Origin of the sequence: Rossellomorea pakistanensis (genome assembly GCF_016908495.1) — a bacterium.
Classification (GTDB): Bacteria; Bacillota; Bacilli; order Bacillales; family Bacillaceae_B; genus Rossellomorea; species Rossellomorea pakistanensis.
The window spans coordinates 1-115,343 of record NZ_JAFBDZ010000005.1; the positions used below are offsets into that span (position 1 = coordinate 1).

The following is a 115,343-nucleotide window of genomic DNA, read 5'->3' on the forward strand; positions in this document are numbered from 1 at the left end:
GTCACACCCGTTCCCATGCCGAACACGGAAGTTAAGCTCTTCAGCGCCAATGGTAGTTGGGGGATTCCCCCTGTGAGAGTAGGACATCGCCAGGCCAATAAGAAAAAGAGTAGCCCGAAAAGGTTACTCTTTTTTTGTATTTTGAAAATATAAACCCGCAAGGGTGTTCAAAGTGTTTTGCAGGAGCAGCAGCCCCATCTAAGGCAGAGCGAGGGTTTCGAGGAGCGAGGAGGTCGAGGACGCGAACGAAAGAAGACCGGAGTGGGGTAACCCCACGAGGATCTGAAAGAGAGAAGCGGACGAAGAGATCCGAAGCTCATCGGAAGCCGCAGCCAGCGCCAATGGTAGTTGGGGGGCCCCTGTGAGAGTAGGACATCGCCAGGCAAATTGGAAAAGAGTAGCCCGAAAAAGTTACTCTTTTTTGTGATTTAAATGAATCCATAGAGTAGCTCCATTCTACGGAGAGTACGCGAGCGAAAGAAGACCTGTGTGGAGTAACTAGATAAAATCTGAAAATATTACGTAAAAATGAACGGTTTTTATCGAAAAGTCCTTATTTTCAATCTGTTTTACGGATTGAAAAGGGGGGGTTTTTAAAAATGTGCCCAGATGATTAATTATTGACTGTGAGTTTGAGTAGTGAAGACAGTTTATTTTCAACTTTCCCCCTTCTATCGATTCCTCGACATAAAGCGACATAATATGCCTAGATAAAAGGCAGAATTTCGAACTAAAGAAAATGCTGCGATATTCTTAACCACTCATTCATATGTGTTAAAGTTAAAAATCAAAATATAATATTAAAAAACCTGGTGAAATTCCTAAGTAGTTCCGATAACGTGGAGAAAATCCAAATTCACAGGTAAAATACCATATGAATTATCAACATGATAACAATGTAGTAAGCACACAAAAAAGCTTGAGGCAAAATTAAAAAGCTCAAGCTTTTTAATTTGCATTCTTTTAATATTTATTTAAAATTCCACCTTCGCCAATTTTTTTGCCAAGTATGCAAAAGTATGAGGTTCACCGCAAAGCCTCTCTACACGTTGATCCCAAGAGTATAACTGATTTGGTCTAATAAACTTTTTAATGAGTTCTTGAAATAAATCTGTTTTTTTATAGAGGCTTGTTACTGCGAACTTCTCCCGAATCATGTCTCGAATAGCATAAGCATAATTATAATCTTGGAAAAATGCTGGGTTTTCAATGTAAAACATCTCACTTGCAGGGTGGAACGTTTCTCCATCGCACCCAAATACTCGAGGATAGTACTCATTTGCGATTTCTTGAAATGAACGCTCTGGATTTTTATATAATTCAAATTCCACTATGCTGTAATAATAATTCATTTTTAACATTTTTATATCTGTTAAATGATTGATTTCTCTAATTTGAGAATAAACATCATCTTGAATGTCAAAGTTATTTTTCAGGAATTCTCGGTCTGTTATTATTGTTTGAAATAACTCTGCAATTGCTTCGGCTGCTATGCTTGAATAGAAACGATAAAGCTCTGGATATTGATAAGAACTGAAATGACCATCAAGTACATGCCCCATCTCATGAATACCCGATAAAAACACCGAATATGAATCTCGTTTATTCACTACTAATCGAAGATCGTTAGGGTTGATATTTATGCAGAAGCCGCCATAAGGTATTTCTAAACTCTCAATCCTTACAGGTAGTTGGTCAGTAGGAAATCCTATACTATTAACTATATCGTTTAACACCTCTTTCAACCGATTGGCTGTAAATGCATTGCTTTGAATAGTATTAAAATGAAACGTTGAAAAATATTGATCATAAAGATGTATCTTTTCCCAACCAAACTTTTCTACTATTCTATTATCCCAATAGTCTGAGGTTTCTTCTGTTTGTTCTAGTAATTTTTCCATTTCTTTAATGTATGTATTCATGTTAATTTCCTTGAGACTACATCTAAAATGATAGTAGTTACTATAACCTTGATTTTTGGCTAATTTGTTTCTTTTTTGGATTAGCTTTCGAAATAAATCTTCATTTTCTTTACCGATTTTCTTTGATTCTAATAAAAGCTGCTTCCGAAGCACTCTGTCTGGATTTTCCATAATATTGGAATGAACAGTCCCAAGATTAAATTCTTTTCCGTTTAATGTAAATTTGCTATCCATTAAATTTGATTGTAATCTTTGCTGTATCTTTACAACCTCTGGATGACTATCTAGTTCTTCTTGTTTCATTTTAAATAAGAATACATCTAGTCGCCTTTTCCAAACTTTATTGTTGATAAGAGTATTTCTCCATGATAATAATGTTTCAATAAGTTCTTCGTCTGTCATTAACATATGTTTAATCTTTGTAATTTCATCGATTCTACTAGATTGTTTGTTTCCTGTATACATCTCATAGTACAAACGCTCTTCTTCTTGATAAAGGAGATCGAGCTTCTCAATTTCCTCGTTATATGCTTTTTTCCAATCTTGCATATCTGTTATTATTTTTAATCGGTCAAAGTTAAGCAGAATTCATCATCTCATTTCTAGTTTTCGCTTAAAGTCAATTCATTTTTTGATAATCGATTCGATATCATGATGTCAATAAGTTAGACGGTTAAAAAATGCTAAGTTTCAATTATTTGTTTATTCCATTAACCTGTCTCGTTAGTTGAATTGAATAATATTCAAAATCTTTAATTATATTTTACAATAAAATGATACTCATCCTTGATTTTTCTTAAAATTGCGAGAATTGATACAACAAAAGACAAGGGAATTAGTACACAAATTCACACGATGACTATAATTTCTCTGTAAAAATATTGACGTACCAACGAAAAAAAGCATACCAATTACTGTGCTAATTGGTACGCTAATTCATATGCTAACTACTATGTTTCTCCACGAAGACGGAACTACTTAGGAAATTCCCCAAGCTTTTTTATTATTACTCCTCCACAAGACTCTCAATATTAACAATGGTCCTTTCCTCAAGGGGACCTCTTAGATGGACAGTCGCTGTTTTTCCGTCTTCGTTTAGTTGATCAATCCATACAGAACTGTTGTTATATTTGACTTCGATGTCAGCTGATGAAGATAGGATTTGTTTTACACGATTTACGTTCACTGATGTTCACTCCTAATATTTAGTCGGTTTAGTTTATCTAAATAAAGGAAAGATTATTCTTGATTAAAATTTTCCCTTTACCTTCAAATAATTACCTGTGAATTTTTAGAAAGAATTATGTTGTTTACTGGTTCGCAAATTAAGGATTTTCTAGTAAAATAAATACTTAATTTGAGCATGATATTATTAGGTATAGAGGGGGAACAAGCTTTTGTTAGAAAACAGCTATATGATGGTCGCTATTATTCTCATAATCAATATTGTTTATGTTTCCTTTTTTACGATTAGAATGATTCTGACTTTGAAAGGGTATCGATATGTTGCCGCATTTGTCAGTATGATTGAAGTGGTGATTTATGTGGTGGGGTTAGGGCTTGTTTTAGATAATCTAAATGAAATTCAGAATTTAGTGGCCTATGCTGTTGGTTACGGTCTTGGTGTTATTGCTGGGATGAAAATTGAAGAGAAGCTTGCTCTTGGTTATATAACGGTTAATGTGATTACAAAGGAATATGATCGCAATTTGCCTCATGAGTTAAGATCAAAGGGATATGGAGTAACAAATTGGGCTGCTAACGGCCTTGAAGGGGATCGGATGGCGATGCAGATCCTGACTCCGAGAAAATATGAAATGAAGCTATATCAAACGATTAAGGAACTAGATCCTAAGGCGTTTATGATTGCCTATGAGCCTAAGGCCATTCATGGAGGTTTCTGGGTAAAGTCAGTGCGAAAAATGCGTAAAGGGAAGTTGAAGGTTAATGAGCAAAAAGAAGATGTTTGAAGTAGGAGAAAATGAAACGATTGAAGGATGTTTGGAAAGAATGAATGATGAAGGATTTAGGCCTGTTAGAAGAATGGAAAAACCAGTGTTTAAAGAAGAAAAGGTAAAAGGTAAATCGGAAATTGTCCCTGCAGGACAGAAAATTGTCTTCGAGGGGAAGAAAACGGATTAAAATACGAACAATAATTTTCTGACATTTATTGAATGTTCGATTTTTCGTTGACGTTTCCGCAGACGCTTGTTAAGATAAAGGTAACAAGGATACACCCTCATATAATCTTGGGAATATGGCCCATAAGTTTCTACCCTGTCACCAACAAATGGCAGGACTATGAGGGAAAGTAGCGGACTGTGGAGATAAGGGCAGAGTCTCTCTATAAAGAGGCTGACACGCCTTGAAAACGATCCCCAGCCTAACTGCTTTCTCTTAGGAGAGACAGTTTGGCTGGGGGTTTTTTTATTCGACAAAATTCGGGTGGTGCCAGGCACCATAGTTTGGGGGATTAGCTGTGATTGGTGTGATTATGGGAAGTACGTCAGATTGGGATACGATGAAGTTAGCATGTGAGGTGCTTGAGGAGTTAGAAGTGCCATATGAGAAGAAGGTTGTGTCTGCACATCGTACACCTGATTATATGTTTACTTATGCTGAGTCTGCTCGTGAACGAGGGATAAAAGTCATTATTGCAGGAGCAGGGGGAGCAGCTCATTTACCAGGAATGGTCGCTGCGAAGACAACGTTACCAGTTATTGGAGTTCCCGTTAAATCGAAAACGCTTAATGGCATTGATTCACTTTACTCTATCGTGCAAATGCCAGGAGGAGTTCCGGTTGCTACAGTGGCGATTGGAAACGCTGGTGCAACAAATGCAGGATTACTGGCAGCTCAAATTCTTTCCATTGAAAATGGAGAATTGGCAGAGCGTTTGGAACAAAGAAGGGAAGCACTTAAACAAAAAGTATTAGAAAGCAGTGATGACCTTGACTAAAACAATCTATCCAGGACAAATGATCGGAATCATTGGCGGAGGACAATTAGGTAGAATGATGGCCCTTTCTGCTAAAGAGGCAGGGTTTCGAATCGGAGTATTAGATCCGACTCCTAATTCTCCATGTGGACAAGTAGCAGACTATGAAATTACTGCGGATTACGATAATTATGATGCACTTGAACGCTTAGCAGATAAATGTGATGTGATTACATTCGAGTTTGAAAATATAGATTATGAAGCACTTAAATGGCTTACAAAAAAAGCTTATGTTCCACAAGGGGCTGAGCTGATAAGAATTACTCAGAATCGAATTACAGAGAAGGAAGCACTTGTGTATGCGGGTGTTTCTGTGGCACCTTATGCAGTAATCAACGACAAACAAGATATCTATGATAATATAGAAAAGCTTGGTTTCCCTGCTGTATTAAAGACGGCAAGAGGAGGATATGACGGTAAAGGTCAAATCGTTTTGAAAAGCAGGGAGGATATCAATCGTACTGAACCCCTTTTACAAAACGGTCCCTGCGTATTGGAAAAGTGGATGAACTTTGACAAAGAAATATCGGTGGTTATTACAAGAAATCCAAGTGGCGAAATGACCTATTTTCCTGTCGGCGAAAATATTCATCGAGACAATATTCTTCATCAAACGATTGTCCCGGCTAGAATAAGTGAGGAAGTAAAGGAAAAAGCTATTCATATAGCCCAGAGAGTCTCCGAAACACTGGATTTAGTCGGGACATTGGCGATTGAAATGTTTCTCGACTATGACGGCGAAGTTTTTGTGAATGAGCTTGCCCCACGTCCGCATAATTCAGGTCATTATTCGATTGAAGCTTGTGAAACCTCACAATTTGCACAGCATATCCGTGCCGTTTGTAATTGGCCGTTGAAAAGTACAAACCTTAATAAACCAGCTGTTATGGTCAATTTATTGGGAGAGCATCTCGAAGAATTAAAGAAGCAAATCCCTACACGTCCAGATTGGTCGATTCATCTATATGGCAAAGAAGCTCCGAAAGAAAAAAGAAAGATGGGGCATGTAACCATTCTAACAGAGGATATCGAACAAACACTTTCTGAAGTGAATGAAGCAGGGATTTGGAATGCTCAAGAAAAGATCGGAGGAAACGTAAAATGATTGAACGTTATACACGCCCGGAAATGGGAGCAATATGGACAGAAGAAAATCGCTTTCAAGCATGGCTTGAAGTAGAGATTTTAGCTTGCGAAGCCTGGGCGGAGCTTGGGGATATTCCAAAAGAAGATGTGGCTAAAATTAGAGAAAAGGCAAGCTTTGATGTGAACCGCATTTTAGAAATCGAACAAGATACACGCCACGATGTCGTTGCTTTTACGCGTGCAGTCTCTGAAACTTTAGGGGAAGAAAGAAAATGGGTACACTATGGCCTAACTTCTACAGATGTAGTCGATACAGCGCTGTCTTACCTGTTAAAGCAAGCGAATTCCATTATCTTAAAAGACTTAGAGAATTTCATTGACATCTTAAAAGAAAAAGCGAAAGCCCATAAGCATACGGTGATGATGGGTAGAACGCATGGGGTCCATGCAGAACCAACAACTTTTGGTCTTAAGCTTGCCCTTTGGTATGAAGAAATGAAGCGTAATCTTGAAAGATTCAAACAAGCTTCAAAGGGAGTCGAGTTCGGGAAGATTTCAGGAGCTGTTGGAACCTATGCAAATATCGATCCATTTGTTGAAAGCTATGTGTGTGAAAAGCTGGGCATCCAGCCGGCACCTGTATCAACACAAACCCTGCAAAGAGATCGTCATGCACACTACATGGGTACGCTTGCATTAATTGCAACATCGATTGAAAAAATGTCCGTTGAAATCCGCGGGTTACAAAAAAGTGAGACGCGTGAAGTTGAGGAATTCTTCGCTAAGGGTCAAAAAGGATCATCGGCAATGCCGCATAAGCGTAATCCGATCGGCTCTGAGAATATGACAGGGATGGCAAGAGTCATCCGCGGTTATATGATGACTGCTTATGAGAATGTACCTCTATGGCATGAGCGAGATATCTCTCATTCTTCTGCAGAAAGAGTGATCTTACCAGACGCAACGATCGCTTTGAACTACATGTTAAATCGCTTTAGCAACATTGTGAAAAACTTAACGGTCTTCCCAGAGAATATGAAGAGAAACATGGATGCTTCATTAGGGTTAATTTACTCTCAACGTGTTCTTCTTGCGCTGATCGATAAAGGGATGACACGTGAAGAAGCATATGACACGGTCCAGCCGAAAGCGATGGAAGCATGGGAGAAACAGGTTCCATTTCGTCCATTGATTGAAGCGGAAGAAGTGATTTCTTCTAAGCTTTCTCCAGCTGAAATTGATGACTGCTTTGATTACAATCACCACCTTAAGCATGTAGATACGATCTTTGACCGTTGCGGTCTAAATGATTAATCACCTTAATTAGGTTGTTTTCGCATAGATTTTTGCTTTTCGAACAAGAATAGAAACCCGTAGTGAATAAGGTTTCGGGGCATCTTTTCGTTAATGCAATTAGTGTTTCACTGATATTGTATGATTTAAGATGTTTATCATTGATCAAAAGCAACAAAGTTACGAAAAGAGCCTTTAATTAAATAGGGAATGGCCATCAAGCCTTCCCTTTTTTCATCTCATTATAGACAGAAGATTGCTAATTATTAAAACTTGGAGGTCTTTTTCATGGAAAAAAGAGGTCTACTTTATGAGGGGAAAGCGAAGAAGATTTTCTCTACAACAGATGAGTTTACAGTTTGGATAGAATATAAAGATTCCGCAACCGCCTTCAACGGAGAGAAGAAAGAAACGATTGAAGGAAAAGGAAGATTAAATAACCTGATTACAAGCTTACTCTTCACTTCTTTAAAAGAAAAAGGGATCGAAAGTCATTTTATTAAACAAGTTTCAGATTATGAGCAACTGGTCAAACGTGTAGAAATTATTCCTCTAGAAGTCGTTGTCCGAAACATTGCGGCTGGAAGTTTAGCCAAAAGAATTGGATGGGAAGAAGGAACGCCTTTAAAGAGTCCGATTGTCGAGTTTTACTACAAAGACGATGATCTTGGTGACCCGCTTCTAACAGTCGATCATATTGAACAATTAGAGCTTGCGAGTGTAGAAGAATTGAAAACTCTAAAGGAAATGGGCTTAAAGGTAAATACCATTTTACAAGAATTATTCAATGAAGTTGGCATACAGTTAGTCGATTTTAAGCTTGAGTTCGGGAAGGACGTTGATGGGAAGATCTTGCTTGCTGATGAGATCTCACCAGACACCTGTCGCTTATGGGATAAAGAGACAGGACAAAAGCTTGATAAGGATGTTTTCAGACGAGACTTAGGTAGTTTAACAGATGTATATTCTATTATTCTTACAAAATTAGGAGGACCCCAGCATGTATAAAGTTAAAGTTTATATCACATTAAGAGAGAGTGTACTAGATCCACAAGGAAAAGCGGTAAAACAATCATTAAACAGCATGAATTTTCCAGAGGTTGAAGATGTGCGTATCGGAAAATACATGGAGCTTATGATTGCTCCAACAGATAAAAGTGTTGAGGAAACAGTGAAAGAAATGTGCCACCGCTTACTAGCAAATCCAGTAATTGAAGATTACACTTACGAAATAGAGGAGAGTGTCACAAAATGAAATTCGCTGTAATCGTATTTCCAGGATCAAACTGTGATATTGATATGTACCATGCGATTAAGGATGAACTGGGTGAAGAAGTTGAATACGTTTGGCACGATGCTGATAATCTAGAAGAGTTTGATGGAATTCTTCTACCAGGCGGATTCTCATATGGAGATTATTTGAGATCAGGAGCGATTGCTCAATTTTCTAACGTGATGTCAGAGGTTGTTAAAGCAGCAGAACAAGGAAAGCCAGTACTTGGAGTTTGTAACGGATTTCAGATTTTACTAGAAGTAGGTTTACTTCCAGGTGCAATGAGAAGAAACGAGTCATTGTCCTTTATATGTGAAACAGTGCCTCTAAAGGTTGAGAACAATAAAACATTGTTTACGAGTCAATATGAAAAAGATGAAGTCATTCAAATCCCTATCGCTCACGGTGAAGGAAACTACTACTGTGACGAAGAAACATTAAAAGGTTTACAAGAGAACGGTCAAATCGTCTTCACTTATAGTGGGAAAAACCCTAACGGAAGTGTAAGCGATATTGCAGGAATCATGAATACTAAAGGAAATGTACTTGGAATGATGCCTCACCCTGAGCGTGCAATGGAAGATTTACTCGGTAGTTCAGATGGGAAAAAATTATTCCAGTCGATTGTGAAGAATTGGAGGGAATCACATGTCGTTAATGCTTGAACCAAATACAACTCAGATCAAAGAAGAGAAATTGTATCAGCAAATGGGATTGACGGATGAAGAATTTGCGACGGTTGAAAAAATTCTTGGAAGAACTCCGAACTATACAGAAACAGGATTATTTTCTGTAATGTGGTCAGAACACTGCAGTTATAAAAACTCTAAGCCGGTTCTGAAAAAGTTCCCGATTACAGGTGAGAAGGTTCTGCAAGGACCAGGTGAAGGTGCAGGAATTGTCGATATCGGCGATGAGCAAGCAGTAGTATTCAAAATTGAAAGTCATAATCACCCATCTGCTATCGAGCCTTACCAAGGTGCAGCGACAGGTGTTGGAGGCATTATCAGAGATGTATTCTCGATGGGAGCAAGACCGATTGCACTCCTTAACTCATTACGTTTTGGAGAGCTAGAGACTGAACGCGTAAAGTATCTATTTAAAGAAGTAGTAGCAGGGATTGCTGGCTATGGGAACTGTATCGGAATTCCAACAGTCGGAGGCGAAGTCCAGTTTGATGCTTCTTATGAAGGAAATCCACTAGTAAATGCTATGTGTGTCGGACTTATTGATCACAAGGATATTAAGAAAGGTCAAGCACATGGCGTTGGAAATACTGTAATGTATGTAGGAGCGAAAACGGGTCGTGATGGCATTCACGGAGCGACTTTTGCATCGGAAGAGCTTGGAGAAGATTCAGATGAGAAGCGCCCAGCAGTTCAGGTTGGAGATCCGTTTATGGAGAAGCTGCTAATCGAAGCGTGTCTTGAACTTATTCAATCAGATGCTCTTGTAGGAATTCAAGATATGGGGGCAGCAGGACTTACAAGTTCTTCAGCTGAAATGGCAAGTAAAGCCGGTTCAGGAATTGAAATGAATCTTGATCTAGTACCGCAGCGTGAAATAGGAATGACGGCATATGAAATGATGCTGTCTGAATCACAAGAAAGAATGCTGATTGTCGTTAAGAAAGGCAGAGAGCAAGAAATTGTTGATTTATTCTCTAAATACGATCTTGATGCTGTAGCGATTGGACATGTAACAGATGATAAAAACCTTCGCCTTCTTCATAACGGTGAAGTAGTGGCAGATGTACCAGTTGATTCACTTGCTGAAGATGCTCCTGTTTATCATAAGCCATCTAGAGAGCCTGAATACTTTAAGAAGTTCCAACAAACGGAAATTAATCTTCCTGAAGTGAAGGATTATAAAGAAACTCTCTTACGTTTACTTCAACAACCAACGATTGCAAGTAAAGAGTGGGTTTATCGACAGTATGATCATCAGGTTCGCACAAGTACAGTTGTATCACCTGGATCAGATGCGGCGGTTGTTCGTGTCAGAGGTACAAGAAAAGCATTGGCGATGACAACAGATTGTAACTCACGTTATTTATATTTAGATCCTGAAGTTGGCGGACGCATCGCCGTTGCAGAAGCGGCAAGAAACATCGTTTGTTCGGGTGCACAGCCACTTGCGATTACAGATTGCTTAAACTTCGGTAATCCTGAAAAACCAGAAATCTTCTGGCAAATTGAAAAAGCGGTAGACGGTATGAGTGATGCTTGTCGTCAACTATCAACACCAGTTATTGGGGGAAATGTTTCGTTGTATAACGAATCAAAAGGAACAGCGGTTTACCCTACACCTGTTGTTGGAATGGTTGGGTTGATTGAAGACTTAGACCATATTACAACACAAGCCTTCAAAGCTGCAGGCGATCTCATCTATGTCATTGGTGAATCCAAAGGGGAATTCGGTGGAAGTGAGCTTCAAAAAATGTTAATGGGAGACATTTTTGGAACATCTCCAAGTATAGATTTAACAGTCGAGTTAGACAGACAGAAATCATTATTAACAGCGATTCAAAAAGGACTTGTAGCTTCTGCTCATGATTTAGCAGAAGGAGGATTAACTGTAGCACTTGCTGAGTCCACTTTTGGAACAAAAGAGCTTGGAGCGGCTGTACAGCTATCAGGTGAAAACTTGGTGGCAGAAATGTTCGATGAAACACAATCACGCTTTATTGTCTCTGTAAAACCAGAGAATAAAGAAAGCTTTGAAGCGATCATGCAGGATGCACGTCATATTGGTTATGTAACTTCAGATTCTAAGCTGACGATAACAGATCAAAACGAAGAAGTTCTTTTAACAACAGATACGAATCAACTAGAATCAGCGTGGAAAGGAGCTATCCCATGCTTGCTGAAATCAAAGGCTTAAACGAAGAGTGTGGAGTTTTTGGAATATGGGGACATCCAGATGCTGCACAAATTACGTATTATGGTCTTCACAGTTTGCAGCATAGAGGTCAAGAAGGAACGGGTATTGTTGTAACAGATGGGGATAACTTAAAGGGATTAAAGGGAGAAGGTCTAGTAACGGAGGTTTTTCAAGAAGGGTCATTGGATCCTTTACAGGGGAATGGCGCTATTGGTCATGTACGGTATGCAACAGCTGGAGGCGGAGGGTATGACAATGTTCAGCCTCTCCTCTTCCACTCTCAAAGTGGGGGTCTTGCACTTGCCCATAACGGGAATTTAGTCAATGCGAACGCGTTAAAGCACCAGCTTGAACAACAAGGAAGCATCTTTCAAACTAGTTCAGATACAGAGGTTCTTGCCCATCTTATTAAACGAAGTGGTTATACTTCATTCAAGGATCGAGTGAAGAATGCACTGACAATGTTAAAAGGGGCCTATGCCTTTTTAATCATGACTGAGACGGAAATGATGATTGCCCTAGATCCTAATGGGCTTAGACCACTTTCTATCGGAAAGCTTGGAGACGCCTATTGCGTGGCTTCTGAAACATGTGCGTTTGATATTATCGGAGCGGAATTTGTTCGTGATGTTGAGCCGGGTGAATTGATCATGATCTCTGATGAAGGATTAAAGTCTGAACGCTTTACGGTGTCTAGCGGATGTTCCATGTGCACAATGGAATATGTCTATTTCTCTCGTCCAGACAGCAACATCCAAGGCATCAATGTTCATTCTGCGAGAAAAAGAATGGGTGTTCAGCTTGCAAAAGAAGCTCCAATTGAAGCGGATGTCGTAACAGGTGTACCAGATTCAAGTATTTCTAGTGCGATTGGGTATGCAGAGGCTTCTGGTATTCCATATGAGCTCGGATTAATTAAAAACCGTTATGTGGGACGTACGTTTATTCAACCTTCTCAAGAACTAAGAGAACAAGGGGTTAAAATGAAGCTCTCACCTGTAAGAGGTGTAGTGGAAGGTAAACGAGTTGTGATGGTAGATGATTCGATTGTGAGAGGAACAACGAGTAGACGTATCGTATCCATGCTAAAAGCGGCGGGGGCGAAAGAGGTTCATGTTTGTATCAGTTCACCTCCTATTAAGAACCCATGCTTTTATGGAATCGACACGTCAACACATGAAGAGCTTATCGCTTCTTCCCACTCAGTAGAAGAGATGAGAGAAATCATCGGGGCGGACTCCTTGACCTTTTTAAGTGTAGAAGGAACTCTTGAAGCTGTTGGACGCAAAGATCCATCGGAAAACCGCGGACAGTGTTTAGCATGCTTTACAGGGAAATATCCGACAGAGATTTATCCAGATACGTTACATCCTTATGAAAAAGAGCTCGTACGTTAAGGGGGATTTACAATGGCAAATGCCTATCGTCAAGCAGGCGTTGATATAGAAGCGGGATATGAATCCGTCAATAGAATGAAGAAGCATGTCGAACGAACAGGTCGCCTTGGGGTGCTTGGTCCATTTGGCAGCTTTGGGGGAATGTTTGATTTATCGGCTTTGAACCTTAAAGAACCAGTTCTTGTTTCTGGGACAGATGGTGTTGGAACAAAGCTAAAGCTTGCCTTTATGATGGATCAGCATGATTCAATCGGAATTGATTGTGTTGCAATGTGTGTCAATGACATCGTGGCACAGGGAGCCGAGCCCCTTTATTTCCTTGATTATATCGCATGTGGAAAAGCTGTTCCTGAGAAAATGGAAAGCATTGTGAAGGGAATTGCGGATGGCTGTGTCGATTCTGGCTGCAGTTTAATTGGCGGAGAAACAGCAGAAATGCCTGGAATGTATGATGAAGAAGAGTATGACCTTGCTGGATTTGTTGTTGGTGCGGTTGAAAAGAAGGATATCATTACAGGAGACAAAATTACTGCAGGAAATAAGTTAATTGGGCTCCCTTCTAGTGGTATACACAGTAATGGTTACTCTTTAGTAAGAAAAGTATTTTTTGAAAAGAATGATTTTGAATTAGATTCTGTTTTACCAGAAGTTGGTACTACTGTTGGAGAAGCTTTACTTACTCCAACAAGAATCTATGTGAAGCAAGTATTGTCTGTGTTAAAAAAGCACTCCATAAATGGAATGGCCCATATTACAGGTGGAGGTTTTATTGAGAACATTCCAAGAATGCTCCCTGAAGGGCTTGGTGCAAAGATTTCGCTTGGAAGCTGGCCGGTTTTACCAATCTTTCATGTTCTTCAGCAAAAGGGTGAAATTCCTTGGGAGGAAATGTTTAACATTTTCAATAACGGAATTGGAATGGTCTTAGCCGTCAACGAAAACGAGGCAGACGCTATTATAGGACTTTTAAAAGAATTGGGAGAAGAAGCCTATATCATTGGTGACGTTATAAATGAAGAGGGAGTACATTTTGAAGGCAGTCTTTAGAAAGGGACGGAGGAAAATATGAAACGAATAGCCATTTTTTCATCTGGAAGCGGAAGTAACTTTCAAGCCCTTATCGATGCTACTCAAAAAGGTAGTCTTCAAGCGACTGTTGAGCTTCTTGTCTGTGATCAGCCTGATGCGTTTGTTATTCAGAGAGCACAAGCGGCAGGAATCCCTACTTTTGTTTTTCGGGCTAAGGATTACAACTCCAAAATGGAATTTGAGACAGAGATCATCGCTCAACTAGAGAAAAGGGGAATAGAGTTTATCGTCTTAGCTGGATATATGAGACTGATCGGTCCTACTTTACTACAGCCATTCTCAAAAAGAATCGTGAATATTCACCCCTCTCTTCTCCCTGCTTTTCCTGGTAAGGATGCCATTGGTCAAGCCTTGGAATACGGTGTGAGAATAACAGGTGTAACCGTTCACTATGTCGATGAGGGAATGGACACAGGTCCAATTATTGCTCAGGCTCCAGTAGAGGTTTACCCAAATGAAACAAAGCAATCACTTCAAGAGAAAATTCATGTGGTGGAGCATCAGCTTTATGCAGAAACATTAAACCACCTCTTTATAACAGAATTCTAGTTTAGGAGGAAGACGGAATGAAAAAGAGAGCTCTCATCAGTGTATCAGACAAAAGTGGTGTAGTTGAATTTGCACGAGCGCTAGAAGAAATCGGATATGAAATCCTATCCACTGGTGGAACGAAAAACGTTCTCCATGAAAACGGAATTAACGTCATTGGCGTAGACGATATTACAGGATTTCCAGAGATTTTAGAAGGAAGAGTCAAAACCCTGCACCCTTCCATTCATGGCGGACTACTTGCCAAACATGATAATGAGGCCCATAAGGCTCAATTAGAGGAACAAAATATTACTCCTATCGATCTCGTTTGTGTCAATTTATATCCGTTCCAACAGACGATTGCTAAGCCGAATGTTACGGTAGAAGAAGCGATCGAGAATATTGATATCGGCGGACCGACAATGCTTCGTGCGGCTGCAAAAAATCATCAATATGTAACAGTGGTTGTCGATGCATTAGATTATGACGGTGTCTTAACTCAGTTAAAAGAAGCTGGAGAAGTTTCCATAGAGAATCGTCGTAAATTAGCGGCTAAGGTTTTCCGTCATACAGCTGCATACGATGCCCATATTGCTGAATATGTAACAGAAGTATCTGGTGAAGAAGAACCGGAAAGAATGACGTTCACTTATGAGTTAAAACAAACATTGCGCTATGGTGAAAACCCTCATCAAAAAGCGGCCTTCTATCGTCAGCCTCTTGGCTCTGAGTTTTCCATAAGCATGGCGCGTCAGCTTCATGGAAAAGAATTATCGTACAACAATATCAATGATGCCAATGCAGCATTACAAATTGTAAAGGAATTCTCTGAACCCGCTGCTGTTGCTGTGAAGCATATGAATCCATGTGGTGTTGGTGTCGGTGAAACGATTGAAGCTGCTTTTCAAAAAGCTTATGAAGCAGATTCTACTTCCATCTTTGGCGGGATTGTTGCCCTAAACCGAGTGGTTGATAAAGAAACGGCAAACATGCTTCATGAAATCTTTTTAGAAATTATTATTGCTCCTGCTTTTACAGAAGAAGCACTGGAGATCTTAACGAGTAAAAAGAATATCCGTTTATTAACGATTCCTTTTGAATCGGCAAAGAAAACAGAGAAGAAGCTTACAAGTGTTGAAGGTGGACTTCTTGTTCAAGAAGATGACGTGTTCACACTTGATAATGCGGATGTTCGTGTCGCAACAAAACGCGAACCAACGGAAGAAGAATGGGCGGCCATGAAGCTTGGCTGGAAAGTGGTTAAGCACGTGAAGTCCAATGCTATTGTGTTAACAAATAAAGAAATGACGATTGGTGTAGGTGCTGGGCAAATGAATCGTGTCGGAGCGGCGAAGATTGCCTTGGAGCAGGCTGGTGAAAAAGCAGTAGGATCTGCCATGGCTTCTGACGCATTCTTCCCTATGGATGATACCGTAGAAGCAGCGGCAAAGGCTGGAGTAACCGCAATTATTCAACCAGGTGGCTCAATCCGTGATGAAGATTCCATTAAAAAAGCGGATGAGTATGGAATTACTATGGTTCTTACAGGTGTAAGACATTTTAAACATTAATAATAAGGGCTGTCTCATGATGTGGGATGGCCTTATTTTATAGGAGTGATAAGATGAAAGTTTTAGTAATCGGACGTGGCGGAAGAGAACATGCGATCTGTCATTCTTTGAAGGAAGCTCAAAGTGTTGAAAAGGTGTACTGTGCACCAGGGAATGCCGGTATTGCTATGGATGCTGAACTCGTTGCAATCTCTGAAACGCAAATTGAGGAGTTAATTTCGTTTGCTAAAAAGGAGAAGATTGATTTAACGGTGGTTGGTCCTGAACAGCCATTATTAGATGGAATCGTTAATGCATTTGAAGCGGAAGGGCTCGTGATCTTTGGTCCGAGAAAAGAAGCGGCCATCATTGAGGGAAGTAAATCGTTTGCAAAAGAATTAATGAAGAAATATCACATTCCGACGGCTAATTATGATACATTTACGGAGTTTTCTAAAGCGAAGGAATATATCGAAAAAATAGGAGCGCCTATAGTCATTAAAGCGGATGGGCTTGCGGCTGGAAAAGGAGTGGTCGTTGCCACTACTGCCCAGGAAGCGATCAATGCAGCTGAAGACATGCTTTTAGACAAAAAATTTGGTGATGCATCCACAAAAGTGGTCATTGAAGAATTTTTAGAGGGAGAAGAGTTCTCTTTAATGGCGTTTGTTCATGGGGAGACCGTTTACCCAATGGTTATTGCCCAAGATCATAAACGAGCTTTTGACGGGGATAAAGGCCCTAATACAGGTGGAATGGGAGCGTATTCTCCAGTACCGCATATTTCCAATGAAGTCATTAAGCAAGCAGTAGCAGAAATTTTAAAGCCTACAGCTAAAGCAATGGTAGAAGAAGATCGTTCGTTTACTGGTGTCCTTTATGCTGGATTAATTTTAACAAATAAAGGACCGAAAGTAATTGAATTCAATGCCAGGTTTGGCGACCCTGAGACACAAGTGGTATTACCTAGACTGAAAACGGACATAGGAAGAATCTTTTGGAATATCGCAAGAGGTGAAGAATGTGCCCTTGAATGGCATGATGATCATGTTATTGGGATAGTCCTTGCAGCGGAAGGATATCCAGAAGCTTACGCTAAAAATATTGCGATTAAAGGTCTTGAGAAGCTTGATGATTCTTCTTTAGTTTATCATGCTGGGACAGTGGAAAAAGAGGGGCAGCTCTTATCCAATGGCGGTAGAGTCCTATTAGTTGCTGCTAGAAAGCAAAACTTATTAGAGGCGCAAACAGAAGTATATAATGAATTGGATAAACTTTCGGTGGAAGGACTCTTTTTTAGAAAAGATATAGGAAAAAGAGCTATCGAACACGCCTCTTCTTAGACTTTCTAAAATAGACATAGGCAATGGCAATGATACCTCCTATGAGAGAAAGTAAAACATAGGACATATCTGTAATGTATTCCCAAAACATATTTTTATCAACTCCTAGTTATTGAAAATGGGGACTGTCCCAAAAAAGGGCTTGTTTTTGGGACAGCCTTATTAAATTTAGGATGGGTTGTAAGGAAGGTCTCCCTGATCATTGGATTGATTTTTATTGTGGTCCGGAAGACTTTGATCGATCATATTCTCGATGTTTTCCATATGTTGTTCATCACTTGTGGAGATATCAGGTTTTTTTACTGTTTTATTTGTGAAATCATTGGACGTGTTGCTGCCATTATTTTGTTTTTTCCCCTTAAACATCGTCCCTAAATTGAGCATATTTTTTAAGTCTGGAGAAGAACCCTGCCCTTTTTCAAATAATTCCGTAATAGGGCAATACTTTAAGATTCCTTCACCTACTTTCATAGCTCCAACCAAAGCCATCAGTAAGTAAGAATCTCTCCATGGTTTTCTTACCAATTTAGCTGTCGACCACGAAAGGACTGTCAACCCTATTGTAATGCGGATTAACGCATTGATTATTCCAATATTAGATGTACCTTTCATCGTGTTTCCTCCTTACAAAAAATTTACATAATGTTTGTAAAACTTTAATGCGCTAAATAGTAAAATATGTTAACATAGATAAACAATAAAAAAACATATTTTTTCTAGAGGAGTGTCCGTATTGGAACAACGCTATCGCTGGAAAAACAAACAGTTACGCGAACACGTAGAAGTATTAAACGGCAAATTATCACCTACGATGGTGTTAAAAAACGCAAACTATTTACATTCCATTTTTAAAAAATGGGTGACCGGACATATTTGGATTTACGAGGATCGCATTGTCTATGTGGGTGAAAAGCTTCCAAAGTCTTTAGGTTCTTGTGAAATCGTCGACTGTAGTGACTACTATTTGGTTCCAGGTTATATTGAACCCCACGTCCACCCGTTTCAGCTTTATAATCCCCATTCGTTTGCAGAATATGCATCTCAAACAGGAACAACAACATTTATCAATGATAACCTGATGTTGTTTTTAGAATTAAGAAAAAAGAAAGCGTTTTCTTTATTGGAAAGCTTAAGAAAATTGCCTGTTACGATGTACTGGTGGACACGGTTTGATTCGCAGACAGAGATGCAAGATGAGGAAGTAACGTTTTCCCATGGGGAAGTAAAGTCATGGCTTGAGCACGATGCTGTCGTACAAGGCGGAGAACTTACAGCATGGCCAAAATTGCTCGAGGGTGACGATATGCTGCTTCATTGGATTCAGGAAGCAAAGCGTTTGAATAAGGTCATTGAAGGGCATCTTCCTGGTGCATCTGAAAAAACACTAGCAAAACTGAATCTACTCGGAATTGATGGAGACCACGAGGCCATGACGGGTGAGGATGTCTACAAGAGACTTTTACAAGGGTTGACAACGACATTGAGACATTCGTCGATCCGTCCTGACTTGCCGCAATTGATTAAAGGAATTCAGGAGCAGGGAATCGATCAATTTGATTTAATGATGTACACGACGGATGGATCGACACCAGAGTTTTATGAAGAGGGTGTACTGGACCGGCTGATATCAATAGCGATCGAAGAGGGAATACCATTAATTGATGCTTATCTAATGGCAAGTTATAATGTAGCACGTTACTATAACATGACGGATTTGCATGGAGTCATTGCTACTGGACGTATTGCAAACATTAACTTTTTAAGGGAAAAGGACCAACCTACACCGGTTTCCGTTATTTCAAAAGGGAAATGGTTAAAGAAAGAAGAAGCCGCGACAGCGTTTCCTGCTCAACCTGATTGGAGTAAGTTTGGAATGCCTTCATTAGATTTGAAATGGGACCTTACAATGGACGATCTTCAGTTCTCCATGCCTTTTGGGATTGAAATGGTCAATGATGTGATTACAAAGCCTTACTCTGTGAATATAGATGCTTCAGGTGATGAGTTACAGGAAGGATATGACGAGAATTTCTTAATGCTTGCGGATAAGCATGGGAAGTGGAGAATCAGTACGATGTTGAAGGGGGTTTCAACAGAAGTACAAGGTTTTGCGTCATCTTTTTCAAATACTGGCGATATAATTGTGATAGGAAAGAGTAAACAAGAAATGCTGCACGCGTTTAACCGAATGAAAGAACTTGGAGGAGGAATTGTTCTTAGTGAGAACGAGCAAGTCCTTCATGAAATCGAACTTCCTGTCGCAGGTCTTATGTCCAATAAAGATATGAAGGCTGTTATTCAAGAAGAAAAACAATTGAAAAAATTACTTTTCGAAAGAGGATATCAATTTAATGATCCTATCTATACGTTATTATTTTTACAGTCGACCCATTTACCGTATATACGGATTACTCAGCAAGGAATGTATGACGTAATGAAGAAAACGGTACTCTTTCCGTCAATAATGCGTTAAAATGGTAAAGTGAAGAAGGGATTCTTAAATAGGGGTGTTTGGATTACATGTTAAAAAAAGCTGTGATGCTTTCTCTAGTTGCTTTTACCTTGATAGGCTGCGGAAAAGAAGAAAAAGCGGAACCAACGAAAGATGTAACAGCACCGGTTACTGAAGAGGAAAAAGAAAATGAAGTGGAAAATGCACATCCATTCCCTTTAACTGGAATGGAAGCGGAAGAAGCGGCAACATCACGTTCTGTGGCTGTTGTGGTCAATAACCATCCTAAGGCACGACCACAGTCTGGGCTTCATAAAGCTGATATTGTTTATGAATTATTAGCTGAAGGCGATGTCACAAGGTTCTTAGCTATCTTTCAAAGTGAAATGCCCAAAATGGTAGGACCCGTACGTAGTGCACGCGATTATTATGTTGATCTTGCCAAAGGATATAACAGCTTGTTTATTGCCCATGGCTATAGTCCTGAAGCCAAAGAAATGTTAACGTCCGGAACCATCGATCATCTAAATGGAATGCAATACGATGGAACACTATTTAAACGAGCTGATTTCCGAAAACCGCCACATAATTCCTATATTAGTTCAGATGCGATAGTAAAAGGCGCTGATAAGAATGGTTATGATATGGACACACCGCCAGCATCATTGACCTTTAGTGAAGATGGGCGATCAATGGATGGCGAGGAAGTGTCGTCTATAATGGTATCCTATGACAATAATCCATCATTCAATGTTATTTATGAGTATAATAAAGATAAGGACAAATACGAACGATTTTCAGCCGATAAAAAAACCGTCGATTATGACTCAAAGACACCCGTAAAGTTAGATAATGTTTTGATCATAGAAACACCTCACAAGGTAATTGATAACTCAGGGAGAAGAGAAATTGATTTACTGTCAGGTGGAAACGCCTATTTATTACAAAAGGGCAAGCTTATAGAAGTCGAATGGAAAAATGACGATGGAAAGCTGCTTCCATATTTAGACGGTGAACAGGTACCGCTTGTACCTGGGAAAACATGGATTAATATCATTCCGAGCAACCCTGGTTTAGAAGGTTCAATATCAAAGGAAATTCAATAATAGATCTGATTTAAAAAGGAGTAGACATTATGCAAATTGATAAACTGAGAGGGAAAGAGCTGGATCAGCTATTTAAAGCGGTCTTGTCTTTAAAAGACTTAGAAGAATGCTATCGATTCTTCGATGATTTATGTACCATCAATGAAATTCAATCATTAGCTCAACGTTTAGAAGTTGCTCGTATGCTTCAAGAAGGGAAAACCTATCATAAAATTGAAACAGAAACAGGTGCAAGTACTGCAACGATTTCCAGAGTAAAACGCTGCCTGAACTACGGAAATGACACCTATCAACTAGTACTAGATCGAGTGGATCAAAAAAAGGCAGAAAACAAATAACCCACTAACCAACCGCGTCCCTAACGCGGTTTTTCTTATGCACCGCGTTAAAGCAGCGCGGGACGGTTCTCGAGTACGGTAGCGCGGTGAAGGATATTTGATGCCTTAAGTTGTTAATTTAAGCTTTTAGTTCATTTTCACTTTTTTAGTATAAGGTTAATGAGTCAGAGCATTCGAGAATGGAATTTAAAATGTTCTAAAAATTTCTTTGTGTTTATGGAAAAATGATTAGTTTCTGAACGTACCCAACCTAAACCGATATTTACTTGTTCGTACCCTTTTATTTCTATAGGGACTATTTCGCCACTTAAAACAAAAGGATCATTTTTTAAAGAAAAGTCAGGCCCGAAGCTAATTCCAATTCCCTCAATAATCGCGTTTTTTATTACTTCTGTATTATCCGAGGTAAATAAAATATTCATGTGTCCAAATTTACTAATTAAATTATTGGCAAACCTTTTCACATAATCACCATTATATAAAATAATGTTTTGAATCATCAATTGTTCAGGAGTTATTGATTTATGTGACGCTAAAGGAGACGATTTACCAACATACACCTTCATTTTTCCTTCAAGTATTACTTCAAATAGTAAATCTTCTCTTTTTTTAAATAAATCTTCGTAAATCGTGATTAGGCCAATATCAATTTGATTATTTTCAACAAGCTCAATTATATGCTGAGTGCCTTTTTCTGAGATTTCTATATTCACATTTGGATAAGCGTTTTTAAAAGAAGATAAAGGTTCTAACAGTAACAGCATAAAGCCGGGGATAGAGGATAGTTTTAAATTTCCGGAAACAATCGTGTTAAAAGATTGTGCCACTTCCTTAAATTCTTGAAGTCTTATTAATACCTCATATGCCTTTTTAATTAATGTTTTGCCTTCATCTGTTGGAATAGCTCCAAGCCTTCGATAGCGTTTAAATAGTTTAACGCCCAACTCCTCTTCTAATTTCGTAATAGATTGGCTGATTCCGGATTGAGAAACATGCAATTCTAGTGCAGCTAGAGAAATCGATTTAGTTTCTGCAACCTTTACAATGTATTCCAATTGTTCGATATGCATAGGTTTCTCCTTTTAATATAGAAGTGTAAGTTATGTATTCATCATTAATAGTAAATTTATTTAAGTGTAAATTATATATATAATGAATTCAAGCAATTTTTAATTTTCAAAAAATTAAAAGGAGGAATGGAAGATATTCAGTTTGAATTTGAATGAAAATTTAAAGCAAAGTGCAGCAAAGTTTCCAAGTAATACCGCTTATACATTTCTGAATCAAAGTATAACGTATGCAGAACTAGATAGAATGGTAGATTGTGTTGCATCCGGGTTATCTTCCGCAGGTATCAGGAAGGGGGATAAAATCGCTTTAGTGCTTGGTAATTGTCCGGAGTTTATAACTGCTTACTACGGGATCCTCAGGGCAGGTGCAGTGGTTGTTCCGATTAATCCTGTCTACACAACAGGAGAAATTTCTTATATCTTATCAAATAGCCAAGCGAGAGCCGTGATTACTCATGCTTCTTTAGAAGCCACAATATTACCATTAAGAGAGAAACTAGAACATTTGAAAATGGTTATCTATACAGATTCCATTAAGTCTGAATGGACATGGGAACGTCTTATACAAAAAACTGAAGATAATTTCGAAAGCGCTTTCGTCGATGAGGATGAATTGGCAGTTATTCTCTATACTTCCGGTACAACTGGGAAACCAAAAGGCGCCATGCTATCCCATCGAAATATGGCGTCTAATGCTGCGGCCATCTCGCTGCTTGGAGAGGTCACGGAAGAAGATCGCATGATTGCTGTTCTTCCAGTTTTCCATGTGTTTTGTATCTCGGTTTGCATCAACGTTCCTATTACTTGCGGGGCAACCATTGTAATGGTTCCGAAATTTAGCCCTGCCGAGGTGTTTAACACAATTAGAAGAGAGAAAGCTACCTTGTTAGCCGGAGTTCCGACTATGTTTAGCTATATGTTACAGGTGCCAGAAGCGGAGGCAGAAGATTTTTCCTCAATACGTGCCTGTTTTTCAGGAGGTGCTTCGATTCCAGTTGAACTACTCCAAAGATTCGAAGAGAAGTTTAACGTCCCCATTTTGGAGGGATATGGTCTTTCTGAAACAGCCCCCGTGACAGCCTTCAATCCATTACGGGGAACACGCAGACCCGGTTCAGTTGGTATTGATCTTCCAGATGTAAAGAACAAAGTGGTAGATTCGAATGGAATAGAAGTTCCAAGAGGAGAAATCGGAGAATTAATTGTAAAAGGTCCTAATGTAATGATGGGGTATTTAGGAATGCCTGAAGCAACATTTGATGCTTTGAAAGACGGTTGGTTTTATACAGGTGATTTGGCCCGAATGGATGAAGAAGGGTACATCTATATCGTTGACCGAAAAAAAGATATGATTCTCGTTGGCGGGTATAACGTCTATCCAAGAGAAGTGGAAGAAGTATTATATCAACATCCCGCAATTGTGGAGACAGCCGTAATCGGAATTCCGGATAAAGAATACGGAGAGATCGTAAAGGCTTTCGTTGTTTCCACCAATGAATCTATAACGATGGATGACATCTTGCATTTCTGCCAGGACAAGCTTGCAAAATACAAGAGGCCAAAAAAAGTAGAATTTATGAAGGAATTACCTAAAAACAGTACAGGTAAAATTTTGAGAAGAGCTTTGCGAGTTGAGCAAGTAGAAATTAATTAGTTTGATACAGAGCTTTAATAAAATGTAAAAAAGGAGGAGTTTCTGTGAAAGCATCAGTGCAAATTTTAGAATTCCCACTCTATATTAATGGGGAGTGGAAACCTGCAATAAACGGAGAGACGATTGAGGTAGTAAACCCTGCAACTGGTGAAGTGGCGGCAAAGGTAGCGAAAGCCGGAAAAGCAGATGTAGAGGAGGCAGTTGCATCTGCCAGGTGTGCTTTTGATTCGGGAGTATGGTCAAAAAAATCTCCTCAAGAACGTGCTGACGTACTTGTCCAATTTGGAAATAAGATTATGGAACATGCGGAAGAATTAGGTTACTTAGAATCTATCAGTTCAGGAGCTACCGTTCGACGTATTTCAAACTTAGACATACTATCCATTGTAGATCTTCTGCAGCAAACGGCAAAGTTCACTGTAGAGTATCCCTATGTCGAATCCCTTCCTACCTTACCATTTCCTGGTCCGAGCAATAACCAGGTCTGGCGGGAACCACTTGGTGTTGTAGCGGCCGTTACACCTTGGAATTTTCCAATGATTCTTGCGATGTGGAAGTTGGCGCCTGCGTTGGCTATGGGGAACTCTATTGTGATCAAGCCAGCTTCCAACACACCGTTGTCTACCTTGAAATTAGCGGAATTAGCTGCTGAAGCAGGGATACCAGCAGGTGTATTCAATGTTGTATCTGGCCCTGGAGCCAGCATTGGGGAAGTTCTTGTGACCCATCCTAGTGTAGACAAAGTCGCTTTTACCGGTTCGACAGATGTCGGGAGACGCATCATGCAGCTGGCATCCGGAACGGTAAAACGCCTCACTCTTGAGTTAGGAGGGAAATCACCAGCAATCGTATTGCCGGATGCCGACTTGGATATTACAATTCCTGGCATTTTATTCGGATTCTTGACACACTCTGGGCAAGTCTGTGAATCAGGCACTCGTGTTCTCGTACATGATTCCATTTATGAGCAAGTAATCAAACAGTTATCTGAACTAGCAGGCTCTATTAAAATTGGAAATCCATTAGATATAGAAACGGGTATGGGGCCACTGGTATCAAAGCAACAATTGGAAAGCGTTCTTTCTTATATTGAATCCGGTATTCAAGAAGGTGCGCGATTGGTTTGCGGAGGAAAGCGTAGAATCGTAGAAGGATTTGAAAATGGATATTATATTGAACCAACCATTTTTGCAGATGTTCATAATGACATGAAGATTGCGAGAGAGGAAATTTTTGGACCTGTTCTTTCAGTCATTCGTTACTCCACAGTTGAGGAGGCAATTGATATCGCGAATAATACGATTTATGGATTAGCAGGTGGGATTTGGTCTAAGGATGTAAATAAAGCAATGAAAATAGCACGTGAATTAAAGGCTGGAACGATATGGATCAATGATTGGCATATGATGAGAAGTGATGCGCCATTTGGCGGATACAAACAAAGCGGTTTTGGAAGGGAATTAGGACGCCATGCGTTAGATGAATATTCTCAAATCAAGCATGTTCACTGTTCACTCGTACCTGAAGTAAGCCAAAGACCTTGGTATCAAATGTTATTGGGATAATACAGATTACTTTATGAATACAAAAATAAAAAAAGCAGGTGATTCCATGTCGACATCATATTTTCAATTTTCTGTCCAAACGGTTGTAAATAGCGGATCGGGGTCCAGGACTTTGCTTCCTGAGATGATTAAAGGGCTTGGCGGAAAGCGAGCAGTACTCTATACAGATAAAGGGTTAACTAAGGCCGGAATTACAGATCAGATTAAAGAATTATTTGAAATCATACCTGGTACCCCCCAGCTTGTTGGGGTTTTTGAAGATATCGAACAGGACGCAAAAGGTGAAATTATTAATCGCGGAGCTCGTTTCTTTAAGGAGTGCAACGGTGATTCCTTAATTGCTCTTGGCGGAGGCAGCGTCTTAGATACAGTAAAAGCGATCAAGTGGATGCTCCATAAAGGTCTGAATGATATTCGTGATTCCCTTTTTACCGGAAACGTGATGGAGTGGCGGCCGGAGGCCCAATTTATTCCGATTCCGCATGTAGCTATTGCGACAACGGCGGGAACAGGTGCTGAAGTATCACCAGTAGCTGTTATCTTTAATGAAAAGCTTGGAATAAAAGCAAACCTTCTTAATCCGTTTATTAATGCAGATATGGCTATTTTGGACCCTGATTTAACGGTAGGACTTCCTTCAAAAATCACTGCATTTACTGGATTTGATGCCTTGACCCATGCTGTAGAAGCTTATTTTTCACCAAAGGCAAATCCTATGACAGATGCTTATGCTCTACAATCGATTCGAATGGTTGCAGACAATTTACAGACTGCGGTTCGAAAAGGAGACGACCTTTCAGCAAGAGCGAATATGCTAATGGCAAGTTCGATGGCGATTTCTGCATTCTGCCTGTGCCTGAATGCGATTCCGATTCACAATATGGCCCATGCGATAGGAGCAAAATTTAATATCCCGCACGGACTGGCGAATGCTGTCCTTTTACCAAATGTAATGGAATCATTGCCTGCATACTATTTGCCGCGAATCACAGGGTTTGCTCAAGCGTTAGGAATCAAGAATCTATCAGAACAACCTGAGAAATGTTTAGAGGATGTTATCCAATATATAAGAGATCTCCGCAAAGCAGTGGATTTGCCCGAAACATTTGCTGAATTTGAAAGTAACCAAGATCAGCTTCAACATTTGGTACCTGCTGTTCATAATGACCCTGCCGGAGTTTTCTTCAAGATACCAGAAACGATTATTACCAAAGTGATAAACGAAGTGTTTGAAGAAACTACTATAAAGGCTTAGCCTCGACTGCAAACTAATTTTTATCAATCTGGCAATTCAGTAACAAGGAAAACACTTGAAAACCTCCTATTTATATATGGTTGGAGAACTACCATTAGTGCTAGGGATTTAAAAGTGTTTTCCTATTTTTTTAATTGCAAAATAACATTCTTGGAGGTTTGTATGATAAGCAAAATATCAAATCAATCTATGTCTGCTACTTCTTTTACAAAAAAGGCAAATTTAGCAGTGTACGATTCTCTAAATTTTGATAATCGACAGGATTTCGAAGATGCCAAACGAGGTTTTATTGCACCATTGGAATCGACAATGATTAAGAACGATTCTGGAGATGTCGTCTGGGATATCGATAATTTAGAATTTCTAAATAGCACTGCCCCTGACACTGTGAACCCAAGCTTATGGAGAAATGCACAACTACAGGCTATATCTGGATTGTTTGAAGTAGTAGAAGGAGTCTATCAAGTTCGTGGACAATCAATCGCTACCACATTCTTTATTGAAGGTAAACAAGGAGTTATTGTTTGTGATGCATTAGCAAGTACTGAATCTGCAAAAGCAGCAATGGAATTATATTATAAATATCGACCAAGGAAGCCAGTTTCAGCCATCATTATTAGTCAAAGTCATGCGGACCATTTTGCTGGCATTCAAGCAGTTCTAAAATATGCAGAAAATCCGGCTATCCCAATTATCGTTCCCCAACATTTTACAGAAGAAGTGTTAAGTGAAAATGTGCTTTTAGGTACAATTATGGCGCGCAGAGCAGAGTATCAGTTTGGTAAAAACATACCAGATGGAAGGAAGGGCTCTGTATCTATAGGGATTGGTCCAACTATGAGTTCAGGGACTATGAGTTTTGAGATGCCTACAGTTGAAATAGAAAATGAAATCCAAACGATGGAAATCGATGGGATAAACTTTCGATTTTTATTAACCCCAAACACAGAAGCACCAGCTGAAATGCATTTTTATATACAAGAGTACAAAGCATTATTTGTATCCGAGAACGCCAATCAATTGATGCATCAAATTTATACGGTAAGAGGGGCAAAAACAAGGGATGCTCTTCATTGGGCTAATTCACTCGAAAAAACAATCGATTTATTTGAAAATGAAGAGATTGATGCATTACTCATGATTCATGCATGGCCAGTTTGGGGCAAAGCTCGTGCTTTACAACACTTAAAATTGCAACGTGATTTATATAAATATATGCACGACCAGACAGTGCGTTTGGCTAATCACGGATATACGATGGATGAAATTGCTGAAACTATCAACCTTCCCAAATCTTTAGATACTTATTGGGGAAATCGCGGGTATTATGGCACACTAAAGCATAATTCAAAGGGGATTTACAATTTTTATTTAGGTTATTACAGTGCACATCCTTCAGATTTAGATCCATTACCACAAGTGGAAGCTGGTCTTAAATATGTGGAATACATGGGTGGAGCGGATACTATTTTGAAACAAGCAAAAGCTGACTTTGATAATGGTGAATATCGGTGGGTAGCTCAAGTACTAAAAAATGTAGTAATGGCAGAACCAGACAATTCGGAAGCAAAAAATTTATTAGCAGATGCATTCGAACAATTAGGATACCAAGCCGAATCCGCCAATTGGCGTAATATCTATTTAGTTGGCGCATCCGAACTAAGAAATGGAATGAATAAAGATGATTCTCCATTAGATGTTTCTGGAATTATTAACCATATGCCAGTAGATAATTTTTTAAAGCTGATTGCTATTAAACTAAACGGGCCAAAAGCTGATGGAAAAAAAATAACGTTGAATGTTACATTAACAAATTCCAACCAAAAATATACAATTAATTTAGATAATGCTGTTTTGACTTATAAAACTGGTAAGTTAGACTCTAACCCAGATATTTCTTTAATCCTTGATCAAATGACATTCTATGGAATGGGACTTAGGCTGCTCTCACCAGAACAAGCAGTAGCAGCAGGTAATTTAATCATTTCTGGTGATCAAACAAAACTAACAGAATTTTTATCACTTTTAGATGAGTTCGACCGCTTTCCTAATATCGTAACTCCTTAATAATATTATATATCTCTTGCCGAAAATGGAAATAAAGTACGAAATCAATTTCATACGGGTTTATATAGTTAAAATCAAGGGAGGATTGGAATGTTATGCGTTGGGGGATACTTGCGTTCTTATTTATTCTTGCGGTAATCAACTTTGCAGATAAATCCATTGCAGGGCTTTCAGCTGTTCCAATTATGAAAGAACTCAATCTCACATATACGCAATGGGGAGTGGTAGGAAGCAGCTTTTTTTGGTTTTTTTCGATTGCAGGAGTAATCGGAGCTGCATTGTCCGACAGAATAGGGACAAAGAAAATGTTGGCTATTATGGCGCTTATTTGGTCTGTTGTCCAATTTAGTGCTTTTATCATTACAGGTCTCCCATTATTAATACTGTCCCGTGTTCTATTAGGGATTGGGGAAGGACCGTTTTATGCGACAGCTGTTAACCATTTGAATAAATGGTTTCCTCCTGAATCCCGCAGTTTGCCGCTCTCTATCCTGAATTTCGGCAATTCAATTGGTGCATTAGTATCCGCTCCGATTTTGGTGGCTGTTATCGTAGGCAGCGGTTGGCGTATAGCCTATGGATTATTAGGATGTATTAGCCTAGTTTGGTTTATTCTTTGGATGTGGATAGGACGTGAAAAACCTGAGAACAAGGAGATGGCGAGTGATTCCAAAGTACCTGTACAAAAAATAAAGTGGTCTGAACTTGTAGTCATTTTACGATCGCGAACCTTTATATTTACTAGCCTTGCAGGGTTTTCCGCTTACTGGATGGTGGCGTTCATTCTTGTATGGATGCCTACTTATCTTATAGAAGTCAAAAGTTTTACACAAACAAATATGGGGTACTTTATAGCAGCAGCTGGTGTAATCGCAAGCGTTTTATATATAACGCTGTCATGGCTGACAGATCGTTTATTCAGAAAGAATCAGAGTTATAAAAAATCGCATGTTTTTGTCGCTGGACTTTCTTTGATACTGGCAGGAATACTCTTTTATTCTATCACACTCCTATCTCATTCAGCCTGGATTTTTGCTGTTATGTGTTTTGTTCAGGCTTCCGCCATTCTCATGTTTATCATGGGGCCGCAGATTGTCACTCATTTACTTCCTGAACGTGGAGGATTAATGTCGGGTCTAATGATGGGTATTGCAACATTAGCCGGTATTGTTGGATCAGCTGTTATTGGAAATTTTGTGCAAACGGCGGGAAATCACACAGTTCAAGGATTTAATAATGCTATCATATTATCTTCGGCTTTATTATTCATCTTTGGATTCCTTTTCCTGCTTTACACTGATCCAGAAAGAAAGATAAGTGTCAATAGCTCTTCAATCAAAAACGCTCAGATGAACGGATGGAAAAAATCCTTATAATGTACGAGTAGAAATGATACGATTCCATTAGGGAAGCGAGATCATAGAACGACAATATTAAAGTATGAAGTTAAGAAAACAAGGAGAAAACCTAAATTCACAATGAATTTTTCGTACAAAAAACTACACAAAAAGTATTTCGATTGGCAATAAATTTAGCTCAAAAAAACGCTTGGAATATCCGATTATCCCAAGCGTTTTTTTGTCTTTAGTATTTCTTCTTAAACAAAGTCCGTTACTTTTAGTGGAATCATTCACAATTATGACCAATAACAGGGCTTAAAAACGTTTCTCCTTAAAAATACCTAAACCAATCTAATTACCATCTCATTTCCCCTTTTCACTAAACCTTACTTCGATTTAATTTCTATACGATGATATAGTCTTAGAATTGTAACGATAAAGCCAAATTAGCAAGACAATTGCAAGAAGATAATGGGCTGCAGGATGGTTGTCTGGGTTTCGTGAACGCTTGATTGAATGGTATAATGTTGTATTGGAAAAGGAGAATGGAGGAACAAGTGATGTATGATATTCGAGAGTGGCGCCATGCGTTTAAGTTAGATCCGGATAAGGAAATATCGGACGAGGCTCTAGAGGAAATTTGTGAATCAGGAACGGATGCTATTATTGTAGGTGGAACGGACGGTGTCACCCTTGAAAAAGTACTGGATCTCATGGCAAGAGTGAGAAGATATACGGTTCCTTGTGCGCTAGAAGTTTCTAATATGGAAGCCATTACCCCGGGATTTGATTTTTATTTTATCCCAACCGTACTAAACAGCCGCGATCCCAAATGGATTACGGGACTTCATCATGAAGCCGTCAAGGAATTTGGAGAAATCATGAACTGGGAAGAAATTCTTGTTGAAGGATACTGTATTCTCAACGAAGATTGTAAGGCGGCGACATTAACGGATGCTAATACAAAATTGGCAAAAGATGACATTGTTGGTTACGCAATGATGGCCGAAAAAATGTTCAACCTCCCTATATTTTATTTAGAATACAGCGGTAAATACGGAGATAAAGACATTGTTAAATCAGTAAAACAAACATTAGAGTCAACAACTCTTTTTTATGGTGGCGGAATTAGATCAGCAGAACAAGCAGAAGAAATGGCCTTTCTTGCTGATGTCATTGTAGTAGGAAATGTCATCTATGAAGACCTAAAGACCGCTTTAAAAACGGTTACCGCAGTTAAAAAAATCAATCGTAAATAATTTCTTTTTACTAATAAATTCGATATAATAAGAACAAACGTTCGTTACGGTGGTGGAAAAATGCAGTATTTAACAGATCGATTATTGAACGGTATGAACCCAGAACAGAAAGAAGCAGTAAAGGCAACGGAAGGCCCCCTTCTTATTATGGCTGGTGCAGGTTCGGGGAAAACAAGAGTGTTGACCCATCGAATCGCCTACCTAATGGTTGAAAAAGGGGTAAACCCTTATAATATTCTTGCCATTACTTTTACAAATAAGGCTGCACGCGAAATGAAGGACAGAATTGGGAAAATCATGGGTGGAGTCGCTGAAGAAATATGGATTTCAACCTTCCACTCTATGTGTGTAAGAATATTAAGAAGAGATATTGATCGAATTGGTTTCAATCGAAACTTCACAATATTAGATTCTACTGATCAGCAGTCTGTTGTTAAGGGAATTTTAAAAGAAAAAAACATTGATCCTAAGAAATTTGATCCAAGGTCTATTCTTGGCTCGATTAGCTCTGCAAAAAATGAACTAATGACTCCTGAAGAATTCAGTAAGCAGGCAGGAAGCTATTATGACCAGGTCGTTTCAGACGTTTATGAGCTTTACCAAAAAAGACTTCGCAAAAATCAAGCATTAGACTTCGATGATCTCATTATGACCACAATACAGCTCTTCCAAAGAGTACCTGAGGTATTGGAATTCTATCAACGAAAGTTTCAGTACATACATGTGGATGAGTACCAGGATACAAACCGAGCACAATACATGCTTGTTAAAATGATGGCATCACGATTCCAAAACCTTTGTGTAGTGGGAGACTCAGACCAGTCAATCTATCGCTGGAGGGGTGCGGATATTGCAAATATCCTCTCTTTTGAAAAAGACTATCCGCGGGCAACGGTCATTTTACTTGAACAGAATTACCGCTCGACGAAGACGATTTTAAACGCGGCGAATGGTGTTATTGAACGAAACATGAACCGTAAACCAAAGAATTTGTGGACTGAAAATTCGGACGGGGAAAAAATTACTTATTATCGAGCAGACAACCAACAGTCCGAGGCACAATTCGTTACAGGAAAAATTAAAGAGATGGTCGATAACGGTAAGAGAAAATATTCTGATTTTGCGATTCTTTATCGTACAAATGCCCAGTCCCGTGTAATGGAGGAAATCCTTCTTAAATCAAATATAGAGTATTCCATCGTAGGCGGAATCAAGTTCTACGATCGTAAAGAGATTAAAGATATTCTTGCTTATTTACGATTAATCGCTAATCCTGATGATGATATCAGTTTACAAAGGGTGATCAATGTTCCGAAGAGAGGCGTTGGGGCAGGTTCACTTGATAAAATCGCCCGTTATGCAGCCGACCATGATATCTCCATGTACCAAGCATTAGGAGAAGCAGATTTTATCGGACTCAGCCCAAAAATAACAAAAGCGGTTATTGAGTTCAAAGAGCTCATCAAAGGATATTCCAGCATGCAAGAATACCTTTCCGTAACAGAATTAGTAGAAGAAGTTCTGGAGAAATCAGGATATAGAGAAATGCTCAAGGCGGAGAAATCTCTTGAGTCCCAAAGTCGACTAGAAAATATCGATGAGTTTTTATCCGTTACACAAAGCTTTGAGGAAAGTAACGATGACAAAAGCTTAGTCGCGTTTTTAACAGACTTAGCATTAGTGGCAGATATTGATAAGCTTGATGAAGATGATCAACCAAAGGATTCCGTTATTTTAATGACCCTTCATGCAGCAAAAGGGCTAGAATTCCCTGTCGTTTTTCTAATGGGTATGGAGGAAGGGGTTTTCCCTCATAGTCGATCTTTAATGGATGAAGAAGAGATGGAGGAAGAACGCCGTTTAGCTTACGTTGGAATCACTCGTGCCGAAGAGGAACTTTTTATTACAAATGCACAAATGAGAACATTATTTGGTCAAACTAAAATGAATCCTGTTTCTCGTTTCATAGCCGAAATTCCAAACGAACTTCTAGATGAATTTTCAATCGAAAAGAAAAGTACCTTTTCATCATCTTCATCCTCATCCTTCCAGCGCCCTCAACAAACGCGCAAACCGGTTTCTCGACCTGTGGCAACGTCAACAGGAGCGAGTGAATTAGGATGGCAAGTGGGAGATAAAGCTTCACATAAAAAGTGGGGAACTGGCACGGTTGTCAGTGTGAAAGGATCGGGAGACGGTATGGAACTGGATATTGCTTTCCCGAGCCCGATTGGGGTCAAGCGGCTTTTAGCAAAATTTGCACCTGTTGAAAAAGTAAAAAGTTAGTGTAGAAAGGGCTGAGTTTATGGACCTTCATGCAGCTGAAATGCGTGTGAAAGAACTTCATCAACTTTTAAATCAATATAATTATGAATATCATGTGTTGGATAATCCGTCAGTACCAGATGCTGAGTACGACAGTTTACTGAAAGAACTTCAGAAACTAGAGGAATCCTTTCCGTATTTAAAAACATCCGATTCCCCTTCTCAACGTGTCGGTGGAGATATTCTTGAGGCATTCCAAAAAGTACAACATAAGATTTCAATGCTTAGCTTAGGGAATGCCTTTAATGAGGAGGACCTTCGTGACTTTGATCGTAAGGTAAGACAAGCAGTTGGGGATAGATTCTCTTATGTTTGTGAACTGAAAATCGACGGATTAGCGGTTTCTTTAAGATATGAGGATGGAATGCTCGTGCAAGGAGCAACTCGAGGAGACGGAACGACAGGGGAAGACATTACAGCAAACTTAAAAACGATTCGTTCCATTCCTTTAAGGATTTCCGAACCCCTTTCTATTGAAGTGCGCGGGGAAGCCTTTATGCCAAAACGTTCATTCGAATCTTTAAATAAAGCAAAAGTGGAAAGGGAAGAAGAACCTTTTGCGAATCCGCGAAATGCAGCTGCCGGATCGTTAAGACAACTCGATCCAAAGATTGCAGCATCCCGTAATCTAGATATTTATTTATATGCGATTGCTGATGTAGGTCAGACAGGTGTCACTTCTCACAGTGAAGGATTAGATCTACTCGAATCGTTAGGATTTAAAGCAAATAAAGAACGGAAAAATTGTGAAAACATCGACGAAGTCATTCAATTTGTGGAAGACTGGGTAGAGAAACGTGCTGAACTTCCATATGAAATTGATGGCATCGTTATTAAAGTCGATTCTCTTCAGCAGCAAGAAGAGCTTGGAACAACGGCTAAATCCCCAAGATGGGCGATTGCTTACAAATTCCCTGCAGAAGAAGTTGTTACTTTACTAAAATCAATCGAACTAAATGTAGGCCGTACGGGCGTGATTACACCTACGGCTGTGCTTGAACCCGTAAAGGTTGCGGGGACAACCGTTCAGCGGGCATCCCTTCATAATGAAGACTTGATTAGAGAAAAAGATATAAAGCTTGGTGACTATGTCGTCATTAAAAAAGCTGGAGATATCATTCCTGAAGTCGTAAATGTTCTTGAAGAAAGAAGAACAGGTGAAGAAAAGGACTTTCACATGCCTACTGAATGTCCTGAGTGCGAAAGTGAACTCGTCCGACTTGATGGAGAAGTAGCCTTAAGATGTATTAATCCAAAATGCCCTGCACAAATTCGGGAAGGTTTGATACACTTTGTTTCAAGAAACGCCATGAATATTGATGGACTGGGTGAAAAAGTGATTAGTCAGCTTTTCCATGAACACCTAATTAAAGATGTAGCAGATCTTTACCGCCTAGAAAAGGACCAGCTTCTACAATTAGAGCGAATGGGGGAAAAGTCGGTAGACAATCTGTTAAAGGCTATTGAGGCATCGAAGGAAAATTCATTGGAAAAACTCCTCTTTGGGCTAGGTATTCGACACGTAGGCTCAAAAGCGGCTAAAACATTAGCTCAGCAATTTGAAACAATTGATCGATTAATGGAAGCATCACTTGAAGATTTAGTTGCAATAAATGAAATTGGAGAGAAGATGGCGGATTCCATTGTGACTTATTTTGAAAATGAAGAGGCGATCAGTCTAATTAGAGAGTTAAAATCCTACGGTGTTAATATTGAATACAAAGGTCCTAAGCCGGTAGCTGTTGAAAATACAGACTCCTATTTTGGAGGGAAAACCGTTGTCCTTACAGGAAAACTGGAACAGTTGGGCCGCAATGAAGCAAAAGAAAAAATCGAGGCATTCGGCGGAAAAGTGACCGGTAGTGTTAGTAAAAAGACAGATCTTTTAGTCGCTGGGGAAGATGCAGGCTCGAAATTAACAAAAGCACAAGACCTTGGAATTGAAATATGGGATGAAGAGAAGCTATTGGAAGAACTTAACCGATAAGAGGTGTAACAAAAAATGAAAAAGTGGCTTGTGGCTACCCTATGCTCGGTTGTCCTATTAGGTGGCTGCGCACCGACATTTGAAAAACAGGAACAAGTTGTCGAGGAAGATGAGAATAATCAAACTGTAAAAGCGATTATTCCTAGTTTCCAAATATCTGATCACTATTACAAAACCCTCCTGCCATATGAGTCCAGTGCGACACGTGGATTAGTTGTGAATAACCTTCATTCACGCTACGATATTGACCAATTCGAGGCTGGTTTAACAAGAATGGCAAAAGAAAGGTTTCCGACTGATAAGTTTCTGTTTAAAGAAGGTCAAACCTTAGATAAAAAAACAGTGGAATCTTGGTTGAATCGTAAATTCACAAGCGAACAATTAAAAGAGCGAGGGCTAAAAGAGTCTCAAAACGTAGGGTTAAATCCAGTAGATGATGGAAGTAATAAATCACCCATTTATTTATCGCACATCATAGAGCATAGCTATCTCCAAAAGACTGCGGAAGATAAAGTTCAGCTTGGTGGAGTTGTGATAGGCCTTGCACTGAACTCTGTTCATTATTACCAAAACGAGAGCACAGGAACGACTATTGAAGACCCCATCAGTAATGATGTCATAAAGCAACAAGGGAACCAGATTGCCCAGGAAGTAGTGAAGCGTCTTCGTGGGAAGGAAGAATTGCAAGGAGTTCCCATCACGGTTGCGCTTTATAAACAGGCTAGTTCTAACTCAGCAACCCCTGGTCATTTCTTTGCGTACACGAATATTGAAGGAAATGAAAGCTCAATTGCAGAATGGAAAGCAGTAAATGAACAATTTTATTTATTTCCTTCTACAGAAGCGGAACAAGCTCATAGTCAAGACCTTAAGTATTTTCTAAACTTTAAAGAGAAAGTGGAGAACTATTTTCCAAATTACAATGGTGTAGTCGGAAAGGCTTTTTACCAAAATGGAAAAATATCGACTTTAAATATCGATATTCCAATACAATATCATGGAAAAGCGGAAACCATCGGCTTTACTCAATATGTTGCAGACCTAGCGAACAAAGAATTTCCAAAAGAACTTAATCTAGAATTAACCATCACTTCTTCAAATGGACCAGAAGCCCTCATTGTAAAAAAAGCAAACAAGAATGATCCTATGGTTCATATCTACGAATAATTTAAAGACTAGTAATCCTTTAGGGGGTGCTAGTCTTTTTTGTGGTATAAGTTATTTTTAAATCAAAGAAACTTAGAAATACGATTCCTAATTATTGCTAGGGTAAAAGGGGATTTAGGATTTTGTCGAAAATTCTTTAGAAAAAAATGGTTACATTTTTATATTAACTGTTATATAATACAAACAAATAATAAAATCTGTGTTATAACAAAATGAATTCCTACTTCTTAGAAAACAGATGATTTCTAATAAAGGAGTGATTTGGTTCAATGTCCACGCAAATAGCGGGTATCCAAGTAAAAGGAAGCATGAGAGCGGGATATGAAGAAATTCTGTCACCTTCCGCACTACAATTTATTGAACAACTAGAACGAAGATTTGGTGAACAGCGATTAAAACTGTTACACAACAGAAATGAACAGCAAAAGAAAATCAATGGAGGACACTTGCCCCATTTTTTAAAAGAAACAGAATCAATAAGAAAATCTGATTGGCAGATCAATCCATTACCGAAAGATCTAAAAGACCGCAGAGTAGAAATCACCGGTCCAGTTGATAGGAAAATGGTGATTAACGCATTAAATTCAGGAGCAAAATGTTTCATGGCTTGTTTTGAAGATGCCACATCTCCTACGTGGGAAAACCTAATCGACGGTCAAGTGAATATGAGAGATGCTGTTGCCAAAACCATTTCGTTTGAAAATGAAAGTGGGAAGAAGTATGTGTTAGGAGAAAATCCAGCCGTCTTAATTGTAAGGCCAAGAGGACTTCATCTTGATGAAAAACATATCGAATTAGATGGAAAACCGATTTCTGGAAGTTTACTAGACTTTGGATTGTTCTTTTTTCATAACGCACGTAAGCTCCTTCAAAATGGAAGTGGACCATACTTCTACCTTCCTAAATTAGAGAGTCATCTTGAAGCAAGATGGTGGAATGACGTTTTTGTATATGCACAAAAGTATATTGGAATTCCAAGAGGTACCGTAAAAGCGACGGTTTTAATAGAAACCATTAATGCTGCTTTTGAAATGGATGAAATTTTATATGAATTAAAGGAGCATTCCGCAGGACTGAATTGTGGGAGATGGGATTATATTTTTAGCTATATTAAAAAACTTCGAGAGCATGAGAATGTGATTTTACCAGATCGATCATCTGTTACGATGACGGCACCATTTATGAGGGCCTATTCTTTACTGACCATTCAAACGTGTCATAAAAGGGGGGCGCCGGCGATTGGGGGAATGGCGGCACAAATTCCGGTGAAAAATAATTCCGAAAAGAACGAAGAAGCCTTTCAAAAGGTAAGAGCGGATAAGCAACGGGAAGCTGTCGATGGACACGATGGAACATGGGTAGCACACCCAGGGTTAGTACCTGTAGCACTTGAAGTTTTCGATATGGAGATGAATGAATCAAACCAAATTGATACAAAGAAATTAGAAGGGTTGCTAGTAACAGAAGAACAGTTGTTAGAGATTCCACAAGGAGAAATTACCGAAGAAGGCTTACGTCAAAATATAAATGTGGGGATTCAATACATCGCTTCATGGCTTGGCGGACAAGGGGCAGTGCCGATCCACAACCTTATGGAAGACGTAGCAACCGCGGAAATTTCTCGGGCACAAGTCTGGCAGTGGATTCGTCACCCAAAAGGAATATTAAACGACGGAAGAAAAGTAACCCTAGAACTCTATGAGAGGATCAAGCAAGAAGAACTCACAAAACTAAAAGGGCAATGGGGAAAAGAACAATACGAGAAACGTCGATTCACAGAAGCCATCGACCTATTCGACCAACTCATCAAAGCCGACACCTTCATCGACTTCCTCACCCAACCCGGCTACCCAAAACTTTAACACATTAAAGCAGTGCGGGACGGTTCTCGAATGGGGTAATGCGTTAAAGCAAAGCGGGACGGTTCTTGACGGGGTAGTGCGTTAAAGCGAAGCGGGACGGTTCTCGAACGGGGTAATGCGTTAAAGCGAAGCGGGACGGTACTCGAGCGAGGTAACACATTAAAGCGATACAGGGGCATTCTAAATAGGGTAATAGGTTAAAGGGAAAGGTTTAAATTTAGATCTGATAAATTTACTAATTTTAACAAAGGGAGGATTCATAGTATGGGGAATTTTAATGAGCGTGTAGAGAAGATACAGGAGAACTGGGAGATGGATCATCGTTGGAAAGGGGTAACACGTCCTTATACAGCAGAAGAGGTTGTTAGATTAAGAGGATCCGTGGACATAGAGCATACATTGGCTCGTAGAGGGTCCGAAAAGCTTTGGGATTATCTTCATACAGAGGATTATATTAATGCTCTTGGTGCGTTAACCGGAAATCAAGCTGTCCAGCAGGTAAGAGCTGGTTTGAAGGCGATATACTTAAGTGGTTGGCAAGTAGCGGCAGATGCTAATCTCTCAGGACATATGTATCCAGATCAAAGCTTATACCCGGCAAACTCTGTACCATCAGTTGTTAAGCGTATTAATCAGGCTTTACAACGTGCAGATCAAATTCACCATGTTGAAGGTGATGATTCGATAGATTGGTTTGCTCCAATCGTGGCAGATGCAGAAGCTGGTTTTGGCGGGCAATTAAATGTATTTGAATTAATGAAAGGCATGATTGAAGCAGGTGCCGCAGCTGTTCATTTTGAAGATCAGCTTTCATCTGAGAAGAAATGTGGACATTTGGGAGGAAAAGTACTTTTACCAACACAGACCGCAGTTCGAAACCTTATCTCAGCTCGACTGGCAGGAGATGTCATGGGAGTTCCGACGTTGATTATTGCTCGAACAGATGCGAATGCCGCAGATTTAATTACGAGCGATGTCGATCCATATGATGCTCCTTTTATTACTGGAGACCGTACTCCTGAAGGATTCTTCCGTACCAAAGCTGGGCTTGATCAAGCAATTGCCCGAGGACTTGCGTACGCTCCATACGCAGATTTGGTTTGGTGCGAAACATCTGAACCAAATCTTGAGGAAGCACGTCGCTTTGCTGAGGCAATTCATGAGAAGTACCCTGGGAAACTACTAGCATACAACTGTTCACCGTCCTTTAACTGGAAGAAAAAATTAGATGATGTAACGATTGCAAAATTCCAAAAAGAGCTCGGCAAAATGGGCTACAAGTTCCAATTTGTTACCCTTGCAGGGTTCCATGCTCTTAATCACAGTATGTTTGAACTAGCTAGAGGCTACAAAGACCGCGGGATGGCAGCTTATTCCGAACTGCAACAATCCGAATTTGATAGTGAAAAACACGGCTACTCTGCGACTCGTCATCAACGTGAAGTAGGAACGGGTTATTTTGATCAAGTATCTATGGTGATCTCAGGAGGAACCTCTTCCACGACAGCTTTAAAAGGGTCAACAGAAGAAGAACAATTCGTATAAAAAATTGATACTAATATTCTCGTGCTGGCACAAACATAGTGTCAGCACTTTTTTGGTCAAAGGTTGGGGGCGGTTCTCGAACACATTAAAGCTTTAACACTCTAATACATTCGAGAACCGTCCCGGAGTACATCACCGCGTTAAACCGTTCGAGAACCGTCCCCAAGTGTATCACCGTGTTAAAGTGTTTCAAAATCGAATTCCTGTATTTTTTATTGCGTTTTTGAGATGATATCATACACTGTAGGGGATAATGTTCATGAATCGATGATGTGCGGAGGTGTCCATGATTGTCAAAGCCAACTGTGGATGATTATATTCAACAAGGGATTTATGGAGAGAAAGAAATTAACCCAGATGAAAAAAGAAGATTTTTGGGTACTTTCAGGGAGCGTGTCATTATTGCTCTGACTAAAAGTCAAGTGAGGAAGAAAAAAGTATATAGCGAAGTGATATCAGCCATTAAAGAAAACCCTAAAGCAAAGCTTTACCTCAATGGGAATATGAGGTATTCCTATCTTTCAAAATACATCAAAACAGCTTCAAAACACGGGAATCCCTATACAATGACAACGAATAAAGAATATGATTCCGATATTGGACTCGTTCTAGCTCACAATTATGCAATAGATAAAAATGATATCTATGTAGGAGAAGAAAAGCCACAAATATCCACTATAACACCAAAATCCTGCAAGAAACAAAAAACGAAAGGACCAAAAGCACTTATAAAAAAAATCCTCGGAAGGTGACGATTGCCACTCTCCGAGGATTATTAAGCACCGCTAAGCTCATCTCTTTTCAAAATCCATTTTAAAATAGACGGGACTACAAAGAGGATAAAGAGAATTCGAAATAAATGATATCCTGTAACAATCGCAAGCTGGGCATCAATCGCTTGGCCGACAAGGGCCATTTCCGCCATTCCCCCAGGCGCCATGCTTATAAAGGCAGTCACAAATTGAATACCATGTAAATACATCAATCCGACTCCAAGAACTAATGCGAAAAGAACAAGCACAATAGATGTCAAAAACGAAAGAATAACAAATTTGGCAGGATTTCCGCTGTTTTCAAAGTCCATCATAAAGCTGAAATAAATCCCAAGAAATACTTGAGCCAATACAATAAAGATACTTGGCATATGTGGAATGGAATTCATTAGAATAGCTACCGTGCCGACGCCAATAATCGGTCCTAATAAATATGGAGTAGGCAGTTTGATTTTTTTGGCCAATACAGCTGAAACTCCAGCAAGTCCGAGCAAAAGAACAAGCCGCCAATCCAATTCAACCCCACTGCCACCACTTGATGATGAAATAACTCCGTCAGTACTGTTGGTACCGTTGAGAATGGGACTAAAAACTAGAAACGGGACAATAAAAATAACCGATAATAAACGACTAACCTGTAAAATCGTCACGACCGTTAAATTGACATTTTTTAATTCTTCACCAAGGACGAGCATTTGAGATAAACCGCCTGGAATACTTCCGATAAGAGTAGAACGAAAACTAATTCCAGTAATCCTAGTAAGTAAAAAAGCAAGTAATACGCTGAAAAGGATGACAGAAATCGTCATCAGAAACATTGATGGAAGCTGATGAATGATTTCCATGACAGTATCTTTAGAAAATGATTGCGCAATCGTATAGCCAATGATGATCAAACCAATGTTTCTAAAGTAGGGAGGCATAGCAAGTTGGACAGTTTTCACAAGCTTGCTAAAAATAAACACAGCCGTCATACTCCCCAAAAGCCAGGATAGGGGGATATTCAAAAGGGTAAATACAAAGCCGCCTCCTAAACCAGTCAGTAATGTAATCAGAACATTAACAAGCATGAGACCCCTTCTTATCAAGCAGATTTTTTGTGATTTCTTTTATTATATCGCTATAGAGCGGAAGAAACGAAAACAAATGCTTGAAAATAGCCACATACTTTGTTATGGATTCATTATGATTTTGAAAAACTCTCTAAAAATTCATCAGGATTAATTTCTTCCCCTTCGGCAACAATCGCCGTCATCCCATGCACTGAGCCCGACTCATGCTGCTCCCCTTTTTCCAAAAAAACAGCCATCCCCGGCTCAACCTTCACTTTCTCCCCTCCTTCTACTCGAACCCAGCCGCTTCCCCCAGTAACCATTAATAGCTGCGGGCAGGTAGCTGGATGCATTCCAAGAACGCTGCCAGCTTCAAGATAAAAATAACCAATTTGAAAGGGTTTCTTTGTTTTTACAAGTGGATGAATCGTCACATTCCTACTCTCAAACCGATTAATTACTTTCCCATCACGTTGATAAAATGTAAAAATCCTCATTGGAAAATCACCTCAAACCAATAATTCGTCAAAAAATAGTACAAACCCTCTAAAATAAAACCAAGATAAAAGGAAGGCGAAAGTGTGCCAGGCACAAAAAGTACCACTAGAATCTGCCTTTCCCCAGCAGTTGCTTAAAGGGCGGGGTTTTTGGTATTATCAATAGATAAGAAAATTACATAGTGTACGCTTGTCAACCAGTGTTGAACATTGGTTGCCCTTAAGCGCCAAGCTCCTTTTGTCATAAGCTCGTCCACATAGGAAGGAAAAATCCTCTCTTATGTGGATTACGTTATGCCGACTTGAGGCTGTTCAAGGCGCTTCCGCTATTCTAAATAGTGCAAGTGTTCGATTATTTTCGGAGGTGTAGAGAATTGTCCAGAATTTCAGAGGATCAAGTGAAGCACGTGGCACATCTTGCCCGTTTAGCGATTTCAGATGAAGAAGTACAAAAATTTACCACTCAGTTGGATGCCATCATTGGGTTTGCAGAACAACTGAATGAACTAGATACAACAAATGTAGAGCCGACTTCACACGTACTTGATATGAAGAACGTATTTCGTGAAGATAAGCCTGGTAAAGGACTTCCGCGTGAAGAAGTACTTAAGAATGCACCAGATCACCAGGATGGACAGGTTCGCGTACCATCAATCTTAGAATAAGGAGGGAACAGGATGTCTCTATTTGAACATAAGCTTTCAGAGCTTCATGAGCTTTTACATAAAAAAGAAGTCTCCGTCACAGATCTTATGGATGAGTCCTACAAAAGAATTAACAGTGTTGACGATAAAGTTAAGGCATTTTTAACATTGGACGAGGAAAATGCCCGTGCGAAGGCAAAGCAGCTTGACAGCAAACGTGGTACGGAAGGCGAGAAGGGTCTTCTATTTGGTATGCCGATTGGAATTAAAGACAATATCGTGACAAAAGGACTTCGTACAACGTGTTCAAGTAAAATTCTTGAAAACTTTAATCCTATTTATGACGCAACGGTTATCAATAAATTAACGAGTGCTGAAACGATTACAATTGGAAAATTAAACATGGACGAGTTTGCCATGGGTTCCTCTACAGAGAACTCTGGCTTCCAAAAGACACGTAACCCTTGGAATCTAGAAACTGTTCCAGGTGGGTCTTCAGGTGGTTCTGCAGCGTCTGTTGCAGCTGGAGAAGTACCATTTTCCCTAGGATCAGATACAGGTGGTTCTATTCGCCAACCAGCAGCATTTACCGGTACAGTTGGATTAAAGCCTACTTACGGCCGTGTATCTCGTTTTGGTCTTGTGGCTTTTGCTTCCTCACTTGACCAAATCGGACCGATTACAAGAAATGTTGAGGACAATGCTTACTTGCTTCAAGCGATTGCTGGTCTTGATCCAAACGATTCGACTTCTGCAAACGTTGACGTTCCTAACTATGCATCTGCATTAACTGGGGATATTAAAGGTCTGAAAATCGCGGTCCCTAAAGAATACTTAGGAGAAGGTGTTGGCGAAGAAGCTCGCCAATCCGTTTTGAATGCATTGAAAGTGTTAGAAGGTCTTGGTGCGACTTGGGAGGAAGTTTCTCTTCCACATTCAAAATATGGTGTCGCTACATATTATCTTTTAGCTTCTTCAGAGGCGTCTGCAAACCTTGCTCGTTTTGACGGTGTTCGCTACGGTTACAGAACTCCAGATGCAGAAAACCTTATTGAACTTTATAAGAAAACACGTGCTGAAGGCTTTGGTGAAGAAGTGAAGCGTCGTATTATGCTTGGAACGTTCGCATTAAGCTCTGGCTACTATGATGCATATTACAAAAAAGCACAGCAGGTTCGTACGTTAATCAAGAAAGACTTTGAAGATGTTTTTGAAAAATATGATGTCATTCTTGGGCCAACGACTCCGACTCCAGCATTCAAAATTGGCGAAAAAGTCGATGATCCATTAACAATGTATGCAAATGATATTTTGACAATCCCTGTAAACCTTGCGGGAGTGCCGGGCATCTCGATCCCATGCGGTTTTGCATCGAATGGTTTACCACTTGGATTGCAAATTATCGGGAAGCACTTTGATGAAAGCACGGTCTACCGTGTGGCGCATGCTTACGAACAAGCGACAGATTATCATAAAAAAAGACCACAACTGTAAGGGGTGAAATCAATGAACTTTGAAACGGTCATTGGACTTGAGGTCCATGTAGAACTTAAAACAGATTCGAAAATGTTTTCTCCTGCCCCGAACCACTTTGGAGCAGAGCCTAACACAAATACAAACGTCATCGATCTCGGATATCCTGGCGTTTTACCTGTTGTAAATAAACGCGCAATTGAATTCGGTATGAAAGCGGCATTAGCTTTAAATTGCGAAATTGCAACAGATACGAAATTTGATCGTAAAAACTATTTCTACCCAGACAACCCGAAAGCTTACCAAATCTCTCAATTTGATAAGCCAATCGGTGAGCATGGGTGGATTGAAATTGAAGTCGATGGGAAGAAGAAGAAAATCGGAATTACTCGTCTTCATTTAGAAGAAGATGCTGGGAAACTGACGCATTCAAGTGATGGCTACTCATTAGTTGATTACAACCGTCAAGGAACACCGTTAATCGAAATCGTTTCTGAGCCGGATATTCGTACACCAGAAGAAGCTTACGCCTATTTAGAAAAATTAAAATCCATCATCCAATATACTGGAGTGTCTGATTGTAAAATGGAAGAAGGCTCACTGCGCTGTGATGCCAACATCTCACTACGTCCAATTGGGCAAGAGGAATTTGGAACAAAAGCAGAGCTGAAAAACTTAAACTCCTTTAACTTTGTAAAAAAGGGGCTTGAGCATGAACAAGTTCGTCAAGAAAAAGTTCTTCTTTCAGGCGGTATCATTCAACAAGAAACACGCCGCTTTGATGAATCAACAGGAAAAACGATTCTGATGCGTGTTAAAGAAGGTTCTGATGATTATCGTTATTTCCCTGAACCAGATCTTTTAGCTCTTCATATTGACGACGAGTGGAAAGAGCGTGTACGTTCTGAAATTCCTGAGCTTCCAGATGAACGCAAAAAACGTTATGTAGAGGAAATGGGATTACCAGCCTATGATGCCATGGTATTAACGCTTACAAAGGAAATGTCTGATTTCTTCCAAGAAACGGTTGACGCTGGGGCTGATACGAAACAAGCATCGAACTGGCTGATGGGTGAGGTTTCAGCATACCTAAACAGTGAGCAAAAAGAGTTGAGCGATGTGGCCCTAACTCCACAAGGCTTAGCCGGTATGATCAAACTGATTGAAAATGGAACGATTTCTTCTAAGATTGCGAAGAAGGTCTTTAAAGAATTAGTTGAAAACGGGGGAGACCCAGAAAAGATTGTAAAAGAAAAAGGTCTTGTCCAAATTTCAGATGAAGGCGCTCTTCTTAAAATCGTGACAGAAACGCTAGATGCAAATCCGCAATCGATTGAAGACTTTAAAAACGGGAAAGACCGTGCAATCGGATTCCTTGTTGGTCAAATCATGAAAGCAACCAAAGGGCAAGCAAATCCTCCGATGGTAAATAAGCTTCTATTACAAGAAATTAAAAAACGATAACATTTTAGTAAGGGCTGTTCCTAGATCTAGGAGCAGTCCTTTTATTTTGAGACATGAACTACCTCCACATAGACTTCCAAAAACGATTGTAGTCTTCCTAAAGGAAAGCTTGCCTTTGTCAAAAATAAGGCTTTTCTATCATTGATATGAAAGAAATTAAAAGCGAATGAAAATTTATTCTTGGAAATGAGCCCCAAAATTTTCAACATTGAACAAAAACTCGTTAAAAATCCATTTCTTTGTCCTTCTTTATCCCTATACTTGAATAAAGAAAATTCACCAAATTTCAACATGTATATTCATAGAAAAATCCTTTATGATAAAGATTGTTATTGAATTTTTAAAAATATTCTGAACAAAGGAGCGGAAAATCTATGAAGAAAACAGCGATTGCAGTTGGACTAGCTACTGGATTGATGGTAAGCCCGATCTTTTCCCCGCAAGCACTAGGAGCACCAGATTCTTATGCACAATTTAATATGAACAAAGAGGTCGGTACTCCGCAGTTTATTTCAGGAAAATTAACGCAGCCATCCTCGAAAAATGCAGAAGAGATTGTATTTAATTATCTCAATGGAAAGAAAAAGAATTACAAATTTGCTTCAGAGGCAAAGAATTCATTTGTTGTAAAAGAAAAAAAGAAAGATAAGTTAGGGTTTACATACCTTCGATTACAACAAGTTTATAAAGGGGTTCCGGTTTATGGATCAGAAATGACGGCCCATGTAAATAAGGATGGAGTTCTAACGGCCATCTCTGGAGCTTCCATACCAAATCTTGATCAAAAAAATGGATTGAAAAAGGAGAAAAAGCTTAAAGCGAAAGAAGCTGTAAGCATTGGAGAGAAGGATCTGTTAGCTGAGATTGGTACTCAACCTCAATATGAGTACAAGCCTACTACTGATTATGTCGTTTATGTTGATAGCAATAAAGAAGCTCATTATGCTTATCTAGTAAACTATAATTTCTTAACTCCTGAACCAGGGAATTGGAGCTATTTTGTTGATGCAACTTCTGGTGAGGTTCTTTCAAAATATAACGAAATCCATCATGGGAAAAAGGAAAATGGCAATGGAAAAGGGAAACCGGGTGATGGAGGCACTGGTAGTGGAACCGATGTAGTTGGAACAGGTAAAGGAGTTCTAGGTGATACAAAGTCAATTAATACGTATCTTTCTTCATCAACCTATTATTTACAGGATAACACAAGAGGCGGTGGAGTCTTCACCTATGATGCATCCAATCGCAGCCGTTTACCAGGTTCACTTTGGGATGATGCGGATAATGTATTAAATGAAGCTTATGACGGAGCGGCAGTGGATGCTCACTATTATGCTGGACAAACCTATGATTATTATCTAGAAACCTTTAATCGAAATAGCTATGATGGTCAAGGCGCACCACTACATTCAACGGTTCATTATGGACGCAGCTATAATAACGCATTCTGGAATGGACAGCAGATGGTTTATGGTGACGGGGACGGATCAACCTTTATTCCATTATCAGGGGCTTTGGATGTCATCGCTCATGAATTGACACATGCGGTTACAGATACAACAGCAGACCTGATTTATCAAAATGAGTCAGGGGCTATTAATGAATCCATGTCTGATATTTTTGGTACATTAGTAGAATTCTATGCAAATAATAATCCAGATTGGGAGATCGGAGAAGATGTGTATACTCCTAATCAAGCAGGGGATGCTCTTCGCTCCATGTCCGATCCTACAAAATATAATGATCCTGATCATTATTCAAAACGCTATACGGGTACTGGTGATAATGGCGGAGTACACATTAACAGCGGGATTGGGAATAAAGCGGCCTATTTATTAAGTGAAGGCGGTACTCATTACGGTGTCACTGTAACGGGAATTGGTACGGCTAAAACAGGTGACATCTACTACCGTGCTTTAACTCAATATCTAACGCCTACTTCTACTTTTAGTCAGCTTCGTTCAGCAGCTGTACAATCTGCAACGGATCTCTACGGAGCAGGAAGTTCTGAAGTCGCAAGCGTGAACGCTGCTTTTGATGCCGTTGGGGTAAAATAAGAAAACAAGGGAAGCTTCCGTTTGGAGGCTTTCTTTTTTATCAGTAAATACATCAAAGTTGTCCTAAGGGAAAAATTTAAGGCATCCATCATTTTTATAATGATTTAAAGCAGACTTCTATTGTTCTTCTCTGCTTTTTTTATAATTTCTTTAGCTAGGCGGAAATACATGTCTGCTTCCGCTTTGGATTCAGCCTTTTTTATTAGCATCATGTAATTTTGAAATCGAAGCTTGTCGATTGACGAGACTTTCATCACGATTTTCCTCATTTCCTTTACTCCTTTGATTAAAGACAAATTGTGTCTAATTATCCATTCTGAATATTCTGTAAATATTGTATAATAATAGTAAATCATTCCAGAGGGTGAATGTGTATGTCCTTATTAGAAGTGATCTTGTTGCCGATGATAATGGGTGGTCTTGGAGGACTAGGACATATTTTGATTTTTAAGAATGGTCATTTTACTTTTCCCCGAAAGCTAGTGGATGAAAACGGAGAAAAACATATTATTTTTGGGTCAACGAAAGATATCATCATTGGGATATTTGCCGGGTACTTGTCGATCCTGCCTGTCATGGATACTATGCCAATTTGGTATGCGATCTACATTAGTTTATTATCAGGAATTGGTGGAAGTTCCGTTATTACAAGAAAAATTGAGCAAAACCTCGCAATAACGAAAGCCGAGTATATTCAAGAGCTTTCACAATATCAGCTCGAAACGACCTCTAAAGGAGGATCTTCGAAACACAATGAGGTGAAACCTGTTGACGAAGAGCGAAAAAATCAAGGTTGAATTGCCCCCAGAGCTTTACTCCAAAGCAGAGAAGTATTTGGAAAAAATAAAGGAGGCAGATAGTGTAATCGAGCTGAATTACTACTATAAGAAATTTAAAGAGATAATTGAAGGCTCTGAAAGCTGTTAAGATGACTTTATGTTAGAATAACTAACAAATGAGTCACCTTTTTTTATGATAAATAATGGCCAAATAAAAAACAAGATCACTTTAATCCTCTAACCCGTTAGTAGTATGTGTGATTAATGCATACTACTATTTTAATTGAAAAAATGTGATAAAAGTAAGGAATCTGTAAGGATTTCTCCTTTTTTATTATGAATATCACGCATATTGGTGTCCAATTCACCACTTTTCTTTATTATATGCTTATAAGCATATTCAAAACAATTAAAACTGGAAAAGAAAATGAAAATCTTGTGTAAAAATGAAATCAAGAATATGATTTGAAAAGGGAGGAATGATGATGAGTTTAATGAAATGGTTTGAAATGGGGATGACCCCTGAAGAATATATCCATTCAATGTCAGTGAATAAAGAAAATCTAGAAACGATCTATAAAGGATTTCAGTTGCCATTAGAAGATGAGTTTATCCAAGGGGTTAAGGAACAGAATTTAAAAGTCATTGTTCTGACAGAAGATTGGTGCGGAGATGCAATGGTGAATATCCCTGTCTTATTAAAATTAACGGAGAACCTTGACATGGATGTTCGCTTACTATTAAGAGATCAAAACTTAGAACTTATGGACCAGTATTTAACAAATGGAACATCGCGATCCATCCCTATCTTCATTTTCATAGATGAAAACGGTCATGAAGTCGCAGTATGGGGGCCGCGTGCACCTAGGATCCAAAAGATCGTGGATGATGAAGTAGCGAAACTACCACCTAAAGACCATGAGGATTTTCCACAAAAACGAAGTGAAATGATTACGAGACTAACAGAACAATATGTTCAAAATGAAGAATTATGGTTTGAGGTTTACCAAAGCATTAAAATGAAATTGATGAAAGGAATATTTGTTTAAAAATATTTAAAATCTTCATAAGTCTTATGTTATAGAGTGCGCGCCCCTCATTGAGTAATATTGCCTAAAATTGGAACGGTTATTGCTGTTCACGAATGACGGAATTCACGGTAATATTGTAGTGTAGAATGAGGGGGGACCACTATGATCCATCAAAAGACAAACAGCATCGTCATCGAAACACTTGAAAAGTTTCCTCATAAAGTCAACATAAAGCTTGGCAAGATTCTCAAAGACCGCGGGATGACACAAGGGGACCTTCACCGCTTAACGGGTCTTCGAGTGGCTACCATAAATGAACTTGTCAACTTTAAAAAGAAATCACTCACTGTAGCTCACCTGGTTTCCATCATGGTGGCACTTCGAATCTGGGACATCCGCGAACTTATTGAAATAGAGTTTGACGATGAAGTGATTCTATACTTTAAAGAAGAACAAAAGAAAATGGAAGATGGATTCACTCCTGATTTAAGAAAAACAGTAGAGACAAACCTTCTTCGAATGAGTGAAGCTTAATAGCTAGAGGATGACACCTATTTGGGTCGTCCTCTTTTTCTTATTAATCAAACGTTTGATTAGTAGGAGAGTATGATGTTTAATGGGTTTCTTTATAGGGTTGTTATTTTAGAATAATGATGAGTTGGGGCAATATAACTACTTATTAGCAATTGGACGAGAAATTTTTGAAAATACACATAAGAGCTTTTGAGCTTATTCTATAGTAACTAGCATTTCAGGACGCCAGTACAAAAGGTGTGTCAGTGTCTATCTATATGAGATAATTAATTTTTTATAGGACTTACGTGTTCTATTAAGGTGGTCATTTCTGCATCTTCTCAATATCGCAGCTTTAATTGACCCTTTTGAGGTTGTTATTTTCCCTTGTGCGGAATATCACGTCATGAAAGAGCTCTTATCGTACCGTCATTTATGCATATGCAGTATTTCATGTCATGAAAGAGCTCTTTTCATAACGTCATCTTTGCTAATGCAGTATTTCTGTCATGAAAGAACTCTAATCATACCGTCATTAATGCTTAAGCAGTATTTCATGTTCTCGAAGAGTCCACATTAAAACACCTCATATTATCAGAGCTTCAACAAACTTTAGCTACTAAATCCAATACAGATTACAATTTCATGACTCACAAGGAAAATGCTTGTATGACGCCTGGATTTCTACTAAAATTTTTACTAATAGCATCCTTTAAGTGAGACTCTTAAAAAGAAAGAGTGATCGAATGACAGAGACTATTGATAAGTATCTTGCTTATTTAAATATGGAAAGAGAAGCTTTGAGTGTTAATTATCTGCAGAGGTTAATTCAAATGCATTTGATTAAGATCCCTTATGAGACCTTTAGTAAAATCCATTACTATGTTGAAAAGAAAGAGTATGTCCCTTCTATCGAGCAGTTTATCTCAAATCTTTATGATAAGGGCTGGGGAGGTACTTGCTACACGTTAAATATTAATTTTGGACGTCTACTTAAAAGCTTAGGCTTCCAGTGTAAGTTCGTGAGGGTGAAGCCTGGACATCTAGGATTAATGGTGACATTTGAGGATCATCGTTATTATGTAGATGTTGGCTATGGTTCTCCGATCATGAAGCCTATTGAATTAGAAGCGAGACAGCGTCATTTGCTTCATGGCTTTGGGGAGGAAATAAGTTTTACTCAGAAAGATCGATTTTTATATGAAATTGATCGGAAAGCGAATGGGAAGTCATTTGTGAAAAAAGAAATTGTCTGGAAGCCTCTTGAAGAATCAGATTTGGAAGCGGATATTGTGGAATCCTATGATGACCGTGATGATAATATTACGATGAGGCGGATTACGGCGGTTCGTTTTCAAGGGAATCAGTGTTATTTTTTGAGAAATGAAACGTTAAAGGTGATGACTTATCGAAATATTCGCGAGTTCCAAATGAGGGATATCCATAAATGGAAGGATCTTATTCAAGAAGTTTATCATTTTGATCAAGACTCCCTGGATCAGTCTGTTCATTTTTTAAATGAGAGGAATATAAAAATATTTACCTAAACCTCCTTAGGAAGTAAGCGGTTGCTCCTACAGGTGGTTTTTTTGTGGGATAATATGGATGAAGAAAAAATCAAATAATGTGTAGGGGAACGGCAATTTTGGTCGTCTATTATGGTAAGAAAGCATAAACAATGTTTTGGAGTGTTTAAGGATATAAAGTTTTAGTGTCCTGCTCCTGCGTCTGGCACCTCGAGACATGACTCACCTTATGCAAGGCATGAGCTGTTCAAGGCGCTTACGCTTTTCTTATAGAAAGGGGGGAGAGAGGATTGGATCAGGCTTTAATTGAAAAAGTGAAAAACGGGAATGATCATGCTTTTCGAATTTTAATCGAAAAGTACAGAGATTATATTTTCCGAACGGTTTATGGGGTCCTTCGTAATCAAAAGGATGCCGAGGATGCTGCACAAGAGGTTTTTTTGAAAATTTATACCTCTCTCCCTCAATATGAGCATCAAGGCTTTAAAACGTGGATTACGAGGATTGCGGTCAATCATGCGATTGATTGTAAGCGTAAAAACCAAAGGCGGAAAGAGGACTCGGTAGAAGACCTTTTATCCGTCCCCCCGCAAGAGGATCATCATTTTCGAAATGATCTGATAGAAAAACAGGTATTATTGAAAGAGAAGAGGATGCTTGTCAGGAAGAGGCTGGATGAGGTTCCGGAGAATTACCGTGAAGTGATTTATGGCTATTACATAGCAGAGAAATCCTATCAGCAGTTAGCAAAAGAGCAAAATGTTCAGGTAAAAACCATCGAGACCAAGCTGTATCGAGCGCGGTTGTGGATGAAGAAGCATTGGAAGGAGGATGACTTTTCATGAAGCATAAAACATTTGAAGAATGGATGACATATGTACGAGATGAAGTCGATGAAAAGACAAGAGTAGAGTTTGAAAACCACCTTTATGAATGTGACCAATGCATGGAGGTTTACTTGGAGGCGATTGAGCGTCAAGAAACCAGCTTCCCGACCGTAACCGATCCCGATGGGTTTACAGATGGAATTATGGCCATGATTGAGCAGGAGAAGCCTGTTACCAAAATAGAGAATCCTAGAACATACGCAAAGACAAAGTTTTATCAGAAATCTGTTTTTCATTACCTGGTAGCGGCAACAATGACGCTGTTATTAATGACTACAGGAGTGTTTCAAGAGCTAATGACCATCGTAACGGATTTTGAAAATAAATCGCCGAAGGAATCGATCACAGAGGGAATTATGAAGGAAACCTTTTCCTTTGTAGAGGAGCCAAATCAAACGAACAAGGAGGCGAACGAATGATGAAAAAAAGTCCAATTCTAGCTTTTATATTGGCGTTCTTCCCTGGAGGAGGATTGCTTTACTTAGGGAAAGTGTTAAGAGGATTGTTTTATATGGTTGGTATATTCTCAATTCCAGTTTTTGCCTTTATACTAACACAATACATGTATTGGTATAACGAGCTTATCGTATTGTTTTTAGGTGCAGCAATCCTTCTGTATCTCATATCCATTATAGATACCGCCATTACATCATATCGAGAGACGATTACAAAAAATGAGGAATCAGAAGGGAAACTCATACCGCACTCGACTCCCGAGTCAGAGCGTTTTTTCACCATCATCCTTTCTTTCATTCCTGGATTAGGCCATTTTCAGCTAGGTTTGATGAATCGAGGAGTGACCTTATTAGCGGCGTTCTTTGGGCTTGGGGCTATGATCTTGTTTGTAACCGCATTATCCAACCGTGGGGAGTTTATGGTATTCCTTGCCTTGCTTCCGGTTCTATGGGTATACAGCTTTTTCGATTCGATGCAGCTTCTTACTAAAAAGCAAAATGGGGAAACCCTTGTAGATCGCTCGATATTAGAGGAGTTTGAATCGAGACGTGAGGACGGGAAGAAAAGCAAATCATTGGCGACACTCTTGTCGATGTTTCCTGGTGCAGGTCATCTCTACTTAGGTTTTCAAAGACGTGGAATCCAGCTGATGGCAGCTTTCTTATTCTCTATTTATATATTAGATGTTCTACGACTGGGAATTTTCCTTTTCCTCGTCCCGATCATTTGGTTTTATAGCTTCTTTGATGGACTTCAAAGAGCATCTCGATATGGAAAAGAACCGTTGGAGGATACTCCAGTCATTTCCTATCTCATCAATCACCAAAAATGGGTGGGAATCGGGCTTGTAGCTCTTGGGATTTACTATATGTTTACGAATATCTTTCTTCCGGTGTTTTCACCATTCATCCAGCAATATATCGGTGTTGATTTCATGTATTGGGTACAAAATTACCTTCAGACCGGAATCGTTTGTGTACTTCTCATTGGTGGAGGATTGAAGCTATTAGGTGGGAGTAAGAAAAAGGATAAGGAGGTATCATAATGAGAGTTTGGCGAGTTGGTTCGATTTCAATGGGAGCTGCCCTTGTATTTTTAGGGGCGTTCTTACTCCTTTCGAGATTCTTTAATTGGGATGCTGCCTTTATAATGGCAGGCTGGTGGCCGCTACTTCTGATCATTTTAGGCGGAGAAATCTTAGTGTATTTGTTCTTATCAAAACAAGAAAAACCGACGGTAAAATATGACCTATTAAGTATCTTTTTCGTAGGATTAATTGGGACGGTGGGTATTGGATTTACCATCTTCCAAGCGACAGGATTAATGGATAAAGTGAATAGGTGGGTCGACATGGAAGAACAAACGCTGGACATTCCTTCATATGAATACGATGTCAAAAAAGAGATCAAACGGGTCGTGCTGGATACAGGATCACACCCTTTAACCATTGAAGGAACGTCTACTTCAAAGCTCTCTATTTTTGGTACGTACCATGCTCCGGTTGTGAATGGGGAGAAAGTGTTACAATCACCTGAGGATTACTTATTTTCTGAGGTGAAAGGGGATACGTTATATTTAACACTAAAACGGGTTCCCCACGCTCCCAATCCATTGAATACCACAAATGAAATGAACGCAACAGTCGTTGTTCCTTCCGATGTACAGCTAGAGGTAAGCGGAAACTATAGCCTCATTACAATGAAGCCGCGTCAGTTGATGAATAACTGGACTGTGAGCAACAGCAGTGAAATGAATCTTCAGTTATCCAAGGAATCGGATATCCTATTATCCGCTGAAAACGTGAATCGATTAGAAGGCGAAACGAAAGATTGGAATATGGTAGAAGAGGTATCGGGGACTGAGAATGAAGAATATGTTGACCATAAATATGAGGGAAGACCGATGAAATCGGGAACGTTAAAAGTAGGGGAAGGCTCTTCTCAGTTAACGATTTCAAATGCTGAGTTTTTAAAGGTAACAAAGGTGAATTGATCGTTTGGGGTTGTCCAAAAAAGGTTCGGAACCACTTTGAAAATATGGTTCCGGATACTTTGGTTTGAGACAGCCCTCTTCTAATTTAGGATTTAAAAGAATGGCTTGATAAAAAATACTGCCATCACCTTAGAAAGCCTGCCTGTTTCTTGTAAATAATCAGCAACTTATCTATAACAAACGGGTATCACTTTTTTTTCCATAGATTTTTATCAGAAAAAGAGGTATTATATTTTGCGGTAGACTGTTATACAGGTCTATTTTTTCTGTGTGTAATCGTTGAAAAATTGCTTTGTTTTCATCAGTGATATATGATGTTAAAAGATGGAATTGATAAATGAATGGGTTTACCTTTGAAATACAATGATAGGATGATGGGGAATGAAACGAGCAAGAATAATTTATAATCCCACTTCAGGTCGTGAGCTGTTTAAAAAGCATTTGCCTGAAGTATTAATAAAACTTGAACAAGCTGGATATGAAACTTCGGTTCACGCCACAACCTGTGAAGGAGACGCCACTAGGGCAGCAGAAATCGCTGTTGAACGAAAATATGACCTCGTTGTAGCTGCAGGTGGCGATGGAACGTTAAATGAAGTCGTAAATGGTCTTGCAGAAAAAGAGTATCGCCCTAAAGTTGGACTTGTTCCAATGGGGACGACGAATGACTTTGCAAGGGCCCTTCATATCCCTAAGAATATAGAAGATGCCATTGACGTGATTATTAAAGGAGATACGATTCCGATTGATATCGGCCGCATGAATGATCGTTACTTTATTAATATCGCGGGTGGCGGTCGTTTGACTGAGCTTACCTATGAAGTGCCAAGTAAGCTTAAAACGATGCTAGGACAGCTTGCCTATTATTTAAAAGGGATGGAAATGCTCCCTTCTATCCGTGCAACAGAAGTTCATATTGAGTACGATGGAAAAGTCTACGAAGGCGACGTTATGTTGTTCTTAATCGGACTCACAAACTCTGTAGGCGGATTTGAAAAGCTAGCTCCAGATGCATCAATTAATGATGGTTTATTCTCATTGCTCATCTTGAAGAAAACCAACCTGGCTGAGTTCATCCGGATCGCAAGCCTTGCCGTTCGTGGAGAGCATATCAAAGATCCTAATGTCATCTATACGCAAGCCAACCATATCAAGATTCACTCAAAAGAAAAAGTTCAGCTCAACGTCGACGGTGAATTCGGAGGACTCCTTCCAGCAGAATTCGAAAACCTTTACCGTCACCTACAAGTCTTCGTCCCGATAGACAAGATTAGGGAACAAGACAAAGGATAATAACGGTGCCAGGCACCACTCGATCATAACGAAAACCCCATTTCTCCGAAAAGAAATGGGGTTTTTCTTATAGCGAAAATTCGGGTGGTGCCAGGCACGACCCGAGATTGCTCGAAATTTGTCGAGCTAGATATGGATGAAGATCATAAAGGATACTGGGAATCCAAGAAGGAAGAACCAGCCGATATGCTGCTTGTGCTTCAGTGGGATCACGCGTACAACCCACGATAAAATATGGGCAATCACAACGAATAATAGCACCCACAGAATGTCTCCAACAACAAACACGAAAACGTCCCCGATGACGGATTCGCTGTTAAACAGAATCGAGTAAATGCCTCCAATCGTTAAAAGCACAAAGGTACAAAAGATATGTATGTAGGGCAGCCAAATTTTTCGCGATTTTAAAGTAAAGAGAACGCCAAAAAAAACATTCAAAAACAAGATGATGTTTACAACTAATTCAATGTTCATGTCTATCAACCTACTTCTTCAAATCTATCAAGTCTTCCATCTCAACACTATAACCTATTTTTCACCTTGAAAAACGTGGTGATTTTTGACAAGGAAAAAGCTTTCAAATATAGCCGAACATCGACCTAAGACCATTCCCTTACAACCTGATGGTGATTTTGGAACTCTAGAATTTTACTAAAAGTCAAAAGAATGTTCCATTAATGAGATTCTTATAATAACATAACGAAAGTCATTTACAGAAAATAAGAAGCTAAAAGATTTGAACAAGAATGAACTACTATCCTTCAACCAAAATTCTACTAAAACCTAATCCCTTCCTTTTCGCGAATTTCTTAATTTAGAAGTCCCCCAAATCACAAGATAGATAAACCCCGAAATAAGAAGAAAGTCGAGGAAGAAAAATAGCAGGTTAAAGTCAGTAGGAGTTTCCGTTGGGCTAAACATTTGGACTTCTTTCGGCAGCTCACTGTTTGGAGGCTCCAGCCAATCGTTATGTTGATAGACAAATGGAATCGGAAGCCCAAACTGCAGATGGTGAAGTTCATCTCTATTTTCAATTTTTTCAACCGTTAGAATGGCTGATGCAATGGTTAATAACATTCCCGCTATCAAACTAATAAGGATTTTCAGAGTGTGTTTTGTAAGCTTCATTAATAGAACCCTTTCTCAAACGATCTAAAGTGCACACCCATTTTAACAAATGGCCGAGACAGGCACCTTATGTTATACCCATTATATACTGTTTACCTTTTGATGATAAGAAAATGCGAATAATAAGTAAGGGGTTATATGGTTACAGAAAGGATTGATTGGCCCGTTTCAACATTCCCTTCCCTTTGTGGTACAATCAGTACAGCTTATATTGGAACGAGAAAAGGAAGATTAAAATGAGTAAAAAAGCACCAGTAAAGAAAAATGAATATATAGAAGAGGCCACCTTTGAAGATTTAACCCATGACGGGAATGGTGTGACAAAAGTAGACGGCTACCCATTGTTTGTTCCCAACGCTCTTCCTGGTGAAACAGGAAAAGTAAAAGTCGTAAAGGCAAGCAAAGGCTATGGTTTCGGAAGATTGGCCGAGCTCCATGAAAAAAGCCCGCACCGCCAAGATCCGCCGTGTCCGATTTATCATGAATGCGGCGGGTGTCAAATCCAGCACATGTCGTATGAAGGACAGCTTGAGGCAAAAGCCAAGCATGTTCGTGATGTCATGACCCGCATCGGGAAGCTTGAGGATGTTCAGGTTCATCCAACACTTGGAATGGAAGAGCCTTGGCGTTACCGAAACAAAGCCCAAGTTCCTGTAGGAGAAAAAGAAGGACGCTTTGTAGCAGGCTTTTATCAAAAAAGAAGTCACGAAATCATTGATATGGACAAATGTATCATTCAATATGAAAAAAATGATGAAGTCATCCAGCAAGTAAAATCGATTTGCCAGCGCTTAGGCATCCGACCATATGATGAAGAAAAGCATCGCGGAACCCTTCGTCATATCATGACCCGGTCAGCATACGAAACAGGGGAAGTCATGGTCGTCCTCGTAACGAGAACGCCAGACCTTCCACACAAAAATAAGATCATTGAAGAATTAGTCCAAAACATCGATGGACTCAAATCGATCATTCAAAATGTAAACTCCAAGAAAACCAACGTCATCATGGGCAACCAAACTCAAGTCATTTGGGGCGAGGAAGTCATCCATGATTACATTGGCGACATAAAATTTGCGATTTCAGCTCGTTCCTTCTACCAAGTGAACCCCGAACAGACGCGAGTCTTGTATGAAAAAGCATTGGAGTATGCCGATTTAAGCGGGGAAGAGACGGTCATCGATGCTTATTGTGGAATTGGAACGATTTCTTTATTCTTGGCACAAAAAGCGAAAAAAGTATACGGTGTCGAAATCGTCCCTGAAGCCATTGAAGACGCGAAACAAAATGCTGCCTTAAACGGTCTCGATAACACTGAATTTGAAGCAGGACCGGCCGAAGTCGTGATTCCGAACTGGTATGATCAAGGGATTAAAGCAGATGTCCTTGTTGTTGATCCACCACGAAAAGGCTGTGATGAGGCATTGCTGAACACGATTTTAGCTATGAAGCCGAAGAAAGTTGTTTATGTTTCTTGTAATCCGGCGACGCTTGCTAGGGATTTGAGGGTTCTTGAAGATGGTGGATATGTGACGAAGGAAGTGCAGCCTGTGGATATGTTTCCGCAGACGATGCACGTGGAGTGTGTGACACAACTTGTTTTAAAGGTGTAACCCCAAATATAAACATTGCTGGTCCAACCCTGATTTCGCAAAAAAATATTTTGCGGTTTCGGGGTCTTTTAAATCTGTTAACCTCTTGTCGATCCGTTGTTTTTAATATGTTTTAGCAAAGCTTTATTTTTTTACCGGCCAGTGGAATACTGTTTAATGGGATGGCAGGAGATGTTTCGGCAGTCCAAGAGGTTGTGAAGTTAAAATAAACATTTTCGATCCGTTTGATAAAAAGTGCTTTAGCATGGTATAAGTGTAAAGGAGCAGGGATATTCTGCTTTTTAATTTTGGGATAATGAGTTGGCTTGTATCCCATAATGAGAGGATTTGAATTTTAATATGATCGATAATTTTTGGCGTGATTTACCGCGGCCATTTTTTATACTGGCACCAATGGAAGATGTGACAGATGTTGTTTTTCGTCATGTAGTGAGTGAAGCAGCCAGACCTGATGTGTTTTTTACAGAGTTTACAAACACAGAGAGTTATTGTCACCCAGAGGGGATCCGAAGTGTGCGTGGACGTTTGACTTTTACAGAGGATGAACAGCCAATTGTAGCCCATATATGGGGGGATAAGCCTGAATACTTTCGGCAAATGAGTATTGGTATGGCGAAACTGGGCTTTCAGGGTGTCGATATCAATATGGGCTGTCCAGTACCCAATGTGGCACAGAACGGGAAGGGAAGTGGCCTTATTCGTCGTCCAGAGGTTGCAGCCGATTTAATACAGGCAGCAAAAGCAGGCGGTTTGCCCGTAAGTGTAAAGACAAGGCTTGGGTACACAGATGTAGACGAATGGCAGGACTGGCTAACACACATATTGGAACAAAACATTGTTAATCTTTCCATCCATCTGCGTACAAGGAAGGAAATGAGCAAAGTAGATGCTCATTGGGAGCTGATCCCGGAGATTAAAAAACTTCGAGATCAGGTGGCACCAGATACACTTTTGACGATCAATGGGGATATCCCTGACCGTCAGACTGGCCAAAAGCTTGTTGATCAATATGGGGTTGATGGGGTTATGATTGGGCGCGGAATTTTCCATAATCCATTTGCCTTTGAAAAGGAGCCGAAAGATCATAGCAGTCAGGAATTGCTTGATCTCTTAAGATTGCATCTCGATCTCCATGATAAATATTCAAAATTAGAGCTGCGGCCGTTTAAGGCTCTTCATCGCTTTTTTAAGATATATGTCAAAGGATTTCGAGGGGCGAGTGAATTAAGAAATCAATTAATGAACACAGAGTCAACAGATGATGCGCGTGAATTGCTTGATAACTTTACATCAAAGAACCTTGATGGAAACAATAACTGAATTTTTAAAGGAGGATGGGTAAGCGCCCATCCTCCTTTTCAGAAAATTTTCATATACATACATTCCGCACATGTAGAGTGTTCGCTACTTATAAGGGAAAGATAAACAAGTAATTTGGAGTAAAGAGCCATTCGATATGGAGGAGCTCTTAATATTTTGCACGTTGTTGAGATTTTAGCCTTTTTGATATGAGGGATAGGGCAGTGTGGCTTGGGGACAGTCCTATTTTTCTTATCCAGGCATCTATATTCAAAATAACTATTTAACAAATTTTCACTTTTAACTTTGAAAACGGTATGATATATTAAAAATAATTTAATAATTCAATTTAAATAAGTGCTCACATTTGTGAGGTAAAAGGGAAACTAGTGGAATTCTAGTGCAGCCCCCGCTACTGTAAGAGCCGATGAAATTACAATACCACTGAGAAATTGGGAAGGTGTAAGAGTAAAAAGAAGCTTTAGTCAGGAAACCTGCTTATTTAAACGACACTTGCTTTTCGGAGGGAGAAGTATAGGCGGGACAATCATATTTATTGTATTGTTTTTGTGTTTCAGTATAATGTTTTATTTATATTGTTATTTTCACATGCCTGTATTCCTTTGAAAAGGAGTGCAGGCATTTTTTAATTGGAGGTAAGCCGATGAAAAAGGGGAAAATTTTTGTTGTTGGTTTCGGTCCTGGAGATCGTGAGCATATTACAAAACGAGCTGTCGATGCATTGCAGCAGAGTGATTGTATTATTGGATATAAAACATACGTAGAGCTTATTGAACCGTTTGTAACAGCAAAATCCATTGTTAGTACGGGCATGACAGAAGAAGTATCGCGTGCTCAAGATGCGGTAAAGAAAGCTGAAGCAGGCAATATGGTCTCAGTGATTTCCAGTGGAGATTCAGGCGTATATGGCATGGCTGGTTTGGTGTATGAAGTGCTGATTGAAAAGGGTTGGACTGAAAAAGAAGGGATTGCCGTAGAAATTGTTCCGGGTATTTCAGCGATCAATTCATGTGCGAGTTTATTGGGTGCTCCAGTCATGCATGATTCCTGCACGATAAGTTTAAGTGACCATTTAACGCCTTGGACTGTTATTGAAAAGCGCATTGAAGCAGCTGCTATGGCAGATTTTGTGATTGCTTTATACAATCCGAAAAGCGGGCGGCGGACACGTCAAATTGTAGAGGCGCAAAATATTCTATTAAAATATCGTTCTCCTGATACACCAGTGGGGCTTGTGAAAAGTGCCTACCGTGAAAAACAAAATGTAGTGCTGACAACACTAGCGGAAATGCTTGAACATGATATAGGAATGCTGACAACTGTTATTATCGGGAATGCTTCTACATTCTTTTATGACAATAAAATCATTACCCCACGAGGGTATCAGCGTAAATATACGTTAGGGGAAGAGACACAAAGTTTAAAACCGCATCAACGTTTGAAAAAGGAAGCTGAACCATGGGCATTAAATCAAGAAACTGGGGAAACGGCCGCTGGTTATGAGCAAATAGTGAAAAAAAAACAAGAATTTAGCTCTTTAGATATGGCTTTAAAGGCTGTATCTATGGTGACTAAATCGGAATTGGAAAATCCATTTTTCGTACAGCAGCCGATCGAAGAAATATTGGAATTTGCTGTTTCCCCTGGTGTTGCTAATAAAATGATCACTCCGGAGCAAATGCGAGTGTTAGCAGAAACCATTGAAGAGAAAGGCACCATGGAATATACCCCAGACCATCGTTTTTTAGTAAAGATTCCAACCGATCAGCCTGAATCGATTGTTCAGAAACTTGAGCAAAACGATCTAACGGTTATGCCAGTGGGCGATGTTTTAAATTTAAAAGCTTGTGATTTTTGCTACGGAGAAAAAGCAGAATCCATTCCATATGCAGAAGAAATTGCTGCAAAATTGGGAGGTTTAAAGCTTCCAAAAGAATTACATATCGGATTCAATGGCTGCGGTATGGCATGTTATCGAGCTGTATTTGATGATATCGGGATCGTTTACCGCAAGAAAAAATTTGATTTATTTATTGGTGCAAAGCCAGTGGGCCGTACAGCCCATGCTGCTCAGCCAGTGGCAGAAGGAATTGAACCAGATCAGCTACTACCGTTATTAACAAAAATTATAGAAGAATACAAACAAAATGCACATCCAAATGAGCGCCTTTTTAAATATTTTAAACGTGTGAAAAAAATCCAGTATTTTAACTATCAGGATATGAGCTCCAAAATTGAAGTCGAGCCGGCACCATGTGGAGACTAGGAGGTATACATGATTTTATTTTTGGCAGGCACAAGTGATGCGAGAGCATTAGCCATTAAATTGCTAAATCAAGGCTATCCATTATTAGCCACAGTTGTCACAGAATCTGCAGCCGAAAGTTTAAAAGCCCAGCATATTCCTTATCAAGTGGGGCGGTTATCAGTGGATGACATGATGGCACTTATTCAGAAGCAAAAGATGACCTGTGTAATCGACGCCAGCCATCCATATGCGGAAGAAGCTTCGAAAACCGCAATGGCAGCAGCAAAAGCATGTGATATTCCATATATTCGTTATGAAAGACCAAAAGAACAGTTTCATTCTCCGCTTATTACAGAAGTGGAAAGTTATGAAGAGGCGGCAAAATCAGCTCAATCTCATAAAGGAACAATCATGCTGACAACAGGAAGCAAAACATTAGAACGATTTACGAACTATTTAATGCGTGATGAAATCCGGCTTATTTGCAGGATGCTTCCAAATATCGGGAATATGGAGAAGTGCAATCAGTTAGGCATTAAACAAAAGGACATTATTGCGATCCAAGGCCCATTTTCGGAATCATTAAACAAAGCACTATATGAGCAATATAATGTGACGTTAATGATTACAAAAGAAAGCGGCAAAGTGGGATCTATGGATGAAAAAATGTCAGCTGCTCTGCAATTAGGGATACCTGTTCTCTTAATAAAACGACCAGCGATTGAATATGAAAATTTTTGTACTTCTTTCGAAGAAGTGACTAAAACTTTGGGGGGGATTTATTCATGGCAAACATGAACTTTAATACAACATTCACACCGGTAACGGTAGATCCAGACAAAATTTATGATCACAGTTTCAACATTATTAAAGAAGAGATGGGCGAACATTCATTTACAGATGAGCAATGGCTGGTTGTTCGGCGGGTCATTCATGCCTCAGCAGATTTTGAGTTAGGACGGAGCATGATTTTTACACCTGATGCTATTGAAGCAGGGGTTAAATCCATTTTAGCGGGTCGTCATGTAGTGGCAGATGTACAAATGATTGAAAGCGGATCTGGCCGTAAGCGATTCCAAAAGCATGGCGGGGACTTGCATTGTTTTATTGCCGATGAAGATGTTTCAAAGGAAGCGAAGGCTCAAGGAACAACACGAGCGATTATTTCTATGCAAAAAGCATCGCGTTTACATGAAGGAGGGATATATGCCATTGGTAATGCACCAACCGCGTTGTTGGAATTAATTCGTTTAATTAAAGAAGGGGCTGCAAAACCTGACCTAATTATTGGAATGCCAGTTGGCTTTGTTTCAGCAGCAGAATCGAAAGCAGAGTTATCCGTTCTTGAAGGAATCCCATTTATTACGAACACAGGAAGAAAGGGTGGCAGTACAGTGACGGTAGCAGCACTTAATGCCATTTCGATTATGGCAGATGAGCGAGCAAAAGAAACGAAATAAAAAAGACCCTTCACAAATGCGTCATGGCTACACGACAGGGTCTTGTGCAACTGCGATGACAAAGGCAGCACTGCAGGCTCTTGTGATGGGACAGGTACCAAAGGAAGTCACGATATATTTGCCGGTTGGCCAGTATGCAACCTTTAAAGTAACGACTTTTGAAGTATCAGATGACCGGGTCATGTGCGAAACGATCAAAGATGCCGGGGACGATCCGGATGCTACACATCAAGCAAGAATTCAAAGTACGGTTCGTTATGTAAAAGAAGAAGGCATCCATTTAGATGGCGGGATTGGGGTAGGGCGAGTGACTAAAGCGGGGCTTCCTGTACCTGCAGGTCAAGCTGCGATAAACCCTGTGCCGCGTAAAATGATATCTGGTGTTGTACAAGAGGCTATAGAAAAATTTAATTTGGATTGTGGAATTGAAGTGATCATCTCCGTACCGGATGGGGAAGAGATTGCTAAAAAAACCTTGAATGGGCGACTAGGCATTATTGGAGGAATTTCCATATTAGGTACACGAGGAACAGTGGTGCCATTTTCAAGTTCTGCTTATATGGCAAGTATTGTTCAAGCAATCAATGTTGCAAAAGAAGCAGGATGTGAGCATTTAGTGATTACCACGGGGGGACGCAGTGAAAGATTTGCCATGCAGCAGTATCCTCATTTACCAGAGGAAGCCTTTATAGAGATGGGCGACTTTGTCGGTTTTACGCTAAAAAATATGGCAAGAAAGAAAATTCCAATGGTCTCGCTAGTAGGGATGATGGGAAAGTTTTCAAAAGTGGCACAAGGCGTTATGATGGTTCACTCCAAAAGCGCACCTGTTAGCTTTGAGTTTTTAGCAGGCATTGCAAATAAAGTAGGTGTTAAGGAAGAAACGCAGCGAGAAATTTTACAGGCGAATACAGCTTCACAGGTTGGTGAAATGCTTCAGGGAAACGATGAATTCTTTGCAGCACTATGTAAAAATTGCTGCTACTATGCACTGAATCACCTAAACACTGACATGAAAGTGTCAACAACCTTGTATGCTATGAATGGAGATTGTTTAGGAAAGGCTGAGAATATTGACAAATTGGATGAAGATGATTGGTATCGGGGATAATGGCCCGAAAGGATTGCTCCCCCAATATATAGAGTGGATTTATGAAAGTGATGTACTTGTAGGCGGGGAACGTCATTTGCGTTTTTTCCAAGAGTTTAAAAAAGAGAAAAAAGTAATCAAAGGTGGTTTGTCAGCGTTAACAGCTGAATTACAGCAAGAAACACGTAATGTCGTTATTTTAGTATCTGGTGATCCACTGTTTTATGGACTTGGCAGTGTACTTGCGAAAAAGCTTCCATTAGAGATTTATCCTTATATCAGCTCTGTACAGCTCGCTTTTTCTAGAATGCAGGAAAGCTGGCAGGATGCATATGTTGTCAGTTTGCACGGCCGATCTATGAAAGGTTTGGCACAAAGAATTGATGGACGTAAAAAAGTGGCTGTTTTAACGGATGAAACGAATTCTCCCCAGGCAATTGCAAAGTATTTAAAGCGTTTCGGCATGACAGAATATGATGCCTTTGTTGCTGAAAATTTACAAGGTGAAAACGAACGCTGCCGCTTTTTCACAATAGACGAAATGGAGCAAGCCTCATTTTTTCCTTTAAATGTTGTGATTTTAAAGCAAAGATTGTTGGTCGAACGCACCCCTATTGGAATTCCGGATGATGCCTTTCTTCAGCGAAAGCCAGATAAAGGATTAATTACTAAAAAAGAAATTCGAACCCTTTGTTTACAAGAGCTAGGGCTGAAAAAAAATAGCATTGTTTGGGATATTGGAACCTGCACGGGTTCAGTTGCCATTGAAGCAGCGAAAATGGCTCGAGAAGGTGCAGTGTATGCAATCGAAAAAAATGAGGGCGACCTTAAAAACTGCTTGGAAAATCAATTAAAACATCGTACAGATTTTGTTGCCGTTCTAGGGAAGGCACCTGACCGTTTAGACGAATTTCCAGACCCGCATGCCATTTTTATTGGCGGCAGCGGTGGAAATATGGAGTATTTATTGCAAACCTGTATATCACGCTTACAGCCAGGTGGCCGCCTTGTTATGAACATTGCGACGATCGAAAATCTGACAGAAGCCTTGCAGCATTTAAAAACATTAGGCTGTGAAGTATCCATCATACAAGCACAGATTTCAAAAAGTAAGCCAATCTTAAATTTAACGCGCTTTGTTCCGTTAAATCCAGTCTTTATTTTGACAGCAAAGAAAGGAAAAGAATCATGAAAATAGGAACTTTATATGGATTAGGTGTAGGTCCGGGAGATCCAGAATTAATCACGGTAAAAGCATTTCGCAGATTACAAGAAAGCCCGGTCATTGCTTATCCGAAAAAATTAAAGGGCAGTAAATCGTATGCCCATCGTATTGTTGAAGTGTATATTAACCCTGCTGAAAAAGAGATGCTTGGTTTAGTATTCCCTATGACAAAAGATGAAGATACCCTGCGTACTGAGTGGACAAAATCAGCGGAAGCTATTTATAGCTATTTAGTTCAAGGGAAAGATGTAGCTTTTGTGACAGAAGGGGATCCGATGCTGTTCAGCACATTTATTCATTTAATGAACTTAATGAAATCAATCCACCCAGATGTCCCGGTTGAAACGGTCGCGGGCATTTCGTCTTTTAATGGTTCTGTAAATCGCTTAGGGATTGCGTTGGCTGATGGTGATGACCATGTGGCTATGATTCCTGCTACGGAGGATATGGAGGAGATGCGCCGGGTGATTGAAACCCACGATGCAATCGTCTTTATCAAAGTAGCCAAAGTATTAGACGCAATGCTCGATCTGCTAGAGGAAATGAAATTATTAGAAAGTACACATGTTGTTACAAAAGTTACATCTGACGAAGAGGTGATTTGGAAGGTCAATGAACTTCGGGGGGCAGAATTAAATTACTTGTCATGTATGGTGGTGCGGAAATAATGAAGAAAATTTCGATTATCGGAGCAGGTCCTGGAGATCCGGATTTAATTACAGTGAAAGGTTTAAAGCTATTAAAGGAAGCCGATGTTGTGATGTATACCGATTCGCTCGTTAGTGATACGTTAGTAGCGGAAGCGAAGGAGTCGGCAGAAATTATCCGTACAGCTGGGATGCATCTGCAGGAAATGGTGGATTGCATCGTCGAGCGTGTCAATGCAGGCAAAACGGTTGTACGTTTACATACAGGCGATCCGGCCATGTACGGGGCAACGATGGAACAAGTGGCACTCCTGAAGCAGCATGATATCAGCTGTGAAGTGGTTCCAGGTGTAAGTTCTGTTTTTGCATCTGCAGCAGCAGTTGGAGCGGAGCTGACGATTCCAGATTTAACGCAAACGCTTATTTTAACTCGGGCTGAAGGGCGTACACCTGTTCCAGAGCGTGAAAAATTACAGGCACTGGCAAGCCATCACTGTACGATTGCCATGTTTTTAAGTGCAACATTAACAAAGAAAATCACGAAAGAATTGCAGGCAGCAGGCTGGGCAAACGACACACCAGTTGCCGTTGTGCAGCGAGCTTCGTGGCCGGATCAAAAAGTTGTCCGCACAACACTGGCTGAATTAGATGAAGCGATGCGTGTCAATGGCATTCGCAAGCATGCGATGATTCTAGCAGGCTGGGCATTAGACCCGCATATCCATGAAAAAAACTATCGTTCGAAGCTATATGACAAAACCTTTACTCATGGCTTCCGCAAAGGAGTGAAGGCGAATGATTAGTTTACATGAAGGTGAAATTCCTGTAATCGAAAAGCGCAGACCATATGCCCTCGTCGCTATTACTAAACATGGGGTGGTACATGCAAGGAGCTATGCGGAAAAATTCCCGTATGCGGACCTGTATTATATGAAGAAATTCGAGCAGGGCGACGAAGAAGCACGTAACATTCAGTTATTTGATGGTTCGGTTCGCCTATTATTGCCCGCTTTGTTCCAGCAGTATAAAGGAATCATCTGCATCATTTCCCTCGGAGCTGTCGTTCGCATGATTGCTCCACTTTTGATGGATAAAAAGAAAGACCCTGCCGTGTTAGTAGTGGATGATAAAGGTCAGTATGTTGTCAGCGTATTATCAGGTCATATTGGCGGTGCCAATGCTTTAACCCATGAATTCGCAAAAGCGATTGGTGCTGCACCCGTTGTGACAACCGCATCAGATGTTCAAAAAACGATTCCTGTGGATTTATTTGGCGCTCAATTTGGATGGATGTGGGATAGCGAAGAAAAATTAACACCTGTTAGTGCTTCTGTTGTCAATGAAGAGCATGTTGCGATTGTGCAGGAAACGGGGGAAAAAAATTGGTGGATGTACGATCGTCCAATTCCGGACCATTTGAAAATGTATCCATCAATAGATGAAGCAATCATGGCAAAGCCACAAGCGGCACTGCTCATTACAGATCGTATAATGGAGCCGCATGAAGAGGTGCTGCTCGAGAACGGAGTTGTATATCGTCCGAAGTCAATTGTACTTGGCATTGGCTGTAATCGTGGTACGGCAATAGCAGAAATTGAACAAGTTATAGATGAAGCATTAGCGGAGCTGAGTTTAAGCAAAAAAAGTGTCAAAGCAGTTGCATCCATCAATTTAAAGAAAAACGAGACAGGCTTGCTTGAATTAACAGCTAAATATAACTGGCCGTTTGTTACTTACACACCTGAACAGCTGAATGAAATCCCAATGCAAAATCCGTCAGAAACCGTATTTAAATATACAGGTGCGTATGGTGTGAGTGAGCCGGCCGCAATGCGTTATGCGAATGCGAAGGAATTATTGCTGGAGAAAAAGAAAAGCGGAAATGTGACCATTTCCATTACACGTGTCAACTATGAGGTGGAAGCACAATGAATCGTTTTATCCTAGCTGGTACTGGGAGCGGTGTTGGAAAAACAACTTTCACCATCGGTATCATGCGAGCGCTTATGAAGCGTGGTTTAAACGTCCAAGGCTTTAAATGCGGCCCGGACTATATAGACCCAACGTATCATACAGCTGTCACCAAACGCCCTTCTCGTAATATTGATAGTTTCATGATGGACCATGATACAGTCCGTGCCATTGTCGCAAGAGCCAGCCAAGATGCAGATGCAGCTATTATTGAGGGGGTGATGGGCTTTTATGATGGCAAATCCCCATTATCAAATGAAGGATCTGCAGCCCATATTAGTGAGATTACAAAAAGTCCAGTCATTCTAATTGTCAATGCGGCAAGTATGGCAAGAAGTGCAGCAGCGATTGTCAAAGGGTTTCAGTTGTTGGATGGAAACTCTAACATTGTGGGTGTTATTGCCAATCAATTAGGAAGTAAAAGCCATTTTGAAATTGTCAAATCTGCGATTGAACAAGAATGTGGAATTCCGGTCATTGGCTATCTGCCAAAAGGAGCTGTACCTAAGATGCCAAGTCGCCATCTGGGTTTAGTGCCAGCCATTGAACGCGGTGATTTAGATTCATATTTTGATAGTCTTGCAGCAGCGATTGAAGAAACAGTGGATATGGAACAGCTGCTGGAAATGACAAAAACACAATCATTGGACGTTGCTGCATCTATTTTTGATGCACAGCCGCAAAGGCAAGAAGTACATATAGCCGTTGCCAGGGATGCCGCCTTTAACTTCTACTATGAAGAAAATTTAGAATTACTGAGTGCATACGGTGCAACATTGCATTACTTCTCTCCATTACAAAATGAGGAAGTACCAGTAAAAGCGCAGGGGCTGTATATCGGCGGCGGTTTCCCGGAAGAGTTTGCTGAAGCATTGGCGAAAAATGAGGCAGCGAAGCAATCAATACGGGACGCGCTTATGAGGGGACTGCCAACATTAGCAGAATGCGGCGGTTTTATGTATTTAACGAAGGAAATGGTGAATCGTCAAGGACAGGTATTCCCGATGCTCGGGGTGATTCCTGGACGTGTGCGGATGCAAGATAAATTAGTGGCATTAGGCTACAGGGAAATGACAGGTGTCCCTGGCAACTTCCTAATTAATGAAGACGAGCAGGCAAAAGGGCATGAATTCCATTACTCAACGTATGAAGGGGAGCATGCATCCCCAGCCTATTTTAGTAAAGGCCGTTTTCGTGCTCGGCAAGAGGGGTATTTAGCTGAAAATCTTGTAGCGGGCTATGCCCACTTTCATTTTGCTTCGTATCCCCAGCTTGTAAAAAATTGGCTGACAGCATGTTTGGAGGTAGACAATGAATTATTTCCCACTATTAATGAATATTGACTATAAAAAGGTTGTCGTTGTTGGGGGCGGGCATGTAGCACGTCAGAAGGTGGAAGCGCTGCTGACTACAAAAGCGCTAGTGACAGTGATAAGCCCAGAGGTAACGGAAACATTGCAGCACTATATCAATGAAGGGCTTGTGACTTGGAAAGACAAAGCCTTTGAACCGGCTGATTTAGATGATGCAGCCCTGATTTTCGCCGTTACAAACGACGAAGGAGTAAACAATGCAGTGGAAGAAGCGGCACAGCATTGGCAATTACTCAGTCGTGCGGATGCAAAAGGACGAGTTGATTTTATCAACCCGGCAGTTGTTCGCCGGGGGGATTTCGTTGTGACCGTATCGACGTCAGGAGCAAGTCCAGGTCTAACACGCCAAGTAAAGATAGACTTAGCAGAGCAATACGGAGAGCATTACACGCAGTATGTGGCTTTTTTAAAGGAAGCACGTCAGAAAATTTTAAAAGTTTTTACCGGTGATTTGAAAAAACAACTACTAGCTGAGCTGCTAGATCCACAGATATTACAGTGGATGGAGCAAGGTGAAAAGCAAAAATGTGAAGCCTGGCTGGAGCAGCGTATAGGAGAAAAACGGTGAGCGGATTTGTATATATTGTAGGAGCTGGTCCTGGTGACCCTAAACTATTGACGATTCGCGGGTTGGAGTGCATTCAGCAAGCAGATGTGATTTTATATGACCGTCTAGTAAACATTGAATTATTATCCCATGCGAAAGCTGGTACCGAGCTGATTTATTGTGGAAAAGAACCAGGAAGGCATGGACTGATTCAGGATGAAATTCATCGTGTGCTAGTGGAACAAGCCAGTCTTGGCAAGCAAGTACTTCGCTTAAAAGGCGGCGACCCATTTGTCTTTGGACGTGGCGCAGAGGAAGCCGAGATTTTACGAAAAGCCGATATTCCCTTTGAAATCGTGCCTGGTATTACAGCAGGAATTGCCGCGCCTGCGTATGCAGGGATTCCTGTGACACATCGTGACCATGCTGCAAGCTTTGCGATTGTTACAGGTCATGGCAGCCCGGATAAGGAGCAAGACTTTCTAAATTGGTCTGCGCTTGCACAAATTGATACGGTGGCCTTTTATATGGGGGTAGGCAATATCGCCCATATCACGACAAGCTTAATAACCTATGGTAAAAGTGAAACAACCCCTGTTGCCGTCATTGAATGGGGCACAACAAAAAAACAGCGTACGATTACAGGCAATCTCTCAACGATTGCACAAGATATTCAAGAACATCGTATCTCTAATCCAGCAATGATTTTGGTGGGTGATGTGGTCAGTGTTCGGAATCAAATTGCCTGGTTTATAGAAAAGGAGCATGAACTATGTTAGATACATTAAAACAACGCCGTGCGATTCGCCAATTTGATCCGCGCGAAGTGGAACGTGAAAAAATTGAGACGTTATTAGAAGCAGCAACGTATGCACCAAATGACCGTATGCGTGAACCCTGGCATTTCTATGTATTACAGGGTGACAGCCTAAAACGTTATGAGCAAGTGGCACTCGATTATTTACAAAAACGCTTCCCAACTAAACCTCATCTAGTGGAAAGTTCATTGAAAGCTATTACAAAAACCCCGCTTATCATTGTGGTGACCTCTGCCATTGTCGATGGAGATGAAGGGGCAACAAAAGATAATACCTTTGCAGTCAGCAGTGCCATTATGTCGATGTGGTTAATGGCCGAACAGTTAGGATTAGGCATGGTATGGCGTACACGTGGTGTTGGCTTAGTACATGATACAGAATTGCATACTTTTATTGATGCATCGGATAGCGAGCAATTAGTAGGGACGTTATGCATTGGTTACCCTGCAGAAGAAATCACTTCCGTGAAAAAGCGTACACCATTTGCAGAAAAAACAACTTGGCTATAAGGAAGTTTGTACATGGCACGATATTAGACTGACCAAACAGCATTTACAAAAATGTGTATGCAGTATGGGCAACTGTCACAAATACAAAAAACGGGTTGTCCATTTATGTTGTGGATACCCGAGGAGAAGATTCAATGATAAAAGGACCCCCTTTACAAATTGATTTTGAAAAGCTGTGGAAAGAAGGAATGTTAGATTGGCATGGGAAGATGCCAGAACGCATGGTCGATGATGAGCTGGAAGAAGCATTTTGGGCACAGTCTATGAAGAAAAAAATAGATAAGGAAACAGATGATTATGCGAAAGAAATTTACGAAAAAGTGAAAGAGCATATTCCGCAACATTCAAGCTGTATTGAGATTGGACCGGGATGGGGCAACTATACATTCCCGCTCAGTGAAGATGTAAAAAGGTTAACATTAGTTGATGGCTCTGAATGTGTGCTTGCGTATTTAAAACAATATTTTGATAGCGATGCATCTGTTCAGTTTGTTCATAGTAAATGGGAAGAAGCACAAATCGAGCAGCATGATGTTGTTATAGGGGTGAATTGCTTTTATCGTATGTATGAAATGAATGCTGCGCTAAAAAAAATGAACAGGCTTGCCAAAAAGCGTGCCATCATTGGCTTAACAACAGGACCTATTCAGCCGCATTATGTTATTTTAGATGAGCGGTTTGGTTATGACATTAAATATCCACGCCGTGATTATATGATGATCGTCAATATGCTGTATCAGTTAGGCATATATGCAGATTGTGAACTGCTTAAGCTAGAGCGTATCTATCGTTATGAAACATTGGAACAACTATATGAAGCACAAAGCAAAAAAATCTTATCACCCGAGTTTGATATGGCCCATGTGAAAGCCTCACTCAAACACTTCATTGTAATGGAGGACGGTCAATATGTGTACCGACATCCATTTTATGCTGCCATCATTAGCTGGGATCCAGTAAAGAGTATATGACTAAGACTCGTTTTACATTACTGATAGGGGTATTAATTGGGGGATTGCTTGCTTCTATGACTTTTGCGGTGATGGTAGGCTCTGTTGAAATAACACCGCGCCTGATCTGGGAAGTACTATTCTCCAAGCTTGGTATATTAATAGAAACAGATGCTTCAAAAGCACAAACCATCATTATTTGGGATATACGATTCCCTCGTATAGTACTTGCCTCCATTGTAGGAGCTGCCCTATCGATTTGCGGTGCAGCCATTCAAGCATTAGTAAAGAATTCGATTGCAGACCCATACATTTTAGGGGTATCGTCAGGTGCCTCAGTTGGGGCAGCATCGGTCATTTTACTTGGTGCATTTAGTGTACTAGGGGTCTATGCCATATCCCTTGCCGCTTTCCTAGGGGCCATTTTTGCGGTCGTGATCGTGTTTTTACTAGCGCGCGTCAATGGACGCATTTCTGTCATTCGGTTACTTTTGGCAGGGATTGCGATTTCGATGGTGTTATCCGCAATGACCAATTTTATGCTGATGATGTCTAAGCAGCAAGGCGGCATTCAAGCGGTCATGCATTGGATGCTCGGCAGTTTGGCAGGTGCGAAGTGGTCAAATCTGGCGGTCCCATTTTTTTCGCTGCTGCTCGTATTTATTCTGCTGCTTATGAACTATCGCCAGCTTAATGCTCTGCTGCTTGGTGAAGAAACCGCCGCTACTCTTGGCGTAGACCTGGATCGATTTCGAATCTTTATCATCCTCTTTGTATCGCTTCTGACAGGTGTTGTGGTCGCGGTCAGCGGAAGTATTGGCTTTGTCGGATTAATTATTCCTCACATTGTGCGGATGATGGTTGGTTCAAATTACAAACTGGTTCTGCCGATTAGTGCATTAATCGGTGCCATTTTCTTAGTTTGGGCGGATATGGCTGCTCGTATTGTTCTGGCACCTGAGGAAATGCCAATCGGGATTATTACAGCTATTTGCGGCAGCCCATTCTTTATTTGGATGCTTAGACGCAAACGTTATTCTTTTGGGGACGGTGAATAAGGATGCTGCAAGTCAAAAATATGTCCTTTTCTATGCTGGATAAGCAAATTTTAAACCATATTACCTTTTCCATTGAGCAAGGAAAATTTGTTGGCATCATTGGACCGAATGGAAGCGGAAAATCGACCATGTTAAAAATTATTTATCGTCATTTAAAACAAACGAGCGGTGCAGTGACGTTATATGAAAAAGATATTCATCTTATCCCCAAAAAAAAGCTTGCTCAGGAAATCGCCGTTGTGAGTCAGGAAACCCCCGTACTCTTTGAATTTACCGTGAAAGATATTGTGATGATGGGGAGAACGCCGTACAAAAAATGGCTGGCAAACGAAAACAAGGAGGATTTTGCCATTGTCGAAGAAAGTATGCGGCTTGCAAATGTGCTGTACTTAGAAAACCGCCCTTTCAGTCAGTTATCAGGCGGTGAAAAGAAACGGGTTATGCTCGCACGCGCACTTGCTCAGCAGGCAAACATTTTGATCTTAGATGAACCAACCAATCACCTTGATATCGAACATCAATATCAATTAATGGATTTAGTGAAGGATCTTCCTATTACGATTGTAGCAGCCCTGCATGATTTAAATTTAGCAGCTGCTTATTGTAATGAAATACTTGTCATGAAAGAGGGGTCTCTCTATATGAAAGGGACACCAGAACAAGTACTGACAGAGGAAACATTGAAGCATGTATTTCATGTGCAGGCAGGTGTATCAAAGAATCCCTTTACAAAAAAACTACATTTATTTTTTTACACACACTATTAAATCGAATTGAGGATATAGGAATATGAAAAATGTAAGAATTGGGACTTCTCTGTTCTTAATGGTATTACTATTATTAGGAGCATGCTCTGGTGAAGAAGCGAACACATCAGAGATAAAAAATGAGCAGACTAAAAAAATGGTTATAGAAAATGAAGGGTTTGTTATTGAATACGAAGAAGCACCAAAACGTGCGATTTCATTAAATCAACATGTGACAGAAATCATGTTAGCACTTGGTTTAGAAGATTCAATGGTGGGCACAGCATTCTTGGATAATGAAATCTATGAGCCTTTACAGGAAGCCTACGACCAGGTACCAGTATTGGCTGAACAATATCCATCAAAAGAGCAAGTCATCTCAGTGGAAGCAGACTTTCTATATGGCGGGTGGGAAAGTGCCTTCAATGAGAAAAATATTGCAACACGTGAAGAGTTGAAGGAGTTGGGAATTAATAGCTATTTACAATCCTCATCCGTTAAAGTTGCACCAACACTAGAAGATGTTTATACAGATATTCGCAATATAGCAACAATTTTCCGGGTGGAAGACCGCGGTGAAAAATTGATTGACCAAATAAGTCAAGATGTTGAAGGAATTACCTCTCATTTGCCGGAAGTAACAGAGCCGCTGGATGTTTTAGTTTTCGATAGCGGCCAAACGGATGTGTTCACTGCCGCACAAAACTTTATGAATACACTGGTGACAATGGCTGGCGGCAACAATGTCTTTGGGGATGTGAAAGGAAACTGGGCGACCGTTTCAAAGGAAGATGCCGTAGAACGTCAGCCAGAAGTGATTGTTGTGATTGATTATGGTTCAACAACAGCGGAACAAAAAATGGAGTTCTTAAAAAAGGATCCAGCATTAAGCCAAACACCTGCTGTACAAAACGAACGTTTTGTCATTTTACCTTTATCAGCAGCATCGGAAGGTGTTCGTGCAGCAGAAGCCATTGAAATCTTAGCAAAAGGCTTCTATCCGGATGCTTTTTAATAGTATGAGAGGGAGGCCAACTTATGACAACCTGGAATTTAGAGCAAATGCAGCGTCACCTGCTCATTTGTAATGGGGCAACCTGTATGGGAGCAGGAGCAGAAGAAGTCACACAGCAAATTCGTAAGGAAATCCGAAAAAACCGTTTGGATGAGCATATTCATACCTCGCGTACACGCTGTAACGGCCGTTGTAAAGATAAATGTGTCGTCATTGATTACCCAAAAGGGACCTGGTATTCGGTTCAGCAAGAAGAAACGGCACGTGACATCGTTCATGAAGCTGTTAAAGAGGATGCTGTCATTTATTCTATGGAACACGGTGAACGCAAACGCCGGGATAACCGTATTAAAGGAATCGATAAATATAAGAAAGGAAAGGGACCAATGAAAAAAGCTATATTATTTGTCGGGCATGGCAGCAGGATGGAGGAAGGGAATATAGAAGTCCGCCAATTTGTCGGTCAAATGAGAGAATACATTGATCCAGCCCTTTTGGTGGAAACGTGTTTTTTAGAATTTGCCTCACCAACTATTGAAGATGGCATTCAGCTCTGTGTGGAAAAAGGTGCGGATGAAATCCATGTCATTCCCATCATCTTATTACATGCAGGACACTCAAAGCTGCACATTCCAGCAGAAATTGAACATGCCAAAGAGCATTTCCCCGATGTTCAATTTACCTATGGCCAGACGATAGGGGTGCATGAGGAAGTATTTGAAATTTTAAAAACAAGACTTACAGAAACAGGCTTTGATATGGATCAAAAGCATGAGGATACGGCGATTTTATTAATTGGACGGGGCGGCAGCGATCCATATGCCAATGCTGATTTTTATAAGATTAGCAGATTGTTATGGGAAAAGTTAAATGTATCCATCGTTGAAAGCGCCTTTATGGGGGTAACGACGCCAACTGTGCAGGATGGGATGGAGCGCTGTATGAAACTAGGTGCCAAAAAAATCATCATGCTGCCGTATTTCTTATTTACAGGAATTCTAATGGAAAGAATGAATAAAATGGCCGAACAGTTTAAAGAGACTTATCCTCATCTATCCATAGAGATTGCTGAATATTTTGGCTACCATCCAAAGTTAAGAATGGTCCTGTTAGAACGTATGAATCAAGCCTTAAACGGGACTTCAACAGGAATGCAAGACTTAGAAAATTTCCGTAAATATGCGAAAGAACATGGATATGAACATCATCACCATCACCATAATTAAATGGCTAGAAAACCGGATCGATTACTGGAGGCTCGTTTTTCATTTACCACTTTTCACTAGTAATAAATTGTACTTTTGCAGTACCCTCATTTAGGTTTCTTTTTTTATGTTATAAGAAATAGTGTTGTTAACAGATTGCAGTAGATTTGTTCATGATAAATAAGAGGGTTGGGTGGTTGCTCCCTGTGGTATGTGTCGGGAGTTAATTAGTGATTATGGGAAAAATACAGATGTAATCATTTATAATGATAAATTAGGTAAAGTGTAATGTAATAGAGTTATTACCAGTAAAATATACAAGTGATATTGAATATTTTCATCTTCCTAAAACGGGGCAATAGCGGAAGACCATTATTATCTTTTAAGAGTATCTTGAAATCAAGCCTTCACGAAGCGGCTATATGTGGAAGAACTTTATAGTAAGGAAAATTAAATAGATAAATCTTAGATAAAAATAAGTACAACCTCCCAATCTTAGGGAAGATTGAGAGGTAAGTCGGTTATTAACCGAAATATTATTTTTTTACAGCATGGATGTAATGAATCGTTTCGAATGCAGATAAGTAGTCAGTACGATTTCGAAAGAATTGATTATTAATCGTAACAGGGGATAAATGTTCATAAATGAGTAACCTGACTTTTCTAACATTTTCTCCATTTCATCATAAGTAAAACATGATTTCATAGGCTCACCACTAGCTGAAGCCATTTGAACCATATTTTGAACTCGGTTAGACATTCCTTTTTCTTCAAAGAGTTTGTCGTCTGCATAATCAAAAACGATAGAACTTCCAGATGGAACTTTGGTAAATAATTTAGTAATCAAGTTGGCATTTTCCTCTTTTGTTAAATAATAAGAAACACCTAAAAAACTAAAAAAAGTTTTTCTGTTAGGCATAAAACATTCTTCAACAAGATTTTGAAGAGTAAATTCTTTGGTGAAATCCATTGAAACAAAATGAAGATTATCCGGAATTTGATAATGAGCATTTGCTAACCTTGTCTTTTTAAAGTCTTGTGTGGCTGGATAATCTACTTCAAATATTTCTAAGCTGTCGTTTAATTCTGGATGTCGGAAACAAAAGGTATCTAAGCCAGCTCCTAGAATGACATACTGTTTCACGCCTAGCGACATTTCATGAAATAATATATTTTCGCAATAGGCAGCACGTGCTAAAGGAGTTGGAGAAAGTTGGACTTGTGTAATCCATTTTAAAATTTCATCTGGATGATCTTCAAACTTCTTGGCAATTTCTTTATTAAAGAATTGAATTCCTTTAATCATGTTCTCACGAATATCTAAACATTCTTTTTGGGTAATTAAATCTCTTGCAATAAAATCATCAAAAATTTGGGGTGTATCATATTTACTGTGGTATGCTCGACCAAAGGCTGATATTAAGGAAGTTAAACTTGATTCATTTTTCTTCATACATAAATCCTCCCATATGACAAAAATAAGATCCCCCTGGCCAGGAGAATCTTATTATACACAGAAAAATGTTAAATGTAAATTATAGCATAAATAAAAAATTTTGTCAACAAAAAACACTTTGTTTGATAATAACTAATAAATTCCCTTGTAGGAAACTAAGATATTCTTCTATATATTATGGGAGAAATTCTATTTTAAGTGGTAAAGGATATTACTCAACAAAAGGGCGTTCTTTTTACGAATTTGAAATTTTTAAAGGGGGGGAAAATATGTACATAAGAACAGAAAGATTAATTATACGTAATTTTGAATTGGATGATTGGGAAGAAGTACATGAGTATACTTCCAAAAAGAGTGTGATGAAATATATGCCAGAAGGTGTATTAACAAAAGAAGAAACAAAGGAGTTTGTAAAGGGAAATATGGGTGATTCAGCTGAAAAATTCCCCGTAATACTAGCTGATGAAGATATTTTAATCGGGCATGTAGAGTTCTTCAAATATTTTGGAGAGCATTCTTATGAAATAGGGTGGGTATTTAACCCTGAATATTACAATAAGGGTTACGCTTCGGAAGCTGCATCTGCATTATTAAAATATGGTTTTGATGATCTAAAGATACATAGAATTGTAGCTACATGCCAGCCAGAAAACATTCCTTCTTATCGTGTTATGGAAAAGATTGGAATGAGAAGAGAAGGTTATTTTAAAAAATGCATCCCTCGTGGTGATCAATGGTGGGATGAATATTCCTATGCTATTTTAGAAGAAGAATGGGAGAACCGAATGGCTTCTTCTTAATCGTAAGCGACTTGGGGATAAGTTATGATGCCCCTAGATTTATTTTCAACTTAAGTGATGTTCATCATAATTATATACCTTTTGATACAATTCGAACTTACTTGTTCAATTTTAATCATTATAACCTCGATACTTGGCTGTACAATACTTTTGGAGTTGTTTTTTTATTTATTCCTTTAGGTTTCTTACTTCCATCTGCTTTTTTTAATATAAAAAGTAATAGAACGGTCGTTTTAATATCTCTTTCAGTCAGTATGTTTATAGAGGTTTTACAAAGAGTAACGAACCTTGGAGTATTTGATATAGATGATATGATATTAAATACTATTGGAGCTGCTGTTGGATACTGGATTTATAAAAGTATCTCTAAAAATAAAAAGGCTCATATTCCGTAATCGGTGGGCAATAACGGAAGACCATTATTAATGTCTTGTAAGCTTATCTTGAAATCGAGTCTTCTTCTAAATGGCGCATTTCCGGAGTAAGAAACGCGCTCTTAGGGCCAAATTGTTGTAGATCGAACTTAAATATTATACGGATATTTCACTGTGAAGTTTTATTCTTTCATTAACGATACAGGTTTACTTAGTGAGGAATTTTTTGACAAATCCAAGAATAACAGATATAATTTTTAGAAAATTCTATATTATATGCATTGAAGAGAAGAGTAGTTAAGAAATGGATCTTTACAGAGAGCTCCTATCTGCTGAAAAGGAGTACTATTCGTCTTAATGAATAAAGCCTCGGAGCTTCTTACCAATCTACTTATCATTTAGGGATCGTAAGACGGGTTCTTCCGATATAAAGATAGGGTATGAAAGTACCTGAAGAGGTTGGTATGGTGACATATTAACAAACTGAGGTGGTACCGCGAAGTGATAACTCTCGTCCTCAAGAATGATTTCTTGGAGGTGAGAGTTTTTTATTGCAAACTTTTCATTAGAAATTAATTTTTATATTTAGAGAGGGGTAGTTAAATGAATCCTTTGTTATTAGATGTTCCGTTAAAATTAGAAACAGAGAGACTGATTCTTCGTGCACCACTTCAAACTGGAGACGGGAATATGGTAAACCAAGCAATTAGAGATTCCTTTAATGAATTAAAAGCGTGGTTACCCTTCGCACAAGAACAACCTTCTGTTGAAGAAACAGAGATTAACTTGAGAAATGCTCATATAAATTTTTTAAAAAGAGAAAGCTTTCGTTTTCTTATCTTTCATAAAGGTACCGATGATTTTATTGGAACAACGAGTCTTCAGGGGATAGATTGGGACATACCAAAATGTGAAATTGGATATTGGGTCAACACAAAGTTTGGTAGCAAGGGATATATGACAGAAGCAGTGAAGGAATTAACAAACCTGGGGCTAAATCATATTAAATTTAATAGAATTGAAATTAGGTGCGAATCAACAAATTTGAAAAGTCGATGTATACCTGAAAGGCTTGGATTTGAGTTAGAAGGAACATTGAGGAATGATGACTTATCCGCAGACGGGACCAAACTAACTGACACTTGTATTTATTCGATCGTTTCATAAAGCCTTCTCTGGATTGTACTTAATCAAAAGGGGCAAATTGCTATTATTCATTTATAGGATTGGATAAATACGATTCAAAAGTGGAGGATAAAATGATTTTCTTTAATATAGATGGGACTTTGCTTGACTACGATTATGCAGAACGGGAAGGAATTTTGAACTAACCCTATTTATTTCAATAGAAGATCCAGATGGTAATCCTATTTTAATCGATCAACATCGTTAAGCGGGAAGCCTCCATAGAATAGTAAAAAATGATGAAAATAGAAAAGGCACGATAAAAGTGCCTTTTCTATTAAGGATGCATTCTATTTTGCATTTACATCTGGTTGATGAATGCCAAAGATATTTCCTTCTGGATCCTTATAGTACCCTTGCCAAGCCATGCCAGGCAGAGCGTATTTTGGCAATGCTACCACGCCGCCATTATCAAGAATTTTTGCTTCAATAGCATCGTAATCTTCTACTCCCATTGTACATGCATAGCCATTTAAAGGCTGGTTTGGTTCTGGAGGAGGACTTTGACGTTTCATTAAAGCCCCGTTTATTCCAGGCTCCTCTTCACCGCCAGTCACTGCCCCAAAATAAGGCATTCCAGCATATCCGCTCCAATCTTCAAATGTCCACCCAAATACTTCTCCATAAAACGTTTTAGCACGGTCCATGTCATCGACGTGAATTTCGAAATGAATTAATCTCCCCATGATTACCTCCTAATTTTTCATAAAGATATAAGGAATGAAAGCCTTTAGTATATATTTTCTACTAATCTAATGGACACTCCTTCTTCGTATGGTAGTAAATAATAATTCCGGAGTAAGAAAAGCGATCTTTCTTTATGAATAGGGCTGATTGTGGAAGTAATCGGTGCTTATCTGAATAAGGTAAGCGTTTTTTGACGGAAAAAAGATTGAGTTGAACTCTTGGCTTTGAAATAATTGGTATTAAGTAATAGGGCAGTCTTGCTGAACATCATGATGAACTAAAGGGGGGGTATGTGGTGGGAGTATAATGGGTTTGAAGGAACTTTTATAGCAATGTTGCCTGGAATTTTGTTATTGGGAACGAAAAGTAAAAGAAAGTTAACTATTCCCTTTTCTATATAGGGAATTGGTCTCCTTTTTATCTTGGAGTCGGAGTATATAAAAGATTAGGTAAAAATGAATAATGTATCGTCTTGAGTGAAGGAGTGGCTTGGTATCAACGGTAAATCAACAATATTTATTCTAGGAACCCATCATTTAGACAATCCAGTTAATGGTGATATGTTTATCCCGAACGTAGAGGGTATCCTTTCTGATAAAAGGCAAAGAGAAATAAATAATGTAGTAGATTGTTTAAAAGAGTTCCGTCCAACAAAGGTGGCTCTAGAAGTATTAAAAGAAAATCAAAATCATTTAAATCAAGAATATAGGTCTTTTCGTAACGGAGATTTTCCATTGACGACAAATGAACGTCATCAATTTGGTTTTCAACTAGCAAGTAAGATGAATCTTGAAGAAATATTTGCGGTAGATTGGAACTATAAAATAGAGGGTGTTCCAAATGTTGGGTCTTGGGCAAAAGAAAACAATTCTGAAATATTTGAAGAAGTTGCCACAAAAGAAGAACAAAGGACAAAAAAGGTTGAGAACTTTCTTCAAAACCATACGATAAGAGAATATCTACTTTGGTTAAATGACCCTGAAAACATTAAATCCACACAGGAATCCTATATGAAACTCGCATTAATTGGTAATGAAGAGAATCCAGTTGGGGCTATGTGGACTGCTCAGTATTGGTACTATCGTAATATGGTCATCTATAAAAACTTAGTAGAATTAGTAAATTCACAGGAGGAAAGAATTTTTCTTCTTTATGGTGCTGGACACCTTCATTTACTTATCCAGTTCCTTCAGGAGAGTGGATTTTTTATTGTCAAAACAGCTAGTGATTACCTTGTTCCCTCAATTATAGGGCGTTTCAATAGAATAAGAACAAACGGGCATTAATGGAGTAACGCCTTGTAGAATTTTTGGAAATTTGAAATAATTGTTATTGAGCTAAAAATGCATGGCGACAGTCCCACACCCGCCAAAGCATAAATAACTATTCCGATGAGGAGGATTCTTGTGCGTCCACGACCATTATCTATTGAAAATCCAGAGAATGATAGGTATGTTAGTCTTGTGCCAGATGGGGATATTGAAGAAATACTTAGTAAGCAACGAACTAAGACCATTACCTTCTTGAGCAGCATATCAGAGGAGTCAGCAAGGAAGGCGTACGCACCAGGGAAATGGACTTTAAAAGAAGTGATTGGGCATATGGCCGACGCGGAACGTGTGATGTCGTATCGAATGCTTGCCATTGCGCGAAATGAAAGTGCGCCACTCCCAGCAATGGATCAGGATCAATACGTTTCTGCGGCAAACTTCAACAAATTATCCTGGGAGCAGCTACTAGCTGGTTTAGACACGGTACGCTCCAACACGTTAAGTCTTATTTCAACCATTGATGATGCAGCATGGGATCGTAGTGGAACTGTAATGAATAGCCCGGTTTCGATAGGGACCATTGCATATGGCATTGTCGGGCACGAGTTACACCATTTGAAAGTGATTAGCGATAAGTACTTATAAGTCTTTTTCTAACAATGTACCTTGAACCCATCACGACAAAGGACCGGAAATAGTTGGTGGAAAAAAATGTATTAACCTCGAAGAGCAATTATACAATAAAGATGTATATTCACAGGCATCTATAGAAAACTAAGCCTCTCTATAGATGCCTCCTTTTTATGTGTTTAGTCTTCCATCAAAAGGACGCACTACTTGAATAAGAAGGTGTCCCTAATTAAACAGCCCATTAATGGTAGGAGGAGATTTAATTGATGGCAGCCTCTGTTTATATTGGGTATTAATTAATGCCGATAAGTTTTTTGTCTTAACCTTATTTCGATTATGAAAAAGATAAAAAATGATGAGAAGACTACAAATTAATACATTTTGGTTAACGTTGTCATTTGTCATGATTATATGGAGTATCTCTATAATGGCTGTTGTTGCAGCAGAATGAGTATCAATTTTCCCAAGAAGAAAAAACTTTTTCTTGGATTACAGTCTTCAATTATAGGGCGAAAGAATTGAACATTAATAGACAGCAATCCATTTTCTTATTCTTCATGAAAATAAAGTTGCAGGTATGGAAAAAGACCTTAATTGGATCAAACCAGATAAGGTCTTAAAATTACTTCTCGTGTAGTACCTTATTAATACTCACTAGTTTTATACATAAACATAATACTTCTATAGCTGTTTTTAATTCTTTTAGAGTTGGAAAAGTAGGAGCAATTCGAATGTTTCGATCTCTAGGATCTTTACCGTATGGGAATGCAGCACCTGCTTTAGTAAAAGTAACGCCTAGTTGTGATGCAAGCTTAACAACTTCCGTAGCACAACCATCCAAAGTATTTAAACTAATAAAATAACCACCGTTTGGTTTGCTCCATGATGTGATTTCATAATCACCTAATTGAGAATTTAGTACGTTTAATACCATATCAAACTTAGGTTTAATAAATTGAGCATGCTTTTTCATATGGAGTGTTATATTTTCTAAGTCTTTAAAAAAGCGAACGTGACGCAGTTGATTAATCTTGTCTGGACCGATTGTTTGAATAGCAAGTTGTTTTTTAATAAAAGTAATGTTTTCTTCACTAGCAGCCATCACAGAAACACCAGAACCTGGGAATGTTATTTTTGATGTAGAAGCAAATATAAACACACGGTTTGGGTTTCCTGCATGCTAGGATGTTTTCTGGAGATAGAACAAGTAAGGTCAATACATTTTTCAAACTTTCACAAATTGACCGAAAAGTTTTCGATTTAGCAGCTGAAAAAACAGGCGCTATGATCGTTGGCAGACGTACTTACGACATCGTTAATGGCTGAGGCGGCAGTCACCCGTTAAAAAATGTCCCTGTATTTGTACTTACTAACAGTATCCCTGACGACCACTCTGAAGGTACTACGCCATTTACTTTTATAACAGACGGGATTGAACAAGCTGTAAAACAAGCGAAGCAAGCAGATGGTGCTAAGGATGTAAGCATTGGCACCGCAAGTGTCGCACAACAATGTATACAAGTTGGTTTGTTAGATGTATTCGATTTACATATCGCCCCTGTCTTGCTCGGTAAGGGCGTACGCTTGTTTGATCACATTGGACAAGATACAGTAACATTGAAATCAACTGAAGTACTTGAAGGTACAGGCGTTGTACATGTTAAATATGATATTGTGAGATGATTTGACCGAATAAAACCATGAGTAAAGGCTCTAAAGATGCACCGCCTCAATTACATCCTTATACCAGCTAATTTGAGTTCTATCCCTATTCCACAATCGGGCGCTTAAATGGAATAAGAATAACACCCCATCATAAATTTGATGGGGTATTTAATCTTCCTTATTTCTCTGCTTGGATAGAAACACGACAAGCTCAAAATCTTTTAAACTTATTATTTAATTCAAATGGGTCAATTAATGGAGGAACGAAGTAGAGCCCAATTTCTCATTTTGATACCGAAAAATTGGGCTTTTAATATGAGGTTTCCTTATCGTTGTAAATGCGGTTTCCTGACTATTCTTCATTTAAGTAATTAAAAATTTTCCAGTAAAATGCATATTTTCTTCATATTTTTTTATTACACTTAAAAAAACACTCAGGAAAAGAGAGGGAAACAAAATGATAGGAATAAAAATGAAGACTACCGCAATGATGATTAGTCTATTGGTTATCAGTGGTTGCAGTAGTAACAATTCAAAACCTGACGAAGAAATGGACCATTCTACTATTAATAAAGATATGGAAGAAATTGATCAGAACACGACGGAGAATGGCCACAGGAGTCATGATGAAATGGTAAGTTTAAACGACTCAACAGGGGAAAATGAATTAGAAATTCCTGCCATGCTTGAACGCGATAATGAAAAAGGAATCGTTTACACTGTTCGAGCACAAAAAGGGAAAACAGAAATATTTGATGGTACTGAAACGAAAACGTATGGATACAACGGGGCATTTTTAGGACCGGTGCTTCGTCTTGAAAAAGGTGATATGGTGAAAATTAGAACGATAAATGAGCTTGAAGAGAATACAACATTTCATTGGCATGGGCTTGAAGTATCGGCAGATGCGGATGGTGGGCCGCATAATACTCTAAAACCGGGAGAAGAAAAGGTGATTGAATTTAAAGTGGCACAAGAGGCGTCAACTTTATGGTTCCATCCCCATCCTGAAGGCATAACTGCTGAACAGGTATATAATGGACTTGCAGGATTGATTTATATCGAGGATGACAATTCGAAAAATCTGGGATTGCCAAATGATTATGGGAAGAATGATATTCCCTTGATTTTTCAAGATAGAAATTTTGATGATAAGAAGCAATTGAATTACAACGCTGCAATGAATGATGACGGAACAATCGGCGATACGTTATTGATCAATGGGACACTGAATCCCAAGTTGACTGTAAATAAAGAGAAAGTACGTCTTCGTTTATTAAATGGATCTAATGCGAGGAATTACACTTTTAAATTGAATACCGGGGATTCTTTTGTTCAAATTTCAACGGATGGCGGCTTCTTGAATGAACCGGTGACACTGAAAGAAATTACACTGACCCCATCCGAAAGAGCGGAAATAGTTGTTGATTTTTCTCAGCTTAATACAGCAAATGACTTGGCGTTAATAAATGAGGATGAATCTATCCTATTACCATTTGAGGTTTCTGATCAAAGCGGAGAGATTAATAAGATTCCGGGAGAGATGAATAATTTTTCAATAACAGAAGAAGAGAAGGACTTGCCAGTTACAAAGAAGGTGGAACTCTTTGGGATGAAGGACCAGGTAACGATAAATGGAAAAAAATTTGATCCGGAAAGAATTGATTTCACACAACAGCAAGGGGTCACTGAAGTATGGGAAATTTACAATAAGCCGGACATGATGGGTGGAATGATTCATCCATTCCACATTCACGGAACGCAATTTAAAATACTCTCAAGAGATGGAGAAGAGCCACCGGAAAATGAACGAGGATGGAAAGACAGTATTTCCATACAACCAGGTGAGAGGGTAAAAATAGCTATACAATTTAAGCATAAGGGCGTGTATATGTTCCATTGTCATATTCTTGAACATGAAGACAACGGTATGATGGGACAGCTAAAAGTGGAATAAACTTCAATCCAATAATGTGTGGAAATTCGTAATATTAACACTAAACATGCAGAAAATGAATTATTAAAACAGCCAGTGTAGATTAGTTCACTCTGGCTGTTTGAAAAATTTACATTAAATTAATTCATATGAAAGAAAGGAATATTTGATATTGATGATTCGATTTTAAATACTTTGGGTTTAGTATTGAAGATGATTAGACAAAGAGTCCTAATGAAGTTAAAAAGAAAGAGCTTTTACAACTGATTTTGAAGTATATGATGAAAGATCATCTAAAGTTCCACAAAATGCTCAGGTGGATATTTATATTTCTGTTAATAGTAGATGAAGACTATGTATAATAATAGCTAATATGAGATCTGATTCCAGAATCTGGTGATATAATAAGAACAACCCCCATCGTTCAAGAGATGGAATTTTAGTATTTCTTTGTTCAGCCTAAAACTGTACATACTTTTAAATTTTTTTTATTCACAAAAGGGCTATATTATTGAACAAGCCTTATAAAATGATAATTGACTGACTGAGTTCTTTAATCAGGTCTACCTTCCTAAAGGTAATCTTTTTTACAAACGCTGTTTATTTGCGTGTATTGAAGATGATAGACCCATTGGAACTTGCTTTTTATGGAATTCCTATAATCAAATATGGACGATACAATGGTTTGAAGTGGTAAAAGAATATGAAGGGAAAGGGGTCGGTTGAGCGTTACTGTCCCATGTTATGAGATCCCTGCCACACGAAGAATACCCAGTGTTCTTGCATACTCATCCCTCTGGATATCGAGCAATAAAATTATACTCTGATGTAGGTTTTAAACTATTAACTGATCCTGTAATTGGAAATAAAAAAATGAGTTAGAAGAAAGTTTACCTATTTTGGATAAGTATATGCCAAAGTTAGATTTTGATAAACTACAGTTTAATCAAGCTCCAACATCGTTCTTAACTGCGGTTAGCTCCTCAAGTATAGATGAATTTTAAAGATGAAATCTGTAGTATTCCGTTATAGGGCCTTTAATGGAATAAGAACAACACCCCATCATAAAATGATGGGGTGTTGTTCTTATTCCATATTTCTTTTCTTGAAACACTCATACTCAAAATCTTTTAATCTTATTATTCAACAAATGGGCCCGTTAATGGAACAACACATTATTACAGAGTAGACTCTTATTGCGCAACAAACAACTTTTTTTGATGAGTTTGTAAAGGAATGTATTAAGCTAAAACGATAGTTATCAAATAGGTTGTTTATAAAAGAGGGAATTGATACTTCATTCTCCGTATTCCAACATCTAAGATGAATTCCATTGAAATAGTATATGGGGTTTTTCTTGTTGACAATTTTTAAAATTTAGCTTATCTTATACTTAACTTAATAATCGGCAGATGTATATTTTCGCCTTTTAAAATAATTAGACCTTTAGCATTCTTTTAATATTTAATATTGACTGGATGAAAAAGTACCCTAATATAAAGGGGAAGAGTAACATAAATCGATTTATTTATTTCATAATCAAGGGACTAAATTAAAGTTATACCGATGCTTTCTTTAGAAGGAAGTTATAACATAAAGTAATATGACCTATAAAAAGGTAGTTCTTCAAAAAACTTTGTTGAAGTTAGTTGAAGTAAAACCGACAATTTTCAAGGCTCAATGATTTTAAATCATCATTGAAGTTTTGAGGTTGTCGGTTTTTTTTTTGAGTAAATACAAATGTATTCAAAAAATCGTAATGGAGCAAATGAAATGTATGACTTTTTAGAAAGATATATGACCTTTTCTAAAAGTAATTTTTTATGTGTTAACGCCGTTTAGAAGGGAGAATGTTTTGTGTTAGGTTCTTTGAGTTCATCATCATGGTTATTATTATTTTTTATTATTCTTGTTATTTCTGGACTTAGTGGTCTTTTGTTTTTACATCCACGGATACCATTAAGTTTTGTACGTATTCATATCGGTATCGTGGCTTTACCATCTCTAGTTTCCTTATTGGCTCTCACTAATAACAGTGTGAATGGAGGTGATGGTCCTTGGTACCTAGATTCCTTAGCTTGGTTAATGGTCTTCTTTGTTCTTACAATTGGATTAATCATTCAGCGTTTTTCTGTACGTTATTTAATGGGAGATCGTTCTTATCGAAAGTATTTTACGCTTTTTACTTTCACTACAGGTGTTGCTTCAGTTACATGTTTAAGTGCTGATCTCCGTTTAATGGTCATATCTTGGGGAGCTACTCTCTTCGGTTTATTCTTACTGATAAGGTTAAACAGTACATGGAAAGTAGCAAGTGAAGCAGCTAAGGTTTCTGGTCGATTATTTATATTAAGTTGGTTTTCATTATTATTCGCGATGATTTGGCTTTTTCAAGTCACAGGTCAATGGCAGTTATCATTAGGTCTAACAAATGAAAGTTTAGCTCAACTTGGAGTATGGGAGAGAACAGGGATTAATTTATTGATTGTATTAGCAGTGATAATTCCTGCGGCCCAATGGCCTTTCCAAAGGTGGTTAATTGAGTCTGTAGTTGCTCCGACTCCTGTTTCAGCGATTATGCACGCAGGTTTAGTAAATGCAGGTGGGATTATGCTAGCTCGATTTTCACCTCTATTTAATGGTGATATAGCTTCGATTATTCTACTTATGCTAGCAAGCATTTCTGTATTGATTGGATCTGGTATTAGTTTAGTTCAGGTCGACTATAAACGTCAGCTAGTAGGCTCCACGATTGGACAAATGGGGTTTATGCTCATTCAGTGTGCATTAGGAGCGTATATTGCAGCCATTATTCATCTTATCTTACATGGTTTGTTCAAAGCTACGCTGTTTTTACAGGCTGGTTCGGCAGTACGTCGTTTCGAAGTACCGACTCGCGTTAATGAAAGGTCATCCTACTTATGGCTCATGGCTGGTCGGATTTTAGCCTTAGTTGTAGGAGTTGCTTTTTGGCTCATGGCTCCTGGGGAGGGGTATCAATTGATTAGTGCCCTAATCTTAGGATGGTCATTGTCCGTTTCTTGGACACAGCTCGTAGCTTTTGGAGAGGGGAGAATTGGTCGAATTGCTGGCTTATCATTTTTAGGAGGAGCTGCGATTGTTTATTTTATCATTCATAACCTCTTCTATGAGTGGTTGAGTACAACCGTTTTTCAAAGTGTTCAACCTCCAATGTCAGTTGTCATCATTGTCGTATGTCTCTTATTACTTGGTAGTGCGATAGGTACGTGGGTTGCTCGTAATCGTTCTTCTGTTTCCTTCGCAGTACTTTATCTTTGGTTAGTACGATTAGGTGAAGCAAAACCAAAGTCAGTAGAAAGTCATCCAAACTACCTTAAACAATATTTATCTCAAGGAGGTAATCGGTGATGAGCGGAACTTCTGGATTAATGACAGAAAATGTAAAAAAGAAAGATACAAATATTAATCATCAAGAAAGTGATATTAACGTTTTAATTGAATCTGCTAGTCGAGTGATTGCACCGCTTTGGCCAATTTCTGCATTTGCAGCACGTAATCCGTGGATGGGACTTGAAAAGCAATCTTTTGAACAGGTTGCAGGTTGGTTAAATCATACTCGTGATATTGATATCTACCCTAGTGCTTCTATGATCCTTTCGGCAAAGAGTAAAGGTGAGATTGATGAAGCTTTTGTGAAAATAGGTCTAAAGCGTTGGCTTGATTCACATTCCTTTAATATCCCACGGGACGTGGCAGAGCGATTTTGTCATGCTGCACTAAAATTAGATCCATTACCTTCTAACCTTTTATCATCACTTAAACTGAAGAAATTGGCAGATGAATTTAGTGGACTGAATACGGATCGTATCGAGAATTTTTTAATCCAACCAATAAGTTCGAATATAGAGAACGAAGATGGTGAAAGGTTAGACAATATTCTCGATCATCATGTCATCAAGTGGTGTAAATTATATCTTGATGACTCACAGGCAGGTTGGACAATGCCAAACCGTGATGAAGGTTTCTATCGTGCGTGGCATCGTCTCATTCAACATGATCCGGCACTTAATAAAATTCAGCGTAAAAGATTAAAAGGTTGGCCAAAAGAGGCACATATGGCTTTAAAAGAAGCGTTATTCGCACTAGAAATCCCTAATTCAGAAATACAGACCTATCTTGAAGGTCATTTGCTTTCCTTACCTGGGTGGGCAGGAATGATGCTTTGGCGCTCCCGACAATCAAGCCATGAACATTCACTCTTAACAGAATATTTAGCAGTTCGAATTTCCATGGAGTGGGCTCTATTAAAGCCGTATCTACATTTGACCAATCAACGACCTGAGAAAAAAGTTTCGATTGCTCCCCTTTTAGCATCTTGGATCCATTGGGGGGACCTTACAATCGAGGAATGGTCACAGATGTCTGCCGCTGTACAAAACAGATATTTATCATTTGCCTACAGCTTTGATGAGAAGCTTCGCAGGAAACTTTGGTTAGAAGCTTGGGAACAAACACACACCAATCGATTAAGTCAGAAGATTATCTCTAAACAACGTGAGATCATCGACAAAAAATCTGCACTAGCTCAATTTGCATTCTGCATTGATGTACGATCAGAACCTTTTCGTCGTCAACTTGAAAAAGAAGGTCCGTTTGAAACGATTGGAATTGCTGGTTTCTTTGGATTACCGATTGCAACTAGTGAACTTGGTAGTAATCATAGCCATTCTTCCTTGCCGGTTATACTAAAGCCTCAACATAAAATTAAAGAGACTACTGATGAAAATGAACTCAAATTATATCAACAACGTAAGCAGGCAGTTACTTCCTTAAGCTATACATTTAAAACGATGAAACAGAATGTACTTGCAAGCTTACTTTTACCTGAGCTAAGTGGACCTTGGCTTAGTCTCCAAATGGTATCACGCAGCTTTGTGCCAAGAAGAACAGATCGTTTTATTCGTAACCTTCGTGAGATTTGGTTACGCAAACCTAATACAACGCTCTCGCTTAATCATGTTCATCGTACAGAAGCGGAGATACCTGTCGGTTTTTCTGACGAAGAAAAAGTGAACTATGCCCGCCAAACTTTGAAAATGATGGGGTTAACAAAGAAATTCGCACCATTAATCGTAATATGCGGGCATGGTAGTAAAAGTACCAATAATCCTTATGCTGCAGCTCTTGAATGTGGTGCGTGCGGTGGAGCGGCAGGTGGATTCAACGCTAGGGTCTTAGCTTCTTTATGCAACCTTCCAGAGGTAAGAGAGGAACTTTCTTCTGAAGGAATTGAAATTCCTGAGGACACCGTTTTCGTAGCCGCTGAGCATAAAACAACAGTGGATGAATTACATTGGATTTATGTTCCTGAACTTTCTGAAGCTGCACAGGAAGCATTTGACCGTATCGAAGCTGTTATGCCGAAAGTGAGCCATAATGCAAATGCAGAACGTCTAGCCCAATTACCGAATTTCAAAAAGGAACTTAAAAATCCTAAGGCTGAGGCACATCGATTTGCGGAAGATTGGAGTGAGATACGTCCTGAATGGGGGTTAGCTCGTAATGCCGCTTTTATTATCGGCCAACGTGAACTAACTCAGGATTGTGACTTGGAAGGTAGAGTCTTCCTTCATAATTATGATTGGAATCAGGATGAAAGTGGTGATCTCCTAGCTAACATCATTGCAGGACCAGGAACGGTGACCCAATGGATTAATCTTCAATATTACGCTTCAACGGTCGCACCTCACTATTATGGTAGTGGAAATAAAGCAACTCAAACTGTTACAGCAGGTCTTGGTGTTATGCAGGGGAATGCAAGTGACTTGTTAGCTGGACTACCTTGGCAATCCGTCATGCAATCAGATCACGAGGTTTATCATTCTCCTCTTCGTTTGCTGATTGTCATCCAAGCACCTAGCGAATATGTAAAACGGTTATTAAATAATGATTCAGTATTTCGAGGAAAAGTTCAAAATGGATGGGTTCGACTTGCTAGTGTCGATCCAGATGGACGTTGGGAAAATTGGTAACTGCTATCAACTATTTGCTACTTAAATAACAATTTATAAACATAAAGAAGGGGTGTATTATATGAATTTAGATAAAAATAAAAAAGCACTATTTTTAACGGACATGGAAAACGGGTTGGAGCCTATTTTACAAGAAGTAACGAATATTCGAGCTGAAAACATCCTGACTATACAAAGCTATGGCACCATAATCTCACATCCTTACGGAGATATAATGAGGTCTATTATCATTGCTATTTATCAGGAAAATGTTGAGGAGATTTTTGTAGTAGGAACAAAAGATAAGAGGACTGCCACAGTTAATGTACTAACTCAACTTGAATCAATGAAAAACAAAATGCAAACATTGGATTATCTTTTTCAAAATAGTAGGCCTGAATTTTCATGTGGTACGGTCGATGAATGGCTAAATGGAAAAGAAAATGGTTGTGACAATATCGAAAAAAGTGTTGATATCATTCGTTCTCATCCATTAGTTCCGTCACATTTTAAAGTGCGAGGTTTAATTGTAAATAATAATGATGGAAAATTCTCAATTGTGGAGGTTCCTACTAATAAAGCAGTGTCAAACCTAACCTGATCATCACTTGTCATTTCGGATGAAAATCGTCATAAAGACTTAAAAAGCATATGGAGTAAACCAATTTTTTGGTTTGATAGGAGATGTAGTATAAATGAAAATATCTAAAGGTTCTTATGAATCTGAGATAAGTATGGCAATTACCCAATGGGAAAAGGACTTTCTTGGGCGAGGGTCTGTATCAGTTAAGACAGATATATTAAGAGATATGATTATTGTAAATCTAAAAGGTATTTTAACACCAGCTGAATATACCGTTTGTAAAACAAAAGAGGGCATGTTATCTATAAAGAAAACTCGTTCGGAATTAGTTGAATCAGGTATAGAAGATCTTAATCGTATTATATTAACTATTACGGGAGAAGAAGTGAAAAGTTTTCATACTGATATAAGCTCTCGTACAGGTGAACGAGTGATGGTATTTAAATTATTTAATGATCTAGAGAAAAATCTTTAATGTAAAGAATTAAAGGGATGTCACCTTGTAAATGATAATATTTTAGTAAACAATACTATATTATTATGACTTCGATAACTTATTCGAGTAGGCTGTATATTGGTTATTCTAATTTTATAAGATAAATAATATATAAATGACTTTTTGGAAAATATAGAGACCTTCGCTTATTTTTGTTTTATTGTTATTGCACAGTACAACGAAACTGTGTCATTTATGCTTCTTGGCTTTTTGCTCAAATAACCTGGTAGTACGGAAGATCGGGCAACTGTTACTTTGTGGTTCGGGAACTTTTATGCAAGTAAGCTAACAAAAGGTACTGAAGTATTTTCTACAAAAGAAGAATATAAAAGTGGTGAGGCACCATTTGTAAATCCTAGTAGAAATTGACAGAGAATTACTCGATTACCACGCGTTAATTGAATGCTAGATTCACTTGTTAATCTTCAGCTAAAGGGGTGTTTGCTGAACATCAGCCGCCTCTACGGATACGTCAGCAATCGTTAGCATCTTCGGCTAACCGGCAGGATTATTGAATAAGAGATGATATACTTTTAATGATAAAAATAACTTAATTAGCAAGTTAATTAGGGGAATTTGAAATTGAAGAAGATGGGTGTAATAATAATTTCCGTAGGGTTATTGTCAGTATGTCAAGGGCAGGAACGAATCCAGTTGTTCAAGCTGAATCAAAGGAACAAGGTTTGGTACAGGTAAGTTTGGCAGTTGAAAGTGAGGAAATAAATACTGTTCTGAAACAGTTCCATGAGGAAGAGAAGGAAATCACCGAAGTTAAACCATTAGACCAAAAAGAACAATCAGGTTATGTCGATAGAGTATACGATATTATTTATGTTGAAAATAATTAGAGGGATTGAATCCTTCTTTGACTATTTAATCGTATTGGCAATAATTTTTAAAGTGCCAATTAAAGAGTAAAGTAACTAATTTCCTTGTTCAAATAAAGGATATTTTACTTGAACAAGACAAAATAACAAAAGTCGATTCCTATAACATTCAGGAATCGATTTTTTTATTGGGGGATTTCCTTATAGTCTAAATGAGAATTCCTGACTCTACCGTTAATTTAAAAAGGAATTTCATGCTAGAATAAGTAATAGTGACAATAGAGAGACATTCTTAAATAAAGGGGAATAGGGGGATAATTTAATGGATGAAAACAAAGAAATTTTGATATCAGGAACGTTGAACTATAAGGAGTTCAAAAAATATTTTCGTTACCATACAAGAAAATTGGTATGGGGCTATTTTTTGTTCGTGGTAGTGCTTTTCCTTTTCTTGTTTAGGGATTCTATGTTTGAAGATTGGTTTTCAGTTGTTTTCACTTTGGTACTTTCCTTCATCCTATCAGGGGTGTTCACCTTGATTTTAATGTTCTTGATGCAGATGCGTGTTCGTAAAGAGTATAAAAGTGACCAATTGATAAAAAACCAAATTACGTATAGGATCAGCGATGAGGGTATCCATCAAAAAAATGGAAGGTCCAATGCTTATTTTGAATGGGGAAATATTATATCTGCACACGAACACAAGGAGCTATTTCTTCTCTATATCTCGAAAAACAAAGCCGTTGTTTTACCGAAACGCTATTTCAATTCGTCAGAAGAGATAAGTTCCTTTAAAAAAGTGGTTGGCAAGAACGTGCTGACAAAAAAAGTGAAAATGATGAAATAAAAGTTGAATAATATGAAAGCAATGGGATTGAATTCCGTTGCTTTTCTTTTATGAAGAGATAAATCTATTTAAGATAATTTTAATGAGAATGTTGCTTCAGAAAAGAATAAGATTACCTAGCGATTTATTCCATTAAAGGAAGCGTTGATCTAAGAAGGATTAACGCTTGTTTGTTGAAGATATTGGTTTAACGGGCAGGATAGTGGAATAAGAAATAGATAGCAGGGGGAGAGGTAAAATTAAAAATAAGAAGCGATTAATATCAGCAGTGATTTTAATACTTGTAGTCTTTTATGTTGGTCGTTATTACTATATACATTCTTCAACAAAGCGGGTTTTTGACACGCAAAAACAACTTAGACCAATAGATTATATTGATACAGTTTATGATGATAATGACGCTTATACATTAGCTATTAAGCCGTATCTAGAGGATGGTTATATGCTTTACGCTGCACCAATGCATAGGTCAATTCTTGGGTGGCGAATTGTTCGTATGGGTGGAAATCAATTGAAACCAAATGGTTCTGGAGCACTTGTTTTAGGTAAGGAAAAACAAATAAGTTATGGCATTGTCGACTCAAAGGTTAAAGAAGTTAGATACAAAGGAAAAAAGTTGCCATTTATTAAAAGTGGTAATATGAGAATTTGGTATCACATTTCAGAGCCTACTAATCAGGTTTCAAAAACAAGACCATCGAATATTTTTAAATAAAAAATGGGTCTGTTATATAAAGTCATCTTCAACAAACGGGGCAAAAACTGAAGAACATTAATAATGTCTTTTAAGATTATCTTGAAATCGGTCTTTATGAAAGGGTATAAAAGGAGAATTAATGAATACAGATACATTTTTCTTAATGATGAAAAATGTATCTGCTTTTTTAACTTTACTTATTTTTGAAATAGTTCTGCAGGGAGTTGTGCATCCCAATTTTCTGGGATATCTAGACGTAGCGCATGAGCAACGACGGCAGCAGTATCTATATTTTCTACATCAGACAATACGGTGCCAGGCTTAATAGACTTTCCTTTAGCAGTCCAGAAAATGGTCTGTTCTTCTGGGGAGGAACCACCATGACCATAACCTTTCCCGCCATGATCCGTTGTGATGATCATTAGAGTATCCTTCATCAGTCCTTCTTCTTCTAATGCTTGGACAATTTGCCCCACATGCTGATCCGCTTTTTGTAATGCCTCATACCATTTTCGGCTGCCATATCCATAGTTGTGACCTGCACCATCCACTTCATCCAAATGAACAAAAATATTACGACTGTTTTTACCTTCTGCTTTGATATAGTTCACCGTTTTTTGTGTCGTATTATTATCGTTACCACCATTTACTTTATAAGCACCTGCAGAATCTTCAATGATTCCTTTGTTGATCGGTGACCATGTAGTAAAGGAAGCTTGGTTAAGCATAGGACGCTCTTGTTTCAGCAATTTCATATAAGATGGATAAGGATTTTTTTCAGGGTAGGGATTACCTACATTTCCGTTATTCAGACCATGTTTTGAAGGGACAACTCCATGGAGCATGGATCCCCAGTTTTGCCCACTAATCGTCGGCAGCATTGCTTTGGCTTCATATGTTCCAGCACCTTCACTCATGATCTTCTGTATATTGACTGCATTAGCTTGTGGATCTTTTACTCCATTTCCGGCTCCATCAATTCCGATAAATACAACTCGTTTATAAAGGAAATCATTCTTGTAAGGAGCAAGCTTCTCTTTTACCAAGTTCACATCAGTACGATTCACTTTTTTATCATTGTTAATATCAGCTTTATGAGCACGTTCCCAACGGTTGTCACCTTCATGACTATTTTGGTTTTTTAGGACGAGTTTTAGATCATCCTTCGTTAACAACCCATCTCCCGACACGTCAATGGAGTTGGATACATGTACGTTAGCTGTAGCTGTTTTGCCACCATCCACCGTTTTGGCCGCAATCGTTGCTTCGCCCGCCTTCACTGCGATGATTGTAGGACGGTTATTAATTATTTCGATTTTCGCTACTGTTTCATCACTAGAAATCCATTCCACATCCTTTACCGTTGCATCTGATGGAGAAACCGTTGCTGTCAGTGGCATCGGTGCTCCTGCCTTCAGATTGAGTTCAGTTTGATCCAAAGAAATTGATTCTACTGGTGTCGGTTGAAGTGGAGGTGCACTATCATACATGGCACGGACTTCCGATTCGCTCAAAACATTTCGATAGATTTTAAAATCATCCACTGCGGCAGTAAGAGTGGAACCATAATTACCTGTACCATCTTGTCCGATTTTCGTCGTATAGGAGGTATCAAGAGTTCCTTTCATTCCAGAAATATCAATAGAATGCACTAAGCTACCATCTTTATAAAAGCGGGCACTTCCATCACGATCATGCGTAACAACAATGTGATGCCATTGATTGTCAGCTACATTCGCCATATGATAATCTTTTCGTCCGCTTCCAGATGTCTTGAAGTTCCAATCAAGTTGTTTTGAACTGTTCAACGCTAAATTCCAACCTGTGTTGCTTCCAGAATTCCAACTCTTATTTGAAATAATAGAAGGGTCTCCTTGAATATTTTCTGGTTTAATCCAGAAGGCAACAGAAAAATCTGTGGTCTCTCCAAAACGTAAATCGTCACGATGGCCCAGGTCTACATATTGTCCTTTTGATGTAAAATTAATTGCTTGCCCAATTCGTCCTTGAACATAACCAGGATTGCCTTTGATCTGAGGGGTTATAGCACTTGAAGAGCTATCGACTACATTGTTGTCAAAATTAATGTCAAGAATGGTTCCTTCACTAGCAAATACAACGGATGACATACTACTGTTGGATAAAACAGTAAATGGGATATCTGTACTTGTTACAGAAAGTGACATCGCCAAGGTTAATGAAGTTCCCACGACTACTTTTTTAAACTGGTTAGATTTCATTCATTTTCCCTCCAATTTATAATAATCTGACATGTCAATTGTAGGGAGGGAATGTAAATATATGAGTCGATTTTTGTAAATTTTTTAAAAATGTTGGTAAAAAAACATAATAAACAATATAAAAAGTCATTAAAATCTTTAAAATTAATTTGTTTTATGTTGTTTTTGAGCTAGGTGTTATTTTCATATTAATTCAAGATATCAGCTAATATGAGCTTCTGGTTTATTCCAGAAAAACTGGTGCGATTCTAGAATAGAGGGCACTGCAAAAGTGGTCGTTTTCGAAAAATGAATGATTTTAGGGGGGACAAAAATGTCCCCCTATATGCCAAACGAGCCTTAGAAACGATTCTGGAGGCTCGTTTTTCATTTTAAAAAAATTGTACTTTTGCAGTGCCCTCAGAATAGGAAATGCGTCTTTTTTTTATGTAAAAGGCTAGATAATGAAATACATTCTTGTGAAAATTATGGGAATTTGAAATAATTGTAATTAAGCTAAAGGGGTAGGATTGAACAATGAACGATCAATGGATGTTTTCACCTCCTTGGTTTCATTATAAACTCTAATTGTGTTGTAGTTCAAAAGTTTCAATTAGAAAGCAATTTATAAAAACGATAGCTGAATCAAATAGGTATATTAAACTAATTATGAAGTGTTTGTTTAGGTGTTTTTATGAATTGTGTATAGAAAAATATATACATTATCTTTTTTTTGTATTATTAAATTTCCATAGTCATACCTTATTTCTAATCTTTGTTATAATCCAAGTATCTGATTTATTACCATAGGGAGGTAAAAATGTTAAAGAAAAACAGAAGTTGGTCGAAAGAAAAAGGGCGAGAAGGGTTAATTGCTACCAAAAAAGTGGATTGGTCAATTTTCCTAAATGGCTCGCACATCCCTATAGACTTTCATGAGGATTTTGAGTTAGCGAACAATGGAGTCCATTTGAATAGAGGGGAAAAACACAGCCTTACTCTACTTATTGATGGAAATGATTATAGAGCACAATTAGTTAATGTGGATAGAAACGGGATCAGCGTTGATTCATTACTACTTCGATATGATAGTAATAAAGACCTAAGGGAACTCCTCAGAAATAAGTTTAATACTAGTTATACATATTTAATTGAAAAAAGATCAGAAGAGAAGAACCAGGGCAAAGTGGTTCATGTTCCAGATGAGATAGCAGAGTATTTGGATTTCTATCAAACAGAAGAACCATTTGTTTACAGAGTAGAACTTGTCCAGTCAAAATCAGGGAAAAGAAATATTAACTTCTGGTGGGTCAACCAAGGTCAAAGCGCGAAAATACAAACAGAAGGCGGATTTCTATGGTCTCCCAAAACAGACAAAAAGGGTACACCACTTGCTCATCATAATGATGTCATGCTCGCTCAGCCTGGTGATGTTGTGTTTGCTTATTCGGATGTTGCTATCCGCTCTATTTGTATTGTCGATAAGGCATCAGAAGATAAGCCAAAGCCTACTTCTTTCTCTGGCCATAGCAATTGGGAGGAGCAGGGGAACTATTTAAAGGTTTCCTTTCATTCTCTAGATAAAGTCATTCAGAAGACTGAGATCCCTGAACAGTGGAGAAAAGAAGAGGATGGGCCATTTGATCGTAATGGAAATGTGAAGCAGGGTTATTTTTATAAGGTATCAAATTCATTTAGTGCTAGATTGTTAGAGCGATTTAATGATCGATTGCCCCAAGAGATTGCAGAGCATATTCAGTTACCAGAAGGTAATGACGAAGATGATCAAAGGAGAGATGGTATGAAGTTTTCAAGTGATCAGGAATTTATTGATCATGTTCATCAATACATAAATGTAAAAGGATTTATGTATTCGAAGGATCAGTTAATGAATTTCTATTTAGCTTTAAAGACAAAGCCTTTTGTCATTCTCTCTGGTATTTCTGGAACGGGGAAAACAAAAATAGTACAGCTCTTTGCTGAGGCACTAGACGCTACTGAAGAAAATGGACAGTTTTCATTAATACCTGTTCGCCCAGACTGGAGTGATGGTTCTGACTTAATAGGCTTTGAGAATATTAAAGGAGAATTCCAGCCAGGTCCCTTTACAAAAGTGCTAATGGAGGCGAATAAGCCTGAAAATCATCTTAAGCCGTACTTTGTATTACTAGATGAAATGAATCTTGCTCGGGTTGAATACTACTTTAGTGATTTATTAAGCGTAATGGAGAGTCGTAAAGTTGTCGATGGAGAATTTTTGTCGACCCCTATTGTGGATCGTGAAGAGGTTGGTGCACTGTACCTAAGAGATAATGTATATATTATTGGAACCGTTAACATGGATGAAACCACCCACCCGTTCAGTCCAAAGGTATTAGACCGAGCTAACACCATTGAATACAATGATGTGGTTCTGGATCATTTTGGCTTTTTAACTAATGAAGCTGCAATTAATCCTCTGGCTGTATCAAACCAACAAATTGCAGGAAGATTTCTTAATTTGAAGGATGCCTTTTTTGACCATGAAAATTTAGTAAAAGAGGTTACTAGTTTGCTTGTGGAAGTCAATATGATACTGGAACCGATGAGGGCTCATTTTGGGTACCGGGTTCGAGATGAGATTTGTTTTTATATGATTTACAACAGTGAGGATCAATTGATGGATTTTGACGACGCCTTTGATTATCAGCTGCTGCAGAAAGTGCTCCCGCGCTTAACTGGGAACGATCCTAAGACGGAAGAAGCCTTGAAGAAGTTATTCCGTTTCTGTACGAGCCATGAATGGGATGAACTGAATGCTAATTCTATTATTCTTGAGGGTCGCTATAAGAAATCAGCTAAGAAGGTATCAAGTATGATGTCAACCATTGTACATGATGGCTTTACTTCCTTCTGGGGGAGTTAATGATGAATGGTGCGGAAACGAAAGAGCTTCTGTTTATTGAGACGGAAGATTTTACGTTGTACATTAAGGGGATGCCGTATAATACAAGGTTTCAAAGTCTTTCGCAGTATCGAACTCATTCTTCGATGGAGAAAGAGAGGATGGCTTTTAAGTGGAATGGTGAAGCGGTTGAGACGGTTGAGATCTATGACGTTGAAAACGATTCGTTGAAGGAGCTGGGTGATCATTCGTTTTCTCCAATCTTTTTTGAAAATGGAGTCTACCAGATTGTCATTTCACCAAAGAGTGATAAGAAGCTGAGCTTCTATCATGAGCATCCAGGAATCAGGAAGGCTGTTGAACCTGTGGGAAGAGGAAGCAATCCCATTCTGATGGGCAATCTTCACTTTCTGAATGAAGTTGGTTATACAAGTTTTTCTATTAAACACAATGAGAAGGTCTTATTAGAAGTAACGCTTGAAATTTTTCCAACGAAATTAAGTTATAAGGATGATTATCGGAAGCTTCTTGATGAAGTCAATGATGAAGTGTACAATCTCGCTTTTCATTTCATAAAGAAAACGTTTCTCGGTGCTTCAAGCCATTTGTCAGAGAATCCTTCGCTCACTGAATTTTATCGATTAATCGAGTTCTATTTCGAAAACTTTGTTAAGTCGATTCATCGGATTGAGGAGCAGCCCCATCATCAGCTTCTTACGGAGTATCAGCTGGTAAGAGGAGAACGCATTAAGAAGTTAGACAGTAAAGGGAGAAAGCATCTTAGAAGGAATCCGCATCTGTTTATGGAGACGGAAAACGGAATCGTCCTGCATGATAAACCAGTCTTTCCTGTCAAAGGGTTGAATACGCGTAAAACGATTACGTATGATACGCTAGAAAACCGGTTTGTGAAATGGATGATGGAAAGGCTTCACCATAAGTTAACGGATTTAGTAATGAAAATTAAAAGTCAATCGGGAAGATATGAGCGGAAGGTAGATGAAGAGCTATTAAAGAAAGTCACTTCCATGCAGTCTGCTTTGAAAACGTTGCTAAACAAGCCGTTCTGGAAAACAATCAGCCGGATTGACCGTACGGTGACAAGCATGGTGATCCAACGGAAGCCGGGCTACAGGGAAGCGTATAAAATTTATCTTGTGGTAACGAGAGGTTTGACGTTAGAAGGCGAGCTTTTCAAAATGTCAGTTAAGGATGTGGCGACCCTTTATGAGTACTGGACCTATCTTAAAATGGGACAGATTCTGAGGGCAAAGTATATACCTAAATACCAGGATGTCGTGAAGATTCGTCATGGGTCTTTATTTGTTGATTTAGATCAAACCTCTAATGCGAAGCAGATCTTTGTTCATCCACAAACGGAGGAACAGATTATTTTATCTTTTCAAAAGAGAGAAGGGCGTGTGCCTACTGTTACGCAAAAGCCGGATATTATGTTGGAGATCGAGAAGAAGTATTCACATGAGCGATACCATTATGTCTTTGATGCCAAGTATCGGATTGATTTTGGCTTCAACGTAGGTCATCAGGCTAGCAATGCTGAGCAGGTGGGACCATTAGAAGAGGATATTAATACGATGCACCGGTACAGAGATGCATTGGTAAAGAAGCATTATGATAGAGGAAACTATGAACGGTATTCATTTGGAGCCTATGTATTGTTTCCGTGGAACGAGGAACAGGCTTATTTAGAGCATCCTTTTTATAAAAGTATTGAGGAAGTCAACATTGGCGGTCTGCCGTTTTTACCGAATTCCACCGTTTTGGTTGAAAGACTTGTAGAGCGCTTGGTGGAAAGTAATCCAGAGGACTTGCAGGAAGAAGGGGTTTTACCAGCTGGGGCGTGGAATCATTGGCGGTCTTCTCTAGATGAAAAGGTTTTGGTCGTTAACGTGAATAACGCGGAGATCTATGAGCAATTTAAACGTTTTAAATATGTTGAATTAGAAGCTTCCAGCTTGAAAAAAGGTTGGCAAGGAAGTGTGTATGCTGCCTTGTACGTGACAAGTGAAGTGAGTAATGAAACGGGAGCGGTGAATGGCATCCGTTTTTATGGAAGGGTCCTTGATGTAAAGGTTGCAGGGGATAAGCTGAGATTTGAAGTAGAAAGCTGGAGGTCACTGAAGAGCGTCATTCGTCCAGTTGGATACGGGATACAGTCTCATATGATGACGACGATGTCCTTACTTGAGCAATCGGAGGAACTTCCTGAGTTGTTTATGAAGTCAGGTGAGGAAATTAAGCTTTGGAGAATGCTGAGAAGACTTAACAGTAGAGTGCGAACAAGCTTGGATGATGAGACCATTGATTTCGCTGGGAAGGTTCAGGCTTATCAGATTGGGCATTTTGAGGTTGTGTTGAATCCTGTGAGTGAACAGATAGAAATACTACAGAATCATGAGGTTGAGAGGACGATTCCGTTAGAAATCTTACAGAAACAGCCGTCACAAGCGTTTAAAGTGATTAAGGAGTCGGTGTTTCGTGTTTGAGGTTTATAGAGAGTAGATGTCTTTCCAATTACTATACTTACCAAAATATTACCATAAGCCTTCAGTATTGAAGTGAATGTGTAGTTGGCATTTAAACTATGTATGAAATGGCAGTATGTTTTTTGTATATTAAAAAGACCGCACAATCAAAGACTTGTATAAGCCTTTGTATATTTCGCGGTCTTTATATTTGCTGTGTCATTCATTTATGCGCCCGTTTGGAGTATACTCATACCTTACTTGAAATAGTATTTTTATATTTTTAGGGGCTGTCCAAAAACCCAGGTGTCAGGAACCACAACTTCAATATGTAGAAGAAAACCTCCGGGACATCTTCTATATAAGGACAATTATAGTGGTTCCGGACCCTTTTTGGACAGCCCTCAAAAATCTTTAACTTTTTTACATCAAGGCATTAACTTTTCTTACTATGCCTGTCAGGACACTCAAATGTTAAGGATGATCTACCCGTTTGTACTCATCGCCAACAAGCGCTTTAGGTTGTCATCAATAAATGTATTATCGGCACTGTTGATTCCGCGACCAGCAAAATGGCCCCAGATCGACTCGATAGGATTAAAAACAGCATTAGGTATAAGCTTAGCTTCGTACTCGTTATCGTCCGCCGTGCAGAAGAGATCCGTGCTCCCTGGCATGACGCAGGCAAGCGCTTTAATGCTTTTGAGCGCCTCATCGAAATCTCCGTTATAGGCGGGGTCTGCACTAATATCTGCAAATTGTCCTGTCCATAACATGGCCAGGACATTGTGCGGATCCATCCTCATAAAGCTATCTTCCCAGACGCCAACCACAAAATCTGGCAATGAGTCATATCCCAGCACACGATAAAGTTCCTCTCTGTAAAACGCCTGCGATAAGCCCCATCCCGCATAGACACGGCCAACAGCACGCATGTCTGCAGAAGTCAACTGGTTTAGTTTACTTGAATCGAAGCCAACTGCAGCCATGAGTGGAGCTTTCATTCCGTCCAGGACCACATACGTTTGCGGCCAAGTCTTTGCCCCTCCGCAGAAAGGGGCAATTCTTTCCACCATGTCTGGATAACTCGCCCCCCATTGGAATGATTGAATGCCTCCCATTGACCATCCAACTACGAGAGCGATCTTTTGGATGCCGAATTTTTCGGTCACCAGTCGATGCTGTAATTTAACGTTGTCATAGATGGTTACCTGCGGAAAATTAGTCCGGTCGAATGGAGGAGGCGTGTTACTGGGAGACGAAGATAATCCATTGCCCAGCAGATTTGGAACGATAATGAAATATTTCTGCGGATCTAGAGCCATGCCATTTCCAATTAACCATTCATTCTGAACATGCTGGTCGCCAAAAGCAGTTGGATAGACGATGACATTATCTTTCTTTTCATTCAATCTTCCATAAGTCTTATAAGCAAGAAATGCGCTCGGTAACGTCACTCCTGATTTCAAGGTTACGTCACCCAAATCAAAAATCTCATAATCCATCGTATTTTCTCTCCCTTCAAAATGAAACCATATAGTTAGAATGTATTTCTTGTTGTAAGTATAGATCAATGATACTCTCAATAAAAGTGAACAAAATTCAAAGCAGTATTCAATAATTTTGAAAGTGAATGGGGGAGAGTATGATGGAATTGCGCCAATTGATTACGTTCCGAACGGTTGCCTCAACATTAAATTTCAGTCGGGCTGCGGAGGTGCTGAACTACGTCCCCTCCAACGTTACGATGCAAATAAAAGCATTGGAAGATGAGCTTGGGGTTCGTCTCTTTGACCGCTTGGGCAAGCAGCTCGTTCTCACAACTGCGGGTAAACGCTTTTTAACTCATATCCAAATCGTTCTAAACAAATTGGACGAAGCTCGCAGCGTCGTTCATGACAATGAAAATCTAAGTGGCACTCTAACGATAAGTGCCAACGAGGTTCTTTGCGCCTATCGGCTTCCAGTTGTCTTCCAGCTATTTCGTTCGCGCTATCCAGGAGTTCGTCTCATCTTTCGCTCTGTTCCAAATCAAGAACTCAAGCAAACTCTCTTTGAGGGAACCGCGGATGTCGTCTTTATGCTGGACGAAACCATTCTCTCAACCGGGCTTACAGTGGAACCGTTACTGGAAGAAACTTTCCGCTTTTTCGTCGCTCCAGACCATCGTCTCGCGAAACTACCTGTCCTACAACAGGAAGATTTTCACGGAGAAGTGTTCCTGGTCAATGAAAAAGGTTGTACCTATCGAACCATGTTTGACCGGTCATTTGAGAAAAAGGGCATTGATGATATTACTTATTTAGAGTTTCAAAATGCAGAAGCGATTAAACAATGTGCCATTACGAGAATCGGCATTGCCTTTCTTCCGGAAATAACAGTGAAAGCCGAAGTTGAACGGGGAGAACTTGTTGCTCTTCCATGGCAAATTCCGGACTTACATGTATATACACATATGGCATGGCATAAAGACAAGTGGCTTTCACCCATCATATTATCTTTCATAGAAGCAGCAAGGGAAGTTATCACTATAGAGGAGGAGAATAAAACCGTTTAGCCTATTCAGCGATAGGAAAACACCTATTCACCTGCGAGCTATTTATCCTAGATCTGCAACTGTTGGAAGATAAGAACATAATCGTTAGTTACGGACACTGTGCAGCGTAGTTTTAGATCATCCAAAAGGTTTTGCATGGTAAAAGATATAAGCTCATTATAAAGTATTGTTGAAGCAGAATATTCTTGATCTTGCCTCTCCATTCGAATGTAATGTCAGTTAAACCTAATGTCATTTACTTTTACGAGTAAAGCCGCATTCTTCCGTTTGGGAATGCGGCTATTTCTAAATTAATTTTTGTTCACGCTTGGGATTTATTATGAAAAGTTCTCTATAGTATTCGGCAATAGCTCCCTTTTCTTGAATAAAAATCTACATAAATATTGTATCAAATAGAGGAAATGAATGAGTTTTTTAGAAATTATTATAAATAGTTAAAAGAAAAGGGGTAAATGAGAAATGAGTAATCAAATAATCCCAGCGTTAATTGCTTTTATCGTTGTTTCAATTTTATCTCCACTATTAATAGCCGTTTTGAGAAAGCTTAGGCTCCTTCAACCGATAAGAAAAGAACTTCCTTCAGATCATCAGTTAAAAAAAGGCACTCCGTTAATGTTTGGAATTATTCTTTTTGTAGGAATTATAGTATCCATTCTTTTTTCACCTACTCCATTAATGTATTTTTTGGCTATTACCTACATTCTTTTTAGTTTTGTTGGGTTTTTAGACGATTTTTGGAAGGCTTCTCGCCAAGATCCAGGAGGGGTATCGGGTAAGACCAAACTTATTTTTCAATTTACTTTTACGAGTACTTTGCTTTTTTACGTGATCAACGAACTAGGCGTAGACACCAGCATTGATATTTTTAAACATATTTCATTGGATCTTCCAATGGTGTTATATGTCATTGTCATTACCTTATTTGTCGTAGGTTCTGCAAATGCCATAAATTTCACGGATGGATTAGACGGTCTTTTAGGAGTTGTTGCAATCCCTACATACTTTTTCTTTTTTATGGTCTCAGACAGAACAGAGGTGCAAATTTTTTGTTTAATTATGATTGGATGTTTACTCGGCTTTCTCATTTATAATATATATCCTGCCAAAGCTTTTATGGGGGATACGGGATCATTAGCTATTGGAGGATCGCTTTCATTTCTTGCTGTTCTTGAGAAAGTTGAAATTTTAATTCCTATTTTATTCTTTATATATTTTGCTGAACAACTTTCGGTTATTTTACAAGTTTCCTCATTTAAACTTACTCATAAGCGTATTTTCAGAATGACACCGATTCACTATCATTTTGGCTTAAAATATGGGTGGTCCGAAACTACAATTGTAACGGTTTTTGGATTTATTTCGTGGTTTTGTGCTTTTATCTGTTTAACTTATTGGAGATTCTTCCTAAATCCATAAATAAAGTTATAATCATTCCAATGAATATTAGAGGTAACCAAGCAATGCACAAAGCAGAAAAAAAACCAATGTCGAAAATCTGCCGCCACATAAATTGATGTACTAATCAATACCCCGATAATTAGATAAATGGAGATGATCTCCATCTTGTCATCGAACTCCTTTTTAATATTATAAAAAGGTGCACTTGTAGGGGTGCTCCATTTAAGCATAATATTAAGATTTTTTATGCTAAATCGATCTTCGACTTGAAATACAAATATAGCAATCCCGTAATCAATTACGAATTTTTTTGATCTTCAACTAAATGGCCATAACGGAATAAACGATTTTTAAAATGTCTCCTTTTGTTTCCATCACTGTGACCATGTGAAATATGTAAGAGAAATGTCTAATTAGATTCTGAAAACCTATCAGTTGAAGAAATAGGAATTAGAAAAAGGCAACGAACCCTACTACTGGTCGTTGCCTTTTTACAATTTCTAAATAAAATAGACCGATCTAAGCACTAATCCTAACTTCCTTCCCTTCCTTACGCCTTTTCGCATATTCAGCAGTTGCTGTAAAAAGCGCATCAGAGGAAGAGTTAAGTCCAGTTTCACAAGAGTCCTGTAATACCCCTATGATGAAACCAACACCAACGACCTGCATCGCAATGTCATTTGAAATTCCGAATAAGCTACATGCTAGCGGAATGAGTAGGAGCGACCCACCGGCAACACCTGAAGCCCCTGCAGCGGAAACGGCTGCCAGGACGGAAAGAATAAGCGCCGTACCGAAATCCACATCAATGCCAAGGGTGTGAACAGCAGCAAGGGTTAAGACAGAAATTGTAACCGCTGCCCCAGCCATGTTGATGGTAGCCCCTAATGGGATGGAAACCGAATAGGTATCCTCATCTAACCCAAGATTTTCACATAAACGCATATTAACTGGAATGTTTGCAGCTGAGCTACGAGTAAAGAATGCAGTAATTCCACTTTCCCTTAAGCATTTAAAGACAAGTGGATATGGGTTTTTACGAATATTGATGAATACGATAATGGGATTGACGACAAGAGCGATAAAAAACATACAGCCGAGTAGAACTAATAGTAATTTTCCGTAATCCAGTAAGGCGGAAAGTCCATTTGTGACAATAGCGTCAAACACAAGCCCCATAATTCCGATCGGTGCAAATTGGATAACCCATTTCACTAATTGAGAGATCGCATCTGAAAAATTAGCAAGCGTATTTTTGGTAGAATCCGCTGCTTTTCTTAACGCGATGCCAAGAAGGATAGCCCAAGTTAATATTCCAATATAGTTGCCGTTTAATAGAGCATTGATCGGGTTGTCAACGATGTTAATGAGTAGCGTCTTTAGTACTTCTACAATACCACCAGGAGGAGTCACATCTTCGGCTCCTGCTCCAAGTGATAAGGTTACTGGAAAGAGAAAGCTTGCCAGAACGGCTACAAATCCAGCAAGGAACGTACTTATGCCATAAAGGGCAATAATCGATTTTATATTCGTTTTATGCCCACTTCTATGTTTAGAGATAGCGTGCATAACTAAGAAAAAGACTAATACTGGTGCAACCGCCTTCAATGCGCCTACAAATAAGGTACCAAAAATGGATATCCATTCTGCGGCATCAGGAATCGTTACAGCCAAGAGAATACCAATGATAATACCTACAAGTATTCGTTTAACTAGACTTACTTGGTTCCACTTAAGAATTAAGTTTTTCATGTATTTCCCCCCGTTGTTCGTACTAGAAGCATAACCTAAAGAGTAATCAGCTTTCGCTGGGTTAAGACCGATAGTACTTATGAAGTATAACAATTGTTAGTTTACCACGAATTTTGTCAATTGTGTGATAAATTATTATATTAAAATATTTGGTAATCGTTTTTAAGAATGGCTGTTTTCTAAAAGATTGTTGTTTTTTAAGAATATAAATTTTGTAAAAAGGTTGATTGGAGTGGAAGGTGCGAGACTCATGCGGGAGTAGCGGGATAGGTGAGACCTAAGCAGGAGCAAGGCGACGAGGAGGATCACCGCCCGCCCCACGGAAAGCGAGCATCTAGAACGGAAACCAATCACCCCCTTTTTAACTAACAACAAGGTTTAGAAAACAGCCTTAAGAATAGTTAAGGGGTTGGGAGATAAGGACTGGATTAAACTAAAGGTAAATATTACTATGTGTTCCTTTATAGCGAAAATATATCAAACTAGTAAAGACGACATTCAAAAAAACGGCATTTTTGTGCTCTTCACACTACTTTTTAAAGGTACAGAAAAACAGAACAGGACTGGAACTTATATGGTGAAATGATCAAGTGGTGTTATTCAACAAAAGGGGAGTTTCATAGAATAAGTGGTTATTTAAACGGAATCTTAGTCATTGGGGACAGAACGACAAAGGTGTATCATTTTAATGAATCATTACCCCTGCAATAATATACTATAGGCTTTTTCTTTGAAGATGTATGATGACAGGAGAATACTTTTGAAAGGAGTTTTCCTCATGAATCTTACATCTTTTTTAATATACTGTATGATTGTTACGTTTACACCTGGTCCGACCAACATTGTCATCCTGTCCACAGTGCATAATTTTGGGACAAAAAAGGCGATGGAATATACGTATGGGGCAACGGTCGCTTTTGGTTTATTACTTGTCATTTCGGCTATTTTGAACTCCATGCTCATGACGATCATCCCGAAAATTTTAATGGTTATGCAAATCATAGGAAGCATATATATGTTCTATCTTGCTTATCAAACCTACAAAATGGACACATCAAATCCAACGGTAATCCAATCGGCTACCTTTATGTCAGGCTTCCTTATGCAGTTTCTGAATCCGAAAGTCGTGCTGTTTACAATGACGGTTATTCCTAGTTTCATCATACCGAACTATACCGCAGTACCTGCAGTGACGATAAGTGTTTTAGCTATAACGTTTATCGGGTTTCTGGCATTTTTAACATGGGTTCTTTTCGGTACCCTCTTCAAGAAATTTTTACAGAATCATAGTAAGATTGTGAATGTCATGATGGCCTTATTTTTAGCTTATTCTGCATTGATGATATGGATGTAAGAGGTGGATGAGATGGACAAATTTATCTATAAGAAATCGGCAGGCATCACAGCGTTGTCAGCGAGTTTCACTGATTTTTCGTATAAAAAGCATTCTCACAAGGAGTATGCAATAGGTGTCACTTTGCGTGGTATTCAACATTATACCTTGGATGGCAGTTTACAATTATCCCATCAAAATGGGGTGATGCTTTTTAATCCGGAACAGGCCCATGACGGAATGGCGCATGATAAGACAGGACTTGACTATGTGATGGTATATATTGATCCTCACTTGTTTTTAGAGGCGACTGGGAAGAAGGATCTAGTACGTTTCACAACTCCTGTTGTGTATGATGATCGACTGGAAAGAAGCATTTTAAATCTTTCTCATGCCATATTAACTGGAAAAGATGAGGCAGTATGCAGCGAATTATTCTTATCCCTTACAGATATCCTTATTCAAAACAATTCCCCTGCAGATGATAAGAGAGACAATGCCCTTATTAGAACAGCAAAGGATATCCTTCATACCAACTTAGGAAATGTCCTTAAATTAGACGAGATCTGTAAAGAGCTTCACTTATCCAAATTTCAGTTCATCAGATTATTCAAGACTCATACTGGAATCTCGCCATACCAATACTTTCTCAACTGCAAGATAGAACGTGCAAAGCAGTTAATTGAAAACAATAAAGATGTCTATTCAGCAGTAGCGGAATGTGGTTTTGTCGATTTAACCCATTTAAATAAACATTTTAAAAGCGTGTATGGAACCACAGCATTTGAGTATATGTCACATATAAATTAATGAGTTTGAAACTAAGCTTGCCGTCATGGTCAATTAGGATTTTCTCTCATTTTTTATAATTCTGAAAATTTACCTTAAATGGAAATAATGCTCATATTTTATTGGGTGTCTTTTTCTTAATTTCTACTAGCTTAAGCCTGTTGTCTTCAATCGACTTCACTTCAAAATGTAAATGATGATATTCAAATGTTTCGCCTTCTTTAGGAAAATGGCCCAGTTCTTTTATTAAAAATCCTGCAAGTATATCTTCATCTTCTGGGATTTTTGTCTTGAAGGCTTCATTTATTCGGCGTATTGCGAGTTTTGCGTGGACAATAATATGATTATCCGTTAATTCTTCGATAAGAACCTCGCTATCCTCATCTGTTTCATCTTCAATTTCCTGTCCTAGCATGGCTTCCAAGATATCCTCATGGGTGATAATCCCTTTTGTTCCTCCATATTCATCAAGCACAATTGCCAGGTGCTTTCTTTCTTTCATCATCATTTTGAATACTTTATCAATGCTATGGAATTCATATACAAATAAGGGTTCAAGGTCTGTAAAATCCTTAAGAGTCTTTTCTGGCTGTGTCGACCATGTCAGCAGTAACTTAGAATGGAAAACTCCCACGATGTTATCCATATTTTCTTTGTAAACCGGATATCTGGTAAATCTATTGTCCAAGACAATAGATTTGGCTTCCTCAATTGTCGCATCAAACGGAATACCTTCAACCTCCATTCGGGGAGTTTTTAGGGCGTCGCGAACATCCAGATTATAAAAATCAATAACCCCTTTAATCCGCTGGGTTTCTTCTTCTCTAAATGTTCCTTCGGTAGTAGCGATATCCACCATGGTAATGAGCTCCTCTTTAGAAACAGAAACTGACTCTGGAGCATTTTTGGATAATATTTTAATAATTGCCCTTGTAAATTTTGACAATAAAAAGGTCAAAGGTTTAAAGATAACTAATAAAATCCTTATTATTGGAAAAACTAAATATGCAATTTTATCAGCAAATGTAGCGGCAATCGATTTAGGAAGAACCTCAGCAAAAATAATCAATACAACGGTAAGAATACCGGTTGCAACCCCTACATTAAACCCATATTCAATTGCAATTATTGTAACGAGTGTTGGTAGCATAATATTTGCGATATTATTGCCAATCAGGATGGCTGTTATTAATTCATCTGGCTTTGAAACAAGCTCTAAAAGCTTTTCTGATTTATGATCATTGTTTTCTGCCTTTGTTTTCAATTTCATTTTGTTAACTGCTGTTAAAGCTGTCTCACTTCCCGACAGGAAGAATGACATTAGCATAAAAAACAGGATAGCGATAAACAAAATTCATTGCCTCCAATAAAATCTAGTTAGTTTAATTATTTGTGCAGGGTGATCTCGCCGAACTTACATTCTTGTTAGGATGGAATCTTATGACTATTTATCCAAATTATAAATCAGTAAGTGAAAGGAAGTAAATTGAAACGCTTGTAAATGATTGAGGACAAAACCAATAATTATATTTCCCATTTTCCCTTTAAAAAATAATTAAATGTTAATATACACCATACTCATCTTACCCTAAAAGACTAAGTTAAAAAGTAGAGTTTCTTGAAAACCGTAACAAATACTTATAATTAAATCGAACTGTCCATACTAGTGAAATAAAGGGATGATATAAGATTAATCGGATTGTAATTGCACACTTACACTTTTTCTTGTTGTATGAGGTTCAAACTAAGAAATGGTTTTAGAAATCGTTCAGGAGGTCAAAGGAAAATGAAAAGAGTTTATTTAGCTAGTCCGTTTTTAATGATATAGAGATTGGTTATTTGGAACAGGTTGAGGTGATTTTAGCAGAAAAGGGTTTGAAAGTATTCTCACCAATGAGAAAGTCAAAAGCTGAAAATGTCGAGGTTGGTTCACGCCAATGGTCAATTGAAACATTTATGGATGATATAAAACACATTAAGTGGGCAGAAATCGTTTTAGGCATCTATCATGGAAACTATTCCGACAGTGGAACAGCCTGGGAACTAGGTTATGCTTATGCTACTGACAAACCTGTAATTTTAGTTCATATTGGTGAAAACAGTAATTTAATGGTGCATGAAGGTGCACACACCAATATCACTTTGGAGGAACTAAAAGAATATGACTTTGACGAGTTAGCTAGTTCTTTCTATACAGGTGAAATGCTCTAAAAGACTAAATTGAAAAAGCTTATATGGGGTTCAGTCAGGAAATGTTAATTGACAACGTTAAGAATTTTGAGAGAAGGTGAATGGGACACCTGTAAGCCTTGTTTTACGTAATATTAATTCCATATCAATAGATTAGATGACCCTATGATACTATTATCCTATTCCTTGATACGACATCGTTTATAATCTTAAGTTGTAAATTGCGGTTTATCTATACTGAAGAAAAAATCTTGATATGGCGAGAGTTTTACAATTAGTACATGTAAACAACGTATTCTTCCTGATATCGAGCTTTTCATCATCGAATTGACAACGGTTAATAGCCTTGAAGGTGAATACACAGCTTTAAATCGTTATTAAGCCCATATAATTTAAGATAAGGTATTTGATGCCTTCTCAGTATCAAGGACATCAATACATCGTATATATAGGTTACTGAGTTGAAATATCAAGGATTCAAATTAGCCCTTTAGTCGATTTTTCTTCTTCGAATCCTTTAAATACTCCTGATTTTCATAGTATAGATAATCACATTTTCCCTGACGCTCCC

97 protein-coding genes, 1 rRNA gene, 3 pseudogenes, 2 riboswitches and 1 other annotated feature are annotated in these 115,343 nt (G+C 38.9%); of the genes and pseudogenes, 84 read left to right on the forward strand and 17 right to left on the reverse strand.

Annotation, left to right across the window (positions count from 1 at the left end):
• Window positions 1–95 (forward strand): 5S ribosomal RNA (gene rrf, locus JOC86_RS20050); the annotation flags it as partial.
• 879 nt (window positions 96–974) lie between these two features.
• Here rrf and JOC86_RS20055 read toward each other — a convergent pair.
• Together JOC86_RS20055 and JOC86_RS20060 are read right to left on the reverse strand one after the other, a co-directional pair.
• Window positions 975–2,471, reverse strand: coding sequence for a gluzincin family metallopeptidase (locus tag JOC86_RS20055; RefSeq protein ID WP_205174740.1), 1,497 nt, complete (start codon window positions 2,469–2,471; stop codon window positions 975–977).
• Between the two features lie 457 nt (window positions 2,472–2,928).
• On the reverse strand, window positions 2,929–3,108 hold the full coding sequence (locus tag JOC86_RS20060) for a small, acid-soluble spore protein, H family (protein ID WP_205174741.1): 180 nt from the start codon (window positions 3,106–3,108) through the stop codon (window positions 2,929–2,931).
• A 211-nt stretch (window positions 3,109–3,319) separates the two neighbouring features.
• Between JOC86_RS20060 and JOC86_RS20065 the strand changes: the two genes are divergently transcribed.
• The 14 genes from JOC86_RS20065 (at window position 3,320) to purD (ending at window position 17,365) form a co-directional block, all read left to right on the forward strand.
• The gene (locus JOC86_RS20065; protein ID WP_472925695.1) at window positions 3,320–3,892 is read left to right on the forward strand and encodes a DUF2179 domain-containing protein; all 573 of its coding nucleotides are present in this window, start codon (window positions 3,320–3,322) and stop codon (window positions 3,890–3,892) included.
• Window positions 3,870–4,064 (forward strand): NETI motif-containing protein, encoded by a 195-nt coding sequence (locus tag JOC86_RS20070; RefSeq protein WP_205174742.1) that lies wholly within the window; start codon window positions 3,870–3,872, stop codon window positions 4,062–4,064. The genes JOC86_RS20065 and JOC86_RS20070 overlap by 23 nt, the downstream gene beginning before the upstream one ends.
• A gap of 77 nt (window positions 4,065–4,141) precedes the next feature.
• A riboswitch (purine riboswitch) is annotated at window positions 4,142–4,244 on the forward strand.
• 172 nt (window positions 4,245–4,416) lie between these two features.
• Entirely contained in the window at window positions 4,417–4,881 is a 465-nt protein-coding gene (purE, locus tag JOC86_RS20075; RefSeq protein WP_205174973.1) for a 5-(carboxyamino)imidazole ribonucleotide mutase, read from the forward strand.
• Window positions 4,868–6,025, forward strand: a complete 1,158-nt coding sequence (purK, locus tag JOC86_RS20080) for a 5-(carboxyamino)imidazole ribonucleotide synthase (RefSeq protein ID WP_205174743.1) — start codon at window positions 4,868–4,870, stop codon at window positions 6,023–6,025. The genes purE and purK overlap by 14 nt, the downstream gene beginning before the upstream one ends.
• Window positions 6,022–7,320, forward strand: coding sequence for an adenylosuccinate lyase (gene purB, locus JOC86_RS20085; protein ID WP_205174744.1), 1,299 nt, complete (start codon window positions 6,022–6,024; stop codon window positions 7,318–7,320). The genes purK and purB overlap by 4 nt, the downstream gene beginning before the upstream one ends.
• 267 nt (window positions 7,321–7,587) lie before the next feature.
• Entirely contained in the window at window positions 7,588–8,307 is a 720-nt protein-coding gene (gene purC, locus JOC86_RS20090; protein WP_205174745.1) for a phosphoribosylaminoimidazolesuccinocarboxamide synthase, read from the forward strand.
• Window positions 8,300–8,554, forward strand: a complete 255-nt coding sequence (gene purS, locus JOC86_RS20095; RefSeq protein ID WP_205174746.1) for a phosphoribosylformylglycinamidine synthase subunit PurS — start codon at window positions 8,300–8,302, stop codon at window positions 8,552–8,554. Before purC ends, purS begins: the two co-directional genes overlap by 8 nt.
• On the forward strand, window positions 8,551–9,237 hold the full coding sequence (gene purQ / locus JOC86_RS20100; protein WP_205174747.1) for a phosphoribosylformylglycinamidine synthase subunit PurQ: 687 nt from the start codon (window positions 8,551–8,553) through the stop codon (window positions 9,235–9,237). The genes purS and purQ overlap by 4 nt, the downstream gene beginning before the upstream one ends.
• Complete coding sequence (gene purL, locus JOC86_RS20105; protein WP_205174748.1) at window positions 9,221–11,455, forward strand: phosphoribosylformylglycinamidine synthase subunit PurL; 2,235 nt, start codon at window positions 9,221–9,223, stop codon at window positions 11,453–11,455. Before purQ ends, purL begins: the two co-directional genes overlap by 17 nt.
• Window positions 11,431–12,852 (forward strand): amidophosphoribosyltransferase, encoded by a 1,422-nt coding sequence (gene purF, locus JOC86_RS20110; protein ID WP_205174749.1) that lies wholly within the window; start codon window positions 11,431–11,433, stop codon window positions 12,850–12,852. Before purL ends, purF begins: the two co-directional genes overlap by 25 nt.
• 12 nt (window positions 12,853–12,864) lie before the next feature.
• On the forward strand, window positions 12,865–13,899 hold the full coding sequence (purM, locus tag JOC86_RS20115) for a phosphoribosylformylglycinamidine cyclo-ligase (RefSeq protein ID WP_205174750.1): 1,035 nt from the start codon (window positions 12,865–12,867) through the stop codon (window positions 13,897–13,899).
• Between the two features lie 18 nt (window positions 13,900–13,917).
• Window positions 13,918–14,490: a phosphoribosylglycinamide formyltransferase gene (gene purN, locus JOC86_RS20120; protein ID WP_205174751.1), complete on the forward strand. Its 573-nt coding sequence runs from the start codon at window positions 13,918–13,920 to the stop codon at window positions 14,488–14,490.
• 17 nt (window positions 14,491–14,507) lie between these two features.
• On the forward strand, window positions 14,508–16,043 hold the full coding sequence (gene purH, locus JOC86_RS20125; protein ID WP_205174752.1) for a bifunctional phosphoribosylaminoimidazolecarboxamide formyltransferase/IMP cyclohydrolase: 1,536 nt from the start codon (window positions 14,508–14,510) through the stop codon (window positions 16,041–16,043).
• Between the two features lie 53 nt (window positions 16,044–16,096).
• On the forward strand, window positions 16,097–17,365 hold the full coding sequence (gene purD / locus JOC86_RS20130; RefSeq protein ID WP_205174753.1) for a phosphoribosylamine--glycine ligase: 1,269 nt from the start codon (window positions 16,097–16,099) through the stop codon (window positions 17,363–17,365).
• On the opposite strand, the gene JOC86_RS25220 is transcribed toward purD, so the two are convergent.
• Together JOC86_RS25220 and JOC86_RS20135 are read right to left on the reverse strand one after the other, a co-directional pair.
• The gene (locus tag JOC86_RS25220) at window positions 17,343–17,456 is read right to left on the reverse strand and encodes an EYxxD motif small membrane protein (RefSeq protein ID WP_338021798.1); all 114 of its coding nucleotides are present in this window, start codon (window positions 17,454–17,456) and stop codon (window positions 17,343–17,345) included. The two genes, purD and JOC86_RS25220, sit on opposite strands and share 23 nt — an antisense overlap.
• Before the next feature lie 77 nt (window positions 17,457–17,533).
• On the reverse strand, window positions 17,534–17,977 hold the full coding sequence (locus tag JOC86_RS20135; protein ID WP_205174754.1) for a YgaP family membrane protein: 444 nt from the start codon (window positions 17,975–17,977) through the stop codon (window positions 17,534–17,536).
• 112 nt (window positions 17,978–18,089) lie between these two features.
• On the opposite strand from JOC86_RS20135, the gene JOC86_RS20140 reads away from it, so the two are divergent.
• From JOC86_RS20140 to JOC86_RS20150, 3 genes are read left to right on the forward strand one after another with little or no spacing between them, the layout of a single operon-like run.
• Entirely contained in the window at window positions 18,090–19,838 is a 1,749-nt protein-coding gene (locus JOC86_RS20140) for an adenine deaminase C-terminal domain-containing protein (protein ID WP_338021799.1), read from the forward strand.
• Window positions 19,839–19,885: 47 nt separating this feature from the next.
• Window positions 19,886–20,923: a DUF3048 domain-containing protein gene (locus JOC86_RS20145; protein ID WP_205174755.1), complete on the forward strand. Its 1,038-nt coding sequence runs from the start codon at window positions 19,886–19,888 to the stop codon at window positions 20,921–20,923.
• Window positions 20,924–20,952: 29 nt separating this feature from the next.
• Window positions 20,953–21,261 (forward strand): YerC/YecD family TrpR-related protein, encoded by a 309-nt coding sequence (locus JOC86_RS20150; RefSeq protein ID WP_205174756.1) that lies wholly within the window; start codon window positions 20,953–20,955, stop codon window positions 21,259–21,261.
• A 164-nt stretch (window positions 21,262–21,425) separates the two neighbouring features.
• Here JOC86_RS20150 and JOC86_RS20155 read toward each other — a convergent pair whose 3' ends face one another.
• On the reverse strand, window positions 21,426–22,331 hold the full coding sequence (locus JOC86_RS20155; RefSeq protein ID WP_205174757.1) for a LysR family transcriptional regulator: 906 nt from the start codon (window positions 22,329–22,331) through the stop codon (window positions 21,426–21,428).
• 142 nt (window positions 22,332–22,473) lie between these two features.
• Here JOC86_RS20155 and JOC86_RS20160 point away from each other — a divergent pair, with 142 nt between their 5' ends.
• The 12 genes from JOC86_RS20160 (at window position 22,474) to JOC86_RS20215 (ending at window position 41,109) form a co-directional block, all read left to right on the forward strand.
• Window positions 22,474–23,985 (forward strand): long-chain-fatty-acid--CoA ligase, encoded by a 1,512-nt coding sequence (locus JOC86_RS20160; protein ID WP_205174758.1) that lies wholly within the window; start codon window positions 22,474–22,476, stop codon window positions 23,983–23,985.
• A gap of 44 nt (window positions 23,986–24,029) precedes the next feature.
• A complete protein-coding gene (locus tag JOC86_RS20165; protein WP_205174759.1) occupies window positions 24,030–25,550 on the forward strand; it encodes an aldehyde dehydrogenase family protein in 1,521 nt (506 codons plus the stop codon).
• Between the two features lie 13 nt (window positions 25,551–25,563).
• A complete protein-coding gene (locus JOC86_RS20170; protein WP_239587742.1) occupies window positions 25,564–26,805 on the forward strand; it encodes an iron-containing alcohol dehydrogenase in 1,242 nt (413 codons plus the stop codon).
• A 162-nt stretch (window positions 26,806–26,967) separates the two neighbouring features.
• Window positions 26,968–28,872 (forward strand): alkyl/aryl-sulfatase, encoded by a 1,905-nt coding sequence (locus JOC86_RS20175; protein ID WP_205174760.1) that lies wholly within the window; start codon window positions 26,968–26,970, stop codon window positions 28,870–28,872.
• 95 nt (window positions 28,873–28,967) lie between these two features.
• A complete protein-coding gene (locus JOC86_RS20180; RefSeq protein ID WP_205174761.1) occupies window positions 28,968–30,248 on the forward strand; it encodes an MFS transporter in 1,281 nt (426 codons plus the stop codon).
• A gap of 524 nt (window positions 30,249–30,772) precedes the next feature.
• Entirely contained in the window at window positions 30,773–31,471 is a 699-nt protein-coding gene (gene pcrB / locus JOC86_RS20185; protein WP_205174762.1) for a heptaprenylglyceryl phosphate synthase, read from the forward strand.
• A gap of 60 nt (window positions 31,472–31,531) precedes the next feature.
• Entirely contained in the window at window positions 31,532–33,757 is a 2,226-nt protein-coding gene (pcrA, locus tag JOC86_RS20190; protein ID WP_205174763.1) for a DNA helicase PcrA, read from the forward strand.
• Window positions 33,758–33,776: 19 nt separating this feature from the next.
• Window positions 33,777–35,783 (forward strand): NAD-dependent DNA ligase LigA, encoded by a 2,007-nt coding sequence (gene ligA / locus JOC86_RS20195; protein ID WP_205174764.1) that lies wholly within the window; start codon window positions 33,777–33,779, stop codon window positions 35,781–35,783.
• A gap of 15 nt (window positions 35,784–35,798) precedes the next feature.
• Window positions 35,799–36,950, forward strand: a complete 1,152-nt coding sequence (locus tag JOC86_RS20200; protein ID WP_205174765.1) for a CamS family sex pheromone protein — start codon at window positions 35,799–35,801, stop codon at window positions 36,948–36,950.
• 269 nt (window positions 36,951–37,219) lie between these two features.
• Window positions 37,220–38,812 carry a malate synthase A gene (gene aceB, locus JOC86_RS20205; protein ID WP_205174766.1) on the forward strand — a complete coding sequence of 531 codons (1,593 nt, stop codon included), beginning with the start codon at window positions 37,220–37,222 and terminating at the stop codon, window positions 38,810–38,812.
• 264 nt (window positions 38,813–39,076) lie between these two features.
• Complete coding sequence (aceA, locus tag JOC86_RS20210; protein ID WP_205174767.1) at window positions 39,077–40,357, forward strand: isocitrate lyase; 1,281 nt, start codon at window positions 39,077–39,079, stop codon at window positions 40,355–40,357.
• Window positions 40,358–40,647: 290 nt separating this feature from the next.
• The gene (locus JOC86_RS20215) at window positions 40,648–41,109 is read left to right on the forward strand and encodes a YueI family protein (RefSeq protein WP_205174768.1); all 462 of its coding nucleotides are present in this window, start codon (window positions 40,648–40,650) and stop codon (window positions 41,107–41,109) included.
• Window positions 41,110–41,132: 23 nt separating this feature from the next.
• Here JOC86_RS20215 and JOC86_RS20220 read toward each other — a convergent pair whose 3' ends face one another.
• Window positions 41,133–42,200, reverse strand: a complete 1,068-nt coding sequence (locus JOC86_RS20220) for an AbrB family transcriptional regulator (RefSeq protein WP_205174769.1) — start codon at window positions 42,198–42,200, stop codon at window positions 41,133–41,135.
• A 113-nt stretch (window positions 42,201–42,313) separates the two neighbouring features.
• Complete coding sequence (locus tag JOC86_RS20225; RefSeq protein WP_205174770.1) at window positions 42,314–42,679, reverse strand: cupin domain-containing protein; 366 nt, start codon at window positions 42,677–42,679, stop codon at window positions 42,314–42,316.
• Between the two features lie 374 nt (window positions 42,680–43,053).
• On the opposite strand from JOC86_RS20225, the gene gatC reads away from it, so the two are divergent.
• From gatC to JOC86_RS20245, 4 genes are all read left to right on the forward strand, one after another.
• Entirely contained in the window at window positions 43,054–43,344 is a 291-nt protein-coding gene (gene gatC, locus JOC86_RS20230) for an Asp-tRNA(Asn)/Glu-tRNA(Gln) amidotransferase subunit GatC (RefSeq protein WP_205174771.1), read from the forward strand.
• A gap of 12 nt (window positions 43,345–43,356) precedes the next feature.
• Window positions 43,357–44,817, forward strand: coding sequence for an Asp-tRNA(Asn)/Glu-tRNA(Gln) amidotransferase subunit GatA (gatA, locus tag JOC86_RS20235; protein WP_205174772.1), 1,461 nt, complete (start codon window positions 43,357–43,359; stop codon window positions 44,815–44,817).
• Between the two features lie 12 nt (window positions 44,818–44,829).
• Window positions 44,830–46,260: an Asp-tRNA(Asn)/Glu-tRNA(Gln) amidotransferase subunit GatB gene (gatB, locus tag JOC86_RS20240; RefSeq protein ID WP_205174773.1), complete on the forward strand. Its 1,431-nt coding sequence runs from the start codon at window positions 44,830–44,832 to the stop codon at window positions 46,258–46,260.
• A 374-nt stretch (window positions 46,261–46,634) separates the two neighbouring features.
• On the forward strand, window positions 46,635–48,317 hold the full coding sequence (locus JOC86_RS20245) for a M4 family metallopeptidase (RefSeq protein ID WP_205174774.1): 1,683 nt from the start codon (window positions 46,635–46,637) through the stop codon (window positions 48,315–48,317).
• A gap of 104 nt (window positions 48,318–48,421) precedes the next feature.
• On the opposite strand, the gene JOC86_RS20250 is transcribed toward JOC86_RS20245, so the two are convergent.
• The gene (locus tag JOC86_RS20250) at window positions 48,422–48,586 is read right to left on the reverse strand and encodes a hypothetical protein (RefSeq protein WP_205174775.1); all 165 of its coding nucleotides are present in this window, start codon (window positions 48,584–48,586) and stop codon (window positions 48,422–48,424) included.
• 105 nt (window positions 48,587–48,691) lie between these two features.
• Here JOC86_RS20250 and JOC86_RS20255 point away from each other — a divergent pair, with 105 nt between their 5' ends.
• The 10 genes from JOC86_RS20255 to JOC86_RS20300 all read left to right on the forward strand — a co-directional run bounded on the left by JOC86_RS20255 (window position 48,692) and on the right by JOC86_RS20300 (window position 56,794).
• Window positions 48,692–49,114 carry a DUF4257 domain-containing protein gene (locus JOC86_RS20255; RefSeq protein WP_205174776.1) on the forward strand — a complete coding sequence of 141 codons (423 nt, stop codon included), beginning with the start codon at window positions 48,692–48,694 and terminating at the stop codon, window positions 49,112–49,114.
• Entirely contained in the window at window positions 49,086–49,244 is a 159-nt protein-coding gene (locus JOC86_RS20260) for a hypothetical protein (RefSeq protein WP_205174777.1), read from the forward strand. Before JOC86_RS20255 ends, JOC86_RS20260 begins: the two co-directional genes overlap by 29 nt.
• Window positions 49,245–49,581: 337 nt before the next feature.
• Window positions 49,582–50,145 carry a thioredoxin family protein gene (locus JOC86_RS20265; RefSeq protein WP_205174778.1) on the forward strand — a complete coding sequence of 188 codons (564 nt, stop codon included), beginning with the start codon at window positions 49,582–49,584 and terminating at the stop codon, window positions 50,143–50,145.
• Window positions 50,146–50,289: 144 nt separating this feature from the next.
• Window positions 50,290–50,661 (forward strand): helix-turn-helix domain-containing protein, encoded by a 372-nt coding sequence (locus tag JOC86_RS20270; RefSeq protein ID WP_205174779.1) that lies wholly within the window; start codon window positions 50,290–50,292, stop codon window positions 50,659–50,661.
• Window positions 50,662–51,386: 725 nt separating this feature from the next.
• Window positions 51,387–52,187 (forward strand): arylamine N-acetyltransferase, encoded by an 801-nt coding sequence (locus JOC86_RS20275; protein ID WP_205174780.1) that lies wholly within the window; start codon window positions 51,387–51,389, stop codon window positions 52,185–52,187.
• Window positions 52,188–52,456: 269 nt separating this feature from the next.
• Window positions 52,457–53,011 (forward strand): RNA polymerase sigma factor, encoded by a 555-nt coding sequence (locus tag JOC86_RS20280; RefSeq protein ID WP_205174781.1) that lies wholly within the window; start codon window positions 52,457–52,459, stop codon window positions 53,009–53,011.
• A complete protein-coding gene (locus tag JOC86_RS20285) occupies window positions 53,008–53,472 on the forward strand; it encodes an anti-sigma factor family protein (RefSeq protein WP_205174782.1) in 465 nt (154 codons plus the stop codon). Before JOC86_RS20280 ends, JOC86_RS20285 begins: the two co-directional genes overlap by 4 nt.
• Window positions 53,472–54,554, forward strand: coding sequence for a hypothetical protein (locus JOC86_RS20290; protein WP_205174976.1), 1,083 nt, complete (start codon window positions 53,472–53,474; stop codon window positions 54,552–54,554). Before JOC86_RS20285 ends, JOC86_RS20290 begins: the two co-directional genes overlap by 1 nt.
• A complete protein-coding gene (locus JOC86_RS20295) occupies window positions 54,554–55,501 on the forward strand; it encodes a hypothetical protein (RefSeq protein ID WP_205174783.1) in 948 nt (315 codons plus the stop codon). The genes JOC86_RS20290 and JOC86_RS20295 overlap by 1 nt, the downstream gene beginning before the upstream one ends.
• A 381-nt stretch (window positions 55,502–55,882) precedes the next feature.
• Window positions 55,883–56,794 (forward strand): diacylglycerol kinase, encoded by a 912-nt coding sequence (locus tag JOC86_RS20300; RefSeq protein ID WP_205174784.1) that lies wholly within the window; start codon window positions 55,883–55,885, stop codon window positions 56,792–56,794.
• Window positions 56,795–56,920: 126 nt separating this feature from the next.
• Here the strand turns inward: JOC86_RS20300 and JOC86_RS20305 are convergent, their stop codons facing one another.
• Both JOC86_RS20305 and JOC86_RS20310 read right to left on the reverse strand, forming a co-directional pair.
• A complete protein-coding gene (locus JOC86_RS20305; protein WP_205174785.1) occupies window positions 56,921–57,268 on the reverse strand; it encodes a hypothetical protein in 348 nt (115 codons plus the stop codon).
• A gap of 309 nt (window positions 57,269–57,577) precedes the next feature.
• Entirely contained in the window at window positions 57,578–57,922 is a 345-nt protein-coding gene (locus JOC86_RS20310; protein ID WP_205174786.1) for a hypothetical protein, read from the reverse strand.
• Window positions 57,923–58,158: 236 nt separating this feature from the next.
• Between JOC86_RS20310 and rlmD the strand changes: the two genes are divergently transcribed.
• The 19 genes from rlmD (at window position 58,159) to JOC86_RS20405 (ending at window position 77,738) form a co-directional block, all read left to right on the forward strand.
• Complete coding sequence (rlmD, locus tag JOC86_RS20315) at window positions 58,159–59,535, forward strand: 23S rRNA (uracil(1939)-C(5))-methyltransferase RlmD (protein WP_205174787.1); 1,377 nt, start codon at window positions 58,159–58,161, stop codon at window positions 59,533–59,535.
• Between the two features lie 339 nt (window positions 59,536–59,874).
• Window positions 59,875–60,855 carry a tRNA dihydrouridine synthase gene (locus JOC86_RS20320; RefSeq protein ID WP_205174788.1) on the forward strand — a complete coding sequence of 327 codons (981 nt, stop codon included), beginning with the start codon at window positions 59,875–59,877 and terminating at the stop codon, window positions 60,853–60,855.
• Window positions 60,856–61,172: 317 nt separating this feature from the next.
• A riboswitch (cobalamin riboswitch) is annotated at window positions 61,173–61,350 on the forward strand.
• A 148-nt stretch (window positions 61,351–61,498) separates the two neighbouring features.
• Window positions 61,499–63,121 carry a precorrin-3B C(17)-methyltransferase gene (gene cobJ, locus JOC86_RS20325; protein ID WP_205174789.1) on the forward strand — a complete coding sequence of 541 codons (1,623 nt, stop codon included), beginning with the start codon at window positions 61,499–61,501 and terminating at the stop codon, window positions 63,119–63,121.
• A 9-nt stretch (window positions 63,122–63,130) separates the two neighbouring features.
• Window positions 63,131–63,901, forward strand: a complete 771-nt coding sequence (gene cobK, locus JOC86_RS20330; protein ID WP_205174790.1) for a precorrin-6A reductase — start codon at window positions 63,131–63,133, stop codon at window positions 63,899–63,901.
• Window positions 63,889–64,563, forward strand: a complete 675-nt coding sequence (locus tag JOC86_RS20335) for a precorrin-8X methylmutase (protein WP_205174791.1) — start codon at window positions 63,889–63,891, stop codon at window positions 64,561–64,563. Before cobK ends, JOC86_RS20335 begins: the two co-directional genes overlap by 13 nt.
• Window positions 64,538–65,674, forward strand: a complete 1,137-nt coding sequence (locus tag JOC86_RS20340; RefSeq protein WP_205174977.1) for a cobalt-precorrin-5B (C(1))-methyltransferase — start codon at window positions 64,538–64,540, stop codon at window positions 65,672–65,674. The genes JOC86_RS20335 and JOC86_RS20340 overlap by 26 nt, the downstream gene beginning before the upstream one ends.
• Window positions 65,649–66,845, forward strand: a complete 1,197-nt coding sequence (cbiE, locus tag JOC86_RS20345) for a precorrin-6y C5,15-methyltransferase (decarboxylating) subunit CbiE (protein WP_205174792.1) — start codon at window positions 65,649–65,651, stop codon at window positions 66,843–66,845. The genes JOC86_RS20340 and cbiE overlap by 26 nt, the downstream gene beginning before the upstream one ends.
• Window positions 66,842–67,546 carry a precorrin-2 C(20)-methyltransferase gene (cobI, locus tag JOC86_RS20350; protein WP_205174793.1) on the forward strand — a complete coding sequence of 235 codons (705 nt, stop codon included), beginning with the start codon at window positions 66,842–66,844 and terminating at the stop codon, window positions 67,544–67,546. The genes cbiE and cobI overlap by 4 nt, the downstream gene beginning before the upstream one ends.
• Window positions 67,546–68,328: a precorrin-4 C(11)-methyltransferase gene (gene cobM / locus JOC86_RS20355; RefSeq protein ID WP_205174794.1), complete on the forward strand. Its 783-nt coding sequence runs from the start codon at window positions 67,546–67,548 to the stop codon at window positions 68,326–68,328. Before cobI ends, cobM begins: the two co-directional genes overlap by 1 nt.
• A complete protein-coding gene (locus JOC86_RS20360; protein ID WP_205174795.1) occupies window positions 68,321–69,457 on the forward strand; it encodes a cobalt-precorrin 5A hydrolase in 1,137 nt (378 codons plus the stop codon). Before cobM ends, JOC86_RS20360 begins: the two co-directional genes overlap by 8 nt.
• Complete coding sequence (locus JOC86_RS20365) at window positions 69,454–70,839, forward strand: cobyrinic acid a,c-diamide synthase CobB (protein WP_205174796.1); 1,386 nt, start codon at window positions 69,454–69,456, stop codon at window positions 70,837–70,839. The genes JOC86_RS20360 and JOC86_RS20365 overlap by 4 nt, the downstream gene beginning before the upstream one ends.
• Entirely contained in the window at window positions 70,808–71,437 is a 630-nt protein-coding gene (locus tag JOC86_RS20370; RefSeq protein WP_205174797.1) for a precorrin-2 dehydrogenase/sirohydrochlorin ferrochelatase family protein, read from the forward strand. Before JOC86_RS20365 ends, JOC86_RS20370 begins: the two co-directional genes overlap by 32 nt.
• Window positions 71,434–72,195: a uroporphyrinogen-III C-methyltransferase gene (cobA, locus tag JOC86_RS20375; RefSeq protein ID WP_205174798.1), complete on the forward strand. Its 762-nt coding sequence runs from the start codon at window positions 71,434–71,436 to the stop codon at window positions 72,193–72,195. The genes JOC86_RS20370 and cobA overlap by 4 nt, the downstream gene beginning before the upstream one ends.
• The gene (locus JOC86_RS20380) at window positions 72,189–72,743 is read left to right on the forward strand and encodes a nitroreductase family protein (protein ID WP_205174799.1); all 555 of its coding nucleotides are present in this window, start codon (window positions 72,189–72,191) and stop codon (window positions 72,741–72,743) included. The genes cobA and JOC86_RS20380 overlap by 7 nt, the downstream gene beginning before the upstream one ends.
• Window positions 72,744–72,877: 134 nt before the next feature.
• On the forward strand, window positions 72,878–73,714 hold the full coding sequence (locus tag JOC86_RS20385) for a class I SAM-dependent methyltransferase (protein ID WP_205174800.1): 837 nt from the start codon (window positions 72,878–72,880) through the stop codon (window positions 73,712–73,714).
• Complete coding sequence (locus tag JOC86_RS20390; protein WP_205174801.1) at window positions 73,711–74,751, forward strand: FecCD family ABC transporter permease; 1,041 nt, start codon at window positions 73,711–73,713, stop codon at window positions 74,749–74,751. The genes JOC86_RS20385 and JOC86_RS20390 overlap by 4 nt, the downstream gene beginning before the upstream one ends.
• 2 nt (window positions 74,752–74,753) lie before the next feature.
• A complete protein-coding gene (locus JOC86_RS20395) occupies window positions 74,754–75,518 on the forward strand; it encodes an ABC transporter ATP-binding protein (protein ID WP_205174802.1) in 765 nt (254 codons plus the stop codon).
• Between the two features lie 22 nt (window positions 75,519–75,540).
• Window positions 75,541–76,512: an ABC transporter substrate-binding protein gene (locus JOC86_RS20400; RefSeq protein WP_205174803.1), complete on the forward strand. Its 972-nt coding sequence runs from the start codon at window positions 75,541–75,543 to the stop codon at window positions 76,510–76,512.
• Window positions 76,513–76,535: 23 nt separating this feature from the next.
• Window positions 76,536–77,738, forward strand: coding sequence for a CbiX/SirB N-terminal domain-containing protein (locus tag JOC86_RS20405; protein WP_205174804.1), 1,203 nt, complete (start codon window positions 76,536–76,538; stop codon window positions 77,736–77,738).
• A gap of 515 nt (window positions 77,739–78,253) precedes the next feature.
• Here JOC86_RS20405 and JOC86_RS20410 read toward each other — a convergent pair.
• Window positions 78,254–79,170: pseudogene (locus JOC86_RS20410) on the reverse strand (class I SAM-dependent methyltransferase).
• A 272-nt stretch (window positions 79,171–79,442) separates the two neighbouring features.
• On the opposite strand from JOC86_RS20410, the gene JOC86_RS20415 reads away from it, so the two are divergent.
• The 3 genes from JOC86_RS20415 to JOC86_RS20425 all read left to right on the forward strand — a co-directional run bounded on the left by JOC86_RS20415 (window position 79,443) and on the right by JOC86_RS20425 (window position 81,514).
• A complete protein-coding gene (locus JOC86_RS20415; RefSeq protein WP_205174978.1) occupies window positions 79,443–79,973 on the forward strand; it encodes a GNAT family N-acetyltransferase in 531 nt (176 codons plus the stop codon).
• Window positions 79,946–80,368, forward strand: a complete 423-nt coding sequence (locus JOC86_RS20420) for a VanZ family protein (protein ID WP_205174805.1) — start codon at window positions 79,946–79,948, stop codon at window positions 80,366–80,368. The genes JOC86_RS20415 and JOC86_RS20420 overlap by 28 nt, the downstream gene beginning before the upstream one ends.
• Before the next feature lie 251 nt (window positions 80,369–80,619).
• Window positions 80,620–80,869, forward strand: a binding site (T-box leader).
• Between the two features lie 81 nt (window positions 80,870–80,950).
• Window positions 80,951–81,514: a GNAT family N-acetyltransferase gene (locus JOC86_RS20425; protein WP_205174806.1), complete on the forward strand. Its 564-nt coding sequence runs from the start codon at window positions 80,951–80,953 to the stop codon at window positions 81,512–81,514.
• A gap of 308 nt (window positions 81,515–81,822) precedes the next feature.
• On the opposite strand, the gene JOC86_RS20430 is transcribed toward JOC86_RS20425, so the two are convergent.
• Window positions 81,823–82,218 (reverse strand): VOC family protein, encoded by a 396-nt coding sequence (locus JOC86_RS20430; RefSeq protein WP_205174807.1) that lies wholly within the window; start codon window positions 82,216–82,218, stop codon window positions 81,823–81,825.
• A 477-nt stretch (window positions 82,219–82,695) separates the two neighbouring features.
• Here JOC86_RS20430 and JOC86_RS20435 point away from each other — a divergent pair, with 477 nt between their 5' ends.
• Both JOC86_RS20435 and JOC86_RS20440 read left to right on the forward strand, forming a co-directional pair.
• Window positions 82,696–83,505 carry a DUF5694 domain-containing protein gene (locus JOC86_RS20435; RefSeq protein WP_205174808.1) on the forward strand — a complete coding sequence of 270 codons (810 nt, stop codon included), beginning with the start codon at window positions 82,696–82,698 and terminating at the stop codon, window positions 83,503–83,505.
• Window positions 83,506–83,625: 120 nt separating this feature from the next.
• Window positions 83,626–84,135, forward strand: coding sequence for a DinB family protein (locus tag JOC86_RS20440; protein WP_205174809.1), 510 nt, complete (start codon window positions 83,626–83,628; stop codon window positions 84,133–84,135).
• Between the two features lie 607 nt (window positions 84,136–84,742).
• On the opposite strand, the pseudogene JOC86_RS20445 reads toward JOC86_RS20440, so the two are convergent.
• Window positions 84,743–85,297: pseudogene (locus JOC86_RS20445) on the reverse strand (PLP-dependent aminotransferase family protein); the annotation flags it as partial.
• 254 nt (window positions 85,298–85,551) lie between these two features.
• On the opposite strand from JOC86_RS20445, the gene JOC86_RS25365 reads away from it, so the two are divergent.
• The 9 genes and pseudogenes from JOC86_RS25365 to JOC86_RS20490 all read left to right on the forward strand — a co-directional run bounded on the left by JOC86_RS25365 (window position 85,552) and on the right by JOC86_RS20490 (window position 97,182).
• Complete coding sequence (locus JOC86_RS25365) at window positions 85,552–85,803, forward strand: dihydrofolate reductase family protein (protein WP_419096138.1); 252 nt, start codon at window positions 85,552–85,554, stop codon at window positions 85,801–85,803.
• A 448-nt stretch (window positions 85,804–86,251) separates the two neighbouring features.
• Window positions 86,252–87,742: a multicopper oxidase family protein gene (locus tag JOC86_RS20455; RefSeq protein WP_419096139.1), complete on the forward strand. Its 1,491-nt coding sequence runs from the start codon at window positions 86,252–86,254 to the stop codon at window positions 87,740–87,742.
• Between the two features lie 1,836 nt (window positions 87,743–89,578).
• A complete protein-coding gene (locus JOC86_RS20460) occupies window positions 89,579–91,111 on the forward strand; it encodes an NADH dehydrogenase subunit 5 (protein ID WP_205174811.1) in 1,533 nt (510 codons plus the stop codon).
• A complete protein-coding gene (locus tag JOC86_RS20465) occupies window positions 91,111–93,735 on the forward strand; it encodes a DUF2309 domain-containing protein (RefSeq protein ID WP_205174812.1) in 2,625 nt (874 codons plus the stop codon). Before JOC86_RS20460 ends, JOC86_RS20465 begins: the two co-directional genes overlap by 1 nt.
• Before the next feature lie 61 nt (window positions 93,736–93,796).
• Window positions 93,797–94,358 (forward strand): annotated as a pseudogene (locus tag JOC86_RS20470) (carbonic anhydrase).
• 51 nt (window positions 94,359–94,409) lie between these two features.
• The gene (locus tag JOC86_RS20475; RefSeq protein WP_205174813.1) at window positions 94,410–94,772 is read left to right on the forward strand and encodes a Na-translocating system protein MpsC family protein; all 363 of its coding nucleotides are present in this window, start codon (window positions 94,410–94,412) and stop codon (window positions 94,770–94,772) included.
• 650 nt (window positions 94,773–95,422) lie between these two features.
• Entirely contained in the window at window positions 95,423–95,641 is a 219-nt protein-coding gene (locus JOC86_RS20480) for a hypothetical protein (RefSeq protein ID WP_205174814.1), read from the forward strand.
• Between the two features lie 301 nt (window positions 95,642–95,942).
• On the forward strand, window positions 95,943–96,467 hold the full coding sequence (locus JOC86_RS20485; RefSeq protein WP_205174815.1) for a YcxB family protein: 525 nt from the start codon (window positions 95,943–95,945) through the stop codon (window positions 96,465–96,467).
• 268 nt (window positions 96,468–96,735) lie between these two features.
• Window positions 96,736–97,182: a hypothetical protein gene (locus JOC86_RS20490; RefSeq protein ID WP_205174816.1), complete on the forward strand. Its 447-nt coding sequence runs from the start codon at window positions 96,736–96,738 to the stop codon at window positions 97,180–97,182.
• A gap of 179 nt (window positions 97,183–97,361) precedes the next feature.
• On the opposite strand, the gene JOC86_RS20495 is transcribed toward JOC86_RS20490, so the two are convergent.
• Entirely contained in the window at window positions 97,362–99,404 is a 2,043-nt protein-coding gene (locus JOC86_RS20495) for a LamG-like jellyroll fold domain-containing protein (RefSeq protein ID WP_205174817.1), read from the reverse strand.
• Window positions 99,405–100,203: 799 nt separating this feature from the next.
• Between JOC86_RS20495 and JOC86_RS20500 the strand changes: the two genes are divergently transcribed.
• Together JOC86_RS20500 and JOC86_RS20505 are read left to right on the forward strand one after the other, a co-directional pair.
• A complete protein-coding gene (locus tag JOC86_RS20500; RefSeq protein ID WP_205174818.1) occupies window positions 100,204–102,288 on the forward strand; it encodes an McrB family protein in 2,085 nt (694 codons plus the stop codon).
• Window positions 102,289–102,290: 2 nt separating this feature from the next.
• Window positions 102,291–104,774 (forward strand): restriction endonuclease-like protein, encoded by a 2,484-nt coding sequence (locus JOC86_RS20505; protein WP_239587746.1) that lies wholly within the window; start codon window positions 102,291–102,293, stop codon window positions 104,772–104,774.
• Window positions 104,775–105,238: 464 nt separating this feature from the next.
• On the opposite strand, the gene JOC86_RS20510 is transcribed toward JOC86_RS20505, so the two are convergent.
• Window positions 105,239–106,258: an alpha/beta fold hydrolase gene (locus JOC86_RS20510; RefSeq protein ID WP_205174820.1), complete on the reverse strand. Its 1,020-nt coding sequence runs from the start codon at window positions 106,256–106,258 to the stop codon at window positions 105,239–105,241.
• A gap of 143 nt (window positions 106,259–106,401) precedes the next feature.
• Between JOC86_RS20510 and JOC86_RS20515 the strand changes: the two genes are divergently transcribed.
• Window positions 106,402–107,310: a LysR family transcriptional regulator gene (locus JOC86_RS20515; RefSeq protein WP_205174821.1), complete on the forward strand. Its 909-nt coding sequence runs from the start codon at window positions 106,402–106,404 to the stop codon at window positions 107,308–107,310.
• Window positions 107,311–107,769: 459 nt separating this feature from the next.
• Window positions 107,770–108,726: a phospho-N-acetylmuramoyl-pentapeptide-transferase gene (mraY, locus tag JOC86_RS20520; RefSeq protein WP_205174822.1), complete on the forward strand. Its 957-nt coding sequence runs from the start codon at window positions 107,770–107,772 to the stop codon at window positions 108,724–108,726.
• Between the two features lie 501 nt (window positions 108,727–109,227).
• Here mraY and sstT read toward each other — a convergent pair.
• Window positions 109,228–110,460 carry a serine/threonine transporter SstT gene (sstT, locus tag JOC86_RS20525; protein ID WP_205174823.1) on the reverse strand — a complete coding sequence of 411 codons (1,233 nt, stop codon included), beginning with the start codon at window positions 110,458–110,460 and terminating at the stop codon, window positions 109,228–109,230.
• A gap of 778 nt (window positions 110,461–111,238) precedes the next feature.
• Here sstT and JOC86_RS20530 point away from each other — a divergent pair.
• Entirely contained in the window at window positions 111,239–111,814 is a 576-nt protein-coding gene (locus tag JOC86_RS20530) for a LysE family translocator (RefSeq protein WP_205174824.1), read from the forward strand.
• A gap of 12 nt (window positions 111,815–111,826) precedes the next feature.
• Window positions 111,827–112,603 (forward strand): AraC family transcriptional regulator, encoded by a 777-nt coding sequence (locus tag JOC86_RS20535; protein ID WP_205174825.1) that lies wholly within the window; start codon window positions 111,827–111,829, stop codon window positions 112,601–112,603.
• 91 nt (window positions 112,604–112,694) lie between these two features.
• Here the strand turns inward: JOC86_RS20535 and JOC86_RS20540 are convergent, their stop codons facing one another.
• Window positions 112,695–113,933: a hemolysin family protein gene (locus JOC86_RS20540; protein ID WP_205174826.1), complete on the reverse strand. Its 1,239-nt coding sequence runs from the start codon at window positions 113,931–113,933 to the stop codon at window positions 112,695–112,697.
• A 488-nt stretch (window positions 113,934–114,421) separates the two neighbouring features.
• Between JOC86_RS20540 and JOC86_RS20545 the strand changes: the two genes are divergently transcribed.
• Entirely contained in the window at window positions 114,422–114,793 is a 372-nt protein-coding gene (locus tag JOC86_RS20545) for a nucleoside 2-deoxyribosyltransferase (protein WP_239587747.1), read from the forward strand.
• The last annotated feature ends 550 nt before the right edge of the window (window positions 114,794–115,343 follow it).

Excerpts from the sequence above, each read along its gene's own strand:
- JOC86_RS20055 (WP_205174740.1), bottom strand. The coding sequence starts at position 2,471 with ATGCAAGATTGGAAAAAAGCATATAACGAGGAAATTGAGAAGCTCGAT.
- JOC86_RS20070 (WP_205174742.1), top strand. The coding sequence starts at position 3,870 with ATGAGCAAAAAGAAGATGTTTGAAGTAGGAGAAAATGAAACGATTGAA.
- purE (WP_205174973.1), top strand. The coding sequence starts at position 4,417 with ATGGGAAGTACGTCAGATTGGGATACGATGAAGTTAGCATGTGAGGTG.
- purK (WP_205174743.1), top strand. The coding sequence starts at position 4,868 with ATGACCTTGACTAAAACAATCTATCCAGGACAAATGATCGGAATCATT.
- purB (WP_205174744.1), top strand. The coding sequence starts at position 6,022 with ATGATTGAACGTTATACACGCCCGGAAATGGGAGCAATATGGACAGAA.
- purC (WP_205174745.1), top strand. The coding sequence starts at position 7,588 with ATGGAAAAAAGAGGTCTACTTTATGAGGGGAAAGCGAAGAAGATTTTC.
- purS (WP_205174746.1), top strand. The coding sequence starts at position 8,300 with ATGTATAAAGTTAAAGTTTATATCACATTAAGAGAGAGTGTACTAGAT.
- purQ (WP_205174747.1), top strand. The coding sequence starts at position 8,551 with ATGAAATTCGCTGTAATCGTATTTCCAGGATCAAACTGTGATATTGAT.
- purL (WP_205174748.1), top strand. The coding sequence starts at position 9,221 with ATGTCGTTAATGCTTGAACCAAATACAACTCAGATCAAAGAAGAGAAA.
- purF (WP_205174749.1), top strand. The coding sequence starts at position 11,431 with ATGCTTGCTGAAATCAAAGGCTTAAACGAAGAGTGTGGAGTTTTTGGA.
- purM (WP_205174750.1), top strand. The coding sequence starts at position 12,865 with ATGGCAAATGCCTATCGTCAAGCAGGCGTTGATATAGAAGCGGGATAT.
- purN (WP_205174751.1), top strand. The coding sequence starts at position 13,918 with ATGAAACGAATAGCCATTTTTTCATCTGGAAGCGGAAGTAACTTTCAA.
- purH (WP_205174752.1), top strand. The coding sequence starts at position 14,508 with ATGAAAAAGAGAGCTCTCATCAGTGTATCAGACAAAAGTGGTGTAGTT.
- purD (WP_205174753.1), top strand. The coding sequence starts at position 16,097 with ATGAAAGTTTTAGTAATCGGACGTGGCGGAAGAGAACATGCGATCTGT.
- JOC86_RS25220 (WP_338021798.1), bottom strand. The coding sequence starts at position 17,456 with ATGTTTTGGGAATACATTACAGATATGTCCTATGTTTTACTTTCTCTC.
- JOC86_RS20135 (WP_205174754.1), bottom strand. The coding sequence starts at position 17,977 with ATGAAAGGTACATCTAATATTGGAATAATCAATGCGTTAATCCGCATT.
- JOC86_RS20145 (WP_205174755.1), top strand. The coding sequence starts at position 19,886 with ATGTTAAAAAAAGCTGTGATGCTTTCTCTAGTTGCTTTTACCTTGATA.
- JOC86_RS20150 (WP_205174756.1), top strand. The coding sequence starts at position 20,953 with ATGCAAATTGATAAACTGAGAGGGAAAGAGCTGGATCAGCTATTTAAA.
- JOC86_RS20155 (WP_205174757.1), bottom strand. The coding sequence starts at position 22,331 with ATGCATATCGAACAATTGGAATACATTGTAAAGGTTGCAGAAACTAAA.
- JOC86_RS20170 (WP_239587742.1), top strand. The coding sequence starts at position 25,564 with ATGAATACAAAAATAAAAAAAGCAGGTGATTCCATGTCGACATCATAT.
- JOC86_RS20175 (WP_205174760.1), top strand. The coding sequence starts at position 26,968 with ATGATAAGCAAAATATCAAATCAATCTATGTCTGCTACTTCTTTTACA.
- JOC86_RS20180 (WP_205174761.1), top strand. The coding sequence starts at position 28,968 with ATGCGTTGGGGGATACTTGCGTTCTTATTTATTCTTGCGGTAATCAAC.
- pcrB (WP_205174762.1), top strand. The coding sequence starts at position 30,773 with ATGTATGATATTCGAGAGTGGCGCCATGCGTTTAAGTTAGATCCGGAT.
- pcrA (WP_205174763.1), top strand. The coding sequence starts at position 31,532 with ATGCAGTATTTAACAGATCGATTATTGAACGGTATGAACCCAGAACAG.
- ligA (WP_205174764.1), top strand. The coding sequence starts at position 33,777 with ATGGACCTTCATGCAGCTGAAATGCGTGTGAAAGAACTTCATCAACTT.
- JOC86_RS20200 (WP_205174765.1), top strand. The coding sequence starts at position 35,799 with ATGAAAAAGTGGCTTGTGGCTACCCTATGCTCGGTTGTCCTATTAGGT.
- aceB (WP_205174766.1), top strand. The coding sequence starts at position 37,220 with ATGTCCACGCAAATAGCGGGTATCCAAGTAAAAGGAAGCATGAGAGCG.
- aceA (WP_205174767.1), top strand. The coding sequence starts at position 39,077 with ATGGGGAATTTTAATGAGCGTGTAGAGAAGATACAGGAGAACTGGGAG.
- JOC86_RS20220 (WP_205174769.1), bottom strand. The coding sequence starts at position 42,200 with ATGCTTGTTAATGTTCTGATTACATTACTGACTGGTTTAGGAGGCGGC.
- JOC86_RS20225 (WP_205174770.1), bottom strand. The coding sequence starts at position 42,679 with ATGAGGATTTTTACATTTTATCAACGTGATGGGAAAGTAATTAATCGG.
- gatA (WP_205174772.1), top strand. The coding sequence starts at position 43,357 with ATGTCTCTATTTGAACATAAGCTTTCAGAGCTTCATGAGCTTTTACAT.
- gatB (WP_205174773.1), top strand. The coding sequence starts at position 44,830 with ATGAACTTTGAAACGGTCATTGGACTTGAGGTCCATGTAGAACTTAAA.
- JOC86_RS20245 (WP_205174774.1), top strand. The coding sequence starts at position 46,635 with ATGAAGAAAACAGCGATTGCAGTTGGACTAGCTACTGGATTGATGGTA.
- JOC86_RS20250 (WP_205174775.1), bottom strand. The coding sequence starts at position 48,586 with ATGAGGAAAATCGTGATGAAAGTCTCGTCAATCGACAAGCTTCGATTT.
- JOC86_RS20255 (WP_205174776.1), top strand. The coding sequence starts at position 48,692 with ATGTCCTTATTAGAAGTGATCTTGTTGCCGATGATAATGGGTGGTCTT.
- JOC86_RS20265 (WP_205174778.1), top strand. The coding sequence starts at position 49,582 with ATGAGTTTAATGAAATGGTTTGAAATGGGGATGACCCCTGAAGAATAT.
- JOC86_RS20270 (WP_205174779.1), top strand. The coding sequence starts at position 50,290 with ATGATCCATCAAAAGACAAACAGCATCGTCATCGAAACACTTGAAAAG.
- JOC86_RS20275 (WP_205174780.1), top strand. The coding sequence starts at position 51,387 with ATGACAGAGACTATTGATAAGTATCTTGCTTATTTAAATATGGAAAGA.
- JOC86_RS20285 (WP_205174782.1), top strand. The coding sequence starts at position 53,008 with ATGAAGCATAAAACATTTGAAGAATGGATGACATATGTACGAGATGAA.
- JOC86_RS20290 (WP_205174976.1), top strand. The coding sequence starts at position 53,472 with ATGAAAAAAAGTCCAATTCTAGCTTTTATATTGGCGTTCTTCCCTGGA.
- JOC86_RS20295 (WP_205174783.1), top strand. The coding sequence starts at position 54,554 with ATGAGAGTTTGGCGAGTTGGTTCGATTTCAATGGGAGCTGCCCTTGTA.
- JOC86_RS20300 (WP_205174784.1), top strand. The coding sequence starts at position 55,883 with ATGAAACGAGCAAGAATAATTTATAATCCCACTTCAGGTCGTGAGCTG.
- JOC86_RS20305 (WP_205174785.1), bottom strand. The coding sequence starts at position 57,268 with ATGAACATTGAATTAGTTGTAAACATCATCTTGTTTTTGAATGTTTTT.
- JOC86_RS20310 (WP_205174786.1), bottom strand. The coding sequence starts at position 57,922 with ATGAAGCTTACAAAACACACTCTGAAAATCCTTATTAGTTTGATAGCG.
- rlmD (WP_205174787.1), top strand. The coding sequence starts at position 58,159 with ATGAGTAAAAAAGCACCAGTAAAGAAAAATGAATATATAGAAGAGGCC.
- JOC86_RS20320 (WP_205174788.1), top strand. The coding sequence starts at position 59,875 with ATGATCGATAATTTTTGGCGTGATTTACCGCGGCCATTTTTTATACTG.
- cobJ (WP_205174789.1), top strand. The coding sequence starts at position 61,499 with ATGAAAAAGGGGAAAATTTTTGTTGTTGGTTTCGGTCCTGGAGATCGT.
- cobK (WP_205174790.1), top strand. The coding sequence starts at position 63,131 with ATGATTTTATTTTTGGCAGGCACAAGTGATGCGAGAGCATTAGCCATT.
- JOC86_RS20335 (WP_205174791.1), top strand. The coding sequence starts at position 63,889 with ATGGCAAACATGAACTTTAATACAACATTCACACCGGTAACGGTAGAT.
- JOC86_RS20340 (WP_205174977.1), top strand. The coding sequence starts at position 64,538 with ATGAGCGAGCAAAAGAAACGAAATAAAAAAGACCCTTCACAAATGCGT.
- cbiE (WP_205174792.1), top strand. The coding sequence starts at position 65,649 with ATGAAGATGATTGGTATCGGGGATAATGGCCCGAAAGGATTGCTCCCC.
- cobI (WP_205174793.1), top strand. The coding sequence starts at position 66,842 with ATGAAAATAGGAACTTTATATGGATTAGGTGTAGGTCCGGGAGATCCA.
- cobM (WP_205174794.1), top strand. The coding sequence starts at position 67,546 with ATGAAGAAAATTTCGATTATCGGAGCAGGTCCTGGAGATCCGGATTTA.
- JOC86_RS20360 (WP_205174795.1), top strand. The coding sequence starts at position 68,321 with ATGATTAGTTTACATGAAGGTGAAATTCCTGTAATCGAAAAGCGCAGA.
- JOC86_RS20365 (WP_205174796.1), top strand. The coding sequence starts at position 69,454 with ATGAATCGTTTTATCCTAGCTGGTACTGGGAGCGGTGTTGGAAAAACA.
- JOC86_RS20370 (WP_205174797.1), top strand. The coding sequence starts at position 70,808 with ATGAATTATTTCCCACTATTAATGAATATTGACTATAAAAAGGTTGTC.
- JOC86_RS20380 (WP_205174799.1), top strand. The coding sequence starts at position 72,189 with ATGTTAGATACATTAAAACAACGCCGTGCGATTCGCCAATTTGATCCG.
- JOC86_RS20385 (WP_205174800.1), top strand. The coding sequence starts at position 72,878 with ATGATAAAAGGACCCCCTTTACAAATTGATTTTGAAAAGCTGTGGAAA.
- JOC86_RS20390 (WP_205174801.1), top strand. The coding sequence starts at position 73,711 with ATGACTAAGACTCGTTTTACATTACTGATAGGGGTATTAATTGGGGGA.
- JOC86_RS20395 (WP_205174802.1), top strand. The coding sequence starts at position 74,754 with ATGCTGCAAGTCAAAAATATGTCCTTTTCTATGCTGGATAAGCAAATT.
- JOC86_RS20400 (WP_205174803.1), top strand. The coding sequence starts at position 75,541 with ATGAAAAATGTAAGAATTGGGACTTCTCTGTTCTTAATGGTATTACTA.
- JOC86_RS20405 (WP_205174804.1), top strand. The coding sequence starts at position 76,536 with ATGACAACCTGGAATTTAGAGCAAATGCAGCGTCACCTGCTCATTTGT.
- JOC86_RS20415 (WP_205174978.1), top strand. The coding sequence starts at position 79,443 with ATGTACATAAGAACAGAAAGATTAATTATACGTAATTTTGAATTGGAT.
- JOC86_RS20420 (WP_205174805.1), top strand. The coding sequence starts at position 79,946 with ATGGGAGAACCGAATGGCTTCTTCTTAATCGTAAGCGACTTGGGGATA.
- JOC86_RS20425 (WP_205174806.1), top strand. The coding sequence starts at position 80,951 with ATGAATCCTTTGTTATTAGATGTTCCGTTAAAATTAGAAACAGAGAGA.
- JOC86_RS20430 (WP_205174807.1), bottom strand. The coding sequence starts at position 82,218 with ATGGGGAGATTAATTCATTTCGAAATTCACGTCGATGACATGGACCGT.
- JOC86_RS20465 (WP_205174812.1), top strand. The coding sequence starts at position 91,111 with ATGAGCGGAACTTCTGGATTAATGACAGAAAATGTAAAAAAGAAAGAT.
- JOC86_RS20475 (WP_205174813.1), top strand. The coding sequence starts at position 94,410 with ATGAAAATATCTAAAGGTTCTTATGAATCTGAGATAAGTATGGCAATT.
- JOC86_RS20480 (WP_205174814.1), top strand. The coding sequence starts at position 95,423 with ATGTCAAGGGCAGGAACGAATCCAGTTGTTCAAGCTGAATCAAAGGAA.
- JOC86_RS20485 (WP_205174815.1), top strand. The coding sequence starts at position 95,943 with ATGGATGAAAACAAAGAAATTTTGATATCAGGAACGTTGAACTATAAG.
- JOC86_RS20495 (WP_205174817.1), bottom strand. The coding sequence starts at position 99,404 with ATGAAATCTAACCAGTTTAAAAAAGTAGTCGTGGGAACTTCATTAACC.
- JOC86_RS20500 (WP_205174818.1), top strand. The coding sequence starts at position 100,204 with ATGTTAAAGAAAAACAGAAGTTGGTCGAAAGAAAAAGGGCGAGAAGGG.
- JOC86_RS20505 (WP_239587746.1), top strand. The coding sequence starts at position 102,291 with ATGAATGGTGCGGAAACGAAAGAGCTTCTGTTTATTGAGACGGAAGAT.
- JOC86_RS20510 (WP_205174820.1), bottom strand. The coding sequence starts at position 106,258 with ATGGATTATGAGATTTTTGATTTGGGTGACGTAACCTTGAAATCAGGA.
- JOC86_RS20515 (WP_205174821.1), top strand. The coding sequence starts at position 106,402 with ATGGAATTGCGCCAATTGATTACGTTCCGAACGGTTGCCTCAACATTA.
- mraY (WP_205174822.1), top strand. The coding sequence starts at position 107,770 with ATGAGTAATCAAATAATCCCAGCGTTAATTGCTTTTATCGTTGTTTCA.
- sstT (WP_205174823.1), bottom strand. The coding sequence starts at position 110,460 with ATGAAAAACTTAATTCTTAAGTGGAACCAAGTAAGTCTAGTTAAACGA.
- JOC86_RS20530 (WP_205174824.1), top strand. The coding sequence starts at position 111,239 with ATGAATCTTACATCTTTTTTAATATACTGTATGATTGTTACGTTTACA.
- JOC86_RS20535 (WP_205174825.1), top strand. The coding sequence starts at position 111,827 with ATGGACAAATTTATCTATAAGAAATCGGCAGGCATCACAGCGTTGTCA.